This window comes from Candidatus Methylobacter favarea (assembly GCF_902806695.1).
Classification (GTDB): Bacteria; Pseudomonadota; Gammaproteobacteria; order Methylococcales; family Methylomonadaceae; genus Methylobacter_B; species Methylobacter_B favarea.
On sequence record NZ_CADCXN010000002.1, the window covers coordinates 1 to 84,813 of the forward strand.

Annotated in this window: 71 protein-coding genes, 1 other RNA gene and 2 pseudogenes; 27 read left to right on the forward strand and 47 right to left on the reverse strand. The window is 46.0% G+C overall.

Annotated features, from left to right (window positions below; all coding sequences use genetic code 11):
* The first annotated feature begins 1,234 nt into the window (after window positions 1–1,234).
* From HUX64_RS00970 to HUX64_RS00980, 3 genes are read left to right on the forward strand one after another with little or no spacing between them, the layout of a single operon-like run.
* Window positions 1,235–1,537 carry an HPr-rel-A system PqqD family peptide chaperone gene (locus HUX64_RS00970; RefSeq protein WP_174624387.1) on the forward strand — a complete coding sequence of 101 codons (303 nt, stop codon included), beginning with the start codon at window positions 1,235–1,237 and terminating at the stop codon, window positions 1,535–1,537.
* Window positions 1,534–2,451, forward strand: coding sequence for an HprK-related kinase A (locus tag HUX64_RS00975; protein ID WP_174624388.1), 918 nt, complete (start codon window positions 1,534–1,536; stop codon window positions 2,449–2,451). Before HUX64_RS00970 ends, HUX64_RS00975 begins: the two co-directional genes overlap by 4 nt.
* Complete coding sequence (locus tag HUX64_RS00980; protein ID WP_174624389.1) at window positions 2,444–3,589, forward strand: nucleotidyltransferase domain-containing protein; 1,146 nt, start codon at window positions 2,444–2,446, stop codon at window positions 3,587–3,589. The genes HUX64_RS00975 and HUX64_RS00980 overlap by 8 nt, the downstream gene beginning before the upstream one ends.
* Window positions 3,590–3,713: 124 nt before the next feature.
* On the opposite strand, the gene HUX64_RS20310 is transcribed toward HUX64_RS00980, so the two are convergent.
* Window positions 3,714–3,842 carry a transposase gene (locus tag HUX64_RS20310; RefSeq protein ID WP_174624448.1) on the reverse strand — a complete coding sequence of 43 codons (129 nt, stop codon included), beginning with the start codon at window positions 3,840–3,842 and terminating at the stop codon, window positions 3,714–3,716.
* A gap of 50 nt (window positions 3,843–3,892) precedes the next feature.
* Here HUX64_RS20310 and HUX64_RS00990 point away from each other — a divergent pair, with 50 nt between their 5' ends.
* On the forward strand, window positions 3,893–4,198 hold the full coding sequence (locus HUX64_RS00990) for a hypothetical protein (RefSeq protein WP_174624390.1): 306 nt from the start codon (window positions 3,893–3,895) through the stop codon (window positions 4,196–4,198).
* Window positions 4,199–4,401: 203 nt separating this feature from the next.
* Here the strand turns inward: HUX64_RS00990 and HUX64_RS00995 are convergent, their stop codons facing one another.
* The 15 genes from HUX64_RS00995 to HUX64_RS01065 all read right to left on the reverse strand — a co-directional run bounded on the left by HUX64_RS00995 (window position 4,402) and on the right by HUX64_RS01065 (window position 23,674).
* Window positions 4,402–6,291, reverse strand: coding sequence for an XrtA/PEP-CTERM system amidotransferase (locus tag HUX64_RS00995; protein ID WP_174624391.1), 1,890 nt, complete (start codon window positions 6,289–6,291; stop codon window positions 4,402–4,404).
* Between the two features lie 4 nt (window positions 6,292–6,295).
* A complete protein-coding gene (locus tag HUX64_RS01000) occupies window positions 6,296–7,441 on the reverse strand; it encodes a TIGR03088 family PEP-CTERM/XrtA system glycosyltransferase (protein WP_174624392.1) in 1,146 nt (381 codons plus the stop codon).
* Between the two features lie 6 nt (window positions 7,442–7,447).
* Window positions 7,448–8,635, reverse strand: a complete 1,188-nt coding sequence (locus HUX64_RS01005) for a TIGR03087 family PEP-CTERM/XrtA system glycosyltransferase (RefSeq protein ID WP_174624393.1) — start codon at window positions 8,633–8,635, stop codon at window positions 7,448–7,450.
* A gap of 62 nt (window positions 8,636–8,697) precedes the next feature.
* Window positions 8,698–9,714, reverse strand: coding sequence for a FemAB family XrtA/PEP-CTERM system-associated protein (locus HUX64_RS01010; protein ID WP_174624394.1), 1,017 nt, complete (start codon window positions 9,712–9,714; stop codon window positions 8,698–8,700).
* 42 nt (window positions 9,715–9,756) lie between these two features.
* Window positions 9,757–10,590, reverse strand: coding sequence for an XrtA system polysaccharide deacetylase (locus HUX64_RS01015; RefSeq protein ID WP_217426375.1), 834 nt, complete (start codon window positions 10,588–10,590; stop codon window positions 9,757–9,759).
* Between the two features lie 34 nt (window positions 10,591–10,624).
* Window positions 10,625–11,746: a non-hydrolyzing UDP-N-acetylglucosamine 2-epimerase gene (gene wecB / locus HUX64_RS01020; RefSeq protein ID WP_174624395.1), complete on the reverse strand. Its 1,122-nt coding sequence runs from the start codon at window positions 11,744–11,746 to the stop codon at window positions 10,625–10,627.
* Window positions 11,747–11,758: 12 nt separating this feature from the next.
* Complete coding sequence (locus HUX64_RS01025) at window positions 11,759–12,784, reverse strand: XrtA/PEP-CTERM system-associated ATPase (protein ID WP_174624396.1); 1,026 nt, start codon at window positions 12,782–12,784, stop codon at window positions 11,759–11,761.
* A 4-nt stretch (window positions 12,785–12,788) separates the two neighbouring features.
* Complete coding sequence (locus HUX64_RS01030; RefSeq protein WP_246246852.1) at window positions 12,789–14,384, reverse strand: TIGR03016 family PEP-CTERM system-associated outer membrane protein; 1,596 nt, start codon at window positions 14,382–14,384, stop codon at window positions 12,789–12,791.
* A 150-nt stretch (window positions 14,385–14,534) separates the two neighbouring features.
* Window positions 14,535–15,434 carry an XrtA-associated tyrosine autokinase gene (locus HUX64_RS01035; protein WP_174624397.1) on the reverse strand — a complete coding sequence of 300 codons (900 nt, stop codon included), beginning with the start codon at window positions 15,432–15,434 and terminating at the stop codon, window positions 14,535–14,537.
* A gap of 41 nt (window positions 15,435–15,475) precedes the next feature.
* Window positions 15,476–17,032, reverse strand: coding sequence for an XrtA system polysaccharide chain length determinant (locus HUX64_RS01040; protein WP_174624398.1), 1,557 nt, complete (start codon window positions 17,030–17,032; stop codon window positions 15,476–15,478).
* 52 nt (window positions 17,033–17,084) lie between these two features.
* Window positions 17,085–17,759 carry a polysaccharide export protein gene (locus HUX64_RS01045; RefSeq protein ID WP_246246853.1) on the reverse strand — a complete coding sequence of 225 codons (675 nt, stop codon included), beginning with the start codon at window positions 17,757–17,759 and terminating at the stop codon, window positions 17,085–17,087.
* A gap of 72 nt (window positions 17,760–17,831) precedes the next feature.
* Entirely contained in the window at window positions 17,832–19,124 is a 1,293-nt protein-coding gene (locus HUX64_RS01050) for a nucleotide sugar dehydrogenase (RefSeq protein ID WP_174624400.1), read from the reverse strand.
* Window positions 19,124–20,134 carry an NAD-dependent epimerase gene (locus HUX64_RS01055; RefSeq protein ID WP_174624401.1) on the reverse strand — a complete coding sequence of 337 codons (1,011 nt, stop codon included), beginning with the start codon at window positions 20,132–20,134 and terminating at the stop codon, window positions 19,124–19,126. Before HUX64_RS01055 ends, HUX64_RS01050 begins: the two co-directional genes overlap by 1 nt.
* Window positions 20,135–20,184: 50 nt before the next feature.
* Window positions 20,185–22,614: a tetratricopeptide repeat protein gene (locus HUX64_RS01060; protein WP_174624402.1), complete on the reverse strand. Its 2,430-nt coding sequence runs from the start codon at window positions 22,612–22,614 to the stop codon at window positions 20,185–20,187.
* A gap of 895 nt (window positions 22,615–23,509) precedes the next feature.
* Window positions 23,510–23,674: a hypothetical protein gene (locus HUX64_RS01065; protein WP_174624403.1), complete on the reverse strand. Its 165-nt coding sequence runs from the start codon at window positions 23,672–23,674 to the stop codon at window positions 23,510–23,512.
* A gap of 215 nt (window positions 23,675–23,889) precedes the next feature.
* Between HUX64_RS01065 and HUX64_RS19450 the strand changes: the two are divergent.
* Window positions 23,890–24,209: pseudogene (locus HUX64_RS19450) on the forward strand (AAA family ATPase).
* A gap of 1,076 nt (window positions 24,210–25,285) precedes the next feature.
* Complete coding sequence (locus HUX64_RS01075) at window positions 25,286–25,498, forward strand: hypothetical protein (RefSeq protein WP_174624404.1); 213 nt, start codon at window positions 25,286–25,288, stop codon at window positions 25,496–25,498.
* 345 nt (window positions 25,499–25,843) lie between these two features.
* On the opposite strand, the gene HUX64_RS01080 is transcribed toward HUX64_RS01075, so the two are convergent.
* A complete protein-coding gene (locus tag HUX64_RS01080; protein WP_174624405.1) occupies window positions 25,844–26,068 on the reverse strand; it encodes a hypothetical protein in 225 nt (74 codons plus the stop codon).
* A gap of 1,148 nt (window positions 26,069–27,216) precedes the next feature.
* Complete coding sequence (locus HUX64_RS01085) at window positions 27,217–27,978, reverse strand: PEP-CTERM/exosortase system-associated acyltransferase (protein WP_174624406.1); 762 nt, start codon at window positions 27,976–27,978, stop codon at window positions 27,217–27,219.
* Window positions 27,979–28,604: 626 nt separating this feature from the next.
* Between HUX64_RS01085 and HUX64_RS01090 the strand changes: the two genes are divergently transcribed.
* Both HUX64_RS01090 and HUX64_RS01095 read left to right on the forward strand, forming a co-directional pair.
* A complete protein-coding gene (locus tag HUX64_RS01090) occupies window positions 28,605–29,168 on the forward strand; it encodes a thioredoxin family protein (protein ID WP_174624407.1) in 564 nt (187 codons plus the stop codon).
* A 203-nt stretch (window positions 29,169–29,371) separates the two neighbouring features.
* Window positions 29,372–31,648, forward strand: a complete 2,277-nt coding sequence (locus HUX64_RS01095) for a PAS domain S-box protein (protein WP_174624408.1) — start codon at window positions 29,372–29,374, stop codon at window positions 31,646–31,648.
* A gap of 218 nt (window positions 31,649–31,866) precedes the next feature.
* On the opposite strand, the gene HUX64_RS01100 is transcribed toward HUX64_RS01095, so the two are convergent.
* From HUX64_RS01100 to HUX64_RS01110, 3 genes are all read right to left on the reverse strand, one after another.
* Window positions 31,867–32,163, reverse strand: coding sequence for a hypothetical protein (locus HUX64_RS01100; protein WP_174624409.1), 297 nt, complete (start codon window positions 32,161–32,163; stop codon window positions 31,867–31,869).
* 748 nt (window positions 32,164–32,911) lie between these two features.
* A complete protein-coding gene (locus tag HUX64_RS01105) occupies window positions 32,912–33,355 on the reverse strand; it encodes an NfeD family protein (protein WP_174624410.1) in 444 nt (147 codons plus the stop codon).
* A gap of 3 nt (window positions 33,356–33,358) precedes the next feature.
* The gene (locus HUX64_RS01110) at window positions 33,359–34,279 is read right to left on the reverse strand and encodes an SPFH domain-containing protein (RefSeq protein ID WP_174624411.1); all 921 of its coding nucleotides are present in this window, start codon (window positions 34,277–34,279) and stop codon (window positions 33,359–33,361) included.
* A 266-nt stretch (window positions 34,280–34,545) separates the two neighbouring features.
* On the opposite strand from HUX64_RS01110, the gene HUX64_RS01115 reads away from it, so the two are divergent.
* The 3 genes from HUX64_RS01115 to mgtE all read left to right on the forward strand — a co-directional run bounded on the left by HUX64_RS01115 (window position 34,546) and on the right by mgtE (window position 37,519).
* On the forward strand, window positions 34,546–34,818 hold the full coding sequence (locus HUX64_RS01115; protein ID WP_174624412.1) for a hypothetical protein: 273 nt from the start codon (window positions 34,546–34,548) through the stop codon (window positions 34,816–34,818).
* A 420-nt stretch (window positions 34,819–35,238) separates the two neighbouring features.
* Window positions 35,239–35,985: a ParA family protein gene (locus HUX64_RS01120; RefSeq protein ID WP_174624413.1), complete on the forward strand. Its 747-nt coding sequence runs from the start codon at window positions 35,239–35,241 to the stop codon at window positions 35,983–35,985.
* Between the two features lie 79 nt (window positions 35,986–36,064).
* On the forward strand, window positions 36,065–37,519 hold the full coding sequence (mgtE, locus tag HUX64_RS01125) for a magnesium transporter (RefSeq protein ID WP_174624414.1): 1,455 nt from the start codon (window positions 36,065–36,067) through the stop codon (window positions 37,517–37,519).
* Window positions 37,520–37,530: 11 nt separating this feature from the next.
* Here mgtE and HUX64_RS01130 read toward each other — a convergent pair whose 3' ends face one another.
* The 3 genes from HUX64_RS01130 to sucC all read right to left on the reverse strand — a co-directional run bounded on the left by HUX64_RS01130 (window position 37,531) and on the right by sucC (window position 41,616).
* Entirely contained in the window at window positions 37,531–39,141 is a 1,611-nt protein-coding gene (locus HUX64_RS01130; protein ID WP_174624415.1) for an NAD+ synthase, read from the reverse strand.
* Between the two features lie 445 nt (window positions 39,142–39,586).
* Window positions 39,587–40,453, reverse strand: coding sequence for a succinate--CoA ligase subunit alpha (sucD, locus tag HUX64_RS01135; protein WP_174624416.1), 867 nt, complete (start codon window positions 40,451–40,453; stop codon window positions 39,587–39,589).
* A complete protein-coding gene (gene sucC / locus HUX64_RS01140; protein ID WP_174624417.1) occupies window positions 40,450–41,616 on the reverse strand; it encodes an ADP-forming succinate--CoA ligase subunit beta in 1,167 nt (388 codons plus the stop codon). The genes sucD and sucC overlap by 4 nt, the downstream gene beginning before the upstream one ends.
* 170 nt (window positions 41,617–41,786) lie before the next feature.
* Between sucC and HUX64_RS01145 the strand changes: the two genes are divergently transcribed.
* Complete coding sequence (locus HUX64_RS01145) at window positions 41,787–43,415, forward strand: sensor histidine kinase (protein WP_174624418.1); 1,629 nt, start codon at window positions 41,787–41,789, stop codon at window positions 43,413–43,415.
* Window positions 43,412–44,749: a sigma-54-dependent transcriptional regulator gene (locus HUX64_RS01150; RefSeq protein WP_174624419.1), complete on the forward strand. Its 1,338-nt coding sequence runs from the start codon at window positions 43,412–43,414 to the stop codon at window positions 44,747–44,749. The genes HUX64_RS01145 and HUX64_RS01150 overlap by 4 nt, the downstream gene beginning before the upstream one ends.
* Window positions 44,750–44,781: 32 nt before the next feature.
* Here HUX64_RS01150 and HUX64_RS01155 read toward each other — a convergent pair whose 3' ends face one another.
* The 5 genes from HUX64_RS01155 to HUX64_RS01175 form a co-directional block, all read right to left on the reverse strand.
* The gene (locus HUX64_RS01155; RefSeq protein ID WP_174624420.1) at window positions 44,782–45,258 is read right to left on the reverse strand and encodes a hypothetical protein; all 477 of its coding nucleotides are present in this window, start codon (window positions 45,256–45,258) and stop codon (window positions 44,782–44,784) included.
* 177 nt (window positions 45,259–45,435) lie between these two features.
* Entirely contained in the window at window positions 45,436–46,656 is a 1,221-nt protein-coding gene (locus HUX64_RS01160) for a UbiH/UbiF/VisC/COQ6 family ubiquinone biosynthesis hydroxylase (protein ID WP_174624421.1), read from the reverse strand.
* Window positions 46,657–46,661: 5 nt separating this feature from the next.
* The gene (gene ubiH, locus HUX64_RS01165; protein WP_174624422.1) at window positions 46,662–47,873 is read right to left on the reverse strand and encodes a 2-octaprenyl-6-methoxyphenyl hydroxylase; all 1,212 of its coding nucleotides are present in this window, start codon (window positions 47,871–47,873) and stop codon (window positions 46,662–46,664) included.
* Window positions 47,873–49,183, reverse strand: a complete 1,311-nt coding sequence (gene pepP / locus HUX64_RS01170; RefSeq protein WP_174624423.1) for a Xaa-Pro aminopeptidase — start codon at window positions 49,181–49,183, stop codon at window positions 47,873–47,875. The genes ubiH and pepP overlap by 1 nt, the downstream gene beginning before the upstream one ends.
* 10 nt (window positions 49,184–49,193) lie before the next feature.
* Window positions 49,194–49,715 carry a UPF0149 family protein gene (locus HUX64_RS01175; RefSeq protein ID WP_174624424.1) on the reverse strand — a complete coding sequence of 174 codons (522 nt, stop codon included), beginning with the start codon at window positions 49,713–49,715 and terminating at the stop codon, window positions 49,194–49,196.
* 159 nt (window positions 49,716–49,874) lie between these two features.
* Here HUX64_RS01175 and HUX64_RS01180 point away from each other — a divergent pair, with 159 nt between their 5' ends.
* The 5 genes from HUX64_RS01180 (at window position 49,875) to HUX64_RS01200 (ending at window position 52,684) form a co-directional block, all read left to right on the forward strand.
* On the forward strand, window positions 49,875–50,102 hold the full coding sequence (locus HUX64_RS01180) for a TIGR02449 family protein (protein ID WP_174624425.1): 228 nt from the start codon (window positions 49,875–49,877) through the stop codon (window positions 50,100–50,102).
* Window positions 50,099–50,398, forward strand: coding sequence for a cell division protein ZapA (locus HUX64_RS01185; protein WP_174624426.1), 300 nt, complete (start codon window positions 50,099–50,101; stop codon window positions 50,396–50,398). The genes HUX64_RS01180 and HUX64_RS01185 overlap by 4 nt, the downstream gene beginning before the upstream one ends.
* 21 nt (window positions 50,399–50,419) lie before the next feature.
* Window positions 50,420–50,600, forward strand: a non-coding RNA gene (gene ssrS, locus HUX64_RS01190) — 6S RNA.
* Between the two features lie 99 nt (window positions 50,601–50,699).
* Window positions 50,700–52,025, forward strand: coding sequence for a histidine kinase (locus tag HUX64_RS01195; protein ID WP_174624427.1), 1,326 nt, complete (start codon window positions 50,700–50,702; stop codon window positions 52,023–52,025).
* The gene (locus HUX64_RS01200; RefSeq protein ID WP_174624428.1) at window positions 52,022–52,684 is read left to right on the forward strand and encodes a response regulator transcription factor; all 663 of its coding nucleotides are present in this window, start codon (window positions 52,022–52,024) and stop codon (window positions 52,682–52,684) included. The genes HUX64_RS01195 and HUX64_RS01200 overlap by 4 nt, the downstream gene beginning before the upstream one ends.
* Before the next feature lie 187 nt (window positions 52,685–52,871).
* Here HUX64_RS01200 and HUX64_RS01205 read toward each other — a convergent pair whose 3' ends face one another.
* The 3 genes from HUX64_RS01205 to ppnP form a co-directional block, all read right to left on the reverse strand.
* A complete protein-coding gene (locus tag HUX64_RS01205; RefSeq protein ID WP_174624429.1) occupies window positions 52,872–54,458 on the reverse strand; it encodes an ABC-F family ATPase in 1,587 nt (528 codons plus the stop codon).
* A gap of 180 nt (window positions 54,459–54,638) precedes the next feature.
* Window positions 54,639–55,118, reverse strand: a complete 480-nt coding sequence (locus HUX64_RS01210; RefSeq protein WP_174624430.1) for a LabA-like NYN domain-containing protein — start codon at window positions 55,116–55,118, stop codon at window positions 54,639–54,641.
* Window positions 55,119–55,149: 31 nt separating this feature from the next.
* On the reverse strand, window positions 55,150–55,458 hold the full coding sequence (ppnP, locus tag HUX64_RS01215; protein ID WP_174624431.1) for a pyrimidine/purine nucleoside phosphorylase: 309 nt from the start codon (window positions 55,456–55,458) through the stop codon (window positions 55,150–55,152).
* 494 nt (window positions 55,459–55,952) lie between these two features.
* Between ppnP and HUX64_RS01220 the strand changes: the two genes are divergently transcribed.
* Together HUX64_RS01220 and HUX64_RS01225 are read left to right on the forward strand one after the other, a co-directional pair.
* The gene (locus tag HUX64_RS01220) at window positions 55,953–59,486 is read left to right on the forward strand and encodes a PAS domain-containing hybrid sensor histidine kinase/response regulator (RefSeq protein WP_174624432.1); all 3,534 of its coding nucleotides are present in this window, start codon (window positions 55,953–55,955) and stop codon (window positions 59,484–59,486) included.
* Complete coding sequence (locus HUX64_RS01225) at window positions 59,470–61,326, forward strand: diguanylate cyclase (RefSeq protein WP_174624433.1); 1,857 nt, start codon at window positions 59,470–59,472, stop codon at window positions 61,324–61,326. The genes HUX64_RS01220 and HUX64_RS01225 overlap by 17 nt, the downstream gene beginning before the upstream one ends.
* A gap of 180 nt (window positions 61,327–61,506) precedes the next feature.
* On the opposite strand, the gene HUX64_RS01230 is transcribed toward HUX64_RS01225, so the two are convergent.
* The 3 genes from HUX64_RS01230 to HUX64_RS01240 form a co-directional block, all read right to left on the reverse strand.
* Window positions 61,507–62,574, reverse strand: coding sequence for a lipocalin-like domain-containing protein (locus tag HUX64_RS01230; RefSeq protein WP_246246854.1), 1,068 nt, complete (start codon window positions 62,572–62,574; stop codon window positions 61,507–61,509).
* 80 nt (window positions 62,575–62,654) lie between these two features.
* Window positions 62,655–65,204, reverse strand: a complete 2,550-nt coding sequence (locus HUX64_RS01235) for an ABC transporter permease (RefSeq protein WP_174624435.1) — start codon at window positions 65,202–65,204, stop codon at window positions 62,655–62,657.
* Window positions 65,205–65,296: 92 nt separating this feature from the next.
* Window positions 65,297–65,980, reverse strand: coding sequence for an ABC transporter ATP-binding protein (locus tag HUX64_RS01240; protein WP_174624436.1), 684 nt, complete (start codon window positions 65,978–65,980; stop codon window positions 65,297–65,299).
* Window positions 65,981–66,329: 349 nt separating this feature from the next.
* Between HUX64_RS01240 and HUX64_RS01245 the strand changes: the two genes are divergently transcribed.
* The 3 genes from HUX64_RS01245 to HUX64_RS01255 all read left to right on the forward strand — a co-directional run bounded on the left by HUX64_RS01245 (window position 66,330) and on the right by HUX64_RS01255 (window position 71,544).
* Entirely contained in the window at window positions 66,330–67,109 is a 780-nt protein-coding gene (locus tag HUX64_RS01245; RefSeq protein ID WP_174624437.1) for a hypothetical protein, read from the forward strand.
* Between the two features lie 544 nt (window positions 67,110–67,653).
* On the forward strand, window positions 67,654–69,666 hold the full coding sequence (locus HUX64_RS01250) for an HDOD domain-containing protein (protein WP_174624438.1): 2,013 nt from the start codon (window positions 67,654–67,656) through the stop codon (window positions 69,664–69,666).
* A gap of 75 nt (window positions 69,667–69,741) precedes the next feature.
* Entirely contained in the window at window positions 69,742–71,544 is a 1,803-nt protein-coding gene (locus HUX64_RS01255) for an ABC transporter transmembrane domain-containing protein (protein ID WP_246246855.1), read from the forward strand.
* Between the two features lie 71 nt (window positions 71,545–71,615).
* On the opposite strand, the gene HUX64_RS01260 is transcribed toward HUX64_RS01255, so the two are convergent.
* On the reverse strand, window positions 71,616–72,575 hold the full coding sequence (locus HUX64_RS01260; RefSeq protein ID WP_246246858.1) for an alpha/beta hydrolase: 960 nt from the start codon (window positions 72,573–72,575) through the stop codon (window positions 71,616–71,618).
* Window positions 72,576–72,964: 389 nt separating this feature from the next.
* Here HUX64_RS01260 and HUX64_RS19455 point away from each other — a divergent pair.
* The 3 genes and pseudogenes from HUX64_RS19455 to HUX64_RS01275 all read left to right on the forward strand — a co-directional run bounded on the left by HUX64_RS19455 (window position 72,965) and on the right by HUX64_RS01275 (window position 75,054).
* Window positions 72,965–73,424, forward strand: a pseudogene (locus HUX64_RS19455) (type I restriction enzyme endonuclease domain-containing protein).
* Complete coding sequence (locus tag HUX64_RS01270) at window positions 73,421–74,602, forward strand: beta-ketoacyl-ACP synthase (protein ID WP_174624439.1); 1,182 nt, start codon at window positions 73,421–73,423, stop codon at window positions 74,600–74,602. Before HUX64_RS19455 ends, HUX64_RS01270 begins: the two are co-directional and overlap by 4 nt.
* Window positions 74,602–75,054 (forward strand): hotdog family protein, encoded by a 453-nt coding sequence (locus tag HUX64_RS01275; RefSeq protein WP_174624440.1) that lies wholly within the window; start codon window positions 74,602–74,604, stop codon window positions 75,052–75,054. Before HUX64_RS01270 ends, HUX64_RS01275 begins: the two co-directional genes overlap by 1 nt.
* A gap of 296 nt (window positions 75,055–75,350) precedes the next feature.
* Here the strand turns inward: HUX64_RS01275 and HUX64_RS19020 are convergent, their stop codons facing one another.
* From HUX64_RS19020 to HUX64_RS19465, 4 genes are all read right to left on the reverse strand, one after another.
* Window positions 75,351–75,599 (reverse strand): hypothetical protein, encoded by a 249-nt coding sequence (locus HUX64_RS19020; RefSeq protein ID WP_217426377.1) that lies wholly within the window; start codon window positions 75,597–75,599, stop codon window positions 75,351–75,353.
* Between the two features lie 276 nt (window positions 75,600–75,875).
* Entirely contained in the window at window positions 75,876–76,616 is a 741-nt protein-coding gene (locus HUX64_RS01280) for a 4'-phosphopantetheinyl transferase family protein (RefSeq protein WP_246246856.1), read from the reverse strand.
* Window positions 76,617–76,647: 31 nt separating this feature from the next.
* On the reverse strand, window positions 76,648–78,321 hold the full coding sequence (ggt, locus tag HUX64_RS01285) for a gamma-glutamyltransferase (RefSeq protein ID WP_174624441.1): 1,674 nt from the start codon (window positions 78,319–78,321) through the stop codon (window positions 76,648–76,650).
* A 482-nt stretch (window positions 78,322–78,803) separates the two neighbouring features.
* Window positions 78,804–79,295: a hypothetical protein gene (locus HUX64_RS19465; RefSeq protein ID WP_246246860.1), complete on the reverse strand. Its 492-nt coding sequence runs from the start codon at window positions 79,293–79,295 to the stop codon at window positions 78,804–78,806.
* Between HUX64_RS19465 and HUX64_RS01290 the strand changes: the two genes are divergently transcribed.
* A complete protein-coding gene (locus tag HUX64_RS01290) occupies window positions 79,239–80,216 on the forward strand; it encodes a sigma 54-interacting transcriptional regulator (RefSeq protein WP_246246859.1) in 978 nt (325 codons plus the stop codon). The two genes, HUX64_RS19465 and HUX64_RS01290, sit on opposite strands and share 57 nt — an antisense overlap.
* A gap of 297 nt (window positions 80,217–80,513) precedes the next feature.
* Here the strand turns inward: HUX64_RS01290 and HUX64_RS01295 are convergent, their stop codons facing one another.
* The 7 genes from HUX64_RS01295 to HUX64_RS19025 all read right to left on the reverse strand — a co-directional run.
* On the reverse strand, window positions 80,514–81,371 hold the full coding sequence (locus HUX64_RS01295) for an amidohydrolase family protein (RefSeq protein ID WP_343034360.1): 858 nt from the start codon (window positions 81,369–81,371) through the stop codon (window positions 80,514–80,516).
* The gene (locus tag HUX64_RS01300; protein WP_174624442.1) at window positions 81,368–81,832 is read right to left on the reverse strand and encodes a hypothetical protein; all 465 of its coding nucleotides are present in this window, start codon (window positions 81,830–81,832) and stop codon (window positions 81,368–81,370) included. Before HUX64_RS01300 ends, HUX64_RS01295 begins: the two co-directional genes overlap by 4 nt.
* A gap of 31 nt (window positions 81,833–81,863) precedes the next feature.
* The gene (locus tag HUX64_RS01305) at window positions 81,864–82,340 is read right to left on the reverse strand and encodes a hypothetical protein (RefSeq protein WP_174624443.1); all 477 of its coding nucleotides are present in this window, start codon (window positions 82,338–82,340) and stop codon (window positions 81,864–81,866) included.
* A 127-nt stretch (window positions 82,341–82,467) separates the two neighbouring features.
* Window positions 82,468–82,839, reverse strand: a complete 372-nt coding sequence (locus HUX64_RS01310; protein WP_174624444.1) for a hypothetical protein — start codon at window positions 82,837–82,839, stop codon at window positions 82,468–82,470.
* Window positions 82,840–82,845: 6 nt separating this feature from the next.
* Window positions 82,846–83,388 (reverse strand): M23 family metallopeptidase, encoded by a 543-nt coding sequence (locus HUX64_RS01315; protein WP_174624445.1) that lies wholly within the window; start codon window positions 83,386–83,388, stop codon window positions 82,846–82,848.
* Window positions 83,389–83,798: 410 nt separating this feature from the next.
* Window positions 83,799–84,032, reverse strand: a complete 234-nt coding sequence (locus HUX64_RS01320) for a hypothetical protein (RefSeq protein WP_174624446.1) — start codon at window positions 84,030–84,032, stop codon at window positions 83,799–83,801.
* 156 nt (window positions 84,033–84,188) lie between these two features.
* Window positions 84,189–84,813, reverse strand: a 625-nt coding sequence (locus HUX64_RS19025) for a hypothetical protein (protein WP_217426379.1), incomplete at its 5' end; no start/stop codon positions are given.

Genomic DNA, 84,813 nt, shown 5'->3' on the forward strand with positions numbered 1-84,813 from the left:
GCAACCGCTTGGCTGGCGCTGACCCGTGATACCGGTCAGCTCACGCAGCTGACTCATTTTCCCTGGCTTCAATCCGCTCAGGCTCAGGTTAATTTTTGTCCGGGGGCTTTTTGAGATGCGTATAATACATTGTTTCGCCATTACCCGCGGCTTTACTGTCCCGAACTCTTCAAGTGAAATCCAAAGCCGTCACGATGAATTTCTGCCGTAACCTGGAAGTTAGGGATAGCAATACTATTATTGCTGCCAGCTTGCAACGGGAACCGGCAGTTTACTTTTGCTGCCCGCCTCTATTATGCTATTTTCGGGTGACTAAATGGATACCTGGTAATCGGCTGATCCGGTTTACTAATTTTTATTTTATTTCTGTTTACCAGCCTTATTTCAAGCCCAATCGCTATGTCGCTATCCCTCAAATAAATTGACATCCCCGAGAAAAGTGCGCTAGTATTCCAATGACATTGATTTTCGCCAGTGCCTAGCGAAGAGCAGGCGATGCGCGCCTTGCAAGCTGAGTCAATCAACAACCGGACACACCGGCCTTTTTCAAGGCTGAGCAGGATTGAACAACCGTAGTTTGTAATCTGTGCCTCCTGGCCGTGAATGCATTAATGAACTTGTCGAGTAATTAACAAAATACATCTACCCAACAATAAGATTGGCGAGTTTGAACTATTGAAACCCATAAGAGTTAGTTATTAACTAAATTTATCATTGGGAGATGAAACAATGAACAATGGACATCCAATCGAAGAAATGCATGCTGATGAATCATCCCATGATCTGAATCTCAGACGTCGCCGATTGATCCGTGGTGCCGCGTATGTTGCACCTATGGTACTAACGTTAAGAAGTGGCTCATTAGCGGCCGCTTCCTCCTGTACGGGTGCAAAATTACTAACATCTACGACAGACCCTAACGGCCAGCTCGCTTCCTCAACAGGAATCGCGGCAGGCGATACATGCGTTAGCGACCCTGTCACAATGGATTGCCCTAGCGGCCCTATCAGTGAACCTAAAATTATCCCTGGAAATGGAAGACTTGCAGGAATAGTGACATCAGAAACCGAGGGCTCTAATACACGATATTTTTGCTCCGGGGTGACCGCTCAAGGCACGCCTGTTGCCATCCTTAGCTCCGCTTCCGCCACTTCTTTTATTAATACATAATTAATTGTGGCTTATGCCGGAGGAATATTTCACGGAAATTGGTACTACCCATAGCAGCTTTGGTTTGGATAAAAACCGTAGCCTGGTTTTGACCCATGCCGGCCGCGAACTGGCGTGGCAAGAATGGGATGACGTTTACATAGTGTATCAGCCTTCCTCAGCGGAAACGCATGTTTTCAACGACACCACCGCAGCTGTATTACAATCTCTGGAGAAGGATGTCCTGACGATGGCTGAGATCGGGGATCGAACCGCTCAATGGCTTGATCTTGGGCGTGATGAGTTATCCAGCGGGGATTTATCTTTTGCCCTTGGACGATTGGAGGAATTGGGTCTGATCGAATGGTCGGGCACAGCCGCCCGATGAGGGTCGGCGATTTGGCTCTCCGGAAATTCAAAAGCCGTCTTGCAACTGAAGGTTTGCAAGTTCAGTTCGGCCCCTTCGTTATCCGGATGCGATCTGATTTGGCATCCTTCGCTTCGCTTGCTCATCAGCTATATCATCACTATCCCTTGGCATCCGCGACTGCTATGACCGACTTTCATGTGCAGATTACAAGACCTCGATGGTTGCGCCGCTGGTTGCGCCCCCAATCCCTTTTTACACTGGATGGCCAATCTCCCTTTGCCCCTTACGCCGTCGAACATGCTTTGCCCGCCCTGGAATGGGGCATCAACTGGTGTATCGCCACCCGAGCCCATCATCTCTTAATGCTGCACGCCGCAGTTGTTGAACGCGACGGTCAGGCAATTATCTTCCCGGCTTGGCCGGGACATGGCAAATCCACCCTCTGTGCCGCGCTTATCCATTCCGGATGGCGGCTCCTCTCTGATGAATTCGGCTTAGTACACCCTGAGGATGGAAAATTGCTGCCAATTCCCCGGCTCATTCCGCTCAAGAACGAATCCATCGACGTTATTAGACGTTTCAGGCCGGGGGCGATAATTGGCCCATCCTTTTTTAATACCCGCAAAGGCACTGTGGCGCATGTCATGCCGTCGGAAGAGAGTATCAGACGCGGACATGAACCCGCTGAACCCAGATGGCTGATTTTTCCCCGTTGGGCCGCAGAAGCTTCCCTCACGCTGAAGCCGATACCTAAGAGCGAAGCATTTTTGATGGTTGCCACTAATGCCTTCAACTATGAAGTCCTCGATAATACCGCTTTCCATCTTGTTACGGACATGGTGCAGGCGTGTGACTGTTACTCCTTTAGGTATTCGAATCTCGATGAAGCTGTCACGGCTCTCAATGCTTTGACGAGTTCAGGGCATGGGTAAAGTAACTGCCCAAACGAGGCTGGCAAATCAGTTACTGCTGGAAGCCATCAAGAATCCCAAAAACTTGCCCGTATTGTCTCTGGCGGATTGGGAACTTCTGATTCGCATGGGGCGGCGGACCAGGTTGCTCGGAAGGCTGGAAGCCGACTTGTCCCGAATCGGTCTCCTAGCAGAAATTCCCTCTCGCGCAGCAGATCATCTGCGGGCAGCCCGTAATGTCATCGACCACCGGAACACTTTGGTCAAGTGGGAAATCAACCGCATCCTATGGGCGCTCAACGGTACTGAGGCCCCGATTATCCTGCTGAAAGGAGCTGCATATGTGCAGGCGAATCTCCCTCCTGCGCACGGGCGAATATTCGCGGATGTTGATCTGCTGAGACCGGAGGAACGAATCGAAGAGATTGAGGAAAAATTAAGCCTCCGCGGATGGCTTAAAATGCAGATCGATCCTTACGATGACCGTTATTACCGGGTATGGATGCATGAAATACCACCGCTTCGCCATCGAGAGCGAGGAACAGAAATCGATATTCACCATCGAATTCTTCCGCGGACGAGCCGCCTGAACTCTGATCCCGCGCTTTTATTCGAGGCCGCGCGCCCCCTGGAAGACTCCCGTCTTCACGTCCTTGCGCCTGCCGATATGGTGCTGCATGCCTTGGTTCATCTATTTCTAGAATGTGATCCTCGGGAGGGCTTGAGGCTTAGAGATTTGCTCGATGTCCACCTGCTTTTTCAACATTATGGCCAAGAGCAAAGTTTCTGGGATGGCTTGACGCCACGAGCGTACAAGCTGGGTCTGGAGCGTCCGCTGTTCTACGGGCTGCGTTTTGCCCTGCGCTTCTTCGATACTCCAATTCCCCAAACAGTTAGGTCAGAAATTAAGAATGCAGGGCCGCGCTGGCCGATGCTATGGCTCATGGATCATCTTGTAGCACTTGCAATTTTGCCGGGTCATCCTGATTATCCTTATCCCTGGGCGACTCTGGCACGCCACCTTCTTTATTTGCGCGCTCACTGGTTAAAAATGCCGCCCCTCATGTTAGCCCGACATTTACTTTATAAGGCTTATCTGCGATCTCGCGGAGTTCGTGGAAAGGTGGATTTGGCCAAGCTTGATCTCAGGCAACAATAACCTTGTAGCATGCTCTCTACTTATTTCTGAATTCAAGCCGAACAGCATCGACTCTAAATTAATTGCGTCTATTTTCTGGTCAGTGTGAGCAATTTTTTGTTATCGACCTTAGCTGCGCTATGCACTATAGCAGGATATCGCCCTGCTCATTGACCACTAGCTGCCCTGTGAAACCATAACGCCAGCCGGTCGATGACTTGCCTCGACCGGATTGACTTATCAGTTCTAGGTCGGGATAGCGATATTCTTGCAGACTTTCAAAGCCTTAGAATTAATAAAAACCATGACTTAGGAGGCGGCGCAGTGGCTATTCATGAAAGTCGTCAAGTGCGCGATAAGAGTAGGCAAAAGCTCGATAAAAAGGTGGCAGATCAACAGGATGGAAAACGCAGATCGCTCATGTTTACCAATATGATAGATATAAAATCAGTTGCAGGTTCGGTAGCCTGCCTAATGGTAATATGCAAAGCCACTGAGCATTTTGCTATGACTCATGCGAGGTGCGCTGTTGCGCCTGCGATCGCCATTGATCAGTTGTTTTTCTGGCCAGGCTGGAATGAAAGTCGGGCAAAAATCAGCTACATCATAAAATCACTGTTTATTTCATAAAATCGGGTTTTTAAAAAATGCAGGTTAGAGCCGTATTGTTCCTGCTTTTTCTAAAACCTGCCTACTACCGTTCTTATCCCGAACTGAGGTTAACTTTAAAGTCATTCAGGCCTAGGACTCGACTCGTTTAAATCTAGCAAATAAATCGGTGTTCATAATTTATGCGTACGTCTAGCAAGCCACCATAAAACCACGATTGAAAATTAATTATTATTCCGCAAAAACGCCTCGAACATTAATAATGACCAAATCGGCGCGCTATAGTCGCGTAAGCCGCTTTGATGCTGGTTGACTATTTGCTGAAGGAATGTCTGATTAAATAAACCGCATTGGCTAATGTTTTCGCCTAGCAGTGATTCACGCATTTTGTTTTTTAGAGGGCCTTTAAACCAGGCAGCCAGAGGCACGGCGAAACCCATTTTAGGGCGGTACAAGATATCGTCAGGCAAGTAGTTTTCCAATGATTTTTTAAAGATGTATTTGCCCTCACGCCCTTTAAGTTTTATTTCCGGCTGCAATCCAGCCATCCATTCAACCAGCTTATGATCCAGCAAGGGTACTCTAACTTCCAGAGCATGCGCCATGCTGGCACGATCTACCTTCGTTAAAATGTCGCCAGGCAGGTAAGTTTTTATATCCAGATATTGAACCAGCGCCAAAGGGCTCTCTGTTGGTGCTTTATCAGCATATCTTTTAAACACATCAACCGCTTGATAGCCTTGTAAATCAGACCTTAATTGTTCACTGAACAGCTTTCTGCGCAGTCCATTGGAAAGCACGGAAACACTGTGAAAATACCCGGACATGGAATCACGGGCAATTGATTCAAATGTGGATTTTGCCCGGAAGATTTTCGGCGCCCAATCCGCTTTGGGATAAACTTGTCCCAGCAGGCCAAATACCGGTTTTCTGATTACATCGGGCAGCCAATTGCGCATTTGCTCTTCATAAGCATGCCAGCGATAGCGCCGGTATCCTGCCAGATTCTCATCACCGCCGTCACCCGATAATACTACCGTCACCTGTTTTTTAGCCAGTTCGCAAACCCTATAGGTCGGTAATGCCGAACTATCGGCATAGGGCTCATCGTAAAGGCCTGCCAATTGATCAACCAGGCTGAAATCATCGGGATCGACCTGCTCAACCCGATGCGCGGTATGATAGCGGTCAGCTACTTGCGCGGCGAATTTGGATTCGTTAAAAGCAGGATCGCCAAAAGAGATTGAACAGGTATTTACGGGATCTGGCGATAAGCCCGCCATTATGGCAACCACAGCGCTTGAATCTACGCCGCCTGACAGAAATGCGCCTAAAGGCACATCCGCTACCATGCGGATCTTGACGGCCTCCCGCAAGCGTTCTATAAGTTCCTCAGCGGTTGCTTTTTCGTCTTTGAGAGATCGCGGAGTAAATTTTACATCCCAGTACTGCCGAGGCTGATAAGTTTTGCCGCCCCGTTTTAGCGTTAGGCAATAACCCGGCTCCAGTTTATAAACATTTTTATAAATGGTTTTCGGATCAGGCACATAGCCGAAGCCGAAATACTCTTCAACAGCACGGGGATCCAGGATCTTCGGCAGTTCAGGGTGCTCTTTAAGCGATTTCAACTCAGAGCCGAAAATAAACTGCCCGTTTGCAAGCTCGGCATAGTAGAGTGGTTTGACTCCCAGGCGATCCCGCGCCAAAAATAAGGTCTGCTTATCCCGGTCCCAGACGGCAAAGGCAAACATGCCGCGCAGTCTGTCTACGCACGACTCGCCCCAGGCTTGCCAGCCATATAAAATAACTTCCGTATCGCAGTGGGTTTGGAAGATATAGCCCATTGCTTCCAGTTCCTTGCGCAATTCCAGAAAGTTATATATTTCACCGTTAAAGGTTAAAACTGCGTTCTTATCATGGCTGACCATCGGTTGCTGACCGCTGCTCAGATCGATAATCGATAATCTGCGATGGCCAAAGCCCAAACCTGCTTCTACGTGCAGACCGCCCTCATCGGGGCCGCGGTGGAATTGACTTTCGTTCATGCGGGAAAGCAACTCCCGATTGATTTCCCGCTTTTCTTTTATATCGAAGATGCCGACAATCCCGCACATATTTTTATTCCGGTTTCAAAAGTGAATCATAGACGCTTTTATATTGATCAACCATGGCAGCCAGCGAAAATTGCTGCAATACCCGCTGTTGCGCATGTTGTCCATGCTCGCGCCGTTTCTGTTCATGGCTGACATAATCGAGAATTTTTTCTGCCATTGCAACAGGATCGCCGGCTTTTGTTAACTGGCCGGTTTTTCCATCTTCAACTAATTCGGGATTGCCTCCCACATTGGTTGCAATCACCGGCAAGCCCGTAGCCATCGCCTCCAGAATAGTGTTTGAGATGCCTTCTGCCAAAGACGGCAATATAAATAAATCCAGCCGACGCATAATTTCAGCCACATCGCTGCGTTCACCGGGCAGCCAGGCGTTGTCCATTAACTGCTTTTCTGTCAGCAAATTTATTGCTTTTTCTCTTAGCGGGCCGTCTCCCACTATAAATAATTTAAGCTTGGCTTTGATTGCCGGCTGTTGTTCACAGGCATAAATAAATGCCTTTACCAGCGTTAACTGATCTTTAACGCCATGCATGCGTCCAACAGTGCCTATCACCACTTTTTCTTGAGGGAATGAGCAGGAACAACCCGGCAGTGGAGTTTTGTTTCCTTGCGGGGGATAAAAAACCGAAGTATCCACACCATTACATATCCGGGTTATTTTTTCCGGCGAAACCTGAATTTTCTCTGTCAAATAATTTTCCAGATGTTTTGACAACGGAATATATTGCTGGATCAGTGGCTTTACTATTCTTCTAACCCGTTGATATTTGATATTTTTCCCTTCAGGATCAAATATATCCCAGCCGTGTTCGCCATGTACTCTGTGCTTAATCCCAGCCAGCCATGCAGGAATTTGATATTCTATGGTACCCAGATTTCGTGTGTGGACAATGTCCGGCCTGAGCTGTTTTAACAACTTATACAGTTGCAGAAATGAGCCCCAGTCCTGACCTTGTTTTTTGTTTAGCTGATAAACCCTTACATCGCTGCGCATAAGACGGTCTTGAAAATCGCTACTGTCTGTAAGGGAAATAATGACATGGCGATAGCCATCGGTCGGCATGTTATCAATAAGATTAACCAGGCCATTTTCCAAGCCGCCGATGCCCAGGCGATAAATAATATGCACAATAAGCGGCGAATTATTCATGCGTTATTATTGAAATAAAGCCGAAAGCTGATTGACGTTTTGCTCCCAACTGAACATGGCTTTAACAAAATCACGATTGTTATTTGATATTATTTCTGCGCCGTTATCCTGCATTATTTTATCCAACTGCTGAACGATAACGTCAACCTCATCGCCGACTGACACATCAAGCGTTTGATCCGAGGGTATGCCTTCCATTGCCGCTGAGGTGGCGACAACGTATTTGGCCATCGCCATCGCTTCCAAAACCTTGTTTTGAATGCCTCTGGCGATTCTTAAAGGTGCAACTACCAGTCTGGCATGAGCAACATAGGGGCGCACATCATCAACTGCCCCCGTTACAATGATGTTTTTGTTGTTTGCAAGCTCACAGACTTCTTTACTCGGCTTGGAACCGACTATATAAAATTTTGCTTGAGGATATTTCTGAAGACGTGGAAAAACAGCGTTTCCAAACCAGGTTACGGCATCAACATTTGCCCAGTAATCCATTGCGCCGGTAAAAACAAGCGCCTCCTCGTTATCATGGTAAGGAGAGGCAAACAAATGGTCGGGCGAAAAATGATCCGTATCTACTCCATTATTGATATGAGTGATTTTTCCCTCAAGCTCGGGCGCCAAGCGCTTGAACAAGGCCGCTTCCTGTTCCGAAACAAAAAAGCTTACTTTGGATTTTTCAGCAATTGTTTTCTCATAGTTAAATAAATATTGTGCTTCCCGTTGATAAATCCATTTAGCCAGACCCTGTTTTTTATCAGCATACTGCCGCCATTTATCCGAATCGACATCAACAAAATCGACAATCATATCAATATCGTGTGAGGCGTTAATAAACTGGGCCATAACCGACGAATATATCAGCACTTTTTTAATCCGGCGTGTTTTTATTATATGATCGACCCAATCCTGCATAGCCTGATTTCGATAATATGGCAGACTTAATGCCTCATTAGTCAGCAGCCCTCTCAGGCTTTTTATTTTAGCCAACTGCGGCTTCAATCCCATATAAAAGGTTTCAGCGCATAGGGAATCTAATATTTCGGTATATTGCCAGTCATTGGCATCATCAATAAAGGTGCCCAAATGAATGGTGTATGTGGAGGCTAAATGTTTTAGAAAATGACAGGAGCGTATCTTATCTCCCTTATTCGGCGGATAAGGAATTCTGTGGGCAAGAAAAAGCAAATCTTTCATGGCAGAGGAAAGTTAAATAATAACTGTCCAGGCGGGTTCATCCGCGCTGTGAAGGTGAATTTTCATCCGAGGTCTTTTGCCAGCCACGGTCCTGCCATCTGACTTATCCCTAATGGCAATCGCTTCCAGGCGGCGATAAATAAGCGGTATTTCGGATTTAGCGGGTTGATATCAGGCAGGGCATGAGATTTAACCAATTGAAATTCATAAAACAAGGGTTCCGGCTGAAAGCCCCAGTTCTTTTTAAAGCTGTATGATCCTGTGCCGATTTTGCTGCGTCCATAGTCGAATATTTTTATACCCTTTTCTACGGACCGGCGCATTACTTCCCAATACATAAAGTCATTGCCCTTTAAACTGCGCGCCAGACTAGTGCCGCCTCCATAATAAGGCAGGACCTCATCCTTATAATAAAAATTCATGACGCTGCCTATCAACTGGCCATTACGCTCAACCGTCAAGACTTCGCATTGTTCTTTGAAAACATCTTTCAGCAGCTGAAAATATTTTTTCGGAAAAACCGGCGTTCCGAGATTTCTGACGCTCTCCGAATAGGCAGAAAAAAGTCGATCTACATTATTATCAATGGTGCTAGTCAACCCGGCGTCGATCCCTTTTCTGACCATCGCCCGCTGCTTTCGAGGGATAGCCAGGAAGTTTTTTTCAATATCCGGATGCAGTTTTTTTCTGAAGTTGACATATAATTCCTTATACGGTCTTTCCGTTTTCCGGCTTCTGTTTCTCATTTCCAGGTAATCCACACCGAGTTCATCAGCCAACCGGCACGCTTCCCTGTCAAGTTCTGAACTTGAGCCTTCATTACTGGCGACAATGCCTCCGTAAACGCAAAATGCTGTTGAAACCAGGGCATTACCAAATAGCAGGCTTTTTATATGCACGAGAGGCAAAATACCTGATATTTTTCCATTGGTTTCGCTATACAGATAATAAGTCTTATGGGCAAAAGCTTTTTCAATGACGGTTTTCCACCCTGTTTGATGAAAAAAGGTCGCCTCATCTGTTGCTTGCACGAAGCTGTCCCAGCGCGCGAAATTTGCTTCATCCAGTATTTTAATCATGCCTTTAACCTGTATATCCCTTTTTAATAGAACAATTACGCATCACTTGAGAAAAATATTTTCCAGGGTATCCCAGCTAAAATCTGTTAATAGCTGCTTTATTCTATTTTCCATTTTATGCAAATTCAGATAATGCCGTGTTCTGGTTTTAAAACTTAAGCCGCCTTGCCTGGGCTGCCCCGGGTCAATCTCCCACGGATGAAAGTAAAAAATGCCCGACTGCTTCTCTGTATGGTTTACCCGGTTAAATGCCCATTTTGAGAGCACATACGGGTAGAATCTAAAAAAGCCGCCCCCGCCGCACGGTATGTTTTTGCCTCCCAGCCTGATCGTAGTGATGGGGAGTTCCTTAAACTCCTGATTTTCTATCGGCTCAAACATAAATCGTGGAGCATCAGGCATACCGTATAGGTCATGTTTTACCGGATAAATACTGGAACTGTATTTAAAGCCTTCTTCCTGTAAAACATTCAAAGCCCACAGATTTTTTGCGCTTATTGAATAACTGGCGGCGCGGTAGCCTTTAACTTCATGGCCGCTCATGTCTTCGAGTAATTTTTTGGTACGGGAAACATCATTACGAAATTGTTCAGGCGTCTGTTCCGTCACGCGGATATGTTCATAGCCGTGACAGGCAAGCTCATGGCCGTCTTTTATAATTCGCTGAATCAAATCCGGATATCTTTCTGCGACCCAGCCCAAGGTAAAAAAAGTAGCTTTTATGTTTTTGTCTTCAAATATATCGAGTATCTGATGGGTGTTTTTCTGAACCCGGTGAGGTAGAGTATCCCATTGGTCTTTGGCAATATGAGTCTCAAAGGCGGACACCTGAAAATAATCTTCCACATCGACCGTCATGGCATTTTTTCTGGGCATATTTTTAGGCATAGGAATAGTGGCGCAGATTAATTTATTGCAAATAGATTTTTTTTATTTTTGCAACAATTCGATCAGCTGCCTTACCATCCCAAAACTCCGGAACTCGCCCCGATTTTCCGCCTGTTGCAAGAATATCATCCACGCAGGCTTTAATCTTTTCCGGATCCGTGCCCACTATCGTATTGGTGCCTTGCTCGACAGTAATTGGCCGTTCGGTATTTTCCCGCAGGGTGATGCAGGGAGTACCCAGCGACGTTGTTTCTTCCTGCAAGCCGCCGGAATCGGTTAGTACCATTTTCGCCGACTTCATCAATCCCAGCATTTGCAAGTAGCCAACCGGCGGTAGACAGATAATATTCCCGGCATTAATAACATCTAACAGACCGGCTTGTTCAATACGATTACGCGTCCTCGGATGAACCGGAAAAATAATGGGCAGCTTTTCACTGATGGTGACAATGCTCTTCAACAAGCTTTTTAAAACTTGCGGGTCATCAACATTTGATGGCCTGTGCATGGTCAGCAAACCATAACTTTCTTCCTGAATATTATGGGCTTTTTCGTACTCCTTCAAGGTTTCGGCAAACGGGATAGCCAGTTTTAGGTTAGCCAGCAGGGTATCGATCATGACATTACCTACAAAATAAATACGGCTACTGTCTATGCCTTCACTTATCAGGTTCTCTTGTGCACTGCGCTCTGTTATAAACAGACTGTCCGAAATCTGATCGGTTAATACGCGATTAATTTCTTCAGGCATTTCCCTATCCCGGCTTCTTAATCCGGCTTCCACATGAATGACGGGTATCTGCTTTTTAACTGCCACCAAACTGCAGGCAATGGTTGAGTTGACATCGCCGACTACCAGCACTGCACAGGGTTTTACTTTATCCAGCACAGGCTCAAACCGAAGCATAATAGTAGCGGTCTGCTGACAATGCGAACCTGATCCTACTTCCAGATCAATATCAGGCTCCGGAATACCCAACTGTTGAAAAAAAGAGGCTTTCATTGCCTGATCGTAATGCTGTCCGGTATGGACTAAATAGGGCGAAATCTGATCCTGAAATTTTTTCAATTCCTTGATGATAGGTGCAATTTTCATAAAATTCGGCCGGGCGCCCACTACGCAGACAATTACTTTTTTGCTCATATTATTGCTATTCTATTCTTGCCCGGAATTTTCGTTATAGACATCATCCATATCCAGCTGCAATAAGATGGCTTTACGCAATAATGCCCGCTCCTTGTTTAAGGTAGTCTGTAAGTTTAAAACTGTTTTCTCCAGAGCTACGAGCCGCTCATCCACTGAGCCACTGGAATCTGCTGTTATGGTAACGGAGGCCGGCAGGATATCATGAAACTCATCAGTTACTAGCGACGATTCTTCTTCAATATCAGCAATGACCCGGTTAACGGCGGCCAAATCGATTACTTTCAATTCGTCGAGATAGCCGAATAATAATACTCTATCGCATAAGGTGTTTATTCTTCGTGGAATGCCTTGAGAGTAGCTGCATATTTCATTAAAAACCTCATAATCAAATTGCGGAGTCTGTTCCCATCCTGCTTTCTCCAGCCGAAACAGAATATAATTTTTTGTTTCTTCTTCATTTAACGGCTTCAATTGATAGGTAGCGACTATGCGTTGTCTTAACTGCTCCATTTCCGGCAAAAAAAGCGTTTCTCCCAATTGCTTCTGGCCTATTAAAAAGGTTTGAAACAGTGATTTTCCAGACATTTCGAAATTTGACAGCATCCGCAGCTCTTCCAGGGAGTCTTTTGGAAGATTTTGCGCCTCATCCACAATCATGAGAACTCGTTTACCTTCGATCGCCTGCTGTATAAAAAAACGTTCTATTCTGGTTAATAAGGTGGACTTATCTTCACCATCATAAGGAAGTCCAAAAGTAGCGGAGATGATTTTTAACAGGTCGTCGGCACCGACTTGTGATGAAACCATAATGCCTATGGTAATATTATCATTATTTAAGCTATTGACCAGTTCCTTGACCAGCATGGTTTTGCCCGTGCCTGGCTTACCGGTGACGACTACAAATCCTTCGCCCTGAGTCAAGCCATAGCGCATGTAGGCCAATGCTCTTCTGTGCACGGCGCTGTTAAAAAAGAAATCGCTATCGGCAGTCAGTTGAAAAGGCTTCTTATTTAAATTATAAAAACCGTCATACATAATTTTAAAATCTCATAAATAAACTGGCTGTTGCGCGGTTTTCTTGAAAGTCATTGGTATTTAAGTCTGACTTTTGATTTAAATGCCGAAATTCTATTCGGCCATTTAGCCGGGGGGTAATGGATCGGTTCATCCCTATGGCAATATCATAGCGGTCATCCTGGGTCGAGTTTAGGGCCCTTTCTATGTGTTGCCATCCCGGCCGTATATAGGCGCTGGTTTTGCTGGCAAACCGCCAATTCCAGGTAGCATTAAACCCTCTTACTTTCTCATTATTGCCGGTAACCTGAAATACCCTGTCCTCATTAAAGGCATTAGCGCTTATCGTGCTTTTGCCCGTATTAAACGACACTGAAAAATTCCATGTTTTTCGTACGATCACTTCATTGGTCAGGGTCGGAATATTTGGGGGACGCTGGAATTGCTGGCTGATGACCGGATTGGGTATGATATTACCGAATGGATCCTGAACCTGAAAAATCGGTAGCTGCGATAAAATTTCCTGAGTTGTTATAGTGTCATTATCATGAGTCAATGCCCAGATGGAGCGTCTGGTGCGATAATTTAACGATGTTTGCCAGGTCTTACCGGTATTTAGTCCGATCTGATTATCCCTGTAGGTTGTAATCCAGTTTATACGTTGTATGGGTGAAATCCTGACGGTGACATAACTATTGTTACCGACCCCTACGGCAATACTATAATGCAGGCTGGGTATCCATTGCGCGCCAAGCGTATAAAACAAACCATTTTTATTACTTGAGGTAGTGGTCTGAAACTCATTATTACTATAACCTCCCTGCGCAAAGACGTTGAAATATTTATTTAAATAGGTTCTTACAGTGGCATTTGAATTTTGAAATTTAACATCATCGCCGCCTTTTCTGTAACTTTCCCGGTTATTATGAGACAGATTCCATGAAACGCGCCTAAATTTAGTCCCGCTTGTTAATTGAGCCGTTTCCCCAAGCGTTACGGTGTCTGAAATCGGGCTTAAAGGAGATGAGGGATTAGTGCCTGAGTCGGCGCCGGTTGTGATAGTATCAAAGTTAAGCCGGAAAAGTCCATTGGCATAGCTCCCAAAATGAGGCGTCCAGTACGGCGAAAGGCCAAAGGTAACCACATTGGTGCTGTTGCCGGCACCGGATATATTGTCATTGGCTATCTGATTATTAGAAAGATTCTGCTGACTGACAGAACTTCTCGAATCTAAAAATAATTTATTCTGAACAAATATATTGTGAGAATTGTACTGTAATTGATTATAGGTGTTCAGGCCCTTGTCCCCTCGGGCGTTATACAGATTCTGCATCCGGTAGTTTAAATTCAGCGTAGTTCGGGCTGATCGTCCAATCACCGAAACGCCGGGACTTACTTCCGTAACAAATGCGTTTTTTTCATTATCTTTTGGAGCTAACCTGATATTATCAGAATAAACTTCCTGTACCTGAATAGAAGGTCTTGTTGTCCAGTTAAGGGCAAACGACTGACTGGTATAAAAAAAAATATAAACCGTGGTCACTCTGATGAATAATACAGATAATTTAAGCAACCTGCGCGCTTCCCTGTTGTCTGTGGCTGAAACCATCTGTGCTTTCATGCTTTAGCTAAATCCGAATGTATTTACAAAATCAAAATAACAATAACTTTGTTAATTAGAACCAGGGTAAATAATCAAGGCAGCCAAATAGTGCATCTACCTGGCAAATTCGTAACTAGCTGTAATATTTCTATTAACACCTCATTAATGCTAATGCTCATATTGTCCATATTTGTAGTAATAACTAGCTTCCATACCTACTCTTGATTTATTGAGTACCGCCAATACTACATCACACGATGCCAATTTATTAACGGACTCCATTACCATACTCTGCAAGGTAGTTTCAGCTTCTATCACCAATACCACCTGACCCACTAAGCGCGCCAGAATCTCTCCTTGTGTAGCGGCCAGCAAAGGCGGCGAATCAAATATTACAATTCGGTCAGGGTATCTGTTGCTTAATTGTTTTGCTAATAAAATCATCCTGTTACTAGACAGTAATTCGGTAGAATGTTTGTGTCTTTTGCCTGCCGGAATTACACGGAGTCCAGGCATATCGGTTTTAAGCACGATATCTGAAAACTCAACTTCCTGGCCTTCCAGGTACTCAACCAAGCCGGGCGAGGATTTAATCCCCAGGGTTTTCGAAATGGAAGGACGCGCCACATCAGCATCAATCAATAACACTTTTTTATCTCTCTCAGTAGCAATACTCATCGCAAGATTAATGGCAGTAAATGTTTTACCTTCACCCGGCACACTACTTGTTATCAAGATTAAATTTGAGCGTTCAATGCCTGCACTTCCTTCTCCGAAAGCATTATTAACTAATGGCCGCTTGATATTTCTATATTCTTCTATTGTCTGGGTATTTGAATCCCCAGGCGTAACGAAGCCTAATTCAGCTAACTGCACCCAATTTATATTTGCGGTTTGTTCCCGACTCTTACTATCTGTTTGTTCAATATGAGCTAGTGGAGGTATTGATTGTTGCCGAGGATCAGGTTCAAGAGAGACTTTACTTAGCTCGAGAGGAAAAGCAGTTTCCTTCTCAGCCGTTTGTTCTTCATTTTTAGCTTTGTTAAAAGCATTTTCAATGATACTCATTTATACCTCTGCATAATTTTTCATCAACTGATGCTTTAAAACTAACCGTTAAGATTGAAAAATTTGACTTCCATAACCTCAGCCGCCATAAAACTGATATAAATCATAACTAACCCCAATGCGGCAACGCCATATCGAATTAACTCGATTTTATCTTTTTGTGCCTGAAGGGCATTAATTTTCATAGACACATTCCCTAATACCGGCAGTCCTGTCAACTGTCTAAGTTGTAGCGTGGACATAATTGTCGGCCTGATAAAATATAATAAAAAGGCCATGGCCAGTCCAAGTAAAATGCCGATTACTAATACTGCAGAGAATAAAAGTTCACGATTCGGAGATGAAGGTTTTAGAGGTTTATCGGGTGCATCAGCAATCTGGAATTTTAATGCTTCCGCCTGATTATCCACTTTCTCGGACATGGTTGCTTGCTCCCTGCTTGCAATGAGTTTTTGATGATTTCTTTTTAATGAATCATAATCCCTGTTCAGATTTTGGAGCTCAGTTTCGATAGCCAATCTTGAATTCATCTCGTCTCCTATTCTGTCAAGCCGGTGTTTTAATTCTTCAACTCGCGCTTGGGACGATCCTACCGTAGCTTCCGCCTCGTTAAGCGCTACCTTTATGGTCTGGATATAAGGATTGGCCATTACTTCCGGCTTGGCAAACATGTCTTTTGTTATATCTTCCTTTTCAGCTTTTTGTTTACTCTTTTGTAAATCCGCTATGGTTTTATTTATTGATACAATTTCAGGGTGCTTTTCAGTAAATCTTAGTAGAAGCTGTTTTTTCTTTTCAGTAAGGCCTTGTATTCTTGTATCTGCTTCAGTTAAATTTTCAATACTCCCTGTAATTCCCCAATCCTCATTAGATTCTTTTATCTCATTTAACTGATCTGATAACACTTGCCGTCGTGACAATGCCTCATTCAACTGCAATTTTGCGTCCTCCAGCAAATTAGCTACTCCCTGTACCTTGGAAATTTGGTCACCTTCCCCAGGCAACAGCCCAAAATTAGCGCGCTTGAAATTTTCTCTCGCTTTTTCGGCATTTTTTAATCGAGTCTCATATTCCTGAATTTGTTCATCTATAAATCGCTGTGCGACGTCAGCACCTGAAAGAGTCGACTTATGAGTTTGCTCGGAAAAAACAGTCAATACAGCTTGTACAACATTTTTCGCAATATCGGGGTTTTTTGCTTCGTATTGTATGGTAAAAATATCAGATGCTCCGCCATTGATTTTAATATCTTTTTTCAAACTCGCCATGAGCGCTTGCCGTTCAGGGGCATTTTTCACATCCTTTTCTAAATCTGACAGTTTTATTATCTGTTCGAGATTATTTTGCGTAAACATCAGTAGTTGCATGACACGCAGTAATCCCCGGACATCGGATTGAATGGTCATTTCCTGTAGCAAAGGCTGTAACATGGTCCGTGTTTCTACATGAACTTTAGCTTCAGACGCATATTTATTAGGCATAGCCGCCACAAATATCCAGCCGCTAAGGCAGACTATCCAAGCTATAATAATAGCCATCCATTTGTATTTTAAAGTGCCTTTTAAATAATAGAGGATTTCAGATATCTGGTCTTGCATAGTTTTTTGCTACCCCTTATTAACATCATAGGTTTAATTTATTACTCAGGTGTTAAAAAAATGATTCAGGTATTATTACAATATCCCCTGGTAAAATTTTCACATTTGCAGACAAATCAGCATTGTCAATCAAGTCATCAATTCTAATTCCAAAATGCTGTTGCTCACCATTGATATTACGAATAATACTTGCTCTATTGCCATCCGAATAGGGCCCCAGGCCGCCAACCTGTATCATCAAGTCCAACAAGGTCATATCCTTCTTGTAAGGAAATGCCTTGGCAGAAAAACGGGCGCTTCCACCCATGCCTATGTTGCCTCCGCCTCCGCCGCCGGCACCCATTCCGCCCCCACCTCCTGCTCCACCGCCGCTCAATTGACCTACAATTCTAACTTGCTGAGTATAAACGCCCTGAAAGCCGCCTACCATAATGACCACCTGCGGATCCCGGACATATTTAGCCAATTGTTTCTCCATCACTCTGGCTAGTTGAGATGGCGTTTTTCCACTCGCCAGCAAATCTTCTGCCAATGGAATGGTTATTTTTCCATCCGGTCTTACCGTGGCTGTGGTCGATATATCTGGATTTCCCCATACAAAAATAGTCACACTATCCCCCGGACCTATGATATAGGTATAGTCAGAAGGAATAACTGCATCTTCTTCCTGGGTTAGTTGCGGATAACCGCAGCCTGAAGCCAGCAGGACAAGCATAGGAAATGCCAATTTTATTTTCTTTGTTAATCTCACACCCATCACCTAAATCATTTAAGGTCTATTTTTGAAAGCCGTATAATTTCAAAGTCTCCACAACATCACTCCTGCCGGGACTTTATTTCTTTCAAGTTTGGCTTTAACATCTATAAGTATGCCAGTTTTATTTTCCAGTAATCCTGCAAAATAAGACCAGCCTTTAGCCATAAAATATTGGTGCGGCACTGCTAATAGAAGAGCATTAGCGGGTTTCAATTCATCTTCATGAGCTGATAAGTGTATATTATATTCTTCCATTACTTCGTGTGAGTCTGCCATAGGGTCAAACACTTGTACATTTACCTGATAATCCTGCAGTTCCCTCGCTATATCAATGACCCGCGTATTTCTAATGTCAGGGACATTTTCCTTAAAGGTAAAACCCAGAATAGTAACAGTGCTTCCTTTTACACATTTTCCTGCTTTGATAAGTTGCTTTATTGTCTGACTGGCGATAAAACTGCCCATGCTATCGTTAATACTTCGTCCTGATAGAATCACTTGGGGTGCATAGCCCAGGATTGCGGCTTTATAGGTCAGGTAATAAGGATCAACACCTATACAATGACCGCCTACCAGTCCCGGTTCAAAAGTCAAAAAGTTCCATTTGGTTGAGGCTGCCGCCAGTACATCCCGCGTATCAATATCCATTTTATTAAAAATCAATGCTAATTCATTCATCAATGAAATATTTAGGTCCCTTTGAGTATTCTCAATTACTTTTGCCGCTTCCGCTACTTTGATTGTAGCCGCTCTATGTACGCCGGCAACCACAACTGATTCATAGACTGCGGCCACTATTTCCAGGGTCTCAGGCGTATCCCCGGACACTACTTTGGTAATTGTTTTGAAGGTGTGAACTTTATCGCCGGGATTAATCCGTTCCGGCGAGTAGCCGACATTAAAGTCGATCTTCCACTTTAAGCCTGATTCCTGTTCCAGCACCGGAATACATTCTTCCTCGGTGGCGCCAGGATAAACGGTTGATTCATAAACAACGATATCATTTTTTTTAAGTTGCTTGCCAATGATTCTGGAGGCATTGATAACCGGTGACAAATCAGGTTGTTTAGCATTATTAACAGGAGTGGGCACTGCAATAATATGAAAGTCTGCCTTTTTTAAGTCGCCGGCATCATAAGTATATATAATTTTTGCTGCTTCCAGATCAGGCGAACTCACTTCATTTGTTCTTTCAATGCCTTTCTTCAGCTCCCCGATTCGGTTAGAGTTAATATCAAATCCAATTACCTGGCCAATCTTTCCGAATTCTACCGCCACCGGTAAGCCGACATAACCTAAACCGACAACCGAAATTTTCCTGTTATGCTTATTCATCAATCTATCCCGTAAAAATCTTTATACCATTTAACAAAATTTTTAATTCCGTTTTCCAGTAGCGTTGCCGGCTTATATCCCAGATCGTTAACCAAATCTGAAACATCCGCATAAGTATCGGGAACATCGCCCGGCTGTAGCGGCAGAAAATTCTTCATTGCCTCTTTACCCAAACATTTTTCCAGTGTTTCAATGAATTCCAGTAAATTAACAGGATTATTGTTGCCGATGTTATATATCCTGTAGGGAGCCATACTTGTACCAGGATCAGGGTTCTCACTTGCCCAGCTGGAATTTATCTGGGCCGGCTTATCAATAACCCTTAAAACGCCTTCCACAATATCATCTATATAGGTAAAATCGCGGCGATGATTCCCATAGTTAAACACGTCTATCGGTTTTCCTTCAATGATATTGCGCGTAAACATAAACAGCGACATATCAGGCCGTCCCCATGGGCCATACACAGTAAAAAAGCGCAAGCCGGTCGTGGGCAAATGATAAAGATGACTATAGGTATGAGCCATCAATTCGTTGGCCTTTTTACTGGCCGCATACAAAGAAACAGGATGATCAATATTGTCATGGATTGAAAACGGCATTTTGGTATTCGCTCCATAAACAGAACTGGAAGAAGCATAAGTCAGATGCTCAACAGCATTATGTCTGCATCCTTCCAGTATATTAATGAAGCCGACTATATTCGAATCAATGTAGGCATGCGGATTGGTAATTGAATATCTTACCCCCGCCTGGGCTGCCAGATGCATGACTCGCTGAACTTTCTCCTTGGCAAAAAGATTTTCTACCCCCTGCCGATCAGCAATTTCAAGTTTTATAAATTTAAACTTCTCATAGTCACGCAATCTCTGCAATCTTGCCAGCTTTAAATTGACATCATAATAATCATTCAGATTATCTATCCCGACAACTTCATCACCCCGTTCCAGCAATCTTATACCAAGCGTTGAACCTATAAATCCGGCCGCTCCTGTTACCAGTATTTTCAAAATTGACTCCTAATTAATTGTAGATAAGTATAAAAATGATTCATTAAAGATCAACTGCTTCTAGTTTTAGTTATAGTTTCCTTCAATAATGTTTCCGCGGCATTTTTATCAGAAAAGCTCCCTTTTCTTCCTGCTAGCTCAAGTGCCTGTTTAAGCTCTGAAATTGCAGCGCCATTATTGCCATTTTTGTAATGCGCAAAGCCTAAATGGTATCTAAACACCGGAACATCAGGAGCTGTATTAATTATGTGTTCTAATATTTTTACTCCTTCATTTATCTTACCTTGCTTGATGATTGCCCAGGCATAAGTATCTCTGAAATAAGCTTGCTCAGAGTTTTTAAATTTTTCGCTAAGATCAACAGCTCTTTTCAGCTTTTTTTCATCAGTAAAATGTTCGCTTAAAACACTGGCCAAATTATTGATCGCTATATCCAGCTGAGGATTTTTAGCCAGTAATGACTCATACATCGAAACAGCGGAATCGTAATCTCCCTGTAATTCATACAATGAAGCAAGCGATAATGACAGTTTCACATTTTCAGGATTTTGCTTGAGTCCGTCCTGATACAATTCAATAGCACTTTTATTGTCATTTTGCGCCAGTTTTATATTGGCTAATGAAATATATAACTGTGGAATTTTAGGATTAACTTTAATAAGATTGGTTAGTAATACTGACCCTTTATCAAACTTTTTATCAGCCAAGTACAAATCGCCCAGAAGGATGCCCGCGGAAAAATTATCGGGCCTTTTTAATAGTGCCTTATTTAAAAAAGCCACCATTTCACTGCGTTTATTCATATGCTCATAGCAGCGTGCCATATAGCCCAGAGCATCACTATTTTCGGGGAACTTTACTAATAATTCTTTATACAACCCGACCGCCCTGGAGCATTCGCCCTGGGCCTGAAGAATTTGAGCCTGCAAATAGGTGGCAAGGTCATTGGCGAGCGGATTAGAAGAATCCTGGATTTTTTTCACCCCAGCCTTTGCATTATCCCAGTTATTATCTGCTATATTTATCTTAACCAGCTTTTCGAGCAGGGCAATATTGTCCGGTCTAAGCCTTATCGCCTTTTCTAAAAGTTCCTTTGCATATTTAATATTTTTACTCTTCAAAGCTTTATCATAAACGTACGCCAAGGCCTGGAAATTTGTCGGGTTAGCCTGCAACGCCATCGAAAATTTTCTGTCAGCCTGTTTCTGATCGCCCTTAGCCAAAAACGCTTCCGCTAATAAAATCAGGGCCTCATCAGAGTCTGGCTTACTCCACATAACGCTATTTAACAAGTCAATGGCTTGATCATACTGTTTATTTACAAACAATAATCTTGCCCGTAAAATTTTTCCATCGTCGAAATTTGAGTTTGCCTCCAAAATTTCGTCAACCATCCGCTTTGTTGCCAGGTAATCTTTTTGGTCAAATGCAATTTTTGCTAAAATAGTTTTTGCTGTAAGGCCGACATTCGAGTTCTCTTCCAGCTCTATAACACGATTAAGTACTTTCCTGGCTTCATTAAAGTTCTCGCTTACTATCATCCAGTTGGAAAGATCAAGCAACATACGTGGCTGATTCTTATGCTTTTCAGTAAGTTGGTGAAATTGCTCTTCAACCTTTTCTTTATTGGTAACGAACAGGAAATCAAGCAGCATTAACTCTGCCTTGACATTATCGGGCTCTTCGTCAATAAGCCCCCGCAATACTTCTTCAGCTTCTTTTGTTTTTCCCGACTGTGAATATATTTTAGCCAGCGCAATTTTAAACTCCTGGTTCTCAGGAGATAAGCTAACCAATTTCTGATAATCGGAAATAACAGCATCTATATTTTCTGTTTTTGCATCCAGCTGAACTTTAAAAAGATGCTGGGATATGTTTTTGGGATCGGATTTTATGGCTGTATCTATTAAAGCCAAAGCCTGAGTGAAATCTCCCTTTTCAGTGTAAACTAAAGCTTTCAAAGACAAGGCATCGGTAAAGTTAGGATTCACCTTTAATATGCCATCAATGATGGCAAGGGCTTCATCCGGTTTTTTTTGCCGGATAAGTGCCGAAGCTTTTAAGGCAAGCGCTTCCGGATTCTGGCTTGAATCCTTTAAAACAACTTCAGCCTGTTCCAATGCCGCATCGATCTCTCCAAACAAAAGTTGCACTTTCCCCAGCTTTAATCTGGCCTCAGCATAGGTGGGAGCCAACTCTATTGTCTTTATCAGGTTTTCCCGCATCGCTTTAAACTGCCTGTTTTTCTCATCCAGCAAGGCCAGATAATAATAAGTTTCAGCGGTATCCTTATCTGACTGGCCGGCCGTTTTTAATTCAAGCTTCGCTTTTTCATATTCTCCTTTATTGAAGTATTCAACTCCGCGTTGCAAATGTTCTTTTGATTCTTCCTCACTATTACATCCACCCACTAATAGTATTACCGGCAAAATGGATATAATTATTAATTTTTTTTTATCATCGTGATAAAGATCAAACATTCTAATCAACCTGCTGAAAATTTATTTTAAAAAAGCTGTTCCGCACATACGCGGCAAGGGCCAACTCTCTCTCTTTTCTTATTTGAAAATGCCCTGCATTAGTCCCCCTGTACTTCCCTAGCAGTATAGTCAAGATCTATGCTGCTTTTTGAAGCCTATGACTTCTGCGCCATGTATTGAATTATAAAATGTGGACTAAAATTACCGAGTTAAGTATAAGCTATTGATAATTATTATAATAATATTATCATGAAAATTATTTTATAAGGCATTAAGTGAAAATCTTTCAAGTTTCCAATAGGTTACAGACCAGCTAATGTAGCTGACTTAAAGTGATGCTTCAACTCCGATTTTTCTTAAAATCCCAGCCCCTTCATTGAAAGGTTAAGGACTGGAAAGTCAGGCCCTGGATGGCAATCACCGCTAGAGTGCGGCATAAATTGAATAACTCAATAAATTGACCAAAACCAGATTACATTGACAGGCAGAATTGACAGGCAGAATCGAACTCTCCATCACGAAACTCTTTAATCTGATCAATCAAAAGTACTGGCAATAAAGAATCTGCAAAGAGAGACTTTATGAACCGTTATTTTTTATCTGTTTTGCAGATGAGCATTTAACGCTTTGGCACAGTTGCCGGAAAACATCGTCTTTCTCGCTTGTCCGGGCAAATTATGAAGTGCCGAATTGACTTTCTTCGTTAGCAACAAAAATGAGTCGACGTCTGGCACATTTATGAATCTTGAAGATGTAAAGGCGCTGAATATTATTGAACTTGACAGGATAAAACCTGGGCATACTTCGATTGCTGCAATTTCACTCTTACCAGTAAGATTAACGGTAAAAACGCTTCACTATTTCAAACATTAATAGGGAGTACTGAAAAATGCCATCACGACCGGCGCCTAGTAGTTCCGTTCTGCCTTATCTGTTCGGCCCCATCTTCTTCTAAATACTCTTTCGAGTGCTTAACATCATTAGTTATTTTGGACAGCCGTTCGTCAATATCTTCCAGCATTTCAATTAACTTATAACGAACCTCATCATATTCTTTCATCCTAAATCCTGCTTGTTCTCGAGCTTGAGCGCACTTAATTCAACAGCTTGCTCTATACTAAACTTTGAGTTCCAGGTATTTATTACTATATCCTACCACTTTCATGCAAAATGACATACATCAACTTCTGAAATCAGGTCATTTTGCGCAAGCCACATTAAATTCTCCTTACTCTATGCTACCTGCTTGCTGGCGGACAATTGCTGATAAAAGATATGCCCCTGCGCGGGCAAAACTACACTAGCGCATATGTTGCAAAGCCGTTAGGTTTAAACTATCAGCACATTCAATTTATCAGTGATATTTTACCGGCGGATAATATGGGCGCTTCTGTTTTTAATGTAAAAACCTTAAGTTCAAATTTCATCGCGGCCCGGTCTTTAATCAAATGATTGTAGCTGATGATTTAACCGCGCGCAGCCCAAAGCGCGCTGCTGCAATCCATGGAAGAGCATCAGGTTGGGTTGAAGGAAAAACCTATCCATTACCAAAACCTTTTTTTGTGATTGCTACCCAAAACCCGTCCATCAAATAGCATCATCTCCCTTTCCGGAGTCGCAACTGGACTATTTTTTTAATGTGCCTTGAGCCCTGTTACCACGATCGCAAAGTAGAAAGATTATTACGCACCGGGCAGAGTCTGCATAGCTTGATTGAATCACTGTCTGTGCCTTGCCCTCAGAACAGCTGCAGCTCATGCAAAACGCTGTTACCAAAGTTTATATTTCAATGCCTTACTCGATTATAGTCCGGCCATTAATAACTTCACACGCAGATCATCAGCCTGTTACTGCTGTGGCCTTTCGCCAAGCGCCGGGTTAGCGCTGTTTACGACCGCCAAACCCTGGGCCTTTAAGGATTCAGAGCAGCGCTGTTTTTCTGAAGATCTTGCAAGCGATGTTGCAGGCTATGGCCGGGCGGGGATCGTTTAAGATCGGGTAACAATATTTCAGAAGCCATTATCGCGCCTGGATAAAGTTGCCGTGCTATGAAATCTCTTTCATTAAAGGAAGGCTTTTTGCCCAGCCGGTTAGTTTTCGGTGAAAAAGCTGATAATGAGGCGGTAACGCTGAATCCTCGCCGGATATTTATTTTCTTACAAGCCGAGAACTCGCTTTCTTTTATAACAATAATCTCGCCTATGTACTGGCTTTTTTATCAACCAATATTTTTTTCATTACCATTCTCATAGCTATAATTCACTTGCTGGGCTGATTCCGTTTAAAAGCCCGAGTAAAGCCGTTTTTGCCGGCGAGCCGCAGAATTTGAAATTCATATTAATAATCTCGTTAATATCGAACTTTATACTCTGCAGCTTGGCCTTCAAAAGATTGAAGATATGATAATCCCGGCGCAGATCAAGACGGTCCTCACGCTTTAGTCAATCACTTAAAAAGAGGCTGGCACGAAGTGGGAAGAGTTAATGTTTCCAGTACATTTTCGTGGACATTGTTTCGTAGCTGGAAGCCTCGCAAATTAAACTTAAAGTTCGGGTTTACTGGGATTCTCACCTCTGAAAATACCTCTTTCCTAGACGCCATCGAGCCAATCTCATGGAGGATTTAGCAAAAAAGGCGCTAATGATTTTTATGGCTGGAGAGGAGTTTTCTGATGACGATTCCATCGAACATTTTCCTAAAAGCCTTTGCTAAAGACAGGGCCTGTTCAGTCAACAATACGGCAGTAAGAATTCAGCAGAAATTCAGCTGGATTATGACTATGCGCTCGGCATTAGTCATGAAGAACGCCCAATCCAATTATGCCGTTGGCTGGTTGATGCAGAAAAAGCCGGAATATCTTATAGCTTCTCATTGCCCGAATTAAAACTTCCGCCTGCCCAGGACCCCTGGCATTATAAAAATTGAAGTGTTGCGCTACGGTAAGAATTCAGATCCGAATGATTTGAAGAGATTTAACAGCCTGACCTCCAGGCTTAGGTTTTGTTGATATTTTGTCTGATAAAGTTAAGTTTTGGCCATTTTCAGCGGGAAAAGCCGAATAGAGCAGAACTAACAGACGAAGCGTGGCACACCTTGTATGGACTGCTCTTATTGGATTCCAGGGTTTACTTAGTCTGGGGGTAAAAATGCCGGGGTTTTCTAGACACCGTGCTGTAGAGAGGGCCATAGCGGTTATTGCAGGCCGCACTGGGCAAGTGGAGCGCACTGCTCAAACGCTTTGCAAGCGGGTGCAGGTAGAGCCTCTGACCGAGCTTGCATAAAAGCTGTAGCCCAACGTCCTGATTGGCAACACATCCTGATCGACAGTACGGGTGCACATGACTACGACAGTGCCGCGCGAGCCTTGTTGCAGTTGACTCGGCTCGGGGCAGGCGCTCTTCTTGGCGATAAGGGTTATGACAGCGATGCCTTTGTCGAAGCCATCCGGAAACAAGGTATGCAGCCTTCAATGCACTTCTTAGCAAGAGGTTGCAGCGCGTCATAGTCATTGGTTTCTCTATAATGAATGTCATCTGATTAAATGTACTTTCGGTAAATCAGATATTAGCGGCGAATGTTCTCACGATTTGAAAAGCTCTTTGAAAAGCTCTTCAGAAACTACATGGGCTTCATCCGTTTCGTTTCAGCTCTGATTTGGCTGCAATAAAATGTCAACAGAACCTAACAACCCGAGATAACGTCATCGGGGAACCGATGAAAAGATCATAAAACCGATTTGAGGGAACTGTGGGGAAAGAGTCAAGCTTGAACCTATAAAAAACCAGCATGCCCAGCGCAGAATAAGGCAAAAGTGCTATGACCGGAATTCAAGCTTTAGCACACCTGATTTGCGGCTTTAACAGGGCCAGCGGAGATGAATCAGATTGGAGAGGAATTGGGCTTTGGCAGGCGCAAAGTCATTCCATAGGGCAACTGTAACTCCACCGGCCGATGTAAAGATAACAACTTGGCGTTTATTGGCTATTTCCATAAAACCCTGAGCCAGCCTTAAAGGATCTGAGCACGCTAAGGTTAGGGGCATTTATCCGATTAATACGGGGAATTAATTTAGGGTTTAATGGAGTAGTAATTTTTGCCTGCCGGTCAACATATATTGATAATTAAGATGTTCGGCCTGAAAAAAAGGCCTGACGATGAGAATATCTAATGAATGTCACGACAGGATATAAAACTTTTACGCTGGGAGGATCCCAAGCCAATAAAATAACACGCAACAAGGGAACACCCCTTGAAGATAGAGCTAATGGTGAGTACGATGTCTAGACCCTGCAAGGAGATTTGATTGATAGCTTCCAAAACTTAAAGTGAAAGAGGTTAGTTCTCTCTGCTTAGACGGTACTTATCGGTAAAACCTGTTGGCGCACTACCGAAAGCACAGATATACTTTATTGCTCGAAACTCTGATCAAGGAATATAGCAAGGACCCTGTATATCCCTCTTTTATCGTCAAAATATTTCATTTCCATTAGTTTAGAAACAAAAATAGCATTAAAATCAATGGCCGCATTTATCTGTGCCACACCAGAAACAGGCCGACCCTGCCCAAAACTCTGTATTGAGATGCGCCGCCTGTGAGCCCTGTTAAAATCGGGCGGAGGCTACCTTTTCTTTAAGAAGCCTGGGTATTTCTATTTCAGAACAAAGGCTGTAGCCTTTTTTATAATCATTTAGCCATATGGAATTAGAAAGAATTTCTTTTAAATCTATTTCAAAAGGAATTCTTTCTCCCTTAAATTGACAAGGCTCGCCTATACGCTTCATAGTGACTCCTTTCTTGCAAATAATGCGGGCCAATGCATTGGTACATAAAAAGTACCATTTTTTTATGTTGCTTTCCTGGCTATATAGTGCCGCGGCACGAAATAATCCCCAGATAATACTCCGTTCAATTTGTTGGCTGCGGCGGAATGAAATTACATTATCTCCTTTTTTGGATTCCTCATTCTCATCCAGAACAAGATTCTCATCCAGTCCCAGAGGCGGATCGCAATCTACATTCCGTCTTCTGATTTCTTTTACCAGGCACAATCTTGAAATTTCAATAGCAGAATCAAAAGCATTATTATCAATTGTTTTAGTAATAATCCCGTGTTGTTCCAGGGGCAGTGGATGTTCATTATTAAAAACCATCCGCATAGCGCCGACCCATTGCCTCGTGTGTCTGGCGCGAACTATAAAATGCACAGAAAACTGATCCCATTTATCAATTTCCTGCTCTGTGGGGAAATCGTGCTTGTTTTCAAAGCCCATTTCTTCACAATAAACTTGATATCTTATTCCGTAATGCTGTTTTTTACTTTCCGGGGTATCTGCTAAAAATACTTCAAAATGCTTATCAAACATAATTATCTTCTCTCTTGATTGATTTATGGGTAGTTAGAATTATTTGATAAAGTTTAATAAATAGTCTCCGAAATAAAGCATAATTTACCTAGTTTAATATGGGTTTAAAAACCGGCGCCCTTAATTAGATATGCGCACCAGATAATAAAAAAGCTTAAAGAAGCCTCTCTGTGCCTTATATTATTGAATGAGATTAAAAACTCTTTAAGTCAATATTAACTTTCTTTGGGTAAAACTCTAACCGAGGTTTATTAAAAAAAACTTAAGTAAATATACTAATCCTTTCAAAGGATGAATCCATTGCTTGTCGAAATAACAATTAAGCGTCGACGTCACCTAAATTCAGAACTTATCCGTCCAGTAGTGGCAGAATTGCTCTGTTTAAAAAACGAAATTGGCGAAAAATTTAGTTAATCCGCCGTTGTCACGGGCAGAATTAAAAGGGTCAAAAAAATGGGTAGCCGGTTGCTGACGGTTAAATAATTAAACATATAACAAAGCTTCGAATATTTGATTGCAGGTAATCATATTCCATCCTTGATACCCTAAAAATTCTTATGCCCTTATAATCACTACCGCTAGCAAAATAGTTTTAAAATAATCTAAATAAAAACAGGAGAAAGAATATGGCTGCAACCCCTTCAAACATGCTGCCTTTGGGCACCCTGGCACCGGACTTTAATTTATCTGATACTATGACGGGCTCTCATAAAACCTTGCAAGCGTTAAAAGGAGAAAAAGGCACAGTGGTAATGTTTATTTGTAATCATTGCCCTTATGTTCTCCATGTTAAAGACCAGTTAATCGATATTGCCAGACATTACCAAAAAGAAGGCATTCATTTCATCGCTATCAGTTCCAATGATATTAAGGAGTATCCCCAGGATGCGCCTGATAAAATGAAACAGATGATGGCAAGCTGGGGGCAGCCTTTTTCTGCTTATCTGTATGATGAAAGCCAGGAAATTGCCAAAGCCTATCAAGCTGCCTGTACGCCGGACATTTATGTATTTGATAAAAGTTTGGCCTGCGTTTATCGCGGACGCCTGGACGGCGCCACACCTAAAAACGATATTCCGCTTACAGGCGAAGATTTACGGGGTGCTCTGGATAACTTACTGGCAGGAAAAGCTATCAGTGAAAAGCAAATCCCCAGCATCGGTTGCAATATAAAATGGAAAGCCGCATAGCTTTGAGAGACGCTAGACCATCCGCACCTTAACGATTACAGTTTTTTAGGCAATCGCAGATTAAGGAGGCAGGTCTATCTGGCTAGTCAGCTATGTTAACCCTGCTTTCCTGCAGGGTCAGGTTTAATAGCCCATTTGAAACGAGTCCATCTCAGGAATCATCAGTAGTATTATCAACGCCCCTTTTTTGTTATCGAATTTACATGGCAATACCTGCTTATTCTCTTTTAGAAAATCTTGCTTTCAATTTCATTATTTTTGAATTGGATTATTCTACTCATCCTTCGAGAATTTCTGCTGTCATTAAACATGTTAATCGTTCTGCAACAACGCTTTTAGGCTACAGTGAAAAAGAACTTGTAGAAAAGCCGCTTGCTGTTATTTTTGCGCCGGAAAATGAAACGCAGCAATGGCAGACCGCCATTAAAAATTTAGCCGCTGAAAATCTCAGCAAAAGCTTTAAGGGAAAAATAGTTACCAAAGCGAATAAGGAAATCCAGGCAGTCTTATCCTTTTCGCTCTTACCGGGCGAAAAGCCGGAAAAAACCGTCATTTTGCTTATCCAGAAACTTGAGGTCAAGAAGCCGCAAGATAAAGACGTATTTATAATGCATAGGGCTGTGGAACAAAGCGCCAGCGCAGTAATTATTACTGATCTTAACGGCCGCATTGAATATTTGAATCCGAAGTTCACTGAACTCACCGGCTACACCGCCGCAGAACTGATTGGACAAAGCGCCGGCATTCTGCATCCCGACGATAGGTATAAGGAACATTATCATGCCATGCGAGAAATGCTTTTCAGCTGGGGAGAATGGCGCGGAGAAATAAAAAACCGGAAGAAAAACGGCGAAGTTTATTGGTCTCATGAATGCATCAGCGCTATTAAAAATGACCAGGGCGAGATAACTCACTTTTTAACTGTTGAAGAAGATATTACCCGAAAAAAACAAGTGGAGTCAGCATTGTCCGAAAGTGAAGAACGTTTCCGGCAGATGGCGGAAATGACCGGCGAATGGTTATGGGAGCAAGATCCCGACGGTTATTATACCTATAGCAGCACCGCCGTTAATCAAATTCTCGGTTTTAAACAAGAGGAAGTTATCGGCAAACACTATACCGAGTTTTTAACCGCCCAGGATAAAGTAGACCAGCAGTCTTATGTCGGAAACCGGCAACCGTTTTATGCTCTGATTAATCATTATCACCATAAAGACGGACATGAGGTCCTTACCGAATCGACCGGCTTGCCGATTATCGGCGCCGACGGGAAACTGCTCAAATGGCGCGGCGTCGATCGGGATATTACCGCCAAAAAACATTTTCAGGACGCGCTCATAGACAGTGAAAAACGTACCCGGCTTATTATTGAAAGCTCCTTAAGCGCCATTGTCATCATGAATTCATTCGGGATCATTATCGACTGGAATCACCACTCCGAAAAAATGTTCGGCTGGTTGCGCATGGAAGCGATAGGGCAACATCTGGAAGAGTTAATCATACCGATGCGTTTTCGAAGCGCTCATCGACAGGGACTGAAAGAGTTTCTGCATTCCGGCAAAGGCCCCTTCTTAAACCGGCAGATTGAGCATGTGGCCTTGCGTCGTGATGGTTCTGAATTTCCTGTTGAATTCAGTGTTTCCCCTTTGAAATTAGGCAATGCCTATATATTCAGCGGCTTTATCCATGACATTACGGCTCGCAAAGCCGCCGAGCGGCAAATCCGCCAGGCGCAGGTTAATCTGGCCATTGCCCAAAGCGAAATCAAGATAGCCCACCAGATTCAGGCTTCCCTATTACCCTCCGCCCCAATTAAGTCCGAGCACTTTGAAATAACCGGCTTTTGCTTGCCTGCCCATCAGGTAGGAGGTGACTATTTTGATTACTTTTTTCGCAATAAAGACTATCTGGATATGGTTATTGCTGATGTTTCCGGTCATTCCGTCGGTCCGGCGCTTTTTATGGTGGAAGCCCGCAGCGCTATCCGAACCCAAGCAAGCGGGACATGGACACCTTCAGAAACATTAAAGATAATCAATAATTTTCTCTTTAGGGATTTGAATAAAGCAGATTTCTTCATTACTCTTTTTTATCTGCAGTATGACCTTACCACTCATCAATTAAGTTTTGCCAATGCAGGTCATCCGCCGCCTTTATTGCTCAGATCTTTACAATCTGAATGCACCCAACTCGACGCTGACGGACTGATACTCGGTATACGCGAAAATGTAGTTTTTGAGGAAAAAAAAACGTCTCTGTCACAAGGCGATCTGATTCTTTTTTATACCGACGGATTAACGGAAGCAGAAAATGTCCAAGGTGAGTTTTTTGGCATAAAGCGCGTCAGTGAAATTTTCATACGCTACGCCCACCAAGGCCCGCAGGCGATTATTGACGCTTTGCTGGAGCAGTTAAAGCAATTTTGCCAAAGCGAATCATTTAAAGATGATGTAACCTTAATGATATTCAAACGCAGGTAAATTCAATAACCTGATGCCGGTATGCATCAACTTCCAAGCTCGTCCTCCAGGCTGTTATCCGTTGTGGTAGCCAGAAGCCGATCACCCAGTTTCTACTCATCGCGATCAAGTGCAGGCTCCTTCTTTCTTCGGCTGTCGGATAAGGCTAGCGAGAGAAGATTAAAAATTATGAAATTGATATGGGAACTCTCATATTGATACCAGTGGCTATTTTTCTATCAGCTTAAAAAATCAATGATAGCCTTATTTTTTGGGGCGCTTGCAGATGCATCCGCTTGCGTAATCTGATGCCGTATAAGCGTCAACTTTTTAACATAGCTGAGTGTTGGCTTCAGTTTCTCATCGATATTTGCAGTGCCAATATCATTTTTTAATCGATCAAAGACAGCTTCACCGATACCCAATTCGGCAGAAGCATCTTTAAAAGGAAGGAGCGCCGCCACTGGAAATTTCAACAGCGCGCTCTGCTTTTTCTTGCCGCCCCGTGAATTTAAAGAAGCTTCAAAATATTTCATTTAATAAAAATGAACTTCGGCAATATTGTGATAAGGGCTTGTTCGCCTAAGGCTGAGGTTATTCGAAATGCTGTAATGCAGATTTTTTCAGCCAATTTCTCAACCGCATCGGCATGTGTTTATCGGCATAGCCCAACTCAAAAGTTTAATGATCTGTCGGCGTGGGATACCTCACTATCAATTTTGTTTCTCTTATAGGTTACTGGTATAGCTGGTCAAATGAAAAGTTATTTTTATAAATTAATAATCATAGTGAAATCAAGGAGCGCCGGGCGATTATTACTCCTCTGAAACCAGAGTCTATACGCAATATATGAAGATCGAATAATTCATAGTTAATATGAAACTATAGGTTTTACCTAGAACACTTGTGCTTGTCAAGGTTAGCTCGGCCTTACAAGGCGCCAGCAAGGCTCGCCTGTAACGGCTGATCTGTCGGCTATAGACAGGTCCGGGGTGCCGGCAACACGGGGGCACGGTGGAGACAAAAGACAAGCTGACGTGATACAAGGCTGACTTGGCGTGTCGTGTTGCCGCTGTCGAGGGCATAGGTGACCTCCAGCCGCAGAGCTTCTGAATAAGGACGAGGCAGGGCGGGGCACATCAGTGACAACTAAAGCTTTACAGTTTAACAATTCTCTTGATCATAGGCGACAGATCATTGCTCTAGTTTCCACTGCCGGCCAGACCCGCAGCCATTAATAATCAAAGGATATAATTGATTTTGTCGTAATCTTAACCTCACTCGCTATTCAACCTTTTCCACATCAAACACCGTGCCGCGAATGGCAATGACTTTTACCCGTGTATTGATATCACAATCTTCGCCATGAACTTTCCAGATAGAATCATCCACTTTTATTTTACCCTGCCCGTTTTTTATCGGCTCGTACAAACTGAATACACGGCCTATGTATTGGGCGCCGCGTTTGTTTAACAAAGGCTGGTCCGTTTCTATAGGATGTTTTTTGCCATAAAACTTCCAGGCCCCGATCGCAGCAAGCGACAATACGGAAAAAATAAACATCTGTATGTCCATGCTCAGCGCAGGCATCAGCCATAACAGGCAGCCGGTTATAAAGCCGGCAGCCGCCAGCCACATAAAGAAAAAGCCGGGGGTCAGTATTTCCAGAACCAAAAAGAGGAGCGCCAATACCCACCAATACCAAAAAACAAATTCCAGTTCAGCCATAATTTAACTTTTTTTAGTCATGGCTGCTTTAGCCAGTTCGGTAATGCCCCCGAGGGCGCCAATGACATTTGATGCTTCCAGGGGCATAAATACCAGTTTGCTGTTGTCAGCAGAGGCAATGCTTTTTAAAGATTCAATATATTTCTGTGCGACAAAATAATTAACCGCCTGTATATCGCCTTTACTGATTGCTTCCGATACCATCAAGGTTGCTCTGGCTTCAGCCTGAGCCAGACGTTCGCGCGCATCGGCATCGCGGTAAGCGGCTTCCTTGCGGCCTTCGGCATCAAGAATAGCCGCCTGCTGCGCGCCTTCCGCGCGCAAAATTTCGGATTGCCGCAAACCTTCTGCTTCGAGGATAGATGCGCGCTTTAAGCGCTCGGCTTTCATTTGTCTGCCCATCGCTTCAACCAGATCTTTGGGCGGCGCAATGTCCTTGATTTCAATCCGGGTCGCCTTGATTCCCCAGGGCGTCGTCGCATCGTCTACAACGGTAAGCAGTCTGGCATTGATATTATCCCGGCGGGACAGCAACTCATCCAGATCCATTGATCCCATGACGGTGCGAATATTGGTCATTACCAGATTCAGAATGGCCCAGTCCAGTTTGCTGACTTCGTAGGCGGCTTTGGCGGCATCCATGACCTGGTAAAAAACCACGCCGTCAACCGTAACCATCGCATTATCCTTGGTAATGACTTCCTGGGACGGCACATCCATCACCTGTTCCATCATAATCATCTTCCTGCCGATACGGTCAATAACCGGCATGATAATGTTCAGCCCCGGCGTCAGCGTATTGGTATATTTTCCAAAGCGCTCCACCGTATATTCCATGCCCTGGGGAACGGACTTGACACTCATAAATACCAGCACGACAGCAAAAACAAGTAATACCAAGACAAATACGCTAAATCCGCCCATCGGGGCCTCCTGATTTTTATAATTATGTGGCTTTTTGTAGGACTGACTTCAGCCGCCACTGATTGAAATGACCCTTACCTGGGGATGCTAAAGCCGCAGCTACAGGATAATCTTAAGCGCTGCTTCAATGTTATGCCCTAAATTCGTAGTAGGCATCGTCTTTATTAAAGTGAAGCCTTAAAATAATACGATAGGCAGTTGCAATAAGACGCCCAACTAAATAATAATGCAAATCTTGCCGGATAAAAGTTTAAACAGGTAAATATATGATAATAGCCGCATTTAACTTAGGAATAGTAACGCTCCTTTTTTTCATTATAGGAATGATCAAGCCAAAGTGGGTTTTATTCTTTTTGAAAAAACCCGACAGGTTTATGGTGCTGATTATTTCGGCCGTTTTATTCATGATCAGTGCTACCCTTTACGGAGAAGGGAATCGGCGGGAGGAGATGAAAGCCGCTTCTAAAAAAACGGCTCCTCAAAATACGTCGCCAATGCCGTCTCCTATTCCTGTGCCTAAAACATCAGAGGCCAAATAAATGCGGCTCAGTGATTTTTAATGGAGCACTAGCCAATCAACCATTACACTTACATCTAAAACCGTTGCCTGCCTGTAATTATTGAATAATAATCCGACAATCAGCGCTTAGGGCTTCGGCTGCAGAAACACAAGTTCCCGTCTGTTTTGTCAGAAATCGTGATTCTGACTCTTATGGCAAAACAGACGTCCGAATAAAAATCTTCGCTGTAAATCCCATTCATTGCTGCATAAGAATTCCTGACAGCCGGCTTTTGTGAATTTTGCTGCCGCCTGATGCATCGAGAGATAAGCATGAAAAAACTTGTCTGAGCTAAAATAAATAATTTCTTGCCGTTGCGAGTAAATTGAATGATGCTAATATCAATGGCCGGTTTATAGCGTTTTTTGCATTATTTGTCTCTTACACAGGAGCGCCTCCATGAAGGTACTGGCTTTATACAGCATAAAAGGTGGCGTTGGTAAAACCTCAAGCGCGGTAAATCTGGCCTTTATTGCTGCCCGAAACGGCTACCGGACCCTGGTATGGGATCTGGACCCCCAAGGAGCCAGCAGTTTTTACTTTCGCATCAAGCCTAAAGTGAAAGGCGGCAGTAAAGAGTTAATTGCCGGAAAACGCGAGCTGGACGGATTAATTAAAGGCACTGATTTTGAGCATCTGGATTTATTACCCTCGGATTTTTCATTCAGAAACCTGGACCTGGTTCTCGATGACAAGAAAAAACCGACCCGGCAACTTAAAAAACTCCTTAAGCCGCTGGCAGCAGAATATGATTTCATTTTTCTGGATTGCCCGCCCAATATTTCATTATTGTCAGAAGCTGTTTTTGAAGCGTCTGATATTTTACTGTCGCCGGTCATACCTACGATATTGTCTTTAAGAACCCTGGAACAATTAAAAAAATTCATTGCCGACCAGAAGCTGGACCAATTAATACTCATGCCGTTCTTCGGTATGGCCGACCGGCGTAAAAAAATGCACAGGGAGATAATGCAAAGCATGATCAAGGACAACCCGGACATTCTTGGAATAGCCATTCCGTACGCCAGCGATATCGAACGTATGGGCGTGGAGCGCATGCCTCTTGGCGGCTACATCAATAAAAGCCGCTCCACCGATGCCTACAATGAACTATGGCAGGAAATTCTGGCTCGCATTAACGCCTGATTTTCAAATAATCCTTGTTCTTTAGCTTATTGGAAGACCGGGCCGAAGCGAAGCAAAATTAATACACACATCTACTTTTATGGAAGAATCCTCTAACAAAGTTCATTCTGCGCAATTCTTGCAGCATTATCTGGAAGAAGTTATCACGTTGCTCGAAAAACAGCAGATGGAGAAATCGCTTGTTGAAAGAAGCCCTACGACTAATCATGAACTGGTAGAGACTGTTCTGCATAATCAGCAGCAAACCCGTCTTCAGGAAATGTTTGCGCCCTTGCATCCGGCCGATATCGCCCATATTCTCGAATCGCTTCCCCTGGATCAGCGCAAGACCGTCTGGAATGCAATTAAAACCAGCCATGACGGACAGATTCTGCTGGAAGTATCCGATGCTGTGCGGGAAACATTAATTTCAGGGATGGAAGCTGAAGAACTGGCGACGGTAGCTGCCCAATTAGACACTGACGAAATAGCAGATCTCGCGCCCGATATCCCCAAACGGGCTATGCTGAAAATTCTCAGGTTGTTGAACAGCAAAGAGCGCAAGCACTTGAATGACGTGTTAGCGTATCCCGAAGATCAGGTCGGGGCGCTGATGCATTTTGGCATGATTACCATCAGAGAAGATCTGAATTTAAAAGCTGTTAAAGCCTATATCCGAAAACTTAAGAAATTACCGAGCCACACGGATAAATTATTTGTGGTTGATCAGAACGATGTCGTCAAAGGTATTTTACCGTTGCAAAGACTCCTTACTTATTCCTCTATCCGGCAAGTAGCCGAAGTGATGGTGACCGATTTTATCCGGTTTCAGGTTGACCAGAATACTGACGAAGCGGCGCGGGCGTTTGAGCGCTATGCGCTGATTTCAGCGCCGGTAGTCGATAATAACGGCAAGCTTCAGGGCCGGCTCTGCATTGATTCCATTATGGATTTTATCCGCGAAGAAACAGACGAAGACCTGCTTTTGCAAGCCGGAGTCTCGGAAGAAGAAGATTTATTTTCCAGTGTCTGGAAAAGTGCGAAAAATCGCTGGGGCTGGCTTTTAATCAACATAGCCACGGCATTTATTTCCACCCGTATTATCGGCCTGTTTGAAAATGTTATTCTGCAACTGGTGGCATTGGCGTCATTAATGCCGATTGTGGCAGCTACCGGCGGCAATACGGGCAATCAGACCAGCATGCTCATTATCCGCTCACTGGCGCTGGGACAAATTAGCCCGGCAAATGTGCGCCGATTGATAAAAAAGGAAGTGGCGCTTGCCATACTGAATGGCATTCTTTTAGGCATTGTTGTCGGCGGAGCGGTTATGCTGCTTTATCAGGATGAGGCGCTGGCCGGTGTAATGGCCATAGCCATATTTATCAACTTGCTGGTCGCGGTAGTGGTCGGACTGAGCATTCCCTTGCTGCGTCATAAATTAGGCAAGGATCCCGCCATAGGCACGAGTGTCATGCTGACTTCCATCACTGACGCAATGGGATTCTTTATATTGCTAGGTCTGGCCAGCCTGTTTTTAATTCATACGCTCTGATTCGACAAGAATCAAATTCCTCGGTAGCCCGAAGTAATCGGATAGCGCCGGTCGCGGCCAAATGCTCGGGCAGTAATTCTGATGCCCGGCGGAGATTGCCGGCGTTTATATTCATTTCTATCTACCAGCGTTATGGCTCTGGCTACATCCTCGCGCTTGAAACCTGCGGCTATTATTTCTTCAGCGGATTGATCCAGTTCTATATAACGCTCAAGTATGGGATCTAAAATTTCATACGGCGGCAACGAATCCTCGTCAACCTGATCGGGTGACAACTCGGCAGAGGGGGGCCGGCTGATGACCCGCGGCAGTATCACTTCAGACAGCGAATTGCGATAACGCGCCAGCCGGTAAACCAGCAGCTTGGGAACATCTTTAATCGGCGCAAAACCGCCCGCCATATCGCCATACAGCGTAGCGTAGCCGACGCTCATTTCGCTTTTATTACCTGTTGTCAACAGCAGCTTGCCGTGCTTGTTCGATATGGCCATTAAAGCCACCCCTCGACAGCGCGCCTGAATATTCTCTTCTGTGGTATCCTTAGCGGCACCTGCAAACACTTCCGACAACATAACCGTGAAGGCATTAACCGCAGGCTCTATTGGAATAATATGGTTTTTAACCCCTAATGCCTGAGCTTCCAGTAAGGCGTCTTCCATACTCATGTTCTGAGTATAGCGCGACGGCATCAGTACGGCTTCAACCTTGTCAGGCCCCAGCGCATCGACCGCCAGGGCCAGAACCAGCGCCGAATCAATGCCGCCGGACAAGCCCAGAATGGCGCCCTGAAAGCCGTTTTTCCGCACATAATCCTTAATGCCCAGAACCAGGGCCTGATACTCGCTGGAAATTTCATGGTAAGGCGGCGCGCAACTGCTTTTTATGGGTTTATTGCCGTCAAACTCAACCACACTGATCTGTTCCTCAAACTCTGCCGCTCGAAATACGATCCGCCCGTGCTGGTCGGCTATAAAGGAAGCGCCGTCAAATATCAACTCATCCTGTCCGCCGACTTGATTGACATACACCAAAGGAATCTGCGCGGCTTTGACTTGTCGGCAAATAATCGCTTCGCGCTGATGGATTTTTCCGGAGTGAAAAGGCGAAGCGTTAAGTGTTAGTAACAAGCTTGCCCCTGCTTGTTTAGTAGCATCAATAATGCCCTTTTTCCAAACATCTTCGCAAATCGTCAATCCTATAAAAATGCCGTTAAACTCAAACACACAGGGCTTGGCGCCGGCAGAAAAATAACGCTGTTCATCAAAAACCCCGTAATTAGGCAACACCTGTTTGTGATAGCGGGCCAGAATTACGCCCTGATGCAGCACTGCCGCACCGTTATATAGTTTACCCTCTTCATATTCAGGAAATCCCACCACCAGCGCAATATCAGCAACACGCTCGGCAAGCTGATAAACGGCATTATTGGCTGCCGTAATAAAATCGGTGCGCAATAACAGGTCTTCGGCGGGATAGCCGGTAATCGTAAGCTCGGGAAAGACAACAATATCGGCGCCTAACTCATCACGCGCATGGCTAGCGGCTTGAATGATATTGTCAACATTGGCGGCTATATTGCCGACCAGGAAGTTGATTTGGGCCAGGGCTATTTTCAGAGACATGAAGAAGACGTAAGGTTAAGGTGCAAAAAGAAAAGCAGCTACTTCTTTCCCGGCGCCGCGGTGGAATCTATGCTTAAAAGGTAAATCATGTAAGAATTTACCTGCTAAAACATCTTGCCATTGCATAACTATACCTCAATAAAAAGGATTTTCCGTAGAGTGTCTGCATCAGTAAATCGCTCAAAATCAATATAAGGATTTATTATCATTAGCCCAATCATTGAGTATTGTCATACCGGGAATCCGTTTTATGAGTTGACAAATAGCCGGTTAAATCTTAATACTGATTTTACCTGCGCTGGGCAGAGTATGGCGTTTACCAGAGAAGAATATCAAGGGATCATTTAAATTTTCATCGCCATGGATTTTCCAAAAATTTATTAACGAATTGCCGAATATGGACGCCTCTTTTTTTAATTTGCATTTGATGCAGGACAGGTAAAAATTACAAACATCCTTTCATCGCAAGGCCGATATCAGTCGGAGAACTCACCACCTCAATCCCTGCCGCTTTAAGCGCGGCAACTTTTCCTTCCGCCGTGCCCTTGCCGCCGGTCACAATAGCGCCGGCATGTCCCATGCGCTTGCCGGGCGGCGCGGTTTGTCCGGCAATATAGGCCACTACCGGCTTGGTGACATGAGCTTTAATGTAATCGGCTGCCTCCTCTTCTTCGCCGCCGCCAATTTCACCGACCATGACGATGCCTTTGGTCTGCTCATCGGCCTGAAAGCGGCTGAGCACATCGACAAAGTTCAGGCCGTGGATCGGATCGCCGCCTATGCCTACGCAGGTGCTTTGTCCCAAGCCCTGGTTCGTCGTTTGATAGACGGATTCGTAGGTTAATGTGCCTGACCGCGAAACGATGCCGATTGATCCCGGCAAATGTATATTACCCGGCATAATGCCGATTTTACATTCGCCCGGCGTAATCACGCCCGGACAGTTCGGGCCGATTAACAATGCCCCGGCGCCGGCCATAGCCGCCTTAACCCGCAGCATTTGTAAGATCGGAATGCCTTCGGTGATGCAAACGATGATTTTAATTCCCGCGTCCACCGCTTCCAGGATGGCGTCCGCCGCATAAAAAGGCGGCACATAAATGACGCTGGCACCCGCTCCGGTGATACGTACTGCTTCTTCTACAGTATTAAACACCGGCAGGCCCAAATGAATTTCCCCGCCGCGCTCCGGCGTGACGCCCCCTACCAATTTTGTGCCGTAGTCCACAGCCTGCTGAGAATGAAAAGTCCCTTGTTTGCCGGTAAACCCCTGGCACAGAACTTTAGTCTCTTTATTAATCAAAATGCTCATGCGGCCTCCGCCAGTGCAACAACTTGTTCGGCAGCGTGAGCCAGGTCATCAGCTGCAAAAAGATTAAAACCTGAATTGCTTAACAAGGCTCTGCCCTGTTCGGCATTGGTTCCTTCCAGCCGCACTACCACGGGTACATTTACATGCACTTCCTGCACTGCCGCCAAAATTCCCTCTGCGATAATGTCGCACTTCACGATGCCGCCGAATATATTGACCAGCACCGCCTTGACGCTATGATCAGAAAGAATCAGCTTGAATGCTTCGGATACTTTTTCAATGCTCGTGCCGCCGCCTACATCAAGAAAATTGGCCGGCATGCCGCCTTTCAGTTTGACCAGATCCATGGTTGCCATGGCCAGTCCGGCGCCATTCACCATGCAGCCTATGTTGCCCTCAAGGGTAATATAATTAAGCCCGTATTGCTGCGCCTTGTTTTCCTTTTCATCTTCCTGGCCCGCATCTTTCATCGCCAGGATATCGGGATGGGCTGCGACCGCGTTATCATCAAAATTAATCTTGGCGTCCAGCGCGAACAAATCGCCTGTCTGCGTTTCCACCAGCGGGTTAATTTCAATCTGGCTGGCGTCTTTTGCTAAAAATAATTGGTACATGCCCTGCATTATTTTTTCCAGGGCTTTGATTTGCTGGCCTTTAAGCGTAAGGGCATAGGCGATTTTCCGGCATTGATAGGCCTGTAAACCCGCTGCCGGGCTGACTTGCAGGGACAGTATCTGCTCAGGCGATTCTTTAGCGACTGTTTCAATATCCATACCGCCTGCCGCCGAGGCTATAAAAATTATCCGCTCACTGCCCCGGTCGACCAGCAGGCTGAGATAAAACTCTCTTTTAATCGGATAGGTTTTTTCTATCAATAGCGTATTGACCGGCAATCCTTCTTCTCCAGTCTGATGGGTAATCAGTCGGGTTCCCAGCATTTGCCGGCTAAATTCTGCGACTTCGGCAAGGCTTTTCGCCAATTTTACGCCCCCCGCTTTACCTCGGCCCCCGGCATGAACCTGGGCTTTAACAACCCAACCATCGCCGTCCAGCTGTCTGGCAATTTGCCCGGCGCTTTCCGGCGTTATCGCTTGCTGTCCATCCGGCACAGGTATCCCGTAATTGCGAAATAACTGTTTGGCCTGATACTCATGAATATTCATTTATTGCTCCTGATTGCCCGGTAATCCGGACGTGTATTGAGGTGTATTTTGAGTATTTTCTCAAGTATTTGCATAACTGCTATGCTTATTTAAAACCTGCTCACGGCGTTTAATCCGGAATTATTACTTATTCTAACCAAGTAACTAATAAAACGCTCAATTAAAACAAAATGCCTGCAATTGTCCCTGACACTATCTTTCCCTGCCCTTTTTCAAAAGGCTACGGTATTCCTGCTTCCCAAGCCTGGTTATTGCTGAAAGCTTTTTTAATTTACCGCTTTATGCTGGCTTGCCTGTTTATCATTTTATTTTACAGCAGCTTTGGTCCTTCTTTACTCGGCGCGAACAATCATCAATTATACCTCTACAGCAGTGCAGGCTACTTAATTCTCTCAATCTTGTCCGGTATCTGTATTTTCCGCCGGCTCACAGGCTACATCTTGCAGGCGCAGCTGCTCATTTTTACCGACATACTCATTCTCACCTTGCTAATGCATGCGTGCGGAGGCATTAAAAGCGGCATGGGCATTTTGCTCGCTGTATCAATTGCGTCAGGGGGCTTGTTAATCGGCGGACGCTGCGCCATGTTTTTTGCCGCACTGGCCAGTCTGGCAGTTTTGACCGAACAGATTTTTGCCGATTACGCCCAAGGTCTGCAAACCGCCTCTTACACGTATGCCGGCATGCTGGGCGCCTCGTACTTTACCATTGCCCTGCTGTCCTATATTCTCGCGCAGCGCAGCGAACAGATACTCCAGCTTGCCAACCAGCAGAAACAGACCATATCCAAACTGGAAGAACTCAACCAGTATATTATTCAGCATATGCAATCAGGCATTATCATTGCCGGTAAGGACGAAACCATTCAAATGGCCAATGAAGCTTCTCTGCGGCTGGCCCATTTACGGGTTCAGCCCGGTAATCTTGCGTCCATTTCAAAAGAGTTATCACTGGCTTTTCAGGGCTGGCTGGCTGATTCCGAACAGAATCTTGTGTTGCTGCAACTGCCGGATCAATCAGAAATTCCTGTTCGTTTCATGCTCCTGCCAACCCGTCATGAAATTCTTTATATGATTATTCTGGAAAATATCACTCTGTATAATCAGCGTCTGCAGCAAAGCAAACTGGCTTCCTTAGGCCAATTAACCGCCAGCATTGCTCATGAAATACGCAATCCCTTAGGCGCCATAAGCCATGCCGGCCAGCTGTTGTCAGAAAATCCCCGGTTATCCTCCCAAGACCGCCGCTTGACAGAAATTATTCAGACTCATTCCACACGCGTTAATCATATCATTGAAGATATTTTACAACTTTCCAGAAGAACCGCTTCCAATAGGGAAAAGCTCCAGTTAAAGCCCTGGCTGAACAATTATATGAAAAATTTCATACTGGAACATGCCGTTAATGCCGATACCTTCAAAGCATCGCATACGGATGAATCGTTATGCGCATTGATGGACCCCAATCACTTGAAACAGATTCTCGATAACCTGTGCCAAAACGCGCTGAAATATGGAAAACCTGAAGTCGGCCAGATACTACTATCCGCCCGGCGCTTCCAGCAGATGCCCTGCATAGAAGTCATTGATAACGGCGGGGGAATCAGTCATGAGCACATAAGTCATCTGTTTGAGCCGTTTTTCACCACTTCACCCAGCGGCACAGGACTGGGGCTTTATATTTCCAAAGGGCTGGCGGAGTTAAATCAGGCAAAATTGAGCTATCATTTAACTGACGATAAACAGAGCTGTTTCCGGCTTTGTTTACTGGATGCCGAACATAAAATAATTGAGATATGAAAAAACCGCTGACATTGCTTGTAGATGACGAACCGGATATTCGCGAGCTATTGGAAATCACCCTTAACAGAATGAATATTCAAACCTATTGCGCTGAAAGCATAGGCAGCGCCCGGTTTTTATTGCAGCAAAAAGCATTTGATCTGTGCCTGACCGATATGAAGCTGCCGGACGGCAACGGTCTGGAGCTGGTTGATACCATACAGGCCATGCCGGCTCCTATCCCTGTGGCTGTTATTACCGCACACGCCAATATGGATACCGCGATTCTGGCGATGAAAAAAGGGGCCTTTGATTTTATCTCCAAACCCGTTGATCTGGCGGCGCTCAGACAGATTATTATCAGCGCCTTAAAACTTTCCGACCCCGCTAATGCGAGAGAAAGACGAACCCGCCATACCCTGTTAGGCGAGTCATCGGTCATGCGGGAGATCCGGGCAAAGATAGACAAGCTGGCACGCAGCCAGGCGCCTGTTTATATCAGCGGCGAATCCGGCTCGGGCAAGGAATTGGTGGCAAGGCTGATCCATCAGCAGAGCGCCCGCCGCGACAAAGCTTTTATCGCTATTAACTGCGGCGCAATTTCCCATGAGCTGATGGAAAGCGAATTTTTCGGCCATAAAAAGGGCAGCTTCACGGGCGCGGTCAGCGATAAAAAAGGCTTTTTTCAGGCGGCCGAAGGCGGTACCTTATTTCTCGATGAAATTGCTGACTTGCCGCCTTCCCTCCAGGTTAAACTGCTGCGCGCCATTCAGGAAAAAAGGATCCGTCCTGTTGGAGAACAGCAGGAAATACCGGTAGATGTCCGTTTGCTGAGCGCCACCCACCGCAATCTGGCAGATATGGTTCAGGCCGGGAATTTCAGGCAGGATTTATATTACCGCATCAATGTTATTGATCTTCATGTGCCGCCCTTGCGTGAGCGGGTCATCGATATTCCAGCGCTTACAGAGCATATTTTAGCCAGGCTCAGCGGCAATGCGGATCAGCCGTTTTTATCGGCGCCGGCGCTAGAGGCGCTGCAGCGGTATCAATTTCCCGGCAATATTCGCGAACTTGAAAATATTCTCGAAAGAGCGCTTGCTCTATATGACGGTAAAAGCATAGAGGTAGAGGATTTGAACCTGCCGGCCGGAGCGCAAAACCTGCCTTACTCTCCGGCATACGATCCGGCTCTGGAATCATTGGAAGAGTATCTGGAAGCCACTGAAAAAAATGCAATTACGATGGCATTGGCTGAAAACAGATGGAATAAAACAGCTGCCGCCAAACAGCTGGGGCTTTCTTTCAGGTCGTTGCGCTACCGCCTGAAAAAGCTCGCTCTGGATAATTAACCAGCCGTTGATGCTCTGGGTTATCCGGCAGTTTAAGCCCGGTATTTATCCATCGCTTCAAGCTTTTGAATGGCATCCTTTATTTTCGCTTCAGTCTCGGCATCCAGCTCATTATTTTTATAGACTTTTTCCAGCAATCCTTCGGCAACCAATGCCTCTTTTATCCAGCGTTTGGTAAAACGGTAATTATAATAAGCGGTGGCAATTTCTCCCGTTTTTGGATCTTTTATGCCTTTTTTGCCGGAAGCCTGGGCCCGCTGCGCTTCATTTACTGCAGCCGATTTAATTATTTCAGGCTTCTTCTGTTTGTCTTCCGCCATTTTATTTGCAGCTGAAGTTACAGACGGTTTCTCAACAGCCAGAGGCATTGATGGTTCTACCGGCCCCAGTTGTTGGTCAGGTCTGACTGTGGGTGTTATGGATTTAGCATTTGCTTTGCGTTCATTCACCATGACGTAAACAACATAAGCCACAAAAATAGTAGTTAATATAAACAACCCTTCACTCATAACGGCTTTCCCCTCTCTAAATTAATTTATAATTATCACAGCTCTTAAATTAAGGGCATGCCGGCCCGCAGGCACACTAATCACCCAGTTTCGAATATACCAGAAGCGAGCGAGACTGGTAAACTCCAAACCGGAACAAATAGCGCTTTTTTGGCATTCAAGTCAAAAAGTTAAAAATTACCAGCACGCTTGGCCTTTTGCCAACCTGGGCAAGTCCTCGCGTAAACCCATTGCATACTGATTAAAATAAGTTTTTAGCAAAGCCGTATCATTAACCCGGTTCATCCCTGCTGAACGCATACCGACAAAAGGCGGCAATGTCAGCTGATAGATTTTGTTAATGACATCCATGCTGGCCATCATTACTAAATTATCGCCCTTACGCCAGCGCTCGTAACTGCGCAGAAATCTTGAACTCGATAAAGGCCTTCTTTCCTGTCTGGTTTTGATCACCAGTTCAGCAATTGCCGCGGCATCCAGAAGCCCGGCATTCGCGCCCTGTCCGGCTAAAGGATGCATGACATGAGCCGCATCCCCGATCAAGGCGAAGCGCTTATCAGTATACCGCCTCGCGTATTGAAAGCGTAAAGGAAACGCAGCCCGAGGACCTGCTGCCAGCATTTTTCCCAGAATGCCGCCTGAAGCTTTCTCCAGCATTTGCAGAAAGTCTTCATCATTAAGCGCTAAATATTTTTTGGCTGTTTCGGATTTTAATGTCCAGACTATTGAACACTGTCCATTTTTTAACGGCAGAAATGCCAGCGGGCCTTCGTCCAGAAAACGCTGCCATGCCGTGGCCTGATGACTTTTTTCAGTGGTCACGGTAGCAACCAGGCCGGACTGATGATAGTCCCAGCCGGTAACTTCTATTCCCATCATAGTCCTTAATGCCGACTCGCTCCCATCGGCCGCGATAACCAGTTCAGCTTCAAGAAGGCGGCCGTCATCCAGTTTCACCTGTCGCGCCTTGGCGTCAAGCTGGAGTTCCGAGACAAGTACAGAAGTCAAACAAATCGCCGAAGGCAAGGTAGCCAATTCATCCCATAATGCCGCTACCGTCACTCTATTTTCGACTATATGGCCCAGTTCACTAGAGTCGGTGTCGGCACAATCAAAATGCAATTCGCCTCCCCCTCGCGCATCAAAAACCCGCATGTCGCGGTAAGCGCAAACTCCGCGCTGCATCATGCCCGGCCATGCGCCCACCCTTTCCAGAATATTTTGAGAGGCTTTGGTTAAGGCGGAAACGCGAATATCGACGGACCCGGCAGGCCATTTTCTTTCCGGATTATGTCCATCCAGCAGGGCGACCTTGACGCCGCCATGCGCCAAAGCACACGCTGCTGTTGCCCCTGCCATGCCGCCGCCGACAATAATCACTTCATAGCGATCAGCCACTGCTGCTATTTCCTGCCGCCCAGCCGCGGCATAGGCCCTGCAAGTCCCATGGCATTGCGGGCAAGCAGGCTTTTTGCAACAGCAACCTGATCGAATATAGCCAAACCGATATTTCTGGCCGCCGCCAAAGCCAGCCAGTCATTGGAAAAAATCCGCACGAGGGCATCAGTAAAGCCAATAACCCGATCATGATCTTTTTGCCGGGATTCCGCATAAGCGCGTAAAAATTCGGCAGCGCCAATATCCTTGTCTTCCTCATGCTTTTTTATAAGCATTTCCGCCAGTTGCGCCACATCACGCAGTCCGAGGTTAAACCCTTGTCCGGCCACAGGATGCAATTGATGCACAGCATTGCCGACAATTACCGCGCGTCCTGAAACCATTTTCATTGCGCGTATAAGCGATACAGGAAAAGCGCAGCGTGGAGCTGCCATAGATAGCTCCCCGAGTTTATAACCAAAACATTGCTGCAGCTCAGCCAGAAAGTCAGCCTCGCCGCCCGATATTAGCCCCCCGGCATCTTCATTAGTTCGCGTCCAGACTACGGCGCAGTGATCATATCCCACGGGTAATAGAGCCAAGGGTCCGGAAGGGGTAAAACGCTCATAAGCCGTATTATTGTTGGGAAGGGACGACTTTACTAGAGTGATCATGGCTGTTTGGCCATAGTCTGTTTTTTGCTGCGGTATGTCCAGAAGGCTACGAACTGATGAGTTGCCTCCGTCAGCCCCGACCAGCAATTTTGCGGCTACGCCCAGTGATTCGTTTCCCTGCTTTAAACTGATGCAAATCTCTTCATCGCCCGACATTAAACCGGCGACGCGGGCAGGACAAATCACGGGTATATTAGCCGCATTAACCAGATTTGCCACATGCTCTTCAATGTCCCGCGCAATGACCACATAGCCCAGCGCGGGGACGTTTTCATTTTGCGCAGATAAGCGGGTTTTGCCAAAATGGCCGCGATCAGAAATGTGAATATTTTTTATCGCTGTGGCAGCCTGGCTTAGGCCTTTCCAGATGCCGAGCGCTTCCAGCATTTTCACTGTGCCGGCGGCTAAGGCCAGCGCTCTGCCGGCGGCTGGCGAGGCCTGCAATTGTTTACGGGTGCTGGCTTCAATAATAGCCATCCGCAAGCCGGTTTCTTTTAACGCCAGCGCCAGACAATTGCCGGCCAGCCCGCCGCCGGCAATTAATAAGTCATAATCATGCTGCATCAGGCGGCCTGCATTAATGCTTCAATTTCTGCTATGGTTTTGGGCGCCCCGCTGGTCAAAATTTCGGGGCCGCTCTCAGTTACCAGAATATCATCCTCTATGCGTATGCCTATGCCGCGCCATTTTTCATCAACTGCGGCGCAATCGGCCGGGATATACAAGCCCGGCTCTACGGTCAGCACCATGCCCGGCTCCAGCAAGCGCCACTGCTGATCGACTTTATAAGCACCGACATCATGGACATCCATGCCCAGCCAATGGCCAATCCTGTGCATATAAAACTGCTTGTATTTTTCATCTTTGATCAGCTTTTTCAGCTTGCCCTTGAGCAGTCCCAAAGACACCAGCCCTTCAGTCAGCACTTCAACCGAAGCATCATGGGCAAAATGCCACGGCAGGCCCGGTTTAATTTGCTCAATGGCAGCTCTCTGCGCATCCAGCACCAGCTGGTAAAGCTGTTTTTGCGGCCCGCTGAAGCGCCCGGAAACGGGAAAGGTGCGGGTAATATCGGCGGCATAATGGTCGCACTCGGCGCCCGCATCGATAAGCAGCAAATCTCCGTTTTTCAGTTTCTCCGAGTTTTCGGTATAGTGCAATACACAGGCATTTTTCCCGCCGGCGACAATCGAAGGATAGGCAACGGCCCGCAGTCCATCCTGGATAAAATGGTAAAGTATTTCAGCTTCTATCTGGTATTCATAGAGCCCGGGCTTGCACTTCTGCATGGCTTTAACATGGGCATTGGCAGATACTTCAGCGGCGCGGCGCATTAATTTAAGCTCGCCGTGACTTTTAAACAGGCGCATTTCGTGAAGTATGTGTTCAAGCGAAACCAGCTCGCCGGGGGCAGCAATGCCGGTTCGCGACTGGCTGCGAATATGATTTATCCAGTCCAGCAGACTGTGATCCAGATCTGAATCGCGGCCCATCGGATAAAAAACCTTGCTCTTGTTTTCCAGCATGCCCGGTAAAATTTCATCCAGGTCATCAATCGGAAATGAGTCATCAGCTTCATAATGCCCTGTCGCACCTTCCAGTCCCGCATGTGCGCCTTCCCAGAGAGCTTTTTTTTCATCGAACTCGCGGCAAAATAAAATGTATTCGCCCTGGGCGCGCCCGGGGATAAAGACCGCCAGCGAATCAGGTTCATTGAAACCGGTCAAGTAATAAAAATCGCTATCCTGCCGGAACGGGTAATTCACATCGCGGTTACGGGTGCGGGTGGCTGCACTGCTTATAAGCCCAATATTGCCTTCTCCGATATGCTGCATTAATCGCTTGCGTCGTTTTTTAAATTCACTCTGTCTCATCTATTCTCGCCTAGTGAACGGTACTGCCGGGGTTATCGCTTAAATCTTCGCGCAGCAATAACACAGCAGACCGCAGATATTCAGTAACTTCCATAAAAGCGCTTTCGTCCTCCTCGCCTTCAGCTTCTACATCCAGTTTGGTAAATTCGGCAATGTCTTTCATTATCTCGGCCGAATCTCCGGGCCATTCTGTAGCTGTATAAACAGAGCCTACTCCAAACAGAAATCCCTGACACCAGTCTTTCAGGGCTATAATCTGTCCGCTTAACGAGACTTCATCCTCCGGCAGAAACAGGTCAAATTCAAACTCTTCACTGTCCAGTAATCGTCGGGTTTCTTCGAACAGCCGGATCAGTAAACCCTGTTCTTCATTAATTACCGGCGCACCATTACTGAATAGCTCGGCTAGCCACCTGGCGCTGTCGGCATAGGCATTAACGCATAATATGCCAGTCGCCACCCCGTGAGCTTCAGCCGCTGAAATTTCCGCGTTACTTTTTTTAAATAATGCATTAATTACCTGATAAGCCATATTTCTTCCCTAATAATATTAACATCGCTAAAAAAATATTGATTATGCTACCATTTATGATTAACTTGAATAATATTTGTTAACTTTGAATCGCCGGACAAGTTAGTGTAACCCTATTTGAGGCATCATCGCTACAAGATCAAGCTCTCAGTTACCATCATGAACAATTCAGAAACAAGTCAAATTTTGGACATCAAAGACCTCGAAGACAAGCTGGACAGGCTCATCGAGCAGTATAATGCCCTGAAAACAGAAAACACTGCGCTGAAATCCAGGGAGGAAGCATTGGTTACGGAAAAAGAACACTTGCTGGAAAAAACCACCTTAGCAAGAAGCCGCGTCGAAGCCATGATCACGCGGCTGAAGGCAATGGAACAGGGCTCATGAGTCGAAATCTTCAGCCTTTATCGCTCACCATTCTGGGTAAGGAATATAAAATTGCCTGCGAACCCGAGGAACGGGATAACCTGATCCGTTCTGCCCAGGAAATTGATGAGCAAATGCGCAAAATAAGAGATTCCGGCAAAGTGATAGGGGCTGATAGAATAGCTGTCGTGACCGCGCTTAATCTGGCTCATGAACTTCGATCAATGAAAAACCAGAACGCCAGCCTGACCAAAAGCCTGAATGAATGCATGGGCAAGATGCTGCATAAAATAGAAAAGGTTTTAGAAACCAAATAAACGCGCTAAAATATAACCGTGCATTTCCTGCAGCGTTCGAGAATGTACTGGGTGTTTCCTGAACCTGTTATTACCCCGGGAGCTGATACTGGTGATAGTGTGCATGCCCGTTTTACACGGGAAGCCTGATAGAGCCAGCCAAGTTCCCACTTGAACTTCCGGTTCAAGGGCGAAAGTACATCACGGCGCAGGCGGGAGATGCATTTTTATACGCTTTCCCGTTCCAGCTTCGGATTTCTTCTCTACAAAGCCCCCTCCGCTGACAAGCCTGTAAGTCCATCGATTTTCCAGCCTGTTAAAAATGAGCCTGCGCTATCAAATCAATGTAAGGATTCTGTTTTCTTCCCTGTGTATTTTAATCCTCGGCGGATCGATAGCAATCTGGCAGGCGCGCAATGCCGTCAATAAAGAAATCGATTCATCCATTAATCTCGCCGTACAACTGATAACATTCGGCTTCTCACAGCCATCGCAAACCACGTTTAAGGACACTGACTGGCCGTCCAAACTTAATTTCCTGAAACAGACTCGGCATTTAAACATTCAGATCAGACAACCCTCAGGACAGATAATCAGCTTTGCCCGCCAAAACCGTCAAATTGGTACTGGCGACAGCCCTCCATCCTGGTTTATTAATCTCGTGGCGGATAAGTATCCCCAAGCCGAACATCAAATCACCGGCCTCAGAGGAGAGCAAGTTACTTTAATATTTGAAGCCAACCCCCTCGATGAAATAACCGAAGTCTGGCAAGAAAGCGTTACCTTTTTTCTTTCACTTTTTCTGCTGACGGTGCTTACTTTTTTGGCAATCAATCTGGCTTTTAACAAGGCCTTGAAATCCATTACTATTATTGTAGACGCTCTAAAAATCATTGAAACAGGACATTACCAGCAAAAACTGCCTGATTTTTCCATTCTGGAATACGACAGTATTGCCAAAGCTATCAATCATTTGAGCAGCAAGCTGAGTGCCGGCCAACAGGAAAATCGCGCATTAACCCAGCATTCCCTGGCAATACAGGAAGATGAACGGCAGCGGCTTTCACAGGAGCTGCATGACGAACTGGGGCAGTCATTGACTGCCATCAAAGTAATGGCGGTGACAGCCGCCCGCGAAAAAGCGGATATTAAAAAAACCACGGACTCTATTATCAGCGTTTGTGATCACCTGATGACGGTAGTGCGCTCGATGATGCATCAACTGCACCCCTTGATATTAACCGAACTGGGCCTGAAAGCGACACTGGAAGACCTGTTAAATCACTGGTCGGCAAGAAATCCGGAGTTAAAACTCGCTATAGTTTGCCCTGATGAAGTCAATAAGCTGGAGCAAAAAATCACGATCCAGGTATTCAGGATCGTGCAGGAATGCTTGACCAATATTGTTCGTCATGCTGAGGCCGAAAAGGCTATTATCAGCCTGGCAATCGTGAACTCATCAACAACGGATAGATCACTTCAATTACGAGTAACAGACGAGGGTCAAGGTTGTGTTTTAGAAATGATTAAAACAGGTTTTGGCTTATTGGGCATGAGAGAGAGGATCAACAGCTTGGAGGGCCAATTGACTATCCAAACCCAACCGCAGCAAGGCATGAGCATTACTGCGAATATTCCGCTGAAATGAACGGCTCGATCAAAGTGATATTAGTCGATGATCATGCAGTCGTGCGTGCGGGCTTTCGAATGCTGCTGTCGACCGACGATACTATTGATGTGATAGCTGAAGCCGAACGGGGCGAACAGGCTTGCCAGCTATACCTGGAAAAACAACCGGATGTCATGGTGCTGGACTTATCCCTGCCGGGCATAGGCGGACTGGAGAGCATACGGCGTATCTGCAGCCGCGACAGTAACGCCAAAATACTGGTTTTCAGTGTTCATGATGAAGCGGTTTATGTCAATCGGGCCATGGAGTCCGGGGCAAAAGGCTATATTACCAAGCATGCTCACCCAAACATATTGGTGACGGCCATCCAGAAAATCGCCCAAGGTGAAACGTATATTGAACAGGGTTTGATGAAATACGAGGGAGCCAGCCCGGGCTCAGGTTGGGAATCCCGCGAAACCGATTACCAAACCATTATCGATTCGCTGTCCGCCAGGGAATTCGATGTATTCCTGCTGCTGGCAAAAGGCTTGACTGCGCATAAAATCGCTGACGAGCTTTGCCTGGGCTATAAAACCATTGCCAACTACGGTACGCAGATACGCAGCAAACTCAAGGTCTCAACCGTGGCCGAGTTGGCTCATATTGCTATTATCTTGGGAATTATGAAGCAATAACCAAACCTCTCTTGGGGATAAAGCCAGTGATCGGGACGAGTTCTGCACTCCCCCATCCGCCCGCGAAAGCAATGAAGCTGCACAGTCAAGAGGCAATCCCTGATTTTCAGGCCGAAGTCTGAAACCGGGAAAGCAATTTGATTAATTAGCTTTAATCGGCCCTGCTCCGCTATTTAAAAATTCCCGGCTACGCCTGACTATCGAGATAATCTTCGTAATTGCCATTAAAATCGACAATGCCGGACGGTGTTAGTTCTATAATCCGCGTTGCCAGAGACGATACGAATTCCCGGTCATGACTGACGAAAATCAGGGTGCCTGGATAATTTTCCAGAGCTGTATTGAGCGATTCTATGGATTCCATATCCAGATGGTTAGTGGGTTCATCCATGACCATAATATTATTTCTCTGCAGTATCAGTTTGCCAAAAATCATGCGTCCCTGTTCGCCGCCGGAAATAACCTTGACGGACTTATGAATATCGTCCTGCGAAAATAACAGCCGGCCTAAAGTGCCGCGTATGGCTTGATCGTCATCCGAGTCCTTGCGCCATTGCCCCATCCATTCGATCAATGACATATCGTCGGTAAAATCGTCGGCATGATCCTGGGCAAAATAACCCACTTCCGAGTTTTCGGACCACTTGACTTCACCGGCATCGGCTGTTAAATCGCCCACCAGTGTCCGCAGCAACGTGGATTTTCCAATGCCGTTGGGGCCGATCACGGCGATGCGCTCCCCGACCGCAATCATCAGATCCAGGTTTTTGAATAAAGGCTGTTCATCATAGCCTTTACTTAATCCCTGAACTTCCAGCGCCAAACGGTGCAGCTTTCTGGTTTGATCAAAGCGGATAAAAGGATTGGCGCGGCTTGAAGGTTTAACTTCATCCAGCTTGATTTTTTCGAGTTGCCTGGCGCGCGAAGTGGCCTGTTTGGCTTTTGATGCATTAGCGGAAAAGCGGCTGACAAAGGTTTGCAGCTCGGCAATCTGGGCTTTTTTCTTGGCGTTTCCAGCCAGCAGGCGCTGCCGCACTTCAGTAACGGCGGTCATATATTCATCATAGTTGCCGGGGTAAACACGCAATTCGCCATAATCCAGATCGGCCATGTGGGTGCAGACGCTGTTTAAAAAATGGCGGTCATGGGAGATGATTATCATCGTGCAGTTACGCTCGTTAAGTATGTTTTCCAGCCAGCGTATGGTATTGATGTCAAGATTGTTGGTAGGCTCATCCAGCAGCATAATATCGGGGTTTGCGAACAGCGCCTGCGCCAGCAGCACTCGAAGTTTCCAGCCCGGAGCTACCGTGCTCATGGGGCTAAAATGCTGTTCCAATGGAATATCCAGACCCAGCAATATCTCCCCTGCTCTCGATTCGGCCGTATAGCCGTCCATTTCGGCAAACTCCACTTCCAGTTCGGCAACCTGCATGCCTTCTGCTTCAGTCATTTCCGGCAGAGCGTAAATGCGGTCGCGTTCCTGTTTGACTTTCCAGAGCTCTTTATGACCCATAATAACCGTGTCAATAACGCTGGATTCTTCAAATGCAAATTGGTCCTGGCGCAGATTGCCCAGCCGTTCGTTGGGACTCACGCTGACATTGCCCGCTGAGGGTTCAAGATCGCCGCTTAATATTTTCATCAGGGTCGATTTTCCGCAACCGTTTGCGCCGATCAGACCGTAACGGTTGCCGTCTCCGAATTTGACGGAGATATTTTCAAACAGGGGTTTAGCCCCGAACTGCATGGTAATGTTAGCTGTAGAAATCAAGATAAGTTCCGAAGATTAAAGGTAAAAAAGGCTTTGGTTGGCAAGATTATGAATTCACCACGAAAAGCACGGAGATCACGAAGAAGGCAATAATAATCTTCGTGGACTTCGTGCTCTTCTTAGTGAATATAAGAAATAATTTAATGTTTTCAAGCACGCGAGGTTGTGCTTGCGAATATTTTACAGTAACAACTTATCTTCAATGGCTATAAATCGTTCAGTTGCATTTATCAGTGAAGGGGCGGTCAGCGCCGGCACGCCATACACCTCTGTTGCTACATGATAAGCGTTTCTGATTTTATTTAACAGCAAGTCAAAATCTCCATCTCCTGATAAAAGAATAATGACATTGACCTCGGGCGCGTACTCGATAACATCCAGAGTAATGCCCACGTCCCAGTCGCCTTTCGCAGAGCCGTCCATACGCTGGATATAGGGTTTCAGTTTCACTTCAAAACCGATATTTCTGAGTATCTGCTGGAAGCCCTGCTGCTTGCTGTCGCCTTTGTCGATGGCATAAGCAAACGCCGCCACAAGCTCCCTGTTGGCAGTGGCCTGAGACCAGAAGGCATGGTAATTAAAATGCCGTTGATAGCTCTCTTTAACAGTGTAATAAATATTCTGCACATCGGCAAAGATAGCGACTTTTTCCCTGTGCATGACGGCTCGCAGTGAAATTTATCCGGACTACTTAAGCTGAACAGCAATAGTCAGCAGGCGGTTTGGCTTTTACAGTGAATTTGGCGTTGGCAGGTAGTTTAAAAAATTCGCCGGTTTTTATGCTTTGCCACTGCTCTGCTTCAGGCAGTAAAACATCAAGATCAGCATTGATCATTTTTATCGCTTCCTTGTCGGCAGTATTAAACATGTAGTCATCAAACAGCATGAATCCCAGCTTTTTTAACGTACCGTCGCCTAGATGAAGCATCCGGCTGCTGACATTGCCATTGAAATAAATATTAACTTTCCTGATAACCGACACGTTATTAAATTCTGACATTGATTGTTCTTTGGCAAGAAGAAATTAGTAAGACCGCATGATACCAGAATGTTGAGCAATGAATGTGTATTGCGGACTAATGTTGCCAAAGATAGTAGCTGAGTAGCTGGGAAAGCACGCGGTTTAATCAATATTCCTTGCTGATATTAGACCTCGGCCTTCAGGCCGAAAGGCGCGCCCCGCAACAAGCGAAGCGACGTTGCTTTCTGGGGCGAGGAGTGGGAGTGGGATGCAGGCCCAATCATTGGCTTCATCCTGCAGGGAGGTTTCCTTATGGCTTTTTATATCAATTCAAGAAATCTTGGATCCGCAACAGCCGCGAGCGACCCCCCTTTTTTTAAGACTGAAGGCTTTCTGATTAATTTTGCTTGAAATTAATTATCGTTTATACCAAAACCTGAAAATTTCCTGCTTTAAACCCTTTGTCCGCAACTGTTTTTTTAAGATAGTCTAATCTTAAGATTTAATAAAATTCTTTAAATTCTGAGTAATTCATGTCAAAAGCTTTATCATCATCGGAATATCTCAAACGAAATTTTATTTCTTCTCTAGTCATTATCTGCGCCGTCATCGGCGCCTCTTCCCTGTTGGTAATGATGTTGAGCGATTCATTCAATCACTGGGGAATAATACTGACTGAGCGGCAGGATACCGTCTTTGACACGGCCCTAATGACGATGCTGAGCACGCTGCTTTTATGGCTTTTTTCACTGCGTCCCCTGCTGCTGAAAATCGGCCGCATTCAGGCGCAGGCAGAAGAGCAGGCGCGCCTGAATTCAGATCTTCACTCGGCTTTGGATGCTCATGCCCTGGTCAGTATTGCCGATATCGAGGGTAAAATATTTTATGTCAATGACAAATTCTGCAAAATTTCCGGCTATACGCAAAAAGAACTTATCGGCCAGGATCATCGTATCGTTAATTCCGGCTATCATGATAAGGACTATATTCGCAACCTGTGGCGTACTCTTGCCAGAGGACACCATTGGAAAGGCGAATTTTGCAATCGCAGCAAAAACGGCGCTTTATACTGGGTAGACAGCACCATTGTGCCTTTGTGGGGAAAGGATGGCAAGCCGTGCCAATACATTTCGATACTTCGCAATATTACCGTAGCAAAAGAGCATGAAGCTAAACTGACAGCGCTCAAACTCGCGCTTGATGCCTGTAGCGAAATGATCTTTATTACCGATCCCCAAGGCTATATCCAATACGCTAATCCTGCTTTATACCTGTCAGCAGGCTGGACCGGGGAAAATTTTCCGGGGCGCCGGCCGAACCTTCTGAATAGCCCTAATGCTGATCAAAAAATTCTAGCCGAGATGCAGGAAAGGCTCGGCTGTGGTGAAGGCTGGTCGGGTCAATTACTCAACCGGCGCCGTAATAACAGCCTGTCCGCAAAGCAAGCCCCGGCCAGCGAAACCCCAGACTATTGGGCGCAAATCAACATTACCCCGATTCTGAACACAGACGGCACATTAGTCGGTTACGTCCAGATTCAGCAAGATATCACTGAGCAGATACAACGCGAAGCGGAGCTGCAAATAGTACAGGAAGACGCTACAGCTCGACTGCATATTGCCGAAGCATTGCAATTAACTCAGCCGTTAAGCCAGCGCTTTGCTCATGTGCTGGATATTTTATTCGAGCTCAAAGGCATCGACAAGCAGCATAAAGGCGGCATATTTCTGAAAGCGCCAGGCGAAGATTATCTGGACAGCTTCGTGCTGCAAGGAGAATCTGGCGAAGAGTTTATGGCTGGAGAAAAACATATTCCCGTGGATGCCGATATATGGAATAGCGCCTTTCTTTCCGGCAAGCTTTTCATTGCCGAGCAGTGTTTTTGCAATTCCTGTCAACGCATACAAGCTCATGGACATTATATCGTGCCCATTGCCGCCGGCGAAGATATCTTCGGTATATTGTTTTTATATACCGATTCTTTTCCGTCTCAAAGCGATAACCGTATCACTCTGCTCAGGGAAATAGGAGAAAAAATGGCGCTCGCCGTGTTGCGGGAGCAAGCCAAAGCAGCGCTTGAATCGGCGCGTGATGAAGCCGTGCATGCCGCGCTTATAAAAAGCGAGTTTCTAGCCAATATGAGCCATGAAATCCGCACTCCGATGAATGGAGTTCTCGGCATACTGGATATTTTAAAAGACTCAAAGCTGTCGCCGGAACAATCTGATCTGGTGCAAATGGCGGCCAATTCAGCCGAGGCATTGCTGGATATCATCAATGATATTCTGGATTTTTCCAAACTTGAGGCGGGCAAAATTGAAATTGAGCATATTGAGTTCGAGTTGCCTGCCCTGGTAGAGGATGTCTGCTCGCTTTTGGCGGGCCGTGCGCATGCCAAGGGCCTGGAATTAAACTGCTTTCTGCCGATGAATCTGCCATTGAGGTGGCAAGGCGATCCCACGCGTATCCGCCAGGTACTCACTAACCTGATAGGTAATGCCGTTAAATTTACCGATCAGGGCGAGATATCGGTAAAGGCCAGTATGGCTGAATCGATGGAAGAAAAATCAGGGCTGCGCTTTAGTGTAAAGGATACCGGCATCGGCATTTCCACCGAAGTACAGGCGCGATTATTTCAGGCTTTTTCTCAAGCCGACAGTTCTACCGCCCGCCGTTTCGGAGGAACAGGCTTAGGTCTTTCTATCAGCAGGAGCTTGGTCTATCTTATGGGAGGGGAAATTGGGGTAGAAAGTGTTTTGGGATTCGGAACCAGATTCTGGTTTACCCTGCCCTTAAAGCCTTCGAATATTAATACTCCGCCTCCTCTTCTCGATATCGCCGGCAAACGCGCACTCATCGTAGATGACAACGCCACTAATCGCATTATTCTGGAGCACTATCTAAGCCACTGGGGTATCGCCGCCAAAGCAGTGGATAACGCCCCGGCCGCATTAAGCGAGCTGGAAGCCGCCGTTTCGAATAACAGGCCTTTTGATATTTTGCTTTCGGATCTGCATATGCCCGGAATGGACGGGCTTGCGTTGATAAAAGCAATAACCGAACGACCCGCTATCGCGGCCATACCGCGTTTATTATTAACCTCAGGAGCTTGTGGGGATAATAAAACAAGATCAGCACTGGGAATTGCCCAAAGTCTGTTAAAGCCGGTGCGTCAATCCCAACTCTTCAACGCCATTAGCGCCGCCATACAGCCTTCCGCCCGGCAGCCGTTGCCAGCAAGTAAAACGAAGACACCGCTGCCTGACTACAGTGGTAAAAAAATCTTGGTAGTAGAAGACAACCAGGTTAACCAGAAAGTAATACTTTCCCTGCTTGCCAAATTTAATCTTAAACCCGATCTTGCTGAAAACGGACGGCTGGCGCTGGAGCAACTGAAGCGGCAAACTTATGATCTCATATTAATGGATTGCCAAATGCCGGTTATGGACGGCTATGAGGCTACCCGCCTGTTGCGGGCGCGGGAAATAGTCGAAGGCTGCTCTTTTCGCCTTCCGGTAGTCGCGCTTACCGCTCATGCTGTATCCGGGGAACGAGAAAAATGTCTGAGCGCGGGAATGGATGATTATCTGAGCAAACCTATTGTGCGCAATGAATTAGCCGCGGCATTATCGCGCTGGCTGGCTGAGGACGCAGCAGGCAGGCCGGACGCATCTTGCCATGCTGATGCCATACCGGAAAAACCGGCCCCGATTTTTTGGGATAAAGCCACCGCCCTCAATCGCCTGGAAGGCGATGAAGAACTTCTGGCTGAAATGATTGCGCTATTTCTGCAGGATGCTCCCTTAAGGCTGAGCGAGCTGAATGAAGCCCTGCTGCAGAATAATTATCTCGCGCTGGCCGATGCGGCTCATGCAGTCAAGGGAATGGCAGTGCATTTTTGCGCAGCAACAGTTATTTCTCTTGCATCCGAACTCGAACAAAATGCTCGTACTCATACCAACATGGCCGGACTTCGGCTGATGACGGAACAATTGAGTGAGGCTACCCGCAATCTGATCGAGAACCTGCTGCAAAAACAAGGACAGCCTTATGAACAACGAATTTAATTTCCATGAACTGAAAGCCGCCGATCGCCTGCCCTCCCCTTCCGGAACCGCACTGGCTATCATGCAACTCGTGCAACGCGAAAATTCGACTGCCCAGCAGGTGGCGCATTTAGTCCAGAGCGATCCGGCCTTGAGCGGCCGAGTCTTGCGTTTTGTCAATTCCGCCGCGTTCGGGGTAGGAAGATCTATCGCCAGCGTTCAGGAAGCCGTATTAATGATGGGTATGCAGGCAGTCCGTAACTTTGCGCTAAGCCTTTCCCTAATCGGTATCCAGCATAATAGCCGTTGTCAGGGATTCGATTACGCCCTCTACTGGTCAGACTCCCTGCTGCTGGCCGTAGCTATTGCCAGCATTACCGCTCGCGAGCGCACTGTTGCCCCCGAAGAAGCGTTTACCTTGGGACTGCTCGCAGACATCGGTCGTCTTGCTTTGGCGACTGCATGGCCGGAAACTTATGGCGAATGTTGTAATCCCGCACAGGCCGATAGAATTCTCGCCATGGAGCAGGAGCGTTTTGCAATTGATCATGAAACCTTGAGCCTGATGCTGCTAGCCGACTGGGGATTGCCGGGGATATTTCTGGATGCGCTGAAACATAGTCTGGACTCGGAAATAAGAGAGCTGTCAAGAGCGGCCCGTTTTGCCAGACAATTGGCTTTCGCCCGGCACATAGTTCATTATTGTTTAGCCAATGAGGCTAATCAAGCAGTCCTGTGGCCCACTTTAGAAACGGAAGCAAGTCAGCATGCCCTGGACAAGACAGCTTTGTTAAAGCTCACTGATGAGATAATCATGAATTGGCACGATTGGGGAAAACTGATTGGACTGAAAACGGCTATTCGTCATGACTTGCCGGAAAAACCCATAGCCACGAAAGAGACTTTACCAGGCCTGAACTTGTTGCTCGTGGATGACGACGCCATGATGCTTGCCCGCCTTTCCAAACAACTTGCAGCGGCGGGGCATAGTGTTCAAGTTTGCAGGAACGGCGAGCTGGCGCTGAAATATGTAATTGAGCATAATCCCCATCTTGTGATCACAGATTGGCGCATGAAGCCCACAGATGGAATTCAGCTCTGCAAAATCCTGCGCGCTTCAAACTTTGGAAAAAATATTTATTTTATCATGCTTACCGCTACTGAAAGTGAGGATGCCTTAGTGGAAGCTTTCGATGCCGGAATTGACGATTATGTGACCAAGCCTGTCAGTCTGCGGGTGCTTTTGGCCCGCGTCCAGGCCGGGCAGCGTATTATTATGCTGCAGCAGGAGCTTGAAAAGGAGCGCCGAAACATTGAACGCTATTCGGCTGAATTGTCGGTAGCTAACCGGCGCCTTGAACATATGGCAAATACGGATCTGCTTACGGATTTACCCAACCGCCGCCATGCCATGAGCCGATTGCAGGAAGAGTGGACAATGGCGCAAAAGTTCCAACGCCCCTTGAGCATTTTAATGCTGGATCTGGACTATTTCAAATCGGTAAACGATACGCTGGGCCATAACATCGGGGACAAGGTATTGGCGCATACAGCCAATATCATACGCGAAACTTTGCGCGTCAACGACCTTCCGTGCAGGCTGGGGGGCGAAGAATTTCTGGTGATTGCTCCCAATACTGATACTGCCGCCGCCCTGCAATTAGCCGAGCGTATTCGCCGCGGCATTGAAAAAAACCAGCTAGTAAAAATTGCATTTACCCGCCCTGTTACCATCAGTATCGGCGTAGCTACTTCCACAGCAGCCAAACCGGATTGGGAAGATCTGATAAATCTTGCAGATCAGGCTTTGTATCGGGTAAAGCGAGGCAATCGTAACGGTGTTCAGCTCGCCCAACAGTAACTTTTTTAATATTTTTGTTTCTAGAGCTTTTACTGGATAATCTCTCTTACTTTATCCCCTTATCTTCACCTTCAAATAAAGTTTACGAGAAAATTGAGGAAAAATATAAAAGGTAAAATCCGTTATTTTATTCGGCAGAGTTGAAGTTAAAGCTTTCAAAAAAGCATTTTCCTCTGATAATCACTTGTATCCGGTCAATTCAACATAGCCCTGACCTGAAATTGATTTGCCGTTTTTTATACCTTTGACGCTGACAGCCCCTTCCCAATAACGATAGCTGACATTGAGTTCCTGATCGTTGATTAAGGGAATAACATCCACTTCAAGATTCTGGCCGGGTATGGATAAATGCCATTTAGAGGGATAAATACTATGTGAATGAGGGCTCTTCCAGGTATCCAGGACTTTAATTTTTACATCCTGCTTCCTGAGGGTTATTTTCGAGCTGTCTGCCAAAATAACAGAACCGGAACTGTTGCTGTCTTGCTGCCCGTCTTTGCGCCTTAATCGATAGAACATTAATTCACTGTTATCAGCAAACTGGAGCGCGAACCAGTCCCATCCGGCCTGTTCATCCGACAAGGAACTTGTGCTCCATTCCCTGTCCATCCAGCTATCGCCCATAACGGAAAATTTATTGTCCCCAATATTGATGCTTCCCTCCGTCGTTAATCGCGGATAGGAATAATAATAAGAGGCATTGCCGGGTTTTTCACTTTTCCGGCTCAATCCCTGTTCTCCTTGTAAAACCAGGTCCTTTCGCGCCTTAAGTATTAAATCAATAGCAAATTCAGGTCCTTTGGCCTGCAGCCGTAACGGAAAGTCTGAATTGTCCAGGGATGATGCCGACCAGTCATGCAGCCAAACCTGATATTTTTTATTTGATGTTCCCGCCAGATTATTACCCGTACGGCTAAATCGTTCATCAGTATAAAAATGGTTCTCCTCTACATCCGTCACGGTAAAGTGCGCCATATACAGTTGATTGTTGCGCCAGACAGATTTTGAGGGTGGAGTATCGGCCTTCAAAGCGAAGCGAAAAAAAGTCAGCTCATAACCAAACTTTCGGCCATAGGGATTTTTCAGATTACCTGTGAAATACCACCATTCGGTCCGGTATCGATTGTGCGCGCCGTGATCGGCTGGAAACGAGAATTTTCGAGGCTTTAACGCATGGGCAAAATTTTCCTCCTCATCCCGAGACAATATCTGGCCAAAAGAGCCATCCTCGGCAGGAGGAGTAAGCATTGAAAATGTGAAAGTCTGCCGCCAGAAAATTATCAGAAAGGCAAGCAACACTATCGCCAGAACAATAAACTTCCTCTCTCTCATTCTATGCGCAAGGCCTCGGCTGGCTTGATTCGAGCCATTTTCAGGGCTGGAAAAATTCCGGCAAGAACTGCTGCGATGAAGGCCAAAGCCAGGCCTTGATACACTACCATGGGATCAAAATGGAACGCCATGGTCCAGCCGAATGAGCGTTCATACACCACAAAAATCAATACATAAGCTACGACATAACCGACAGGAATGGCAAATAGCCCGGCAATCAGCCCCATCAAGCCGGTTTCACCGATGACCAAAAATGTTAATTGCCTTCGTGTCAGACCTATAGCGCGTAAAATCCCCAACTGCCGGGTTCGCTCAAACTGCAAAGCCATCAAGGTACTCAAAACGCCGACAAAAGCGACCGCTGCCGACAGCCAGCGTAATGTTTCAGTAACAGTAAAAGTCTGCTCAAATACTTCCATGGAGGCTTTATAAATATCCTTATCAGATTTTACCGATTGTTGCCCGGTCAGTAATTTATACAGCTGATTTTCAAGCTGTTTTAGATCTGTATGCTTCCTGGCATATACGCCGATGCCGGAATATCCTAAATCAGGCCAATACCGTTGGTAATTTTGCCGGCTCATGCTCAAATGCCCTTGATCCCCGCTATAATCTGCATAAACGGCTATAACTTCAAAAGGTTGTTTGCCTTTGTCAGTCTGCAACAGAATTTCTTGACCTATCCTGATAGCATGATAATACGCATAAGGCTCAGTTACCATGACTGTCTGCTGCTGCTCAAATCTGTCCCAAAGGTCGTCATTAACCTTATCCTTGAATATGAAGCCTTTGCGGGACTGCGGATTCAGTTCGAATACAGACACTTTGGTAAATTCATCATTAGCGATAAGTTTAGTGTGCAATGCGCTACTGAGCATTTGCACATCAGGCAGGTCAGCCAGCCTTTTCTTTAGTTGATGTTCCTCAATAGCCCTCCCGCCTATTATCTTCTCGCCCGGCAGAGTCACATAAAGATCTGCTGCCAAACTGGCTTGCACCCATTCTGTCACCGTCTGGCGCAAACTGCCTATCATTAATTCCATGCCGATCGTTGCCGAAACGGCAATCATCAATGCGGCCACGGCAATGCCTGTTCGGCTGATCTCGGACGAAATCGTACGTACAGGCAAGCGTCCGGCAATGCCGAGGAAACGCCCGAAAAGTTTATCCGTCATCTGGACGAGCCCCAAAGTAAAAGCCGGTGTCAACAAGGCAAATCCAAACACTATAATGAAAATGCCGGCCAACCCCCAGCTAACGCTTTGAGCTGAAGAAAGCGCCAAAGCCAGCCCGCCGGCTATTAATATGAAACCTGTTAGCTTCGCCCCGCTGACTAGCTGGCGAGTACTTGATTCCAGCCCGGATCTGATTAATACTGTAGCAGGCGGAAATCGGGTTGCTTCCCAGGCTGGAGGCAAGACAGCCACGAGTGTAGCGGCAATTCCCAGAAAAACGCCTTTGCCTATTTGCGCCGGCCTAATTATTAACGAGGTGGCATCGACGCGGAAATAAATCGCGTTAATGGTTTCCGAGACCATATACAACAAGCTTTGCCCCAATGCGATACCCAGCGCAATGCCAATCAGCGTGCCGATAATCGCCAATAAAAAAGCTTCGCCTATAATCAATTTAAAAATCTGCCGACGAGTAATTCCGATAGACCGCAAACAGCCAATTAATCGCCGCCGCTGCATAACAAGAAAAGTCATGGTGTTATAAATCAAAAACATGCCTACCAGTAAGGAAAGCAATCCCAATGCCTTTAAATTGATTGAAAATGCCCGGGTCATTTCTCTCATGGATTGTGATTGACTATCGACGGAAACAAACAATGCAGAGCCTGGCAATAACTTGAGTATTTTTGTCAGGGTTTCCGGCTCGTAGTTATCCATTAAAACTTCAATTGAGCTGAGCCGGCCAAACAGCCCCAACACTTCCTGAGCTGTGGCAATATCGGTAATTATCAGCTTGGCCAAAACCTGTTCTGAAATAGCATTGTTGGCCTGCAAAAAGCCAATGATTTTTAAGTCCTGCTTCCCGCTATCGCTAACAATTGTAAACTCATCATTGATTTTCAAGTGCAGACTGCGGGCTGTTTTATCGCTTATAAGAACAGTATTTGGCTCGACAACCAAACGCGCCAGGAGAGCCGCTCTTTGATTCTTGCTTTGCTCTTGTTGCCAGACCGGTTTAAATGATTTTTCAATAAACGGATCGATGCCAATTAACTTAAAACTATTATTAGTCTGCTTCGCCAACTGAACATAACCACTTACCACGGGCGATAATTTTTTTATGCCCTGCCCCACTCTAAGTTGCGTATACAGTTTTTCATCAAGCCCCCCCTCGCTGGCTATAATTCTATGGGTCGCAGTTCCGGAAAATGCCTTGCCCGCCTGATCAAAGGCTGTTAGAGAACTTTCCATTGCCAGATCAATAGAAATGACTACGGCAACGCCTAGCGCAATCCCCACTATAGCCAATGCCAGTTGCCAAGGGTGCTGCAATAAAAAATTAAGACTGGATTTATTAAGTATGGTGCTCATAACTGACGTAGTTATTTACGCTACTCCAAGGCTTGGGCAGTGGATAAAAAGGCTTATTTTCGACGGTAACAGCTTTTTGTCATCAATTCTGCTTAACTGATTACTAGGCTTTTATTTTTGATAGAAAAAACTCGATCCGCTTTACCGATGACTTCCTGGCTATGAGTTACCATAATCATAGTTTTGCCTGCTTTTCTGACTAATATATCCAGTAATTCCAGTACTTGCTGGCCGGTATCCAGATCCAGATTACCGGTGGGTTCATCCGCCAGAATCACATCCGGATCATGAATCAGAGCTCGAGCTATCGCAACCCGTTGCTGTTCACCGCCTGATAATCTGTCAGGATAACTGTCAAGCCGATCAGCAAGGTTTAGTTTAGCAAGTAATTCAGTGACATTATCCCTCTCCTTTTGGGTAATGCGCCTGATCAGTTCCAGGGGAAGCAGAAGATTTTCCGCAACGGTCAAGGTAGGAATCAAATTATAGGACTGGAAGACAAAACCAATATGATGACGACGAAACAAAGTGCGGTCGTGTTCGGAAAGGCCGGTAATATTAGTATTGTTTATAATGATTTTGCCCTTGTCAGGGCAATCAATTCCACTGATAAGGTTTAAAAATGTCGATTTACCGGAACCGCTACGGCCAAGCAAAACAATAAACTCACCCCTGTTTACGCTCAGATTTAATTCTTTAAAAATGTCGTGCCGCAGCCCCGACTCGTGATAGCTTTTACTGAGCTCAGTAATTATTATAGCTGCTTCTGCTTGCATATCGCTTTAAGGTAATACAATTTTTAAAGCATAACAGATTCCTGTTGGTTAGGCAGCGAATGATTGCGTTCACTTTACTTTGACTTATTATTCCTGATCAAAGAAACTTCTGATTTTTATACCGAAGTGCTTTTTTATTACATCGATAAGACAAGGCCATAAATGCTATTTTCGACAAGACCCCTCTCAACGCGCAAATTTGACGGATAGTTAATAACTAAAGATTCAATTAAAAGAAATTTTTAATTGTTTGTTTCTTTACCGCAATTTTATCAAATCACCTCGCTGGTTTCAGACTTCGGCCTGAATACCGGAAATTGCCTCCAGCCTGCACAGATGCGTTGCTTGCGTGGGCGCGGATGGGAGGGATAGGGCCCCGTCCCAATCATGGGCTTCATCACCAACGGGATGTTGCGTTATTGCCAAAACAGATGCAAATCCAATTTTAATAATTAACCAGGGATTGTTTGATTACTTAAAGATTACAGGGCTAAAATTAACACTTGGTAAAGTGTATGTAACCTCAATCAAAGCATTAAATATGGACAAGGATAAAGAAACAGAACTTTTCCGCTTCCTACAAGATGCTGGGAAACAGACCCGTCGAGGCTATAGTGATTTCTTTAATTGGCCTACAGACAGAGAACTTGAGGAATGGAGTATAGTTGATACCTTAAAAAGATCTCTGGAGAAATCAAAAGCCGGATTTTTTGAGCAAATCACCTCAAGGGGCCGAGGCAACGACCCGCCGGACTGCGAAGCAACCTTGTTTAATGGCAGAAAACTGGGTATAGAGGTGACCGAACTCGTTGATCAGCAAGCTATCATGGCTTATAAAAATGGTGATGTCGATCAGTGGGCTGAATGGAGCCAGGAAAAGCTGATAAACTCCATTACCACACGCCTTAAAGCTAAAGACATATCCAAAAATATTAAGGGCGGCCCTTATGATATCTATATGGTTATTATTCATACTGATGAGCCTATTCTGAATTTTGATTATATTTTTCCAATATTGTCACCTTACATATTTGAATTTTATTCGATTATAGACCGAGCTTTCCTCTTAATGTCATATGATCAGAAGTATAAATTATGCCCTTATATTGAACTGAATATATCAAACTAGACATATTCATGCTTCAAGCTTTAAACATGGCCGTATAATAAGCTATTCTGCCGGTCACGAGACTGGTTGTAGTAATTTAACGCTATAAGATTGAAGATTAATACTCTATCAAAACCGTGTTTTTATTGAGATTATTTGAAAGTAGCTGAATCATATTTATGATCGTGAAACGCTTGAAAACAAGTTCGAAACCAGGATTTGAATATTTAAAATCCCCATCTTTTAGCATTGAATGAAAGGCAACAGCGATTGATTAAATTTCCGCCCGTTCCATGAAACCTTTTAAAAAGCCTGACCCGATAAAGATTATTCAGCTTTAAAAACAAATGATTTAAAATTGCCAGGCAACCCGGCATCAGACTTTACCCTAATACTCCAATCCCTATGGAGGCGTTCTCTTCCACTTATCTTGAGCAATATTCATTTGACTTATAAAACTGCAAATATTCTTGATAGTGCCAAGTAGTTCTCGGAAATCCTGTAAATATTCATTATTCTTTTTAAAACAAATAAAATGGAATTATGCCTAAATGAGATGTGTGCAATGATTGATGAGAGCAGGGAGAATATAGAAAATATAAAAATAGCAGCTCAATCAATTCTGAAACATGAAATCAAACAGCTACAACTCGTGCCGTCTGTCGCTATTAAACTGTTGAAGCTGACAAATGACGATAACGCCCGAATTCAAGATTTATCCAGGATTATAGAAACAGAACCGACCTTGGCAGCAAAAGTACTTAGAAATGTTAATTCTGCTGCATACGCCTTGCCAAAAAAAATAACCTCGATTAATCGAGCGGTTAATATTCTCGGCTTTTCCGCGGTCCGCCAGATTGCCCTGGCGCTGTTATTTTATAACAAAATGATAAAACATATATCCAGGCAAAAATTTAACCAATTATTTTTCTGGCAACATTGCCTGTTTGTAGCTTCCTTAAGCAGAGAAATTGCTGTGGCCCTCAAGCATCCGGACCCTGATCTGGTATATACGGCCGGGCTTATACACGATATCGGCAAGGTGGTTCTGGAAACTTATGGACGTGTCACCTATAGTGATTTTATTGCTTCCCTGGCTAAAAAAAAATACTCTCTAATAGAACAGGAACGCAGCTTTTTCGGCATAAGCCATACCGAGATGGGTCTTGTTTTTTGCCTGGAATGGCAACTGCCGCCACCCATTACGGCAGTCATTGCCTGTCACCATAACCAGCCGCCGGAAGCCTCCCCTTATGCTGGTTTCAGAACGGAAATAGCCATTGTTTCATTTGCTGACTATATTGCCTGGATGCAGGGCATCGGCTCAATCAAGAGCGATGGGCACCCGGTATTGCAGCATGAAGTTTTGAAAATAATTAATTTGCATCAACTGGACCTTGAGGCCTTGCTCCAGCATGTAGATCAGGAAATGCAAAATACCCGGGAGTTTTATGGCATCCAGTTTCCCAGCGTAACCAAATTACGCGCAACTCTGGTCCAGGCAACTATTAACCTAAGCCAATTAATAACGGATCCTTCTTTTCGCCTTGATTATAATTCCAAAAACAGATTTTCTTCCAGTTTGATAGCTGCTCATCAGAGCTTGAATCCGGATGAATTTTTGCCATGGACTTTGGAAGCAATACAGCGTGACTTTGCTTTCGATCACGTCATTATGCTCAATATCGACCCTAAACGGCGCTGTCTTATGGCCTCTTACTGGTGGCCGACATCAATGTTCACAACCGAGCAGCCTTCTCTGGAAATCAAAATCAGCATTGTTTCAGGCATTTTACTTGACTGTCTTCGGGAAAAAAAAGCGGTCATCGTCAACGACAATGTAGATCGCAACAATCCAATCCTGCAAAGATTAAAAGTTAAGGAATTCATCGCTGTTCCAGTATTACATCATAACCGTCTTATCGGTGTGCTTTATGCGGATAATTCGCAATCAAAAAAGCCAATATACCAAAAACAACTTGCAGAAATTGCTCCTGTTGCGGATCAGTTGGGTATTGCTCTGGTTAAGGCAGAGCAATATGAAATGGAGAAAAAGCGTGCCCAGATTGATCCTTTAACCGAGCTTTTTAATAAAAGAATGATCGACCAGTTTCTGACTCAAATTTTTAAACGCGAGAAATCAAAACGGGAAAATATTGCCATTGGTTTTATTGATATTGACAATTTCAAACAGTTTAACGATGTATGCGGGCATCAGGCTGGAGATGACGCCTTGAAGATTGTTGCGGATATTATGCGTAGTTTAACCCGGCCCGGAGATTTCATTGGCCGCTATGGCGGAGAAGAATTTTTATTCGTCCTGAAAAATACCGATGAAGCAGGCGCTTACGGCTATGCTGAACGTATCAGAACGGAAATTGAACATCGCGGCAAAATCATGAAAAACCGGTTTCATAATCTCGCCCTGACAGTCAGTGTCGGCATTTCTATGTATAATCCCCGGTATTCAAGTTACACTAAAATGGTCGAAATTGCCGATCAGGCTATGTATCGGGCAAAAAATGAAGGCCGCAACAGAATCGTCATGCTGGCGAATACCGCGCCGCCGATAAATTAAAGAGGTTCCCATAAAAACTGGTCATTGAAATACCGTGCCCTACAAAATTGTCATAATTGATTGCCGGATGCCTTCTTGAAACCGACAGCCCGGCAATCAACCGCGTCAGTCAGTGATGGCCTCAAGGCTTTCAGCAGGCTGCATGATTTTATCAAACCTTATTACTTCAGAATACTGTTAGCGATACTCGCGCTGATAATTGCTGCCGCAGCTACACTGGCATTGCCTGTAGCGGTTAGAATGATTATAGATAAGGGCTTTTTGCCGGCGCAAGCAGAAATAATAAACAGTTATTTTTTAATACTCTTAACGATAGTCCTGCTGATTGCAGTTTTTGCCGCCATCCGTTTTTATCTGGTTATGTGGCTGGGCGAGCGTATCGTCGCCGACATCCGTAGCAAAGTTTATCAGCATGTAATTCGAATGGAGCCGCAATTTTTTGAAATCACCCGAACCGGCGAAGTATTATCCAGGCTTACCACCGATACTACGCTCGTGCAAACCGTAGTAGGGGCAGGATTTTCGGTGACTTTGCGCAGTTCCATTATGCTGCTCGGCAGTTTATTTATGCTGGCCATTACCAGTGTTCAATTAACCGCATTAATTTTAATTCTGGTGCCTCTGGTAATTCTGCCGTTATTGGTTTTTGGCCGAAAAGTAAGGCGATTATCGCGAACAACTCAGGATCTTATCGCCGAATCCAGCGCCATCGCAGGCGAAACCCTGAGCGCCGTCAATGTAGTGCAATCCTTTGTGCTGGAAAATTTTTTCAGCCGCCGCTTCGAAAGTTCAGTAACATTGTCTTTTGAGATGGCGCTGACCCGGTTAAAAGCCAGAGCCTTATTATCCGGTTTTGCAGTTTTGATTATTTTTTCTGCCATTATGGGAGTAATCTGGATTGGCGCCCAACTGGTAATTGCCGGGCAAATGAGTATCGGGGAATTAAGTCAGTTCCTTATTTATGCGCTCATTGTAGCAACCAGCACAGCAGCTTTAAGTGAGGTATGGGGAGATGTGCAACGTGCAGCCGGCGCCATGGAACGATTGATGGAGCTATTAAACACTCAATCGGCTTTGCCGGCGCAAGCGAAACCTATCGCCATTAAACACGGCATTACCCATCCCATACATTTTGACAAAGTCGGTTTTAATTATCCTTCCCGGCCCGAACAACAAGCATTAACGGACTTTACCCTAAGCATGTCGCCGGGTGAAACAATCGCCTTGGTAGGTCCCTCCGGCGCCGGAAAGAGTACAGTTTTTCAACTGTTATTACGCTTTTATGATCCACAGCAAGGCAAAATCATTCTGGGCGGCGTCGACATTTCCAAAACTGATATTCACCAGTTACGTGAACAGATCGGTATCGTGCCTCAGGAAACCGTTATTTTTGCAGCCGACGTATGGGAAAATATTCGCTATGGCAAGCTCGATGCCAGTAATGGGGATATTTATACAGCAGCGCAAGCTGCTGCGGCTGATGAATTTATTCAAAAACTTCCTGAAGGCTATAGCACTTTTCTGGGGGAGCGCGGCAGCCGGCTTTCAGGCGGACAGCGTCAGCGAATCGCAATCGCGCGCGCCATATTAAAAAATCCGCCTGTTTTATTGCTCGATGAAGCCACCAGCGCGCTTGATGCGGAAAGTGAGAAACTGGTTCAGGAAGCGATGGAAAAACTGATGAAAAACAGGACTACCCTGGTTATTGCTCATCGTCTTGCCACCGTTCTTAAAGCAAACCGGATTGTGGTAATGAATCATGGAAAAATTGTGGCTATCGGCAAGCATCAGGAGTTACTGAGCCAAGGCGGATTATATGCAAGACTCGCCGCCTTGCAATTTGGCGACTCTTATGACGATCATTTAATCACGCCGTAAGTACATTGCAATCAATACCTCGGCTATTGGCCAATAATATTTAGATATCTATATTCGCTGCAGCTTCCAGCCTACTTTCTGAAGGTTATGGAGCTAAACTGGGAGAGCACTGCTCTGGCCCGCTTATCCGCACCCGAAGGGAGTTGTTTTTCCGGATTCAGATTAATCCAGGCGGCAATGTCTTTCAAAGCTGTGGATGCCTGTAAATCACGCAGCAGCATATGGTAGCCGTGTTCATAAAACGCGACGGTTTTTTCTGTTATGTCAGAAGCAAGAAACTGCTGCAAAAAAGCATAAGTAGGCTTCTTGGGAATAATTTCATCTTTTTCGCCATAGAGCATTAATGTATTTCCGGACAATGACTTGGCGCTGCTAAATGCCGCATCCATTAAATTCGTCAATCCATATACAGTTTCCACACGCGTCGCCTTGATAACCAATGGATCTTTTCCCAAAGCGCGGAGCATTTCGATATTATCCGATGGAGTAACATGCACTCCTTTGCCGGTCAGGGTTAGCCAAGGCATGAAATGGGCCAGAGTCCACAGCAAGCCGGTTTGATACCATGGCATGGTGCGGCGGGCCCAAAGCGCCGGAGCGGCGAGAATAATGCCCTCTACCATCGGCATATCAGGATTTTTCATGGCTGTTATAATAATCGCACCGCCCATGCTTTCGCCCAGCAGGTAGACCGGACGTTTCGGATAGCGTTGCTTTATCAGCCGCACAAAAACCTGCAAATCATCGGCATATGCCGAGCCGCCAGCCCACAAGCCGCGTTTTGGAGCTCCGCCGAAGCCGCGTTGATCATAGGCAAAACAGGCAATTCCCAACGTGCTGAAATACTGCCCGGGCTGATCGAAAAAATTACTGTAATCATTAAACCCATGCAGCGCTATAAGAACCGCGCTAGGCTCAGCGGCCGGCAACCAAGAGCGTAACGGCAAGCTTGCGCCGTCTTCAGTAAGGTAGACATTGTCAGTGAGTTGTGCTGTTTGGCTTTTTTCGCCAGGCGGATAGCTCATGGGCATGCAGCCGCTCAGTGGAAGAAACAGCAAAAAAGAAATTAATTTATTAAGCGCTTTCATAGTCATCGATTAGCTTTCGAGAAAAAGCTTGCTCCGAGCACGGTGATATTTCAGAATACTTTTAGAAAACTTCATCTTTTATAAAGAATATATAATAAATCTCTTTTTTTTAATTTATAAATATAAACTCAAAAAATAGACTTGAAATGTTAGATTTCGTTTCATTTTAACGTCGTGAAGAACTAAAGCAAAGGCTAAAAACCATTGCGCAGCCGCTACTTGCTTCAAGACGATCGAATTATTATCTACGGATTAAACAAGTATTGCTATGTTGTTTTAATAAGCCTGATATTTCTATTCTTTCCGAAGAGTTTTTGCTGGAACTGAAAGGGATGAAGCATAAAAATATGGCTCTCGGAGTCCTCAACTGGAAAACGCCATCAGGAAATACCATAACAAAATTCTGACTGTCGCCAAAGTCATGGAAGAAATCTTTGCCTCGGACGATGAAGCGAAAACCCTGGACTTGTCTGATTTGGTTTATGCGTTTTATACGGCAGTCGCCATCAATTTTAGCGCGAAAGAGCTTATGCAGCACGAACAATTACGTGAATTAGGGGTGGCCTTGACACAAAGGCGAGGGACAATGCTTCGGTAGACTGGATACTTAAGAGAAGCATGAGAAGCAAGTTACAAGCCATAGTTAAAAGAACGCTGAGGCAGTTACACTATTACACTATCTGCCCGATAGGGCTATTGCTTGTTGCAGAAACGGTGCTTAAGCAAGCTGAAAGTACACTCATGATTTCGCAGGATGAGATGGGTGGACAGAACGATGGTCAAGCTTTATGACGCTGTATCTGAATAATTTAGGTTTGCTGTGTGCGGCCGGAAATTCCAGGGCTGAGATATTAAAGCGCCTGCTGGCCGGCGAACGCTCCGGCTTGATTGAAACGGATCAATTCAGCATTGGGCGCAAGATATTCGTGGGCCGAATTGATTGTGAACTGCCGCAGGTGGATCAAAACTTCAGCTATTACAATTGCCGGAATAATCAGCTGCTGCTGGCTGCTTTAAGTCAAATCAGCGGGACTGTTAACAAGATGATTAACAAGTTCGGGACCAATCGTATCGGGGTTGTGTTGGGAACCAGTACCTCAGGCGTAAGAAGCACCGAGTCAGCTTTGGCTTATCAGGCAAAAAACGCTATTTTACCGGATCAGTTTCACTACAAGCAGCAGCAAATGGGGGCCGGCGCCGACTTTCTGGCAGCTTATTTAGGAATAAACGGGCCTGCATATACCATTTCTACCGCCTGTTCCTCCAGCGGTAAGGCTTTTGCATCGGCGCGCCGGTTAATTAATCTGGGGATTTGTGAGGCTGTTATTGTCGGCGGCGCCGATAGTTTGTGTAGTCTGACAGTTAATGGCTTTGCCGCGCTGGAGTCGCTCAGTACCGGTTTGTGCAAGCCATTCGGGTCTCACCGCGACGGCATTAACATTGGCGAAGCAGCCAGTCTTTTTGTTTTAAGTAAAGAGCCGGGTCCGGTAAAGTTGCAGGGAATCGGAGCCACCAGCGATGCCTATCATTTTTCAGCGCCTGATCCTGAAGGAAATGCTGTAATCAGAGCCATGCAAATTGCCTTGCATGAAGCGGATAAAACACCGGAGCAGATTGATTATTTGAACCTGCATGGCACGGCGACAGTATTAAATGACGCCATGGAAAGCAAGGCGGTCAATACGGTATTCGGCACGCAGCTGGCGGCAAGTTCGAGCAAGGGCATGACCGGTCATGCATTAGGTGCGGCGGCAGCTTTGGAACTGGGTTTCTGCTGGCTGCTTCTGACCCATCAAAATGAACAAGGCGCATTAATTCCAAATATAAACGGTGATGAACCGGATACGGAATTACCGCCCTTGAATCTGGTAGAAAATAATCAGAAATTAGGCCGTCGGCTTACTACCTGCCAAAGCAATTCCTTCGCGTTTGGCGGCAATAATATCTCGATAGTGATTGCGCGGGCATAATGGATTTTAACGCTATTGATATCGCCGAGCTGATTCCGCATAGCGGCAAAATGGTATTGCTGGATCGCATTATTGCATGCGATGAGCATTCTCTATCCGCTGAACTTACCGTGCGCGATGACGGTTTGCTGGGCAGTAAGAAAGCCGTGCCTGCCTGGGCCGGCATAGAATATATGGCCCAGGCTGTAGCGGCTTATGCCGGGGTTATGGCAAAAAAGGCAGGCGAACCGGTAAAACTGGGTTTCCTGCTGGGGACCCGTCGCTACAGCAGTAGTGTTGCCGAGTTTAAAGTCGGTTCAAGATTAACCGTACGGGTCAAAAAAGTTATTCAGGATGATGCTTTGGGTGTTTTTGACTGTGAGATATACGGACGCATTCACGAAACGGGTCAAGACATCGAGGCGATAGTCAGCGCCAATCTGAATGTTTACCAGCCTGCGCATGTGACATAAAAATTGAATGGTAAGCTGCGCATCGCAGCTTCAGCTTTCCCTGGCGAAGCCATTGAGTAAACCAGCGCGGATATGAAAATCTAATCGCCTACACAAAAATTAACAAGCACCCGCTAACAGCGGGCGAGGCCGAATGACCTGCCTTCGCCACACCTGATTGAAGCGATCGCCGAAGCCTGCAGCCTGGGCCAGTCATCCTGCCTTCCGATAACGGTAACCCCAGGCCAGGCGCCGCCTGCAACAGCTCGGCGTCATGCCCTCGCTGAGCCGCCCGGTCTCGTGAATGGGTAGCCGATTTAGGGCCTTGGTACAACCACGAGCATCGGCATAGTGCCATTGGCTGGGCTAGACCGGCGCAGCGCCATGCCGGGCTGGACGAGGCACTGTTGAATCAAGCCAAGTGCTTTACGAAGACGCCCGCCGCTAAAACCCTCGGCTCTGGAGCCAAAACACCCGGAACTGGAACACCATCCATAGCGTGCCTTTAAATCCGGATCATGCCGAAACCAAAACACCTCGCCACAGAAGATCGTTAATCCAGACAAAATAGCCGCATAAAATTTTTACTTTGAGTCGACAGCCAGCTTGAAATTTTCCGAACGAGAAGTCAGTGATGTTTGTGCTGAGTGACAGTGCGGAAACTTCCAGCCCACTTTAAAAATTGACGAGGGTAAGTTCAAGATGGAACTGCTCAGTATTACAATATTGAGTGGGGTTATAAAACTCGGGAAGATTTACTATCTGAGATCAAGCAGAGGTTATGGCTGCCACCTGTGCGCTTTGGAACAACCCGGAGCGATGGAAATCATTGGTTCCCCGGATCATTTCCGAAAGGTGTCAATATTGCCAGGCCAAGTCTGAAGTTTTACATCCAAATCCATCAACTTAACCCCGGCAATTACTTTATCTGCGACTAAGGCAATGCTCATATCACTACCCAAATCAATATCCTTGACATGCCATGCCTGGAGCGGCCCGCATGCTGCCGGAACCCTTAAAAATTCTGTAGGATTTTCAGGGTTAACGACACAGCGATTCAAACCTAAAGAAAGCCCCTGCCCCGCTGCTTTTACCAATGCTTCCTTGCGCGTCCAGAAACGGTAAAACTCCCGTTTTTTTAAAGCTTCCGGCAACTGCTTCCAGTAAGCGGCTTCTTCTTCAGCAAAGCATTTATTAACCAGTGCGGAAAAATTGGCGCGTTGCTTGCAGACTTCAATATCTATGCCTAGCTGACAGCTGCAAGCGACGGCAAGCACCATTGTGTTTTCCGAATGAGACAGATTGAAGACCAATTCAGGGTGATCGGCAAGATAAGGTTTGCCGTGTTCTCCTTTTTTTATCCTTATCTTTTCCGGCGGCTCATTAAGAAGGCGGGCTAATATGTTTCTTAAATATCCATGGGCATTGACATAACGCTGTTGCCGTAACTCATTTTTTAGTCTTCCTGCACGCGCTTGCTCTGCTTCATCGAGAATTCGCCAAAAGTGTTGATAGTGCTCATCTCCGCCGGCTATATTGCCATGCCAGAGTTCAACTGTGCCGGTAGTCAATGAATAATTCATAAGGCTTATTTTGAGATGTCAGTGAAATCCTTTAATGCCCGGCAATGGCACGCCCTTCTCCGCGCCGGTCACTGGCGGCAGTCAGGGCATGTGTAATCTTATTCCACTGCACGGCCTGCATATCGCCATACCGGTAACGGGCTTCTTTCATCGTATGTCCCATTGCGGCAAGATCTGTGACTTCATTCGCAGTCATGGCGTCTTTTTCGTATTCCACCACATCGGGAATAAATTGATGATGGAAACGCGGCTCTCGCACCCATGAGTCCGGGCCATTGCCTTGAGCAAAATCCAGCGCCGCCAGTAACACCATCGAAATAATCCGGCTGCCGCCCGGTGTGCCTAAAACAGCAACGCGGCTGCGGTCTTCAAGAAAAGCAGGCGTCATGCTCGATAACATGCGCTTGCCCGGCGCTATGGCATTGGCTACGCCGCCAACCAGGCCATAGCTGTTCATAGCGCCCGGCAGGGCGACGAAATCATCCATTTCATCATTTAACAACACGCCGGTTCCGGCGGCAACAAAACCCGACCCAAACGGAAGATTAATACTCAAAGTCGCCGCGACCCGGTTGCCTTCATTATCAATAATCGAAAAATGCGTGGTATTGTCTCCTTCAGGCTGTGGCTGCAAATAACCTGACAGCATATTGCTGGGCAGCGCCTTGTCCTGCCGTATACTGCTGCGCAAGCCGGCCGCATAATCGCCGTTCAGCAAATGCCTGACGGGCAGATCCACAAAATCCGCATCGCCCAGATATAAAGCCCGGTCATGATAAGCGCGCCGCATGGCCTCCACTATAAGGTGCTTGCGAGTGATTTCATCGGCATTTTTTAAATCATAGGCCGACAGAATATTCAGCGCCTCAATCAATACGATGCCGCCGGAAGAGGAAGGCGCTGCGCTGGTAATTTTCATGCCGTGATATTCGCCCCGCACCGGCTCGCGCTCGACAACCTGATAAGAGGCCAGATCTTCCTTGGTCCAGATTCCGCCCGCTTTGCTGACGCCATTCACCAGTTTTTTTGCGACCTCTCCGCTATAAAATCCGCCCCGGCCTGATTTTGCCAATTGCTTTAATGTGTAGGCCAACTCCGGCTGTCTCAGTATCGAATATGTTTTTGGCAACTTGCCTTTATTTAGAAATATCCTTGCAGTCTGCGGGTTTTTTTTCACGACTTCGGCTCTGAACTTCAGCAATTTGTTATACTTTTCGCCGATAGCAAAACCTGTTTGTGCCTGCCTGATGGCCGGCGCCAGGCTTTCCGCCAGTGACAAGCGTCCATATTTTTCCGACAAATGCACCAGAGCCGCAGGCATTCCGGGAATAGCCGCCGCTAAAGCGCCATCCCTGGATAACCCTGGAATTACCCGGCCCTGTTTATCCAGGAACATGTTCTTGTGAGCGGCCATGGGTGCTTTTTCCCGGCCGTCAATCATGGTTTCAAAACCGTCTTTTTCCCGGTGCAGCAGCCAGTAACCGCCGCCTCCCAGCCCCGAACCGGCCGGTTCAACAACGGCTAAGGCTGCGCTGACCGCCACGGCCGCATCAAAAACATTCCCGCCTTTGGCCAGAATTTCAAAACCGGCATTCGTAGCTAATGGATGCGCGCTGGCAATTGCGACATGGGATGCATCCGCATAAATTCGACCGCCCCAAAAAATAACAATTAACACGATTACTGCGCCGCTTTTATTCAACATCGTCCACCTGATTGTTTTTAAACTGATAAATCATTTAGCCAATTAAATCACATATATAACAATGTGCTAAGGGGATAACCATTTTTGCTGCATCAGACTGAAAGAGCCTTATTGCTCGATGCTACTAATGCAGCCTTTGCCTTAATGCGGGTCAGTTCAATCGAGTACCAGGATTATAAAGTGAAGATTAGAAAGTGGAACTGGTTCAGATAAGAGTAAACCTAAAAATGTCAGATGTTAAACTCACTTTTGACGTCATCAGTATCGGTGTGATGGCAAGCCAATGACCTTGGCCTTACTGAACGCAGGTTCTCGTGTCAGGGTAAGCGTAGTTTCGTTACCCCAGCGTTGCGAATGTGAAATATTTCATAGACCTCAATCCTAAACCTTCGTACACTCAAATCAGCATCAATATTTCGACTTTGAGCGTTCTTTTCAAATTCCTGATATTGCGATTAATTCTGATCGAATTGCATTCATTTTTATTTACTGTCCTGCTCCAGGCAGGTTAACTGGAGAGGTTTAAAGTGGCAATTAAAACTTGGATTTACTGGATTGGTGGAAATCATGAACAGCAGGCTCATGAAATCGGAAGTCTTCTGACCCAACAGGGTATCGACATACAGGACTTTGATAGTTGTCATTCCTGTGGTCCAGGAATGATTTTTAGCAGCGAAGTGACTCCGGAAATCTGTGAGCAACTGCGCGAGCTCAGCTGCAATGGCCAGATTCAAGTGCTGGCCTGTTGTTGTACGGCTATTTCCGGCGATGCGGCCTGGCGGCTGATGGAAGCAGGCGCCTCTGATGTATTGGTATGCAAAGAGTGCAGCATGGCAGTATATGAAATCTCCGCCCGCCTCCAGCGTTGGGAAGATGTGGACCGGATGTTGAACTCCCCCACTGTACAGGGTGTCCTGATGGGGGAAAGCCATACCTTGAAGACGATTCTTCGGCAGGTGGTTGAAGTGGCTCACTTCACCGACTGCTCGGTGCTAATACAAGGTGAAAGCGGAACCGGCAAAGAGCTGCTGGCGAAACTCATCCATGCTAGGGACTCCCGTCCCAACAAGGGCGATCTGGTCATTCTGGATTGTAGCACCATCATGCCGGAATTGTCCGGTAGCGAGTTTTTCGGTCATGAACGCGGCGCATTCACCGGCGCCGTGGCTGCTCGAGACGGCGTGTTTGCTCTCGCAGACGGCGGCACGCTGTTTCTCGATGAAGTTGGCGAATTGCCCCTCACATTGCAAGCTCAGTTGCTGCGCGTTATTCAGGAACATACGTTCAAACGCGTCGGAAGCAATGCCTGGCAGCGTACTTCGTTCAGGCTGGTCTGCGCCACCAACATTGATCTCTGGAAACAGGTTCAGCGGGGCGTGTTCCGTGCCGACCTGTACTACCGTATCGCCAGTTTCGTCTGTCATTTGCCTCCCTTGCGAGAGCGTCCCGAGGACATTCTTCCCCTGGCCTATTACTTTCTGAAAGAGTGTCGCTTGAATCAAGAACCTCCTGTTCTGGACGCTCCCGTTCAGGAGTATCTGCTACGGCGGGAATATCCCGGCAATGTGCGTGATCTCAAGCAGGTTGTAGCGCGCATGCTATGCCGTTTCGCCGGTCAGGGGGCCATTACGGTAGGCTGCATTCCTCCGGATGACCGACCGGCCCGTACCGGGAGCCGGGACGCTTGGCGCGCCGCGGACTTCGAGCGTACTATCCGCGTAGCCTTGGCTCGCGGCATGGGCCTCAAGACCATCAGCAGGGAAAGCGAAAAGACCGCTATCCGGATCGCGGTGGATGCAAACGGCGGCAACCTGCAACGAGCCGCCCAGCGCCTTGGCGTTACCTCCCGCACCTTGCAGCTATGGCGAGCTGCCCAACGTCAGGAAAACAAGTAGGGCGTTTCATTAAAACAGTTACCATTTGCCGTGAGCTTGTCAACCGTTAAAGCCGCGTTCCTATGGCATAGCTATCCACCCAACTTTTCGGCATTATATAAACGAAATATTGCAAAAACCCAAACTCTTTCCTACTGGAGAGGATTAGATTAAGGAGCTTAACATCAGTATTTACATTCCCTCTCATCCCAGCTTTCTCCTTGTGGAGAAAGAGCAAGAGCAACAGAGCTTGTGTATATGGCTATGCTCCTATGGACTCTCTCGACCAGGCCTTTAGTTCTGGATGAAGCGGAAGACTCAAGCCGAATGGTTTTTTGTAATTGATTTGGCTGAACTGACTAACCTGCCTGTCATAGGCCATGACTTGCTGCGCCAAGCCGCCGCGCTGATCAAGTTCAGGAAATTCCGCCCCAAAATCAGGTTTTCCTGAACCGGCGGCAACCGCAAGGCCTTTATTTTTACAAGTTCGACGCCGGGATGTAGCCACGGACCGTCGGAGCCGAACAGTATCTTGTCGGCTCCGGCCCGTTTGACGGCTTGTTCCAGCAGATCAAAGCGCCGCACACCGGCGGTATCGGCGTAAATATTCGGGTGGCGTACCAGATGGTCGGTCAACGCGAGTTGGGCGCGCCAGTCTTCGGCAAAGCTGCCGAGATGCGGAATAATGAAGTTGACGTCCGGATATTCCTGGGCAAGCAGCTCACAGACGGACACTTCTCCCGCCACATCGTAAAGTACCGGCAAATTGAAAGCCCGCGCCGCTGCGCAAATCTCACGGGTAATCCCGGCATCATGGCGGTGTACCTTGATGCCAACGAAGCCATAGCGTTCGATGGCGATCTTGACCAGTTCATGTACACGTCCCCGGTCACGTTCCGGGTGAACGAAGGCAAATCCGTAGAATCGATCGGGTCTGCTGGCCACGATACGCGCTACTTGCTGATTAGCGACGGCATAGTTTGAATGAAAAGCGGCGAACAGCACCGTTCGGTGAATCCCGGCCGCCGTTGCACGGCGCAGATAATCCTGCAATGGCGCCCTGGTGTCCCAAGGGCCGGTCAAGCCGTCGCCGGTTCCGGCATGGCAGTGGCAATCGATGATTACGGTATACCTCCCATCGGATAATAAAATGCGCCTGCAGCTTCGAAGGGTCAGAGCGGATGCCCTGAGATGACAGACTGCTTTCTCATTTCAGTCCTGAAGTGAATGCGGGTTGATATTCCTTTGTAGAAATTGGGAAGATGAAATTTTTCGTTGAGCGCATGGATGGGGTCATCGGGCAATGCGAATCTCATCAAGCTCGTGTCTATCCCAGACTGCACGCCGTAATGTTCGCAGATCAATACCGTCGATCGCCGCGAAGCATGACAACTTTCAGCGTAGACAACGGGATGGCCTTCGGTAGTAACGACCGCTACCCGTTCCATGCCGATCCGGCGCAGATGATTGGCCCGCCAAGCTGCGCAATGCTTCAGACCATTGGTGTGCCCGGTTTGCGCGCTGACACTGGGGAAACGGATAAAATCCTTCAGTTCCACCAGAAAACAGGCGCGCCGTGTCCGGCAGCAGGCGGTGGCCGAAGCGTTTTGACTTAGCGATGTGCTTGAAAACTTCATTGGCGCACCTGCAGCGGCAAAAACATGACGGCTACGGGAAGAATTCGCTTACCCGCAGCTCATCGGCCAGCACAGTCGCTTTGGCCCCAGCCGGCAACCGGGCTATGCCGGCCCGCAAAACTGACGGCTCAATAGCCGTCGAATCCCAGTTAAGACGGACGCGCTCTTCCATTACGCCGTCATTATCCAGATAAAGAACCGCTGTACTCTCACGAGTACCGATCTGCAGAAGATGCAATCGCCATCGAAGCCACTCATCGAGCAAAATAACCGCCGAACTGTTAGCACGCTTTAAACCGTCATCCCGATCATTCGCCACGATCCCGGCGAGCAGTAAACCTCCCTTATGGCGAATAATACGTACCGCCACGCTCAAGTCTTCGCCATTCTGAAAACGAAGCAGCTGGATCTGATCGATCGGGCCATCGGGGTCATTTGCTGCAAATTTCAATATCGTCGGCTTGAACCAGCCTTCGGCAATCCACTCAAACCGGCCAGCCGGCAGCATGAATTCGATGCCTGCGCGTGTGTTTTCGTCTCCGCTGTAGAGTCATCGACGCAGAGCATCCCACGCGATCCGGTGTGTGCGGCGGAGACATCATTCGTCACTGTCGTTCCGCTGCCCGTCATGCTTCTCACAGATCTCCAGCCTGCGGGAGGCATGCGCCATCTTCGAAATCGACAAACTCAGCAGTCGCTGTCTGATTCCGAACGGGAACCGGCGCGCTGGTAACCATGTTGGCGCCGATATCGAACACGCGCGCGATGAGGATGTCGCACCCGTCCGGCAGGTTGCGGAGCAAAATGCCGTAGCGAAGGTCGGTCCGTGGACGTTTTGGATTATTCATAGGAGATTTTTGGTAGCCTTCAACCCTGATATTATTCTTGAAGATTTTCTTGTCGCTGTTCCCTCTCTTCTTGTTAATGGTTTTTTCATTGTGAAAATCGACGCATCGAGTTTCGAGCACCTTAGCACCATTCAGAAGGTCGACCTCGACCTTGAGCAAATCGCCTTACGACTTGTTGCTGGCGGCAAATTGCAGCCGCGCCGCCATGAGCGGCCCGATCCGGTTGAAGCGGTCAGCTACCGGTGCGGTAAAGTTCGCCGTGTTGGAATAAGGAAGGTACTGCAACGGGTGACGACTGGTTTGTGCTTTGGTATCAGGGGTGCCTTGCAAAAACTCAATGTGTAAATGTGGGTATGTCGCACCGTCATCACCGACTCTGCCGATCTCCTGCCCCTGCACGACACTCGGGCCGGGCTTCATAGCCTCGTCAATGCTGTCGAGATGCAGGTGGACAAGATACATCTTTCCGTCATTGGGGTCGTTGACCTCAAGGAGCATGTGGCGAGAGCTATATCCGTCCTGTCCTTTTTCCCCAGCCGAGCGCACCGTTCCCCCGCGCATGGCATAGACCTTCGTACCCTTTTCAGCCGGCAAGTCGATACCGTCATGAAAATCCCACCGGTTGGTGTTGATGCGCGGACCGAATGAGGTATTCATCTCATTGGGCATGGTGCTCTTGCTGAGCGGCCAAATATAATTTGTTGACATTTTTTCTCTCCTGTCATTCTATGAAACTGCTAGATAAGGAAATGCTTCGGCGGGATGATTTCAGTCTTCCAATGCGTACTGCATTCTAAATTTCATCCACTATAAGGAAATCAAAGCCCTGTCACGAAACTCTCACACTGCCTAAGCGGGTGCAATTGTAGTCACTGTTCCATTTGGGCCCCGATACTTGAGCGCTCCGTCCTCGACATACAAAATTCCGGCGCTGGCCAGATTCGCCATTGGTGGGACAGGGGCATTCGCAATCGCAATGACACCCTGCCCTCCTCCAAACTTTTTAATCTGGCTGTCTTCCTTGAAGCCAATACCAATATTGCCAGTCGCTGAAATACGATGATGACCTCGAAGCCTGTATTGTCATCTTTGCGGCCATTGATCTAGAGCTTGTCCGACTAAACAGCAATTTCATATTTCCCCGCAGGAGCTATTTGGTCAGTCTCGATCAACTCGATGTCAGGATATCGGTCTTCGATCCGGATCGAAGCTGCGCCTACCTGTTGACCGGCTTGTTTGATCCGCAATGGCGGTTGGTTGTACTCCAGGTTGGTGTTGGTGGCACTCACCTCCAGAACAGCAGAGGCAGAGTAAAGGGCACCCTCGTTCGAGGTGATAGAAACAGTAGCCATCATATTTCTCCTGTAAATTGGAATGTTGTTGCCAATAAAGAAAGATCTTTTCCTTTCCTCTTGCTGTAAAATTAACTCCAATACCATTTTGAACGCTAATGATGAATTCGATAATAATTTTCATCATTATTTCCCAGTAATACGGAGCTAACAGAATTAGCAAACATTATTCATGCGATACCCTGGCGCACCTAATTGCGATAACCTCTCTTGCCAATGAGTAGTGGGTACTAGGCAATGACCTTTAGCTTTGTATTCCTGAACAAAGACAGTTGTATTAAAAAGCTTTTTGCGTTTGGCCAACTCACATAAATACTTGGACTCCTGTGATGTACTTCCCAGATAGTAGATAAAAAGCCTTTTACCTTTATCCTTTTGTGTTTCCGCCCATTTAATCCACTTTAAGGGCTGCGAGTACAGCTTGATTGCTGATTTATTAGAACACTTAACTCCTTTTTTAGTCTCTTTATCCATACAGCCGCTATATAAACAATCAAATCCCCAGCACTCTTGAATGTGGGCCGAATATTGATTAGCGTTGGTAACAATCTCCAGCATGGGTCTTCCGGCACCTGAATGGCATGCAAGAATGATATTTCCAATTATCGGCCGGTTTCCGATTGATTTATATGTACTGTACTCGACGATTGCAACATGATGATATGGACTCCTCCTTACCCACACGGTGTCATAAAATGCACCCAATGATTTAACGGAGCAAAGAGGAGCCCGACATGAATAATAACGCAGTTGGTTTGGATATTTCAAAAAACGTTTTCCA

Bases quoted from the DNA above. Each gene is read 5' to 3' on its own strand.
- HUX64_RS01005 (WP_174624393.1), bottom strand. From the start codon at position 8,635: ATGAAAGATTTGCTTTTTCTTGCCCACAGAATTCCTTATCCGCCGAAT.
- sucC (WP_174624417.1), bottom strand. From the start codon at position 41,616: ATGAATATTCATGAGTATCAGGCCAAACAGTTATTTCGCAATTACGGG.
- HUX64_RS01280 (WP_246246856.1), bottom strand. From the start codon at position 76,616: ATGAATTATTCATTGACTACCGGCACAGTTGAACTCTGGCATGGCAAT.
- HUX64_RS01270 (WP_174624439.1), top strand. From the start codon at position 73,421: ATGACGCTGTATCTGAATAATTTAGGTTTGCTGTGTGCGGCCGGAAAT.
- HUX64_RS01040 (WP_174624398.1), bottom strand. From the start codon at position 17,032: ATGCAAGACCAGATATCTGAAATCCTCTATTATTTAAAAGGCACTTTA.
- mgtE (WP_174624414.1), top strand. From the start codon at position 36,065: ATGGAAGAATCCTCTAACAAAGTTCATTCTGCGCAATTCTTGCAGCAT.
- HUX64_RS01175 (WP_174624424.1), bottom strand. From the start codon at position 49,715: ATGGCTTATCAGGTAATTAATGCATTATTTAAAAAAAGTAACGCGGAA.
- HUX64_RS01090 (WP_174624407.1), top strand. From the start codon at position 28,605: ATGGCTGCAACCCCTTCAAACATGCTGCCTTTGGGCACCCTGGCACCG.
- HUX64_RS01240 (WP_174624436.1), bottom strand. From the start codon at position 65,980: ATGCAAGCAGAAGCAGCTATAATAATTACTGAGCTCAGTAAAAGCTAT.
- HUX64_RS01220 (WP_174624432.1), top strand. From the start codon at position 55,953: ATGTCAAAAGCTTTATCATCATCGGAATATCTCAAACGAAATTTTATT.
- HUX64_RS01305 (WP_174624443.1), bottom strand. From the start codon at position 82,340: ATGCTGCCGGCTGGCCGGTTTGAGTGGATTGCCGAAGGCTGGTTCAAG.
- HUX64_RS01050 (WP_174624400.1), bottom strand. From the start codon at position 19,124: ATGAATAAGCATAACAGGAAAATTTCGGTTGTCGGTTTAGGTTATGTC.
- HUX64_RS01200 (WP_174624428.1), top strand. From the start codon at position 52,022: ATGAACGGCTCGATCAAAGTGATATTAGTCGATGATCATGCAGTCGTG.
- HUX64_RS00975 (WP_174624388.1), top strand. From the start codon at position 1,534: ATGAGGGTCGGCGATTTGGCTCTCCGGAAATTCAAAAGCCGTCTTGCA.
- HUX64_RS01065 (WP_174624403.1), bottom strand. From the start codon at position 23,674: ATGAAAGAATATGATGAGGTTCGTTATAAGTTAATTGAAATGCTGGAA.
- HUX64_RS01030 (WP_246246852.1), bottom strand. From the start codon at position 14,384: ATGAAAGCACAGATGGTTTCAGCCACAGACAACAGGGAAGCGCGCAGG.
- HUX64_RS00980 (WP_174624389.1), top strand. From the start codon at position 2,444: ATGGGTAAAGTAACTGCCCAAACGAGGCTGGCAAATCAGTTACTGCTG.
- HUX64_RS01060 (WP_174624402.1), bottom strand. From the start codon at position 22,614: ATGTTTGATCTTTATCACGATGATAAAAAAAAATTAATAATTATATCC.
- HUX64_RS01210 (WP_174624430.1), bottom strand. From the start codon at position 55,118: ATGCACAGGGAAAAAGTCGCTATCTTTGCCGATGTGCAGAATATTTAT.
- HUX64_RS01230 (WP_246246854.1), bottom strand. From the start codon at position 62,574: ATGCTTACTCCTCCTGCCGAGGATGGCTCTTTTGGCCAGATATTGTCT.
- HUX64_RS01100 (WP_174624409.1), bottom strand. From the start codon at position 32,163: ATGAAATATTTTGAAGCTTCTTTAAATTCACGGGGCGGCAAGAAAAAG.
- HUX64_RS01225 (WP_174624433.1), top strand. From the start codon at position 59,470: ATGAACAACGAATTTAATTTCCATGAACTGAAAGCCGCCGATCGCCTG.
- HUX64_RS01115 (WP_174624412.1), top strand. From the start codon at position 34,546: ATGATAATAGCCGCATTTAACTTAGGAATAGTAACGCTCCTTTTTTTC.
- HUX64_RS01180 (WP_174624425.1), top strand. From the start codon at position 49,875: ATGAACAATTCAGAAACAAGTCAAATTTTGGACATCAAAGACCTCGAA.
- HUX64_RS01315 (WP_174624445.1), bottom strand. From the start codon at position 83,388: ATGTCAACAAATTATATTTGGCCGCTCAGCAAGAGCACCATGCCCAAT.
- HUX64_RS01250 (WP_174624438.1), top strand. From the start codon at position 67,654: ATGATTGATGAGAGCAGGGAGAATATAGAAAATATAAAAATAGCAGCT.
- HUX64_RS01120 (WP_174624413.1), top strand. From the start codon at position 35,239: ATGAAGGTACTGGCTTTATACAGCATAAAAGGTGGCGTTGGTAAAACC.
- HUX64_RS01155 (WP_174624420.1), bottom strand. From the start codon at position 45,258: ATGAGTGAAGGGTTGTTTATATTAACTACTATTTTTGTGGCTTATGTT.
- HUX64_RS01275 (WP_174624440.1), top strand. From the start codon at position 74,602: ATGGATTTTAACGCTATTGATATCGCCGAGCTGATTCCGCATAGCGGC.
- sucD (WP_174624416.1), bottom strand. From the start codon at position 40,453: ATGAGCATTTTGATTAATAAAGAGACTAAAGTTCTGTGCCAGGGGTTT.
- HUX64_RS01150 (WP_174624419.1), top strand. From the start codon at position 43,412: ATGAAAAAACCGCTGACATTGCTTGTAGATGACGAACCGGATATTCGC.
- HUX64_RS01025 (WP_174624396.1), bottom strand. From the start codon at position 12,784: ATGTATGACGGTTTTTATAATTTAAATAAGAAGCCTTTTCAACTGACT.
- HUX64_RS01320 (WP_174624446.1), bottom strand. From the start codon at position 84,032: ATGGCTACTGTTTCTATCACCTCGAACGAGGGTGCCCTTTACTCTGCC.
- HUX64_RS01110 (WP_174624411.1), bottom strand. From the start codon at position 34,279: ATGGGCGGATTTAGCGTATTTGTCTTGGTATTACTTGTTTTTGCTGTC.
- HUX64_RS01000 (WP_174624392.1), bottom strand. From the start codon at position 7,441: ATGAATAATTCGCCGCTTATTGTGCATATTATTTATCGCCTGGGCATC.
- pepP (WP_174624423.1), bottom strand. From the start codon at position 49,183: ATGAGACAGAGTGAATTTAAAAAACGACGCAAGCGATTAATGCAGCAT.
- HUX64_RS01195 (WP_174624427.1), top strand. From the start codon at position 50,700: ATGAGCCTGCGCTATCAAATCAATGTAAGGATTCTGTTTTCTTCCCTG.
- HUX64_RS01105 (WP_174624410.1), bottom strand. From the start codon at position 33,355: ATGGCTGAACTGGAATTTGTTTTTTGGTATTGGTGGGTATTGGCGCTC.
- HUX64_RS01035 (WP_174624397.1), bottom strand. From the start codon at position 15,434: ATGAGTATCATTGAAAATGCTTTTAACAAAGCTAAAAATGAAGAACAA.
- ggt (WP_174624441.1), bottom strand. From the start codon at position 78,321: ATGTTGAATAAAAGCGGCGCAGTAATCGTGTTAATTGTTATTTTTTGG.
- HUX64_RS01185 (WP_174624426.1), top strand. From the start codon at position 50,099: ATGAGTCGAAATCTTCAGCCTTTATCGCTCACCATTCTGGGTAAGGAA.
- HUX64_RS01130 (WP_174624415.1), bottom strand. From the start codon at position 39,141: ATGTCTCTGAAAATAGCCCTGGCCCAAATCAACTTCCTGGTCGGCAAT.
- HUX64_RS01290 (WP_246246859.1), top strand. From the start codon at position 79,239: ATGGGGGAAAGCCATACCTTGAAGACGATTCTTCGGCAGGTGGTTGAA.
- HUX64_RS01010 (WP_174624394.1), bottom strand. From the start codon at position 9,714: ATGATTAAAATACTGGATGAAGCAAATTTCGCGCGCTGGGACAGCTTC.
- HUX64_RS01095 (WP_174624408.1), top strand. From the start codon at position 29,372: ATGGCAATACCTGCTTATTCTCTTTTAGAAAATCTTGCTTTCAATTTC.
- HUX64_RS01260 (WP_246246858.1), bottom strand. From the start codon at position 72,575: ATGCCCATGAGCTATCCGCCTGGCGAAAAAAGCCAAACAGCACAACTC.
- HUX64_RS01075 (WP_174624404.1), top strand. From the start codon at position 25,286: ATGACGATTCCATCGAACATTTTCCTAAAAGCCTTTGCTAAAGACAGG.
- ppnP (WP_174624431.1), bottom strand. From the start codon at position 55,458: ATGTCAGAATTTAATAACGTGTCGGTTATCAGGAAAGTTAATATTTAT.
- HUX64_RS01145 (WP_174624418.1), top strand. From the start codon at position 41,787: ATGCCTGCAATTGTCCCTGACACTATCTTTCCCTGCCCTTTTTCAAAA.
- wecB (WP_174624395.1), bottom strand. From the start codon at position 11,746: ATGAGCAAAAAAGTAATTGTCTGCGTAGTGGGCGCCCGGCCGAATTTT.
- HUX64_RS00995 (WP_174624391.1), bottom strand. From the start codon at position 6,291: ATGTGCGGGATTGTCGGCATCTTCGATATAAAAGAAAAGCGGGAAATC.
- ubiH (WP_174624422.1), bottom strand. From the start codon at position 47,873: ATGCAGCATGATTATGACTTATTAATTGCCGGCGGCGGGCTGGCCGGC.
- HUX64_RS01235 (WP_174624435.1), bottom strand. From the start codon at position 65,204: ATGAGCACCATACTTAATAAATCCAGTCTTAATTTTTTATTGCAGCAC.
- HUX64_RS01085 (WP_174624406.1), bottom strand. From the start codon at position 27,978: ATGTTTGATAAGCATTTTGAAGTATTTTTAGCAGATACCCCGGAAAGT.
- HUX64_RS01300 (WP_174624442.1), bottom strand. From the start codon at position 81,832: ATGAAGTTTTCAAGCACATCGCTAAGTCAAAACGCTTCGGCCACCGCC.
- HUX64_RS01015 (WP_217426375.1), bottom strand. From the start codon at position 10,590: ATGCCCAGAAAAAATGCCATGACGGTCGATGTGGAAGATTATTTTCAG.